At 70.5% G+C, this 115,343-nt stretch carries 77 protein-coding genes (2 of these 77 cut by a window edge); 28 read left to right on the top strand and 49 right to left on the bottom strand.

What is annotated here, in order from left to right:
• From pbpC to AC1Q7O_RS11225, 7 genes are all read right to left on the bottom strand, one after another.
• On the bottom strand, positions 1-1,282 hold the 5' portion of the coding sequence (gene pbpC / locus AC1Q7O_RS11255) for a penicillin-binding protein 1C (protein WP_492659501.1). Its footprint begins 1,094 nt before the window's first position; 1,282 of the gene's 2,376 nt are visible here — the first part of the coding sequence; its start codon is at positions 1,280-1,282; the stop codon falls past the left edge of the window.
• A complete protein-coding gene (locus AC1Q7O_RS11250) occupies positions 1,279-1,938 on the bottom strand; it encodes a DUF6928 family protein (protein WP_492659500.1) in 660 nt (219 codons plus the stop codon). Before AC1Q7O_RS11250 ends, pbpC begins: the two co-directional genes overlap by 4 nt.
• Before the next feature lie 19 nt (positions 1,939-1,957).
• On the bottom strand, positions 1,958-2,341 hold the full coding sequence (locus AC1Q7O_RS11245; RefSeq protein WP_492659499.1) for a DUF5329 family protein: 384 nt from the start codon (positions 2,339-2,341) through the stop codon (positions 1,958-1,960).
• A 489-nt stretch (positions 2,342-2,830) separates the two neighbouring features.
• Positions 2,831-3,190 carry a hypothetical protein gene (locus tag AC1Q7O_RS11240; RefSeq protein WP_492659498.1) on the bottom strand — a complete coding sequence of 120 codons (360 nt, stop codon included), beginning with the start codon at positions 3,188-3,190 and terminating at the stop codon, positions 2,831-2,833.
• A 173-nt stretch (positions 3,191-3,363) separates the two neighbouring features.
• Positions 3,364-8,436, bottom strand: coding sequence for an alpha-2-macroglobulin family protein (locus AC1Q7O_RS11235; RefSeq protein ID WP_492659497.1), 5,073 nt, complete (start codon positions 8,434-8,436; stop codon positions 3,364-3,366).
• A gap of 86 nt (positions 8,437-8,522) precedes the next feature.
• A complete protein-coding gene (locus tag AC1Q7O_RS11230) occupies positions 8,523-8,675 on the bottom strand; it encodes a hypothetical protein (RefSeq protein WP_492662701.1) in 153 nt (50 codons plus the stop codon).
• A 79-nt stretch (positions 8,676-8,754) separates the two neighbouring features.
• Positions 8,755-9,645, bottom strand: coding sequence for a helix-turn-helix domain-containing protein (locus tag AC1Q7O_RS11225; RefSeq protein WP_492659495.1), 891 nt, complete (start codon positions 9,643-9,645; stop codon positions 8,755-8,757).
• Positions 9,646-9,746: 101 nt separating this feature from the next.
• On the opposite strand from AC1Q7O_RS11225, the gene AC1Q7O_RS11220 reads away from it, so the two are divergent.
• Positions 9,747-10,658 carry a DMT family transporter gene (locus tag AC1Q7O_RS11220; RefSeq protein ID WP_492659494.1) on the top strand — a complete coding sequence of 304 codons (912 nt, stop codon included), beginning with the start codon at positions 9,747-9,749 and terminating at the stop codon, positions 10,656-10,658.
• On the opposite strand, the gene AC1Q7O_RS11215 is transcribed toward AC1Q7O_RS11220, so the two are convergent.
• From AC1Q7O_RS11215 to AC1Q7O_RS11155, 13 genes are all read right to left on the bottom strand, one after another.
• Complete coding sequence (locus AC1Q7O_RS11215) at positions 10,591-11,574, bottom strand: branched-chain amino acid ABC transporter permease (protein WP_492659493.1); 984 nt, start codon at positions 11,572-11,574, stop codon at positions 10,591-10,593. The genes AC1Q7O_RS11220 and AC1Q7O_RS11215 overlap by 68 nt on opposite strands.
• Positions 11,571-12,458, bottom strand: coding sequence for a branched-chain amino acid ABC transporter permease (locus AC1Q7O_RS11210; protein ID WP_492659492.1), 888 nt, complete (start codon positions 12,456-12,458; stop codon positions 11,571-11,573). The genes AC1Q7O_RS11215 and AC1Q7O_RS11210 overlap by 4 nt, the downstream gene beginning before the upstream one ends.
• 17 nt (positions 12,459-12,475) lie before the next feature.
• Complete coding sequence (locus AC1Q7O_RS11205) at positions 12,476-13,672, bottom strand: ABC transporter substrate-binding protein (RefSeq protein ID WP_492659491.1); 1,197 nt, start codon at positions 13,670-13,672, stop codon at positions 12,476-12,478.
• A gap of 286 nt (positions 13,673-13,958) precedes the next feature.
• Positions 13,959-14,672, bottom strand: coding sequence for an ABC transporter ATP-binding protein (locus tag AC1Q7O_RS11200; protein WP_492659490.1), 714 nt, complete (start codon positions 14,670-14,672; stop codon positions 13,959-13,961).
• Position 14,673: 1 nt separating this feature from the next.
• Positions 14,674-15,444 carry an ABC transporter ATP-binding protein gene (locus AC1Q7O_RS11195; protein ID WP_492659489.1) on the bottom strand — a complete coding sequence of 257 codons (771 nt, stop codon included), beginning with the start codon at positions 15,442-15,444 and terminating at the stop codon, positions 14,674-14,676.
• Between the two features lie 59 nt (positions 15,445-15,503).
• The gene (locus tag AC1Q7O_RS11190; RefSeq protein WP_492659488.1) at positions 15,504-16,346 is read right to left on the bottom strand and encodes an alpha/beta fold hydrolase; all 843 of its coding nucleotides are present in this window, start codon (positions 16,344-16,346) and stop codon (positions 15,504-15,506) included.
• On the bottom strand, positions 16,343-17,425 hold the full coding sequence (locus AC1Q7O_RS11185; RefSeq protein WP_492659487.1) for a branched-chain amino acid ABC transporter permease: 1,083 nt from the start codon (positions 17,423-17,425) through the stop codon (positions 16,343-16,345). The genes AC1Q7O_RS11190 and AC1Q7O_RS11185 overlap by 4 nt, the downstream gene beginning before the upstream one ends.
• The gene (locus AC1Q7O_RS11180; RefSeq protein WP_492659486.1) at positions 17,425-18,399 is read right to left on the bottom strand and encodes a branched-chain amino acid ABC transporter permease; all 975 of its coding nucleotides are present in this window, start codon (positions 18,397-18,399) and stop codon (positions 17,425-17,427) included. The genes AC1Q7O_RS11185 and AC1Q7O_RS11180 overlap by 1 nt, the downstream gene beginning before the upstream one ends.
• Before the next feature lie 100 nt (positions 18,400-18,499).
• Positions 18,500-19,321: an ABC transporter ATP-binding protein gene (locus AC1Q7O_RS11175; protein WP_492659485.1), complete on the bottom strand. Its 822-nt coding sequence runs from the start codon at positions 19,319-19,321 to the stop codon at positions 18,500-18,502.
• Positions 19,318-20,061: an ABC transporter ATP-binding protein gene (locus AC1Q7O_RS11170; protein WP_492659484.1), complete on the bottom strand. Its 744-nt coding sequence runs from the start codon at positions 20,059-20,061 to the stop codon at positions 19,318-19,320. Before AC1Q7O_RS11170 ends, AC1Q7O_RS11175 begins: the two co-directional genes overlap by 4 nt.
• A gap of 13 nt (positions 20,062-20,074) precedes the next feature.
• On the bottom strand, positions 20,075-21,274 hold the full coding sequence (locus AC1Q7O_RS11165) for a substrate-binding domain-containing protein (RefSeq protein ID WP_492659483.1): 1,200 nt from the start codon (positions 21,272-21,274) through the stop codon (positions 20,075-20,077).
• 157 nt (positions 21,275-21,431) lie between these two features.
• Positions 21,432-22,937 (bottom strand): sigma-54 interaction domain-containing protein, encoded by a 1,506-nt coding sequence (locus tag AC1Q7O_RS11160; RefSeq protein WP_492659482.1) that lies wholly within the window; start codon positions 22,935-22,937, stop codon positions 21,432-21,434.
• A 100-nt stretch (positions 22,938-23,037) separates the two neighbouring features.
• The gene (locus tag AC1Q7O_RS11155) at positions 23,038-25,227 is read right to left on the bottom strand and encodes a TonB-dependent receptor (protein ID WP_492659481.1); all 2,190 of its coding nucleotides are present in this window, start codon (positions 25,225-25,227) and stop codon (positions 23,038-23,040) included.
• Positions 25,228-25,490: 263 nt separating this feature from the next.
• Between AC1Q7O_RS11155 and AC1Q7O_RS11150 the strand changes: the two genes are divergently transcribed.
• Positions 25,491-26,420, top strand: coding sequence for an MBL fold metallo-hydrolase (locus tag AC1Q7O_RS11150; protein WP_492659480.1), 930 nt, complete (start codon positions 25,491-25,493; stop codon positions 26,418-26,420).
• A gap of 13 nt (positions 26,421-26,433) precedes the next feature.
• On the opposite strand, the gene AC1Q7O_RS11145 is transcribed toward AC1Q7O_RS11150, so the two are convergent.
• Together AC1Q7O_RS11145 and AC1Q7O_RS11140 are read right to left on the bottom strand one after the other, a co-directional pair.
• Positions 26,434-27,222: a hypothetical protein gene (locus AC1Q7O_RS11145; RefSeq protein ID WP_492659479.1), complete on the bottom strand. Its 789-nt coding sequence runs from the start codon at positions 27,220-27,222 to the stop codon at positions 26,434-26,436.
• 59 nt (positions 27,223-27,281) lie between these two features.
• A complete protein-coding gene (locus AC1Q7O_RS11140) occupies positions 27,282-27,791 on the bottom strand; it encodes a YgjV family protein (protein WP_492659478.1) in 510 nt (169 codons plus the stop codon).
• Positions 27,792-27,877: 86 nt separating this feature from the next.
• On the opposite strand from AC1Q7O_RS11140, the gene AC1Q7O_RS11135 reads away from it, so the two are divergent.
• Positions 27,878-28,402, top strand: coding sequence for a nuclear transport factor 2 family protein (locus AC1Q7O_RS11135; RefSeq protein ID WP_492659477.1), 525 nt, complete (start codon positions 27,878-27,880; stop codon positions 28,400-28,402).
• A gap of 49 nt (positions 28,403-28,451) precedes the next feature.
• Positions 28,452-28,760: a hypothetical protein gene (locus AC1Q7O_RS11130; protein ID WP_492659476.1), complete on the top strand. Its 309-nt coding sequence runs from the start codon at positions 28,452-28,454 to the stop codon at positions 28,758-28,760.
• 378 nt (positions 28,761-29,138) lie between these two features.
• On the opposite strand, the gene AC1Q7O_RS11125 is transcribed toward AC1Q7O_RS11130, so the two are convergent.
• Together AC1Q7O_RS11125 and AC1Q7O_RS11120 are read right to left on the bottom strand one after the other, a co-directional pair.
• Positions 29,139-29,594 (bottom strand): hypothetical protein, encoded by a 456-nt coding sequence (locus AC1Q7O_RS11125; protein WP_492662700.1) that lies wholly within the window; start codon positions 29,592-29,594, stop codon positions 29,139-29,141.
• A 179-nt stretch (positions 29,595-29,773) separates the two neighbouring features.
• Positions 29,774-33,853 carry a hypothetical protein gene (locus AC1Q7O_RS11120; RefSeq protein ID WP_492659474.1) on the bottom strand — a complete coding sequence of 1,360 codons (4,080 nt, stop codon included), beginning with the start codon at positions 33,851-33,853 and terminating at the stop codon, positions 29,774-29,776.
• A gap of 185 nt (positions 33,854-34,038) precedes the next feature.
• Between AC1Q7O_RS11120 and AC1Q7O_RS11115 the strand changes: the two genes are divergently transcribed.
• Together AC1Q7O_RS11115 and AC1Q7O_RS11110 are read left to right on the top strand one after the other, a co-directional pair.
• Complete coding sequence (locus AC1Q7O_RS11115) at positions 34,039-34,596, top strand: hypothetical protein (RefSeq protein ID WP_492659473.1); 558 nt, start codon at positions 34,039-34,041, stop codon at positions 34,594-34,596.
• A gap of 113 nt (positions 34,597-34,709) precedes the next feature.
• The gene (locus AC1Q7O_RS11110) at positions 34,710-35,933 is read left to right on the top strand and encodes a hypothetical protein (RefSeq protein WP_492659472.1); all 1,224 of its coding nucleotides are present in this window, start codon (positions 34,710-34,712) and stop codon (positions 35,931-35,933) included.
• A 15-nt stretch (positions 35,934-35,948) separates the two neighbouring features.
• On the opposite strand, the gene AC1Q7O_RS11105 is transcribed toward AC1Q7O_RS11110, so the two are convergent.
• From AC1Q7O_RS11105 to AC1Q7O_RS11095, 3 genes are all read right to left on the bottom strand, one after another.
• Positions 35,949-37,952 carry a TonB-dependent receptor family protein gene (locus AC1Q7O_RS11105; protein WP_492659471.1) on the bottom strand — a complete coding sequence of 668 codons (2,004 nt, stop codon included), beginning with the start codon at positions 37,950-37,952 and terminating at the stop codon, positions 35,949-35,951.
• Positions 37,949-39,040: a PQQ-dependent sugar dehydrogenase gene (locus tag AC1Q7O_RS11100; protein ID WP_492659470.1), complete on the bottom strand. Its 1,092-nt coding sequence runs from the start codon at positions 39,038-39,040 to the stop codon at positions 37,949-37,951. Before AC1Q7O_RS11100 ends, AC1Q7O_RS11105 begins: the two co-directional genes overlap by 4 nt.
• A 77-nt stretch (positions 39,041-39,117) precedes the next feature.
• Entirely contained in the window at positions 39,118-39,852 is a 735-nt protein-coding gene (locus tag AC1Q7O_RS11095; RefSeq protein WP_492659469.1) for a zf-TFIIB domain-containing protein, read from the bottom strand.
• Positions 39,853-39,964: 112 nt separating this feature from the next.
• Between AC1Q7O_RS11095 and AC1Q7O_RS11090 the strand changes: the two genes are divergently transcribed.
• On the top strand, positions 39,965-40,531 hold the full coding sequence (locus AC1Q7O_RS11090) for a DUF3617 domain-containing protein (RefSeq protein WP_492659468.1): 567 nt from the start codon (positions 39,965-39,967) through the stop codon (positions 40,529-40,531).
• 62 nt (positions 40,532-40,593) lie between these two features.
• A complete protein-coding gene (locus AC1Q7O_RS11085) occupies positions 40,594-41,799 on the top strand; it encodes a hypothetical protein (protein ID WP_492659467.1) in 1,206 nt (401 codons plus the stop codon).
• Positions 41,800-41,802: 3 nt separating this feature from the next.
• On the opposite strand, the gene AC1Q7O_RS11080 is transcribed toward AC1Q7O_RS11085, so the two are convergent.
• The 8 genes from AC1Q7O_RS11080 to AC1Q7O_RS11045 form a co-directional block, all read right to left on the bottom strand.
• Entirely contained in the window at positions 41,803-43,455 is a 1,653-nt protein-coding gene (locus AC1Q7O_RS11080) for a peptide chain release factor 3 (RefSeq protein ID WP_492659466.1), read from the bottom strand.
• 53 nt (positions 43,456-43,508) lie between these two features.
• Positions 43,509-44,204: a LytR/AlgR family response regulator transcription factor gene (locus AC1Q7O_RS11075; RefSeq protein ID WP_492659465.1), complete on the bottom strand. Its 696-nt coding sequence runs from the start codon at positions 44,202-44,204 to the stop codon at positions 43,509-43,511.
• Positions 44,201-45,262 (bottom strand): sensor histidine kinase, encoded by a 1,062-nt coding sequence (locus AC1Q7O_RS11070; protein ID WP_492659464.1) that lies wholly within the window; start codon positions 45,260-45,262, stop codon positions 44,201-44,203. The genes AC1Q7O_RS11075 and AC1Q7O_RS11070 overlap by 4 nt, the downstream gene beginning before the upstream one ends.
• On the bottom strand, positions 45,259-45,828 hold the full coding sequence (locus AC1Q7O_RS11065; RefSeq protein WP_394512543.1) for a hypothetical protein: 570 nt from the start codon (positions 45,826-45,828) through the stop codon (positions 45,259-45,261). The genes AC1Q7O_RS11070 and AC1Q7O_RS11065 overlap by 4 nt, the downstream gene beginning before the upstream one ends.
• 134 nt (positions 45,829-45,962) lie before the next feature.
• Positions 45,963-47,249, bottom strand: coding sequence for a hypothetical protein (locus AC1Q7O_RS11060; RefSeq protein ID WP_492659463.1), 1,287 nt, complete (start codon positions 47,247-47,249; stop codon positions 45,963-45,965).
• Positions 47,246-47,740: a Dps family protein gene (locus tag AC1Q7O_RS11055; protein WP_492659462.1), complete on the bottom strand. Its 495-nt coding sequence runs from the start codon at positions 47,738-47,740 to the stop codon at positions 47,246-47,248. Before AC1Q7O_RS11055 ends, AC1Q7O_RS11060 begins: the two co-directional genes overlap by 4 nt.
• Positions 47,741-47,794: 54 nt before the next feature.
• Positions 47,795-48,517 carry a P-loop NTPase family protein gene (locus AC1Q7O_RS11050; protein WP_492659461.1) on the bottom strand — a complete coding sequence of 241 codons (723 nt, stop codon included), beginning with the start codon at positions 48,515-48,517 and terminating at the stop codon, positions 47,795-47,797.
• Positions 48,518-48,599: 82 nt separating this feature from the next.
• Positions 48,600-49,520, bottom strand: coding sequence for a hydrogen peroxide-inducible genes activator (locus AC1Q7O_RS11045; RefSeq protein ID WP_492659460.1), 921 nt, complete (start codon positions 49,518-49,520; stop codon positions 48,600-48,602).
• Positions 49,521-49,582: 62 nt separating this feature from the next.
• Between AC1Q7O_RS11045 and panB the strand changes: the two genes are divergently transcribed.
• From panB to AC1Q7O_RS11005, 8 genes are all read left to right on the top strand, one after another.
• Positions 49,583-50,392 carry a 3-methyl-2-oxobutanoate hydroxymethyltransferase gene (gene panB / locus AC1Q7O_RS11040; RefSeq protein WP_492659459.1) on the top strand — a complete coding sequence of 270 codons (810 nt, stop codon included), beginning with the start codon at positions 49,583-49,585 and terminating at the stop codon, positions 50,390-50,392.
• An 82-nt stretch (positions 50,393-50,474) separates the two neighbouring features.
• Entirely contained in the window at positions 50,475-51,308 is an 834-nt protein-coding gene (gene panC, locus AC1Q7O_RS11035) for a pantoate--beta-alanine ligase (RefSeq protein ID WP_492659458.1), read from the top strand.
• 1 nt (position 51,309) lies between these two features.
• Complete coding sequence (locus tag AC1Q7O_RS11030; protein WP_492659457.1) at positions 51,310-51,981, top strand: peptidylprolyl isomerase; 672 nt, start codon at positions 51,310-51,312, stop codon at positions 51,979-51,981.
• Between the two features lie 73 nt (positions 51,982-52,054).
• Positions 52,055-52,747, top strand: coding sequence for a peptidylprolyl isomerase (locus tag AC1Q7O_RS11025; protein ID WP_492659456.1), 693 nt, complete (start codon positions 52,055-52,057; stop codon positions 52,745-52,747).
• 120 nt (positions 52,748-52,867) lie between these two features.
• The gene (locus tag AC1Q7O_RS11020; protein WP_492659455.1) at positions 52,868-53,761 is read left to right on the top strand and encodes an alpha/beta fold hydrolase; all 894 of its coding nucleotides are present in this window, start codon (positions 52,868-52,870) and stop codon (positions 53,759-53,761) included.
• 21 nt (positions 53,762-53,782) lie between these two features.
• Entirely contained in the window at positions 53,783-54,838 is a 1,056-nt protein-coding gene (locus AC1Q7O_RS11015; protein ID WP_492659454.1) for a sensor histidine kinase, read from the top strand.
• A complete protein-coding gene (locus AC1Q7O_RS11010) occupies positions 54,835-55,554 on the top strand; it encodes a LytR/AlgR family response regulator transcription factor (protein WP_492659453.1) in 720 nt (239 codons plus the stop codon). Before AC1Q7O_RS11015 ends, AC1Q7O_RS11010 begins: the two co-directional genes overlap by 4 nt.
• A gap of 121 nt (positions 55,555-55,675) precedes the next feature.
• Positions 55,676-55,870 (top strand): hypothetical protein, encoded by a 195-nt coding sequence (locus AC1Q7O_RS11005; RefSeq protein WP_492659452.1) that lies wholly within the window; start codon positions 55,676-55,678, stop codon positions 55,868-55,870.
• A gap of 3 nt (positions 55,871-55,873) precedes the next feature.
• Here AC1Q7O_RS11005 and recG read toward each other — a convergent pair whose 3' ends face one another.
• The 4 genes from recG to AC1Q7O_RS10985 form a co-directional block, all read right to left on the bottom strand.
• On the bottom strand, positions 55,874-57,931 hold the full coding sequence (recG, locus tag AC1Q7O_RS11000; RefSeq protein WP_492659451.1) for an ATP-dependent DNA helicase RecG: 2,058 nt from the start codon (positions 57,929-57,931) through the stop codon (positions 55,874-55,876).
• Between the two features lie 32 nt (positions 57,932-57,963).
• Entirely contained in the window at positions 57,964-58,713 is a 750-nt protein-coding gene (locus tag AC1Q7O_RS10995; RefSeq protein ID WP_492659450.1) for a substrate-binding periplasmic protein, read from the bottom strand.
• A 90-nt stretch (positions 58,714-58,803) separates the two neighbouring features.
• On the bottom strand, positions 58,804-59,172 hold the full coding sequence (locus tag AC1Q7O_RS10990) for a hypothetical protein (RefSeq protein ID WP_492659449.1): 369 nt from the start codon (positions 59,170-59,172) through the stop codon (positions 58,804-58,806).
• Between the two features lie 20 nt (positions 59,173-59,192).
• A complete protein-coding gene (locus AC1Q7O_RS10985) occupies positions 59,193-59,564 on the bottom strand; it encodes a TraR/DksA family transcriptional regulator (RefSeq protein ID WP_492659448.1) in 372 nt (123 codons plus the stop codon).
• Between the two features lie 127 nt (positions 59,565-59,691).
• Here AC1Q7O_RS10985 and queA point away from each other — a divergent pair, with 127 nt between their 5' ends.
• Positions 59,692-60,738, top strand: a complete 1,047-nt coding sequence (queA, locus tag AC1Q7O_RS10980) for a tRNA preQ1(34) S-adenosylmethionine ribosyltransferase-isomerase QueA (protein ID WP_492659447.1) — start codon at positions 59,692-59,694, stop codon at positions 60,736-60,738.
• Here queA and AC1Q7O_RS10975 read toward each other — a convergent pair.
• Both AC1Q7O_RS10975 and AC1Q7O_RS10970 read right to left on the bottom strand, forming a co-directional pair.
• The gene (locus tag AC1Q7O_RS10975) at positions 60,690-61,295 is read right to left on the bottom strand and encodes an IMPACT family protein (RefSeq protein WP_492659446.1); all 606 of its coding nucleotides are present in this window, start codon (positions 61,293-61,295) and stop codon (positions 60,690-60,692) included. The two genes, queA and AC1Q7O_RS10975, sit on opposite strands and share 49 nt — an antisense overlap.
• 9 nt (positions 61,296-61,304) lie before the next feature.
• The gene (locus tag AC1Q7O_RS10970; protein WP_492659445.1) at positions 61,305-62,126 is read right to left on the bottom strand and encodes a substrate-binding periplasmic protein; all 822 of its coding nucleotides are present in this window, start codon (positions 62,124-62,126) and stop codon (positions 61,305-61,307) included.
• A gap of 42 nt (positions 62,127-62,168) precedes the next feature.
• Between AC1Q7O_RS10970 and tgt the strand changes: the two genes are divergently transcribed.
• The 11 genes from tgt (at position 62,169) to AC1Q7O_RS10915 (ending at position 108,264) form a co-directional block, all read left to right on the top strand.
• Positions 62,169-63,296: a tRNA guanosine(34) transglycosylase Tgt gene (gene tgt, locus AC1Q7O_RS10965; protein WP_492659444.1), complete on the top strand. Its 1,128-nt coding sequence runs from the start codon at positions 62,169-62,171 to the stop codon at positions 63,294-63,296.
• 194 nt (positions 63,297-63,490) lie between these two features.
• Positions 63,491-96,985 carry a calcium-binding protein gene (locus AC1Q7O_RS10960; RefSeq protein WP_492659443.1) on the top strand — a complete coding sequence of 11,165 codons (33,495 nt, stop codon included), beginning with the start codon at positions 63,491-63,493 and terminating at the stop codon, positions 96,983-96,985.
• Positions 96,986-97,019: 34 nt separating this feature from the next.
• Positions 97,020-98,117, top strand: a complete 1,098-nt coding sequence (locus AC1Q7O_RS10955) for a hypothetical protein (RefSeq protein WP_492659442.1) — start codon at positions 97,020-97,022, stop codon at positions 98,115-98,117.
• Positions 98,117-98,689: a DUF1444 domain-containing protein gene (locus tag AC1Q7O_RS10950; RefSeq protein WP_492659441.1), complete on the top strand. Its 573-nt coding sequence runs from the start codon at positions 98,117-98,119 to the stop codon at positions 98,687-98,689. The genes AC1Q7O_RS10955 and AC1Q7O_RS10950 overlap by 1 nt, the downstream gene beginning before the upstream one ends.
• 171 nt (positions 98,690-98,860) lie before the next feature.
• The gene (locus AC1Q7O_RS10945) at positions 98,861-99,493 is read left to right on the top strand and encodes a PEP-CTERM sorting domain-containing protein (RefSeq protein WP_492659440.1); all 633 of its coding nucleotides are present in this window, start codon (positions 98,861-98,863) and stop codon (positions 99,491-99,493) included.
• A gap of 60 nt (positions 99,494-99,553) precedes the next feature.
• A complete protein-coding gene (locus AC1Q7O_RS10940; protein ID WP_492659439.1) occupies positions 99,554-100,918 on the top strand; it encodes a TolC family protein in 1,365 nt (454 codons plus the stop codon).
• A complete protein-coding gene (locus AC1Q7O_RS10935) occupies positions 100,915-102,633 on the top strand; it encodes a hypothetical protein (RefSeq protein WP_492659438.1) in 1,719 nt (572 codons plus the stop codon). Before AC1Q7O_RS10940 ends, AC1Q7O_RS10935 begins: the two co-directional genes overlap by 4 nt.
• 160 nt (positions 102,634-102,793) lie before the next feature.
• Positions 102,794-104,944, top strand: coding sequence for a site-2 protease family protein (locus tag AC1Q7O_RS10930; protein ID WP_492659437.1), 2,151 nt, complete (start codon positions 102,794-102,796; stop codon positions 104,942-104,944).
• A complete protein-coding gene (locus AC1Q7O_RS10925; protein WP_492659436.1) occupies positions 104,937-106,937 on the top strand; it encodes a preprotein translocase subunit SecA in 2,001 nt (666 codons plus the stop codon). Before AC1Q7O_RS10930 ends, AC1Q7O_RS10925 begins: the two co-directional genes overlap by 8 nt.
• A gap of 89 nt (positions 106,938-107,026) precedes the next feature.
• Positions 107,027-107,755: an efflux RND transporter periplasmic adaptor subunit gene (locus AC1Q7O_RS10920; RefSeq protein WP_492659435.1), complete on the top strand. Its 729-nt coding sequence runs from the start codon at positions 107,027-107,029 to the stop codon at positions 107,753-107,755.
• Positions 107,756-107,757: 2 nt separating this feature from the next.
• Positions 107,758-108,264, top strand: a complete 507-nt coding sequence (locus AC1Q7O_RS10915; RefSeq protein ID WP_492659434.1) for a hypothetical protein — start codon at positions 107,758-107,760, stop codon at positions 108,262-108,264.
• Here AC1Q7O_RS10915 and AC1Q7O_RS10910 read toward each other — a convergent pair.
• The 8 genes from AC1Q7O_RS10910 to AC1Q7O_RS10875 all read right to left on the bottom strand — a co-directional run.
• On the bottom strand, positions 108,209-110,461 hold the full coding sequence (locus AC1Q7O_RS10910; RefSeq protein ID WP_492659433.1) for a sensor histidine kinase: 2,253 nt from the start codon (positions 110,459-110,461) through the stop codon (positions 108,209-108,211). The two genes, AC1Q7O_RS10915 and AC1Q7O_RS10910, sit on opposite strands and share 56 nt — an antisense overlap.
• Positions 110,462-110,465: 4 nt before the next feature.
• On the bottom strand, positions 110,466-111,296 hold the full coding sequence (locus tag AC1Q7O_RS10905; protein WP_492659432.1) for a phosphate/phosphite/phosphonate ABC transporter substrate-binding protein: 831 nt from the start codon (positions 111,294-111,296) through the stop codon (positions 110,466-110,468).
• A gap of 116 nt (positions 111,297-111,412) precedes the next feature.
• The gene (locus AC1Q7O_RS10900) at positions 111,413-112,882 is read right to left on the bottom strand and encodes a radical SAM protein (protein ID WP_492659431.1); all 1,470 of its coding nucleotides are present in this window, start codon (positions 112,880-112,882) and stop codon (positions 111,413-111,415) included.
• Complete coding sequence (locus tag AC1Q7O_RS10895) at positions 112,879-113,607, bottom strand: prolipoprotein diacylglyceryl transferase (RefSeq protein WP_492659430.1); 729 nt, start codon at positions 113,605-113,607, stop codon at positions 112,879-112,881. The genes AC1Q7O_RS10900 and AC1Q7O_RS10895 overlap by 4 nt, the downstream gene beginning before the upstream one ends.
• Entirely contained in the window at positions 113,604-113,831 is a 228-nt protein-coding gene (locus AC1Q7O_RS10890; RefSeq protein WP_492659429.1) for a hypothetical protein, read from the bottom strand. The genes AC1Q7O_RS10895 and AC1Q7O_RS10890 overlap by 4 nt, the downstream gene beginning before the upstream one ends.
• Positions 113,828-114,091 carry a hypothetical protein gene (locus AC1Q7O_RS10885; protein ID WP_492659428.1) on the bottom strand — a complete coding sequence of 88 codons (264 nt, stop codon included), beginning with the start codon at positions 114,089-114,091 and terminating at the stop codon, positions 113,828-113,830. Before AC1Q7O_RS10885 ends, AC1Q7O_RS10890 begins: the two co-directional genes overlap by 4 nt.
• The gene (locus tag AC1Q7O_RS10880; RefSeq protein WP_492659427.1) at positions 114,088-114,324 is read right to left on the bottom strand and encodes a hypothetical protein; all 237 of its coding nucleotides are present in this window, start codon (positions 114,322-114,324) and stop codon (positions 114,088-114,090) included. The genes AC1Q7O_RS10885 and AC1Q7O_RS10880 overlap by 4 nt, the downstream gene beginning before the upstream one ends.
• Positions 114,321-115,343 carry the 3' portion of an MFS transporter gene (locus tag AC1Q7O_RS10875; protein ID WP_492659426.1) on the bottom strand. It continues 864 nt past the right edge of the window, so 1,023 of the gene's 1,887 nt are visible here — the last part of the coding sequence; the start codon falls outside the window, past its right edge; its stop codon occupies positions 114,321-114,323. Before AC1Q7O_RS10875 ends, AC1Q7O_RS10880 begins: the two co-directional genes overlap by 4 nt.

The following is a 115,343-nucleotide window of genomic DNA, read 5'->3' as shown; positions in this document are numbered from 1 at the left end:
GCCGGCCGGCAAAGCGCTCGGCACCCAGGCGCTCCAGCAGGTCCACGGCGGGCACGTTCAGCGAGCGCTGCAGCGCCTCGGCCACGCTGACGGGGCCGGAGAAGTCGGCCTGGAAGTTGCCCGGCGCGTAGCCGCCGAAGTTCTGTGGCGCGTCGATGAGCAGGCTCTCGGAGTGGATCAGTCCTTCGTCCAGCGCCATCGCGTACAGGAAGGGCTTGAGCGTGGAGCCGGGCGAGCGGTGGGCGCGCACCATGTCCACGTGCGCGCCGCGGCGCGTGTCGGTGAAGTCGGCCGAGCCGGCGTAGCCGCGCACTTCCAGCGTGCGGTTGTCCACCACCAGCGCGGCCATGGAGTTGGCGTCGGGCAGCGTGTTGAGGCGGTCGGCCAGCAGCTGCTCCAGCCGCGCCTGCAGGCCGGCGTCCAGCGTCGTCTGGATGACGGCCTCGGCACGGCCGGCGCGGCGGGCCTGCTGGCGCAGCCGCTCGGCGGCCAGCGGCGCCAGCCAGCGCGCGCGCAGCGGCGGCGCGAAGACGCGCTCCAGCTTGGCGTCGGCCACGTCGGCGGCGCTCCACACGCCCAGCGTCTGCATGCGCGTGAGCACCTTGTCGCGCGCGGCCTGGGCGGCCGCGACGGCGCGGTCGGGCCGCAGCCGCGTGGGCGACTGCGGCAGCGCGACGAGCAGCGCGGCCTCGGCCTGCGACAGCTCGGCCGCGCCCTTGCCGAGGTAGGCGCGCGCGGCCGTCTCCACGCCCTCCAGCGGGCCGCCCATGGGCGCGAGGTTGAGGTACAGCGACAGGATCTCGTGCTTGCTGAGGTGCAGCTCCAGTTGCAGCGCGCGGGCGATCTGCCTCAGCTTGGCCGGCACGCTGCGGCCGGCGGCGCGCTCGTCCACGAGCCGGGCCACCTGCATCGTCAGCGTGGACCCGCCCGACACGATGCGCCCGTGCCGCGCCCACTGCCACGCGGCGCGGGCCAGTGCGACGGGGTTGACGCCCGGGTGCCAGCGGAACCAGCGGTCCTCGTAGTGCAGCAGCGCGGCCAGGTAGCGCGGCGACACGGCCTCGGGCGTCGTCGGGTGGCGCTGCGCGCCGTCGTCGCTGGCCCAGCTGCGCAGCGGCGTGCCGTCGGCGGCCAGCACGGTCAGCGTGGGCGAGGTGGCGGTGGGCTGGGGCAGTGGGCAGGCGAAGTCCAGCGCGAGGACGAGCAGCCCCAGCGCGGCCACGGCCAGCTCGAAGCGGCGCAGGCGGCCGGTTCGCAGGGCGGCTGCGCGGGCGGCCGTCACCGCCAGAACTTGAACCGTGACTTGCTGCGCTTGAAGCGCATCAGCGGCACCGCATGCGGGTCGAGTTCATCGGCCGACACGACGCCCTCGATGGTGAAGCCGAAGAACTCCCGCAGCGTGGCTTCGCCCAGCTCCAGGGGGTGAAACGGCAGCGGGTAGGGGGTCTCGCCGGCTTCCAGCTCCGCGGGGTCGTCTGCGGGGTGGTCTCCCCGCCAGAAGGGCAGCTCGAAAGGCAGGCGCTCGCCGATGTCTTCCATGACGCCGCTGTCGGGCGCCACGCTCAGCGACCGCACCAGCCGGCCGTTTTGCCAAAGCGCAAACGCGAACCAGTCCACGACGCTGTGCATCGCATGCAGGCAGACGGTGGGCAGCGGACCGGCCGCCTTGAGGAAAGCCGCGGGCAGCTTGGAGGGGTGATCGATCGCGAAGTCCGTGGACACCGCAACACCCGCGCTGCCAAAGCGGGACACCAGGACCTCGCCGTCCCGCGCAAACGTCTCGCCCAGGTCGCTGTCCGGCAGCGGGGTCAGCTTGTCCTTGGCGAACAGCGCTGCGGCCAGCGCCGTGCTGGCGCCGCGATCAGGCGACGGCAGTGTGCGCAGCTGACGGGCGAGGTCGCCGTCGCTGAATCCCATCATGCAGGTCTTGGCGCCCATGGCGTTCCTTTGTTGTCGGTCAACGCGGGCTGGACGCCGCATGCGCGGCACGCAGCTGCTTCAGTTCGGCGGTGAGCCACTGCGCGCTCTCCACCGGTGCCCTGCCCGCGCAGCGCACGAGATAGGGCTTGCCGCTCATGCTGCTGCTGGACGCGCTCTGCTCGATGAACTGCTCAGCGGTCTTCACGAGGTCTTTGCCTTCGAGGTAGTCCAGCTTCTTCAGCAAATGCGCCTTGGCGTCGGAGCCGGCATACCAGCTGCCGTTGCGGTTGAACTCGCAGCCGGAGGCCTGCAGGCGGGTCAGCAGCGCGTCGACCTCGGCGCGGGCGGCGGGGGGCAGCGGGGCGGCGCCCGCCACGGGGGCGAGCAGGAACAGCACGAGGGACGTGAGGACGGTGCGCATGACCGGATGCTACGAGGCCTTGCCTGTAGCTCGCCGCGCGGCAGCGGGGCCGGGGCTGTGTCGAAGGTGATGGAGCGCCTGCGCCTCAGTCGCGCGGCGCTGGCGCTGCACCGTGCTTGTGCTTGGTTAGCTGGCCGTCATGGTGAGGGCTCAGGCGAGCAGAGGCGGGGAGATTGGGGACGACGGGGTTTAGATTTGAGACCTGACTCCGATCCTTCACCACCGCCACAGCCAGCCAGGGTGGCGCACGGCGTCATAGTCGCGAGATGACTCGTGCCGCAATGTGATGAAAGAGATATGCAGGCCAGGTGGATCATCGGCGGAGTGCCGTTCCCGCTCGGCGGGCCGGGATCGCGTCAGGGGGCGACGCGAGACGCGCGCCAGTCTGCCGTGCTCTCTCTTAATTCCGAGTTAACGGCGGGGTGACCAGGGCACAAGACCGGCAAAAGAAGGACGTTGCGACTTGTGTGCTTGCGTTCGCCTGGAGACTCAAGCCACTGCCGATCCGCAATGCTTGCACTTCTTGGCCTTGGTCAGGATGCGCTCGGCACAAAGGGGGCATTCCTTGGTTTCTGGTTGCCCTGAATCCGAGGTGGGCTGTGACTGAGGTTGCAGCGCCCCCGAGGCCGCCGCGAACATCTTCTCTCGGCTACCACCGAAAATAAGCCGAAACCAGAAAGTCCATATCTTCACGAACGCCCAGACGAGGATCGGCAAAAAGATCACGCCAAGGATGACGCCGCCACCGCCTTTGGCAAAGGCAAGGTTGGGTGTCAAAAGCAGCAGCAGCATTGGGGTGCGCGCTTTTGCTGCAGCAAACCTCGGCGTGGCGCGGGCGTTGTTCAACAAGGGTTCCTCCTGGCAGGCGCCAAGCATGGCGCCGTTGTACTTGCCGAAACCAAGACGAGTCACGCAAGCCGTTGCTAACGGATTGGCAACAGGCACACCGGTGCGGCAGCTCCCTGACAAGGGAATGCTAGTTCGTCACAAGCGACGCCAGTTGCAGCTGGACCGGTGTCGCTTCACTTCTTGTCGACTACCGTGATTTCTCCCTCAGCTTTCCCCACCCCCCGAATCTCCGCCCGATACATATCCTCCGCAAACGTCGCCGGCACCACGTACCGGCCCGGCGTCACCACGCGCACCAGGTAGAACAGGTCCAGCGGCTGCCCCAGCTGGGCCACTGCCACGAAGCGGTCGTCGCGGTATTCGGTGTGGACGATGCGCTCGTTGGCATTGGCCTGCGCCACGTTGACGCCGTCCACCGTGAACTCGCCGGCCTGCGGGCCCTGGCTCAGGTTCAGGTTCTCGATCTCGAAGCCGGCCGGGATGCGGTCCACCACCAGGCCGTCCTTGATCTGCTGCGCGGCCTTCACGCGCAGGCGCACGATGAACATCTCGCCGGTCGTGAACTGCCGTGCCGTGACCGGCTTGCCGGTGGTCGTGAACATCGCTCGTTCCACGCTGATGCGCTCGGCGCTGGGCGCCGGTGGCTTGACCGGGTAGCCCTGGGCCGTGACGTCCAGGTACAGCGGCTTGTCGCCGTCGTTTCTCAGCGCCAGGCCCGACTTGAGTTGCGCGACGTCGAAGCTCTGCTGGCCGGTGCCGCTGCCGGTCCACGCGTCGCTCTTGGCGCCGACGGCCAGCGTCGTCTTCCAGCCGTCGTCCTTGCCGGCGCCGTTGGTGGCGGCCTGCACGGCGAGGAACAGTGCCAGGCGCTCCTGCGTGGAGTAGTAGTTGCGGCGGCCGAAATCGTCGGCCAGGTCGAACAGCAGGTTCTCGCGCTTGTCGTGCTGGACCTTGTGGCGCAGCAGCAGCGCGTAGGCCAGCGCGCGGTCGCGGATGCGCGAGCCGTAGTCGCCCAGCCACTGGCCCCAGTAGCCGTCGTCCGGCTGGTAGCCGTAGCCGCGCGTCATCGCGTCGTCCAGCGCCGCCTTGGCGCGGGCCTCGTCGCCCATGGCCTTCAGCGCCAGCGACAGCTGCACCAGCGGCAGCGGCGACAGCGCGTTGCCGCGGTGCTGGTCGTGCAGCGTGCGCAGCGTGGCCAGCGGCGCCTTCTGCTCGCGGGCCAGGATGTAGCCGGCATGCGCCGCTTCCGCGAACCGCTGGTGCGCGATGCGCAGCAGCTCGGCGTCGCGGTAGTCGGCAATGGCGCCCTTGTCGGTGCGGCGCGGCTCCTTGGGTGGCGTGGTCTGCTGGCCGGGGCTGCGCTGGAACTGCTCGGTCAGGTTCTCCAGCGACTTCTTCAGCTGCGCCTCGGGCACGGCGAAGCCGGCGTCGCGCGCGTCCTGCAGGAAGCCGGTGACGTAGGCGCTCAGCCAGCCCTCGTAGGGGCTGCTGGCGGCCCACAGGCCGTAGCCGCCGCGGGCCTGCTGCATGCCTGCGAGGCGGGCGAAGGCGCCCTCCAGCCGCTTGGCGCGTTCCTCGCGTGGCACCGGGGTCAGGCCCCAGCGCCTGGCGGCCTCATCGTCGATGAAGACCAGCGGGTAGGCGCTGGACGTCGTCTGCTCCAGGCAGCCGTAGGGGTACATCAGCAAGCCCTTGACCTGCTCCTTGATGTCGATGGGCGGCGTGTTGGAGATGCTCATCGCCACGTTGGCGGAGCCGCTCCAGTAGGCGTCCAGCAGCGCCTTGTCGACGGCCTGCGTGGCGCCGGGCTCGATGCGGATGCGGCGGCTCTCGCGCGTCAGCGGCGTGACGGGCTGCACCTGCAGCGCGGCCTCGCGCACCAGGCTCAGCGTGCCGGCGCTGACAGTCAGCTTGATCGGCGCCAGGCCGTAGGCGTCCAGTGCCTCGGCCTGGAAGCGCAGGATCTGGCGCTGCTTGTCGGCGAGCTTCACGCTCTCGGCCGCGCCGGTGATGCGCACGGGACCGGTCGCCGTCAGCGCCACGCGCACGTCCTGCGGCGCGCCACTGAGGTTGGTCACGTCCAGCGCGATGGTCGCCTTGTCGCCCGGCGCGATGAAGCGCGGCAGGTTCAGCTCGGCCACCAAGGGCGCGGCGACGACGGTCTCGGCCTGCGTGCTGCCGTAGCTGTCCGCGCTCGACACGACAGCCATCAGCCGCAGCGTGCCGTTGAAGTCCGGCAGCTTGACGCTGATGACAGCCTCGCCCTTGGCGTCCAGCGTGACGGGCCCGCTGAACAGGTCCACCAGCAGCACCTTGCGCGGCATGCTCTGCGTGTCGCGCTTGCCGGCGTCGCCGCCGAAGCGCTGCTGCGCGGTGTTGCCGTCCATCTTCTCGATGAGGCGGCCGTAGAGGTCGAGGATGTCGGCGCCGTAGCGGTGCTTGCCGAAGAAGAAGTCGGCCGGGTCGGGCGTCTTGAAGTTGGTGATGTTCAGGATGCCGACGTCGACCGCCGACACGGTGACGATGGCCGGCTTGCCCGCCAACTGCGGCACCTTGACCTTGATCGGCAGCGCCGTGGACGGCTGCGTCTTGGCGGGCGCTTCCAGCGCCACCTTCAGCTTGCGGTCCTCCCGGTTCAGCGGCAGGTGCACCAGGCCCAGCGCCCGGGCCGGCGTCACGCGGTCGCCCTGGCTGCCGGGGCGGAAGGCGGCGACGGTGACGTACAGGTCGTTGCGCGCCCAGGCGGCATCGACCGGAATGTCTAGCTCCGTGCCCGCGGCCTTCACGCCGACGCGCTTGCTCCACAGCACCTTGTCGCCTTCCACGGTCACCACGGCCTCGCCGTCGTGCGGCGGCTTGATGGTCAGCTTGGCCGTGTCGCCGGGCTTGAACGGCGCGCCCTTCAACTGCAGCTGCACGCGGTCGGGGCGGTTGCCGAGGTCGTCGGCGTCCTGCGCGCCGTAGCCGGCATAGAAGGCGTAGCGCAGCGTCTGCTTGGTGTCGGGGTCCTCGATCTCCAGGCGGTAGCGGCCCCACTTCACCGGCAGGTTGACGGTGGTCTTGGCGGCCAGCTTCAGCGCGCGGGCCTCGACGAGCTCGTCCGTCGTGTTGAAGCCCGAGTGCCAGCCGCGGCCGTCGTCATAGCGCCAGTACCAGTTGCGCTCCTCGTAGGTGAGCGTGAGCTTCAGGTCCTTGGCCGGCTTGAAGGCGCCGGTGGGGTCGACCCGCACGATCTCGAAGCCGGCCAGGCCCTGTTCGGGCGCGACGTTGCGGTCGAACAGCGGGCGCACGGCCACGAGCGCCGGCGCCGGCCACCAGGTGCGCTCCAGGCTACGCACCACCGGCCGGCCGCCACTCTCCAGCAGGCTGAAGGCGCCGCGCACGCGCATCGGCGAGTGACGCTCGGCCAGGTTGGCCGTCAGCGCCACCTCGGCCTTGCCGTCGGCGTCCAGCTCCTGCTCGGGCACGTCCTGGCGCGAGCGGGCCTTGTCGTCGGCGAAGTCGCCGAACAGGAAGCCGGGCAGCTTCTGGCCCAGCGGGTTGGCGAGGCGCTCAGTGGAGACGGTGGCCTGCAGGCGGTTGCCGGCGGCGGGCGCGCCGTACAGGTAGTCGCCCTGCACCTGCACGGGCAGGGTGACGTCGCCCTGCAGCGCCGCTTCGGGCGCGGTCAGCGTGAGCTTCATGCGCTCGGGCAGGAACTCCTCGACCTTGAAGGCCCATTGCGCGTCGGGAGCCTTCGCGGCCGGGTCCACGCGGGCCTGCAGCGTCCAGCCGCCGGTGGGCGCGTCGGCCGGCAGCGCGACGGCGTGCTGGAAGTAGCCCTGGCCCAGCTTGCCCGGCTGCACCAACTGCTCGATGAGCTTGCTGCCGTCCGGCTTCTTGATGGTCAGCGTCAGCGGGATCAGCTTGGCCGGCACGCGGCCGTCGGCGTCGCGCGACAGCACGGACACGTTGAACGTCTCGCCGGGCCGGTACAGGTCGCGGCCGGCGTAGACGAACAACTTGTTGCTGCGCGACGGGTGGCCGGTGGCGTCGAACTCACTCAGGTCCAGCGCTGCGTCGCGCAGCGACAGCACGGACATCTCGCTGCCCTTCTTCGCCAGCACGGCGCGGGCCTTGTCGCTGCTGCCCAGGAAGATCGCGTGGCCGTCGCCATCGGTCTGTGCCTGGGCCAGCGCCTTGCCGGCCTCGTCGACGAGGCTGAGCTCGATGCCGCTCTGCGCCTTGCCGCTCTTCAGCGACGTCGTGAACACGTCCAGCTGCGCGGCATGGCGGCGCAGGTGCAGGCCGATGTCGGTCACGTAGTAGTGCGTGACCTGGTAGTCCCAGCCGAAACGGCCGGGCTGGCTCATCACGGCGATGTAGATGCCGGGCTCCTGCAGCGCCTTGATCTTCTCGACGGGCAGGAAACTGACGTTGCGGCGGTTGGGCCGCTCGTCGGTCTTGAAGCGGGTGATGTAGACGCTGTCGGTCATCGCGCGCAGCTCGTCCAGCGCCCAGCCGCCCACGGTGCCGCGCAGGCGGCGCTGGTTGTCGCTGTAGCCGTCGTAGTAGTACTCGCCCTCTTCGTCGGTCGTGCCGCGCTCGACGCGCTCGCGCCGGCCGCCCACCTGCTCCAGGAAGGCCGGCAGCGACGCCGGCTTCACGCGCAGGAACTGCACGTCCACCTCGGGCGTGTTGATGCTGACGACCGGCAGGCCGCCGTTCTGCCCGGCCGGCAGCACGAGGCCGCGGCTGGCGAAGTAGAAGCTGGCCGGCATGGCCTCGCTGGCGGCGTCGCAGGTCTGCGCCGTGGCCAGCTTGTTGCCCGAGTGCGAGGCCAGCTCCGCCTTCATCGTGATGCGGTAGGCGCGGTCCGGCGTCACGTAGGGCAGGTACAGCACGCGCGGGTTGTCGCCCAGCACCCAGCGGGCGGCCAGCGGCTTGAAGCTCGCCGGGTCGGCGGGCGCGGCCTTGGAGGACGGGTCGTCCGGGTCGGCTCGTCTGCCGGGCGTGCCCTCGGCCGCGGTCAGCAGTGCGCCGAAGTCCTGCCGGCGGTCCAGCGCCTGCGTGAACATGACGGCGATGGCCGGCGAGCCGTCCAGCAGCCGCGCCTTGCACTCGGTGAAGGAGAAGGCCGCTTCCTCGGCGCCGATCTCGGCGCTGCTGGGCAGCGCCGGTGAGCGGTGGGTGGCCCACCAACCGCCGGCTGCCGCCGCCGCCACGACCACGGCCGCAATCGCGCCCTGTACAAGCCTGGATGCCATCCCGTTTCTCCGCTGAGTGCGCGGCGAGTGTAGGGAGGCTCAACGACGGATCTGGGCGGAGAAATTCCCCAAGTTGGGGAGGCGGCTCAGCGCTGCGGCGCCTGCATGGCCAGCGGCTCGTCCAGCAGGTCGCTGGCGGGCAGCACCACCAGCGTCAGCGCAAAGCCCAGCAGCGACACGAGCAGCGTGGCGGTGAACTTGAAGCGGGCTGACGTGGCCATGGCTTGATAGTGGGCCATGCTTGCCGTGCGCGCTCCCCCTAACTCATCAGTGAATGCTGACGGCGTGTTGGCAGCAGTCGACAGCGCGGGCGCCGCCTCAGCCGGCCCGCCACTGGCCGGGCGTGGCGCCCGTGGCCGTCTTCACGTGGCGGCTCAGGTGGCTGGCCCCGGCGTAGCCGCAGGCGGCGGCGATGTCGGCCAGCGGCAGGCGGGTCTCGCGCAGCAGTGCGCGGGCGCGGTCCAGCCGGCGGGCGGCCACCCAGTCGTGCACCGTGCAGCCCATGGAGGCGCGGAACATGCGGGCGAAGTGGAACTCCGACAGGTTCGCCTGGGCCGCCAGCCGGGGCAGGCTGAGGTCGGCGCTGTCCAGGTGCGCGTCGACGAAGGCCAGCACGCGCCGGCGCGCCGCGCTGGAGAGCCCGCCGGCCGAACGCTCGGCCCGCTGGCGTTGGCGCGGTTGCGCCGCCTGCAGCACGAGGTGGTCCAGCGCGGCCTGGCTCAGCGAGTCGATGCGCAGGCGCTCGGTCGGGTCGCGCCAGTCCCGCGCGGCGACGCCCTGGGCCCAGGTGGCCAGCACGGCGTCTTCGCCAAAGATGCGCTGTTCCAGCGTGAGGGCGCGCGGCTCGGCGTCCAGCAGGCGCACGGCGCGGTCGGCCCAGGCGCTGGCCGACAGGTACAGGTGCACGAAGCGCAGCGGCCCTGCCACGTTCCAGCGCGATTCGTGCTCGGCCGGCAGGATGCAGTGGCAGCCGGGGCGGCCGGTGTCGCGCGGCGTTTCCACGAGGTGGGTGCTGTGCCCGCCCTGCAGGTAGACCGACAGCGTGTGGTGCCCCGGCCGCTGGTAGTCCATGCGGCCGCCGTGGTTGTGCCACTGCACCAGGCGCAGCCCGTCGGCCAGGGCCAGCTCGCGCTCGCGGCGCGCGTGCGAGCGGCCCAGCACGTCGAAGACGGGCTGGTCAGCGGTCGCGCCGGCGGTCAGTGGGGCCATGCGGCGATGCTAGGCGGGAAGCCCTTCACCGTGCCGCCCTGGGGGCGACGATGCGCAGGAATGTGCAATCGCCCGGCCGGCCGCCGCGCCACGATGGCGGCATGAATGCAGTTCTCTACGGGTTGGTCGTGCTGATCTGGGGCACGACGTGGATCGCGCTGAAGTGGCAGCTGGGGCCGGTGCCCATCGCGCTGTCCATCGCCTACCGCTTCGGGCTGGCAGCGCTGGTGTTGTTCGCCTGGCTCGTCTGGCGGCGCCAGCTGCTGCTGCCGCGCGGCAAGGCGCTGGGCTGGGTGCTGGCGCAGGGGCTGTGCCTGTTCTGCCTGAACTTCGTCTGCTTCCTGAACGCCAGCCAGACGGTGGCCAGCGGCCTGGTGGCCGTGGTGTTCTCCAGCGCGGCGCTGTGGAACGCGTTGCTGGCGCGCGTGGTGCACGGCCGCGTCATCGCACCGCAGGTGCTGGCCGGTGGGGCGTTGGGGCTGTCGGGGCTGGTGCTGCTGTTCTGGCCCGAGATCAGCGGCGGGCATGCCACCGCGGCCGGCCTGGCCTGGGCGCTGGGCGGCACGCTGTGCTTCTCCACCGGCAACCTGCTGTCTGCCGCGCTGCAGAAGGAAGGGCTGAAGCCGGTGCAGACCAACGCCTGGGGCATGGCGGTGGGCACGGCCATCCTGACCGGCTACGCGCTGGTGGCCGGCGTGCCGTTCGCGTTCGACGTGAGCGCGCGCTACGTCGGCGCGCTGCTGTACCTCGCCATCCCCGGCTCCGTCATCGGCTTCACGGCCTACCTGACGCTGGTGGGGCGGCTGGGCCCGGAGCGTGCGGCCTACAGCACGGTGCTGTTCCCGGTCGTTGCGCTGAACGTGTCGGCCTGGGCGGAGGGCTACCGGTGGACAGCGCCGGCGCTGATCGGGCTGGTGCTCGTCATGGCCGGCAACGTGCTCGTGTTCAGGAAGAAGACGCCTTCGGCTTCCGTTCCAGCAGCGCCATCACCTCACCCACCAGCCCGCGCCTGAAGGCCAGCACGCAGACGATGAAGATCAGCCCGGTGACGAGGCTGACCGATTCGCCCAGGCTGTTGAACCAGGCGATGCCGGTCAGCTCGCCCAGCCAGTTGCCGAAGTCGCCGATCTTGTTCTCCAGCGCGATGATGACCAGCGCGCCGACGATGGGGCCCACCAGCGTGCCCATGCCGCCGACGAGCGTCATCAGGATGACGAGGCCGGAGGTCGTCCAGATCGCGTCGGTCAGCGTCGCGAAGCCCAGCACCAGCGTCTTCGTCGCACCGGCCAGGCCGGCCAGCGCGGCGGACAGCACGAAGGCCAGCAGCTTGAAGTGCGCGGTGTCGTAGCCCAGCGACGTGGCGCGGGCCTCGTTCTCGCGGATGCTGGTGAGCACCTGGCCGAACGGCGAGTGCACGATGCGGTAGATGAGCCAGAACGCGGCGATGAAGATGCCCAGCACGACATAGAACAGCGTCAGGTCGCTGTGCAGATCGATGCCGAGGAAGCTGCCGCGCGGCACGCTCTGCAGGCCGTCTTCCCCGCCGGTGAACGGCGCCTGCAGGAAGAAGAAGTACAGCATCTGCGCCAGCGCCAGCGTGATCATCGAGAAATAGATGCCCGAGCGGCGGATGGCCAGCAGGCCGAACAGCAGGCCCACGCCCGCAGCGCCGGCCATGCCGACGAGGATGCCCACCGGCGTGGGCAGGCCCCAGACCTTCAGCGCATGGCCGGTCACGTAGGCCGCCGTGCCCAGGAAGGCCGCGTGGCCGAACGACAGCAGGCCCGTGAAGCCCACCAGCAGGTTGAAGGCGCACGCGAACAGCGCGTAGCACAGCACCTTCATGACGAAGACGGGGTAGGCGCCGAAGGTCGGCAACAGTGCGATGCCGACGAAGAGGGCGGCGTAGCCGAGCAGCTTCTTGTTCATTTCTCTTTGCCGAAGAGGCCCGCGGGGCGAACCAGAAGCACGAGGGCCATGACGACGAACACGACTGTGTTGGACGCTTCGGGGTAGAACACCTTGGTCAGCCCCTCGACGATGCCCAGCCCGAGGCCGGTCAGGATGGAGCCGAGGATGGAGCCCATGCCGCCGATGACGACGACGGCGAACACCACGATGATGAGGTTGCTGCCCATCAGTGCCGACACCTGCAGGATGGGTGCGGCCAGCACGCCCGCGAACGCCGCCAGCGCCACGCCACCGGCGTAGGTCAGCGTCACCATGCGGGGCACGTTGATGCCGAAGGCCTGCACGAGCTTGGGGTTCTCGGTACCGGCGCGCAGCTTGGCGCCCAGCGACGTCTTCTCGATCAGCGCCCACACGGCGAAGCAGACGATCAGGGACGCGACGACGACCCAGGCCCGGTAGTTGGGCAGGATCATGAAGCCGAGGTTGGTGGCGCCCTGCAGCGCGTCGGGCACCTGGTAGGGCTGACCCGACACGCCGTAGACCGAGCGGAACACGCCCTCGATGACCAGCGTGATGCCGAAGGTCAGCAGCAGGCCGTAGAGGTGGTCCAGCTTGTAGAGCCACTGCAGCATCGTGCGCTCGATGACGATGCCGACGAGACCGACGGCGACTGGCGCGAGACCGAGCATGACCCAGTAGTTCAGCCCCAGGTACTCCAGCCCCATCCAGGCGAAGAAGGCCCCCATCATGTACAGCGCCCCGTGGGCGAAGTTGATGATGTTGAGCATGCCGAAGATGACCGCCAGGCCCAGCGACAGCATCGCGTAGAACGAGCCGTTCACGAGGCCCAGCAGCAGCTGGCCGAGCAGCGCGGGCAGGGGAATACCGAAGATCTCAGTCATCGCGCCGACTCAGGAGGTCACTTCTTCACCAGCGGGCACTTGCTGTCGGCCAGCTTCGTGAACGCTTCTTCGCCCGGGATCTTGGCGACGACCTTGTAGTAGTCCCACGGCTCGGTGGATTCCTTCACCGACTTCACCTGCATCAGGAACATGTCGTGGATGCCGCGGCCGTCTTCCTTGCGGATGGTGCCCTTCGTGTAGAAGTCGTTGATCGGCGTGTCCTTCATCTTGGCGACCACCTTGTCGGCGTCGTCGCTCTTCAAGGCATCGACGGCCTTCAGGTAGTGCGTGACGGCGGAGTAGTCCGCCGCCTGCAGCGAAGAGGGCATGCGCTTCATCTTCTCAAAGAACCGGCGGCTCCATGCGCGCGCTTCCGGGCTCTGGTTCCAGTACCAGGAGTCGGTGAGGTACATGCCCTCGGTGGTCTTCAGGCCCAGCGAGTGCACGTCGTTGATGAACATCAGCAGGCCCGCGAGCTTCATGCCCTTGGTGATGCCGAACTCGTTGGCCGCCTTGATGGCGTTGATGGTGTCGCCGCCGGCATTGGCCAGGCCCAGGATCTGCGCGCCGGAGCCTTGGGCCTGCAGCAGGAAGCTGGAGAAGTCGCTGGCGTTCAGCGGGTGCTTGACGCTGCCCTTCACCGTGCCGCCGTTCTTCTGCACGACGGCCGTGGTGTCGGCCTGCAGCGCCTGGCCGAAGGCGTAGTCGGCGGTCAGGAAGTACCAGTTCTTGCCGCCCGCCTTGGTGACCGCGCCGCCGGTGCCGTTGGCCAGTGCCACGGTGTCGTAGGCGTAGTGGATGGTGTAGGGCGTGCAGCTGGCGTTCGTCAGCGCGGAGCTGCCGGCGCCGATGGAGATGAAGGGGCGCTTCTTCTCGGCGGCCACGGTGGCCATGGCCAGGTTGGCGCCGGAGTTGGTGCCGCCGATCAGCAGGTCCAGCCCCTGCGTGTCGATCCACTCGCGGGCCTTGGCCGAGGCGACGTCGGCCTTGTTCTGGTGGTCGGCAAAGATCAGTTCGATCTTCTTGCCGGCGGCCATGCCCTTCATGTCGGCGATGGCCATCTTGAGGGCCTCCACGCCGCCGGCGCCGTCGATGTCGGCGTACACGCTGGACATGTCGGTCAGGAAGCCGATCTTGATGACGTCGCCGGAAATCTGGGCCTGGGCGGCGAAGCCGGCGGTGACGAGCGCGGTGGCGATGAGGGTCTTCTTCATGGTTTGTCTCCTGGGATGAAGGGGGCCTGTTAACGCTATGGCAATGTGTCGCGAAGGCCCACCGCGAGGGGCCAATCAAGGCGCAGCGCGACGCTCGCACTCGTGTGCGGGCAAGCGGTGCAACGCCGAGTGGCCCCTCGCGGTGGGCCTTCCCGAAGGGTTGTTACCAAAAGGGCCGCGCGCGGCGTTGCAAATCCTCGCCGGGTGCCCAACCCGGCTCCGGTTTGCGCCTTGCTCGCGGCCCTTTTGGTAACAACGCGACCCATTGCCATAGCGTTAACAGGCCCTAAACGCTGAGCAGCTCGTCCATCTGCGCCTGGTGGGCGGGCAGGTCGGCTGCGGGGAAAGACAGCACGACCTCGCCGTGCTCGATGACGATGAAGTGGTCGGCCAGTGGCGCGGCGAAGCGGAAGTTCTGCTCCACCATGACGATGGTGAAGCCCTGGCTCTTCAGCGCGCGGATCATGCGGGCCAGGGCCTGGACGATGACGGGGGCCAGGCCTTCGGAGATCTCGTCCAGCAGCAGGATGTCGGCTCCCGTGCGCAGGATGCGCGCGACGGCCAGCATCTGCTGCTCACCGCCGGACAGCCGCGTGCCGGGGCTGTTGCGACGCTCCGCGAGGTTGGGAAACATGGCGTAGATCTCGGTCTCGCTCATGACCTTGCCGCGCCGGGCTTTGAGCAGCGGCGGCAGGCGCAGGTTCTCCTCGGTCGTCAGGCTGGCGAAGATGCCGCGCTCTTCGGGGCAGTAGCCGAGGCCGAGGTTGGCGATGCGGTGGGTGGACAGGCCGATGGTTTCTTCCCCGTGGACCTTGATGGAGCCCTTGCGCGCGCCGGTCAGGCCCATGATGGCGCGCAGCGTCGTCGTGCGGCCGGCGCCGTTGCGGCCCAGCAGCGTGACGACCTGGCCGGGCTGCACGGACAGGTTGATGCCGTGCAGGATGTGGCTTTCGCCGTACCAGGCATGCAGGTTGGCGATTTCGAGGGCGGGCGTGGCCATGTCAGTGCGCTCCCTGCAGCTCGGTGGCTTCGGTGCCCATGTAGGCCTCCAGCACGGCGGGGTGCTTGGACACGGTCGCGTAGTCGCCCTCTGCCAGCACGGCGCCGCGGGCCAGCACGGTGATGCGGTCGGCAATGCTGGCCACCACCTTCATGTTGTGTTCCACCATCAGCACGGTCCGCCCTTCGGCCACGCGCTTGATGAGCGCCGTCACGCGGTCCACGTCCTCGTGGCCCATGCCCTGCGTCGGCTCGTCCAGCAGCATCAGCTGCGGCTCCATGGCCATCGTGGTGGCAATCTCCAAAGCACGCTTGCGGCCATAAGGCAGGTCGGCGGCTTTCAGCGACGCCATGTCGCGCAGGTCCACCAGCTCCAGCAGCGACAGCACCTTGGCGTCCAGCGTCTTCAGGCCCGTGAGCCCCTTCCAGAAATGGAAGCTCGTGCCGGTGAAGCGCTGCAGGCCGATGCGCACGTTCTCCAGCACCGTCAGGTGCGGGAACACGGCCGAGATCTGGAACGAGCGGATGACGCCGCGGCGCGCGATCTGCGCCGAGGTCTCACCGGTGATGTCGGTGCCCGCGAAGACGATGCGGCCGCGCGTCGGCGTGAGGAACTTGGTGAGCAGGTTGAAGCAGGTCGTCTTGCCGGCGCCGTTGGGGCCCAGCAGCGCGTGGATGTGACCGCGCCGCACCTGCAGGTTGACGGCGTCCACGGCGGTGAAGCCCTTGAACTCCTTCGTCAGGTCCTGCGTTTCGAGAATGAATTCGCTCATGGACGTACCGGTTGCGCTGCGACTCTAGGGCCTCAGCCATGACGCTGGCTTACGGGCATTCACGGGGTTTGATCCGCAGAGAGGAAACGTTCGATCAAGCCGATCTGCTCGGGGGTGTTCAGCGCCGGCGCATGGCCGCAGCCAGGGATCAGCGCCACCGCCGCGCGCGGGCCGCGCTCGCGCATGGCCTGTGCCGTTTCCGCGGTCAGCAGCGTCGAGTCCTCGCCGCGCAGGCACAGCACGGGCAGGTCCAGCTGGTCCCACGCCGCCCACAGGCCGTAGTCGTCGGGGTGGTGCTCGAACTGCTGTGCCAGCGCGGGGTCGTAGTGCGGCGTCACGCGGCCGTCGGGCAGGCGGCGCAGCGAGTGTTCGGTGAGCGCGCGCCACTGGCTGTCACTGAGGTGACCGAAGCTCGCGTAGATCTCGCGGAAGTAGCCCTCCAGCGCGCTGACCGTCGCGAAGCTCGGCGGCTGGCCGGCATAGGCCTGGATGCGGGCCAGCGCAGGCGCGGCCAGCTCGGGCCCGTTGTCGTTCAGCACCAGCCGCTTGATGCGGCCGCGCAGCCTCGTTGCCGCGCCCAGCGTGCCGATTGCGCCGCCCATGGATGTGCCCACCCAGTGAACCTTCTGCAGGCCCAGCTGGTCCAGCAGCGCCTCGGCCTGCTCCACGTAGAACGCCAGGCAGTACTCGCGCGCCGGGTCCACCGCCCACTGCGAAAGGCCGCGGCCCAGCGTGTCGGGGCAGACGACATGCCAGCGCGAGCAGAGTGCGGTCGCGAAGTCGTCGAAGTCGCGACCGGTGCGGGCCAGACCGTGCCAGGCGATGACGGTTGGCGCGGCGGCATCACCCCATTCGGTGATGTGGATCTCGCGACCCAGGCAGTTCAGGTAGCGCGATCTCATGTTTTGCTTCTCCCTCGCGTCCACGCCGCCAGCCGCAGGCGCCCGACGATGCCGCCGGGGAAGTGGTACACGGCCAGCACGAACAGCAGGCCCAGCCACAGCAGCCAGCGGTCGGGCGACACCAGCGTGCTCAGCACGGGCACGCCGTCCACCAGCGAGCCGGCGCCCTTGAGCAGCGCCTGCAGGTAGTTCTGCGCGACGATGAACAGCACGCTGCCGATGACTGCGCCGTAGACCGTGCCCATGCCGCCGATGACGACGATGAGCAGCAGGTCCAGCATGATCTCCATGCTCATGGCCGTCTCGGGGCCGGTGTAGCGCAGCCACAGCGCCAGCAGCGCGCCGCCGCAGCAGGCCAGCAGCGCGGCGACGATGTTGGCGCCGGTGCGGTAGACCACCACGCGGTAGCCGATGGCCTCGGCGCGGAACTCGTTCTCGCGGATGGCCTGCAGCACGCGGCCGAACGGTGAGTTGACGATGCGCAGCAGCAGCGCGATGAGCAGCGTGACGGCGACGAACAGCCCGTAGTAGGTCAGCAGCTTGCCGTCCAGCATGACGCCCAGCACTGGTTCGTCCATGAACTCGGTCGACGGTCGCAGCACGTCGGGCAGCTGGAAGTTCAGCCCGTCCTCGCCGCCGGTCAGGTCGCTGAGCTGCGAGCACAGCGTCATGAAGGCCGACGCGACCGCCAGCGTGATCATCGCGAAGAAGATGGCCTTCACGCGCAGGCTGGCCAGGCCCATGCCCAGCGCCAGCACGGCGCTCAGCGCGAGCGCGGCGATGAAGCCGATGCCCAGCGACGCCCAGTCCGGGCCGAGCCGTGTCGACGCGATGGCGATGCCGTAGGCGCCGATGCCGACAAACATCGTGTGCGCGAAGCTGACGATGCCGGTGTAGCCCAGCAGCAGGTCGTAGCTGGCCACCAGCAGGATGAACACGAGGATCTTGGCTGCGACGTTCAGCGCCTGCGTGCCGGGGAAGATGAACGGCGCACCGAGCAGGCCAACGAAGCAGGCGATGAGCAGGGCAGCCAGGATGCGGCTGCGCGGCAGGTCATGGGACAGCAGTGCGCGGAACATCACTTGGCCCCCACCGGGTAGAGGCCTTGCGGGCGCCACAGCAGGATGGCGACCATCAGCCCGATGTTGGAGAACAGCGCCGCCTTGGGCGCGATGAAGCCCACGTAGTTGGCCACCAGGCCAACGAGCAGCGCGCCGACCAGGCAGCCCACCGTGGAGCCCAGCCCGCCGATGATGATGACGATGAACAGCAGCAGGTTCACCTGCGCGCCGATCTGCGGCGTGACGCCCTGTTGCACTAGGCCCCACAGCACGCCGCCCAGGCCCGCCAGCGCCGAGCCGGCGACGAACACGCCGACGAACAGGCGGCGGATGCGGTAGCCCAGCGCCTCGACCATCTCGCGGTCCTGCACGCCGGCGCGGATGAGCAGGCCGATCTTGGTGCGGTTCAGCACGAGCAGCAGCGTGACGAGCACGGCCAGGCCGATCAGCATGGACAGCACGCGGAACTTCTCTACCGCGACGTCGCCGAACAGGAAGATGCCGCGCAGCGCGTCGGGCAGCGGCAGCGGGATCATCTGCGCGCCCCAGCTGGCCTTGATCAGCTCCTCGCCGATGATCATGCCGCCCATGGTGATGAGGATCTGCTTGAGGTGCTGGCCGTAGACGGGTCGCACCAGCACGCGCTCGAACACGAGGCCCACGGCGGCGGCGATGGCCATGCCGGCCAGGCAAGCTGTCGCGAGGGCTGCCAGGTTGGCGAGGACGTCTAGGCTGGATGCCCACGGCGCCATCGCCGCCAGCACGGTGGTGGCCATGAAGGCGCCCAGCGCGATGAACACGCCGTGGCCGAAGTTGAGGACGTCCATCAGGCCGAACACCAGCGTCAGGCCGGAGGCGATGACGAAGATGATCAGGCCCATGGCGATGCCGGCCAGCGTCAGGTTGAGCCAGCTGGAGGCGCTGCCGGTCAGTGGGAGCGCGAGCAGTGCCAGCGCAGCAAGCAGTGCAATGGGTTTGGGGTCGAGTTTCATTTGCTCGCTACTTCTGGGTGGTGGCGAGTGCCGTGCCGGGCGGGACTCCCGGCGCCATATTGGCCAGCAACCAGGGGTAGCGAGGGGCGGAAGATCAACGTCATTGATGCGCCCCCAACGACAACCCAAGCAGCCGCTGCTGCAACTCCGCATCCGCAATCAACTCGGCCATTGCCCCGCGATGCACGATCCGCCCGTCGTCCATGACGGCCACCGAATCACCCAACTCAGCCGCGACGCGAAAGTTCTGCTCCACCAGCAGCACCGTCGTCCGCGACGTCTTCTTCAGCTCGCGCAGCGCCGCGATCAGGTTCTCGACGATGGCCGGCGCCAGACCCTTGCTCGGCTCGTCGATGACCAGAAGCTCGCGCGGCTCGATCAGCGCACGGGCGATGGCCACCATCTGCTTCTGGCCACCGCTGAGCTTGCCCGCCGGGTGCTGCCAGAAGGTCTTCAACGCCGGGAACAGGCCGAACAGCCAGTCCAGCCGCTGCGCATCCAGGTCGGCCAGCCGCTTCGCCGAGCGGGCTGCCAGCAGCAGGTTCTCCGCCACCGTCAGCTCGCCGAAGATGCCCATGGTCTCGGGCACGTAGGCGATGCCGCGCGACGCGATGTCGGGTGTGGCGAGCTTCGTGATGTCCTCTCCCTTGAACGTCACCGTGCCGGCGCTGGCCGTCCACAGCCCCATCAGCGTGCGCAGCGTGCTCGTCTTGCCGGCGCCGTTGCGGCCCAGCAGCATCGTCACCTGGCCGGCCGGCACGTCGAGGTCCACGCCGTGCAGCAGGTGGTAGGCGCCGACGTGGGTGTGGACGCCCTTCAGCGACAGCAATGCTTGTGTCGGCCCCTCGCCCGGCGCATACGCCGGGCGGTCCCCCAGGGGGACGCGCGCCGGCTCGGGAGCGGCCCAGCGCTCGGCGCTCATGCCGCCACCCCCAGGTAAGCCTCTTGCACGACGGGCGAGGCGATGACCGTCGCCGGGTCGCCATCCGCCACCAGCTTGCCCTGGTGCAGCACGATGATGCGGTCTGCCAGCTCGCGCACGACGTCCATCTTGTGCTCCACCAGCAGCAGCGTGTGCTTCTTCTCCGCCTTCAGCGCGCGGATCAGGTCCAGCACCACGGGCACCTCGTCCACGCTCATGCCGGCCGTCGGCTCGTCGAACAGATAGACCTTCGGGTCCAGCGCGATCAGCATCGCCACCTCCAGCTTGCGCTGGTCGCCGTGCGGCAGGCTCGCGGCCAGGTCATCGGCGCGTGAGGCCAGCCGCACGCGCTCAAGAATCGAACGGGCCTCGTCGATCAGCTCGCGGTGCGACAGCCACACCGACAGCATGCGCAGCCCCAGGCCGCGCCGCGCCTGCACCGCCAGCCGCACGTTCTCCAGCACCGTCAGGTGCGCGAACAGCTGCGTCAGCTGGAAGGCCCGCCCCAGCCCGCGGCGCGTGCGCACCGGCGCGGGCTGCTTGGTGAGGTTTTCGCCGTCCAGCCACACCTCGCCACTGGTCGCGGGCAACTGGCCGGAGATCAGGTTGAAGTACGTCGTCTTGCCCGCGCCGTTGGGGCCGACGATGGCCGTCAGCGTGCCTGGCTGGAAGGCGCACGACACGCCGTCGACGGCCACGTGGCCGCCGAAGCGGATCGTCAGGTTCTTGGTTTCGAGCACGGGCCGCCCGCGTTCAGCGCTTGTTGCGGATCGGGACCTGCATCTCTTCCGGCTTGATCTCGCGGACCAGCTCCGGCACGCCCCACGGGAAGGCCGGGTCCGCCTTGATGCGGAAGTGGTACATCGACTGCATCGCCTGGTGGTCCTCGGCGCGGAAGGTCATCTTGCCCTTGGGCGTCTCGAAGCTCATGCCCTCCATGGCCTTGATGAGCTTGTTGGTGGTGGTGTCGCCCGCCGTCTTCTTGAGGGCCTCCACCAGCGCGATGCCGGCGCTCATGCCGCCCGCCGTGAAGAAGTCGGGCGGTGCCTTGAACTGCTTGTAGTGGTTGGCCACCAGCCACTCGTTGACCGGGTTCTTCGGGATGCCGAAGTAGTAGTACGTTGCGCCTTCCATGCCGGGGAACTGCTTGTAGGCCGTCATGGCCGGCAGGATGTTGCCGCCCGAGCCCACGGCGATGCCGTAGCGCTTCTGCAGGTCCAGCGCGGCGAGCGCGCCGAAGGGCGTGGTGGCCCCCGCCCACACGACGGCGATGACCTTGGGGCCCGGTTTGTCCTTCAGCGAATCGACCAGGCGCTGGATGCCGGCGGTGAAGTCGGTCGTCGCGGTGGGCAGGTATTCCTCGTGGACGATCTTCGCCTTCTTCAGCGCTTCCTTGTAGGCCTTCACGGCGTCACGGCCGAAGGCGTAGTCCTGGGCCAGGATGCCGATGTTCAGGCCGGCGATGTCCGACGCGACGGCGTTGCCGATGGCGTCCTGCGACGAGTTGCGGCCGGTGCGGAAGATGTACTTGTTCCACTTGTCGCCGGTGATGGAGTCCGCGACGGCGGGCTCCACCAGCAGGATCTTCTTGTACTCCTCGGCCACCGGCAGCATGGCCAGCGCGACGCCGCTGGACGAAGGGCCGACGGCGATGTCGGCCTTGTCGTCGCCGTAGGCCGCGGCCAGCAGGCTCTTGCCCACGTCGGGCTTGCCCTGGTCGTCCTTCTCGATGACGACCAGCTTCTTGCCCGCGATGGTCATCGTGCCGCCGGTGGCGTAGTCCAGGCCCATCATCAGCCCGATCTGCGTCTGCTTGCCGTAGGCCTCCAGCGGGCCGGTCTTGCTGTAGACGTGGGCGATGCGGATCTCGTTGCCGGCGGCCAGCGTCAGGCCGGGCAGGGCCGCGGCCAGGGTGGCGGCCGCGAGGGCGAAGCGGCGCGTGGTGAGGCGCATGGGCTTTGTCTCCTAGTTCGTCGGTCTGCTCTGTCGGCAGACGGTGTCTTCCCTTTTTGCAAGGGCCGTGCCCGGCGGGGAAGGGGCGCCTGGGCCAGTTTTCGTCCGGGTTGTCCCGAGGTTTTTGGCCGTTAGGGACGGCGGGAGTGTCTGAAATTCAGGCGTTGTCCGGAAGCTGGACTTCCAGGTCCGGCCAGCGTGCCAGCCGTTCGTACAACGACGCCCGCGAGATCTGCAGCAAGCGGGCGGCGGCCATGCGGTTGCCGGCCGTGGCCTGCAGGGCGCGGCGGATGGCGTCGCGCTCCAGTGCCTCGATCAGCTCGGGCAGCGGGGCCACGGCCTGGGCCGTTGTCACCGCGGCAGGCGACGGAGTCGGCGCAGGTGCCGGCGCAGCGGCAGCCGCTGCCTGCGGCAACGCCGCGCCACCCTGGAAGTGCCCCGCCGTCAGCTGCATGTCGTCGCTCATCAGGCTGACCTGCTCCAGCGTGTTGCGCAGCTCGCGGATATTGCCGGGCCAGGGCTGCTGCATCAGCCAGTCGATGGCATCGGGGCTCAACAGCTTCTGCGGCATGCCGCTGCGGCGGGCGATGTCTTCGCCCAGCGCCTCGGCCAGCGCCTCGATGTCGTCCAGCCGCTCGCGCAGCGCCGGCACGCGGATGGGCAGCACGTTGAGGCGGTAGTACAGGTCGGCGCGGAAGGTGCCTGCGGCCACCATGGCAGCCAGGTCGCGGCTGGTGGCGGCAATGACGCGCACGTCCACGCGCATCACCGTGTTGCTGCCCAGCGGCTCCACCTCCTGCTCCTGCAGCACGCGCAGCAGCTTCGCTTGAAGCGCCAGCGGCATGTCGCCGATCTCGTCGAGGAACAGCGTGCCGCCGTCGGCCAGCTTGAACTTGCCGTCGCGGCCCTTGCGCTCCGCGCCGGTGTAGGCGCCCGGGGCGACGCCGAAGAACTCGGCCTCCAGCAGCGTCTCGGGCACGGCGGCAATGTTGACGCCCACCAGCGGCCGGTGCGCGCGGCGCGACGCCGAGTGGATGGCGTGGGCCATCAGCTCCTTGCCGGTGCCGGTCTCGCCCAGCAGCAGCACGGTGGAATCGGTCTGCGCGACGCGGCGCGCCTGGCGCTTCACTTCGAGTGCCGCGGGGCTGGCGCCGATGAAGCTGGCAATCGTGTACTTGGGCCGGCGCTGCGCGGCGAGCTGGCGGCGCGTGTCCTCCAGCTCCTGCTGCAGCCGCGCGAATTTCTGGATCAGCGGCTGCATCGTCGTCTCGGGGTGGTCCAGCAGCACCAGCCCCAGCGCGCCGATGACCTCACCGGCGTCGTTTCTCAAAGGAAGCCGGCTGACGAGGAAGGTGCCGGCTTTGTTGGTCAGCAGGTCGACGAGCACCGGCTTGCCGTTCTCCAGCACCTGCAGCATCTGCGTGTTGGGGACGACGTCCTCCACGCGCTTGCCGACGAACTCGTGCTCGTCGCTGAAGCCCAGCGCCGGCAGGAAGCGCTTGTAGCCGTCGCTGATCCAGACGACGCGGTGATGGCGGTCGATGACCATCATCCCTTCCGTCGACCGCGCCAGCACGTCGAACATCGACTGCGCGGCCAGGCGCAGCAGGCCGTCGACGTCCTGCGGGATGTCTGCGGGTGTCTGGGATTTGGACAGCGGCATGGCCGGCGCAATGTACCGCGCCGGCAACCGCTCCCGAAGCGACTCCTGAAGAGCAAAAGGGCGACCCGCCGGGCCGCCCTCGAAGGCACTGGGTTTCACCTCAGAACTTGTATGTCCCGCCGACGGTGAACGTGCGCGGCGCGCCGTAGTACGCGTTCAGCACCCCCAGCGCTGCGATGTTGTAGCCGTCGGTCTTGTAGGCCTTGTCGGTCAGGTTGGCGCCCTGCACGAAGAAGCTCAGCTTCGCGTCCTTCTCCCAGATCAGCCCGGCGTTGACCAGCGTGTAGGCCGATTGCGCCAGCGACTCGGACAGGTCCGTCGTCGGGTAGACCTTGGTGCGGTGCGTGACGCCCAGCCGCGTGCGCAGCAGGCCCACCGGCAGCGCCACAGTGCTCTCGATGTTGATGCCGCCCTGCATGCGCGGCGTGTTGGTGAACTTCTTCTGGTCCGCCACGTTGACGCCGCGGTCGATGTACTCGTCGTACTTCGCGTCCAGGTAGGCCAGGTGGCCGCTGATGCGCCAGTCGCTGGCCGGCACCCACAGGAACTCGACCTCGCCGCCCTGCAGCGTGGCCTTGCCTGCGTTCGTGAAGTCGCCGAAGAAGCCCGGCTGGCCGGCGGGTGTCGTGTAGCTGGTGAACACCGACAGCTGCACGTTCTTGTACTTGTTGTGGAACAGAGCGGTGTTCAGCTCCAGCCGGCCGCCGTCCAGCACCATCTTGGCCCCCACCTCCAGCGAGTCCAGCTTCTCGTCCTCGAATGGCCGGCCCGAGGAGGGGAAGGCCAGCGTGTTGGCGCGGATGTTGTAGCCGCCGCTCTTGAAGCCGCGCGAGGCCGTCGTGTAGAGCTTGATCTCCTTGCTGGCCTTGTATTCCAGCGACAGGCGTGGCGACGTGTTGGTCACTTCGCGCGAGTTGTCGAAGTTGGCCGGCGTCGTCAGCGGCGTGCCGCCGAAGCTGTCGTTCGCGAAGGTCTGGTTCAGTACGACGGCGCGCTTGGTCTCCTTCGTGTAGCGCAGGCCGGTGCTGACGGAGAAGTCCTTCGTCAGTCGCCAGCTCCAGTCGCCGAAGATGGCCTGGCCCTTCGTGAACACCGTGCCGTTGGTGGTGCCGAAGCTCAGGTTGAAGAAGTTGTTGCGCACCGTGCCGCCGGCCTTGCCGTCGAAGTAGTACAGGCCCACGACGCCCGAGCTGCGGTCGCCTTCGTAGATGGCCTGCAGCTCGTGGCTCTGTGAGCTGTCGTGGTATTCGGCGCGCACGTCAGCGATCTTGTTGGGCAGGCCGTCGAAGTCGATGGACGTGTTGGTGTCCGACGCGCGGTGCGCCAGGATGTACTTCAGGCTCCAGTCGTTGCTGACGCCCCAGTTCAGCGCCAGCGATTCGCCCTCGCTGGTGGTGCGGTTGGCGTTGGGCATGCCGGAGGCGATGTCGAAGCGGCCCGTCGTCGGCGGCGTCTTCGCGGGGTCGAACGCGTTCACGTTCAGGCGCTGGAAGCCGCGCATGTGCGACGCGTCCACCGTGCGGTCCACCGACACCTGCGCGTTGAAGGTGGAGCCGGTCGGGAACCAGCCGGCCGAGACGCGGCCGCTGGTCGTGTCCTGGTCGCTCACGGGGCTGCCGTCGGTCAGGTTCTTGCCGAAGCCGCCGCGGTTCAGGCTGGCGCCGGCCAGCCGGAAGCGGAACTGGCCGTCGTCGGTCGCCGCGCCCACCGCGCCCTTGGCGTTGACCTGGCCGTAGCTGCCCAGCGCCAGCGTGACGGCGCCTTCGGTCTTCTGCGGCAGCGGCTTGCTGACGTACTTCACCGCGCCGCCCACCGTGTTCTTGCCGTACAGCGTGCCCTGCGGGCCGCGCAGGATCTCCACGCGCTGCACGTCGTACACGTCCAGCAGTGCGCCCTGCGGGCGGGCGATGTAGACGTCGTCGAAGTAGATGCCCACGCCCGGGTCCACGCCCCACAGCGGGTCCGCCTGGCCCACGCCGCGGATGAAGGTCGTGATCGTCGTGTTGCTGCCGCGCGCGGCGTAGATGGTCAGGTTGGGCACCTGGCCCTGCAGGTCGCCCAGATCCTTGATGGCCAGCTTGTCCAGCTGCTCGGCCGTCAGCGCCGTGACGGCCACGGGCACGTCCTGCAGCGTCTCCTCACGCTTGCGCGCGGTGACCTTCACGGCCTCCAGCGTGGCCGTGGGTTCGGCCGGCGCGGTCTGGGCGGCGGCGGGCAGGGCGGTCAGCGCGCCGAGCGCGGCAAGGGCGGCGAGGTGCAGGCGTGAAGGCGCCGGTAGGCGTCGGGGCATGGCTTGTCTCCTGGTGTGGTTTTCGTGGTGCCAACCGTCTTGCGCAAAAGCCATGCCCAGGCCAACTTGGGGCAAACCCCGTGCCAACCCTTGCGGGTTGACCCCAGTTTTTGCGCCCGCGGCTGCGCCGCCTGTCCGGATTCCAGTCACCGCGCCGCGCCGGCGCTGTCCAGATGCCAGACAGCAACCCCCGGGGGCTGCAAGGCCGCGGGCGCGCCGATATGCTGCGCCGCTCAGCTTCCCCACCCCCCTGGAGACCCCCGATGCTCAAACGCCTGCTTCCCGCCGCCCTCGCCCTGGGCGTCAGCGCCACGACCTTCGCCGCCGGCCCCCAGCTCAAGGGCCAGGCGCCGGGCTGGTACCGGCTGCAGCTGGGCGACTTCGAGATCACCGCGCTGTCCGACGGCAGCATCGACCTGCCCGTCGACAAGCTGCTGCAGCAGCCCGCCGCCAACACGCTGCGCGCGCTGCAGCACGCCTACCTCGGCGTGCCGCTGGAGACCTCGGTCAACGCCTACCTCGTCAACACCGGCGGCAAGGTCGTCCTCGTGGACACCGGCACCGCCGGCCTGTTCGGCCCCACCGCCGGCCGCGTGCTGGCCAACCTCAAGGCCTCGGGCTACAGCCCGGAGCAGGTCGACGAGATCGTCATCACCCACATGCACGGCGACCACATCGGCGGCGCCTCCAGCAGCGTGTTCCCCAACGCGACGCTGCGCATCGACAAGCGCGACAGCGACTTCTGGCTCGCGCCGGAGCAGGTCGCCAAGGGCGGTGACGGTGGCAAGGCCATCGCGGCGCTGGTGAAGGGCTTTGCCGACGCCGGCCGCTTCAAGCCCTTCGAGGGCAGCCCGGGTGGCGTGGAGATCGCGCCCGGCGTGAAGGCCTTCCCCGCCTACGGCCACACGCCCGGCCACAGCAATTTTGTTGCCGAGAGCAAGGGCCAGAAGATGATGTTCTGGGGCGACCTGATGCACGTCGCCGCCGTGCAGTTTCCCGACCCGTCGGTGACCATCCAGTTCGACAGCGACCCCAAGGCCGCCCGCCCCGCCCGCGAGGCCGCCTACGCCGCCGCGGCCAAGGACGGCTACTACGTCGCCGTCACCCACGTCAGCTTCCCCGGCATCGGCCGCCTGCGCGTGGACGGCAAGGGCTACGACTGGCTGCCGGTGAACTACTCCACCAACCGCTGAAGCGGCTGCGCCGTCACGGCGCCAGCGGCTGCAGCCACAGCTGCCGGCCGGCCGGGTCCACGCAGACGCGGTGGCGGCTGAAGAAGTCCTGGCCCAGGAAGCCGTCCAGCCCGGGCACCTGCAGGGGGACGCTGACGAATGCACCGGCCTGCAGCGGCCGGCCGTCCGCGCCCCGCAGGGCGCCCGCCACGGCCCCGCTCAACGCCGGGCGGATGACGTTGCGCGACGCCCCGGTGTCCAGGCCCAGCACCAGCGGCTGGCCGTCGGTGGCCTGCAGCCGCACGACGGCCAGGCTGCCGATCGTCTCGAAAGGCAGGGGCGCGCCGCCGCAGCCGGCCGGCCATGCAGACCCCGGCGCGAGCCGGAGCAGCTGCCCGGCCGCGTAGTCCACCACCCAGCGCCGCTCGCGCAGCCAGCCCCAGCCCAGGTAGCCATCGGTGCCGGCCGGGCGCTTCGCCTTGCCCCAGGTCTGCGCGGCCGGGGCGACCGGCAGCGCCTGGCCCGCCAGCACCAGCTCGCCGATGGCGAGTCGGGCCTGCTGCCGCAACTGCCCTTGCGCATCCTGAGATGTCACGGCGCCGCCGGCCGCATCGGGCGCGGGGGCCCAGTCGGGCCGCAGCGCCAGCGCCGCGGCGCCGCCGGAGTCGATCAGCAGCCGCGCGTCGCGGCCGTCGATGCGGGCCTGCAGCACGGGTAGGCCCGCGTCCAGCGTGAAGGGCAGCGTCAGGTCGGTCTCGGGCTGGGCCTGCGCGGCCGTGGCGGCCAGCAGCGCGGCTCCCAGCCATCGCAGGAGGGGCGTCATGCAGCCAAGTCTAGGCAGCCGCCGCCCGCATGCCGATGGACATGGGCCGCGCGGCGCGCTCAGGCTGGCTCGGCCGGTCGCTGCCGCAGCATCCGCACGATCGTCGTCACGTTGATCGCCGCGATGACCACCTCCAGCGCCGTGCCGCCGATGGAGCCGACGATGACGTTGTTGGCCACCCAGAGCCCCGTGCCGCACAGCATCAGCAGCCGCATCGGCACGCCCTGCAGCGTGAAGAGGGCGATGGTGCCCAGGCACGAGGCCGTCAGCGGCAGCCAGTCGCTGGGCTTGGTGGCGATGGCCAGCCCGAAGCCGAGGTTGGCGGCCACGACGGCAACCGCCACCCACTTCGAGCGCGTGCGCAGCGACAGCAGCGAGCGCGTCATCGAGATCAGCGAGCTGGCCACGGCCGTCGGGTTGCCCAGCAGCGCGAAGTGCACGACATAGGCCAGGCATTCGCCGGCCATGAACCACTTGAAACGCCGGTCGTCGGTTTGCATGAAGCAGCCGACGCCGAGCACGAACGCCACATAGCCGAACAGCTGGGCGGGGGAGAACCAATCGGACATCGGCGGCATTGTCCCGCCATGACTCCCGGCCGGTGGCGCTGCCGCCGCGACACTGGCCGCTCGCCTCGCCACCCAGGACCGCCGCCATGCGACCGATGCCCACTTTCTCGCGCCCCGCGTTCCCGTGGGCCCGCCGCGCCCGCCTCGGCGCTGCCACTGCGCTGCTGGGCCTTGCGGCCGGCGCCAGCCTGGCCCAGGACGGCGCCCGCAGCGGCCCGCTGCACGACGAGCTGGCGGCCATGGACGCCCGACTGTTCCAGGCCGCGTTCGTGACCTGCGACGCCGCCGCGTTCGGCGCCGTCTTCACCGAGGACGCCGAGTTCTATCACGACAAGACCGGCGCCAGCTTTGGCGACGCGGTCCGCACGCTGAAGTCCTGCCCGCGCGACAACGGCGTCACCCGCACGCTGGTACCGGGCAGCCTGGAGGTCTACCCCATGCAGGGTTACGGCGCCGTGCAGATCGGCCGCCACGTCTTCGCGCGAGCGGGCGAGCCCGGCTCGGAAGAAGCCAGGTTCGTGCACCTGTGGAAGCGCGAAGCCACCGGCTGGCGCCTGGCCCGGGTGCTGAGCTTCGACCACCGGCCTGCGGCGCCGCGGCAGCCGCAGTGACGGCGCCGGGCGCCTTGACGGCTTGCACACCCCACCCCGGGCTTCAGCCGTGACCAAGCGCAAGTACGCGCTGGCCTGCCTGCCGTTCCTGCTGCCCTACTGCGGCTGGAAGCTGGCGCCGGTCATCGGCGCGGCGTGGGGGTGTCCGGTGGCGGACAAGTGGCCGCAGCCGTGCCTCGTGGCGGCCGTCAACGTGGAGCCCGCGTTGAGCGCCATTGCCTGGTGGGGCATGCTGTTGTGGGCGCCAGGCCTGCTGATCTCGGGCCTCTGGCTTGGCAGCTACATCGCGCCGTGCCTGCCTCGCCCGTGGGGGCGAGGCGCGAGGCGAGGCAGTGCGGACGACCTGACCAATCCCTGAGGCGCGCGCGCAGGCCCTGCCCGTCGGCCGGTGAGGGCGGTTGGGTGCTGCAGCGGCGACGGCGATGCTCTCCGTTTCGCCAGCCTGTGACTGCAACGCGCGCGGCGGCTGCTGGCCATTGAGCGGGACTTCGACGCCAACCAGGAGCTCGCGGCGCTGGTGGTGGACCTCATCGACGAGATTCATCGGTTGAGGGAGGGGAGGTGGCGGGGGACGGCGGTTTGCAGCGGTTGCGGTCGCTGGCGACAGTGACCGCCAATAGCTCTCAACGACCGAAAGGCGACTACCGCATAGCTGGGTTGGAATGCCGAAAAGCTGACGATCAACGTCGGCGCCTAGCTGCCAGCGAAGCCGTCCGCAGCAGCAATAGGTTGAGCATCATTGCAGGCTGCGTGCGAGCCCCTTCGTTGCCAACATCTCTTTGGAAAAGATGGCCAAGTAGTCGTCCTCGCTCTCAGCTTCCTCTGTCGGCGGTGTGACGCCCAGCTTGTCAGACACGGCACACAAGATGCAGAACCGTTCATGCTCGCCTTGCAACAAGCCTTGCAGCGCTTCAACGACGGCGAACGGAAATGCGCTACGGCGAAACGTTAGTGACCTGACGCCGTCTCCGTAGTAGTCCATCTGATGGAACCACTGATTGGATTGCTCCCACGGGCCAAGGAGGGGCACGAGCAAATCATCGATCCGCTGCACCAGCCGAAGATCGATGTCGCCATGCGAGCTGCCTTGTGCCTCAAAGAAGACGCGAGGCGCCTGCAGCTTCTCCAGGCGCATAAAGAAGTCCGTGTCGTGGGCAGCGATTTCCATAGCAATGCTTCCGTTCTCGCCCATGATTGGATTAGTTAAGAACTTCCCATTGGTAGCCTCAGTCGCTTCGGGACCCGCATATCGCGAGCGAAGGACTCCAAAACAGTCACGAGGGGACTACCGCAAATGGCCGAAAGCCGGCAGCCGGGCCGACTGGGCTGCTGAGCGCTCCCAGCCTTGCGCAGACCCGCTGCCCCCGTTCCCTATTCCCCCGCCCGCTCCTTCCCGGCCTCCGCCGCAACCACGGCCTTCTCCGGCCACGCGCCACCCTCGCTGAAGCATCTCCACGCCCACGTCACCCACTTCAGCAGCGACGTCGCCAGCCACAGCGCCCAGCCCAGCATCAGCGCCCGGTACAGCCACACCGGTGCGCTGACGGCCCAGGCGCCGGCCGTTTGCTCGGTGAAGCGGTCGTTGGTCCACTGCAGCAGGTGGCTGCTGGAGCCTGGCCCCGCCACCAGCAGGTCGGGGTAGCCCAGCAGGCCGGTGCGCAGCACGTCCAGCAGCGCGCCGATGGCGAACAGCGTCCACAGCACCAGTGCCAGCTGCAGGAGGATGCGCAGCCCGCGCGCGCCGCCCTGCCCACCCCAGCGGCGGCGCGCCTCCAGCACGGCGAACCAGCCGGCCAGCACGCCCAGTGCCCACAGCGACACGGGCGCCACGCCCAGCGCAAGGATGAGCCAGGCCGGCCGGCCCATGACGCCCGGCAGCCCGCGCGGTGCGAACCAGGCCAGCACCAGCACCACCACCAGCACGCCCCAGATCAGCACGGCCGGGCCGATCGGCGGGCCGCCCACGGCGAGCACGATGCGGTCCTCGGGCACCTGCAGCTGCAGCGCGTCGTTGACGCCGGGCAGGCCCAGCGCCAGGCCTTCGTGGCGCCACAGCACGCCCATGCCGTCGGGTGCGCGCCAGCGGATGTCCACGCTCTGCGCGCCGGGCGTCAGCGGCAGGCTCAGCGCGCCGTCGCGCGGCTGCAGCGCCAGCACCTGGCCGTCGATCTTCACGCTCAGCAGCTCGGCGCCGGCCGGCAGCTTCAGCGCGTGCGGCCCGCCCAGGCTGGCGCGCAGCTTCATCGCCAGGTTCACCGTGGTGCTGCGTTCGCCGGGTTCCAGCGTCGTCTGCACGTTGTCCAGCGTCAGCGTCTGGCCGCCCACGCCGGCGGGCTTGGTGATGGCCAGCTTCAGCGTCTCGCCGGGCCAGGGGCGCCACTCGGGCCGCCATTCGCCGCTCTGCTGCAGCGCGGTGGCCGGCAGGCCGGAGGCCTCCACATGCCACTGCGGCGACGCGGCCACCGTCCAGCGCTCGACCTGGTTCGCGGCCTTGCCAGCCACCAGCGTCAGCGTGCCGGTGGGCGCCAGGCTGCTGGCCACCTCCACCGCGTCGTCGCCGCCCAGCTGCAGGCTGGCGACGCCGTCGGCCACCGTCACGCCCGCGTCGCCCACGGCCTCGCCGGGCAGCAGCGCCCACTGCACGCGCAGCGGCGCACGGCTGGGGGCGATGCGTTCAAGCCGCGTGACGACCTGCCAGCGCAGGCCCAGTTCCAGCCGGCGGTCCACGCGCACCAGCGGCGCGAGCGCGTCGCGCTGCGTGCCGGCGTCCTCGGCGCGGGCGCTGCCGGCGGTGGCCTCGCGGCTCAGCGTGATGGCGCCGGTGCTCAGGCCGCGCGGGTCCAGGCCGGCCAGCGTCCAGCCCTTCAGGTCGGTCTGCACGACGCGCGGCGGCAGCGGCAGCGCGATGTCCAGCCCGCTGACAGCGCCGACGTCGGCGCTCAGCACCAGCTGGTGCACGCCGGCTGGCACGGCGGCCCACAGCTTGCCGTCGCTGTCGCGGCGCGTGGCGGCGGGCTGGCCGTCCAGCGTCACGCTGGCGGGCTGCCAGCCGGTGCCCTGGCCGGGCAGCGGCACGGCCACCAGCGCCTGCGCGTGGATCTCGGCGCGCAGCTGCACCGACGAGCCCTGCGCGCTGACAAGCAGGCGCGCCAGGTCGGCGCATTGCGGCACGCAGTCGGGCGGCGCGGCCAGCTTGCCGCGCAGCGCCTGCAGCTGTTCATCGCTGGGCCACGGTGCGGTGGGCGTGGCGGCGGGCTTGTCGTCGGCGGCATCGCTGGGCGTGGGCGCCAGGCCGAGGCCCAGCGCCACCCACAGCGCGGCCGCCACGGCGGCGCCGCTGCGGCGCTGCGGCAGCGTGGGCGGCTTCAGTCCGGTCACCACCACCAGGGCCAGCGCCAGCAGCGCCAGGCCCAGCAGCTTCAGCAGCGCGGTGGCCCAGGGCGGCAGCAGCCACAGGTTCAGCGTCTGCTCGGGCGTCACGGGGCCGCTCCAGCTCAGCGTGTGCGCGCGCCAGCTCCACGTCGGCAGGCCGGGGCCGGTCTGCACGCGGGCGCCGGGGTCCACGCGGCCGAGGTCGCTGCCGTAGGAGGAGATGCCCTTGGGCGGCGCCTTCATCATCAGCGAGGGCGGCGGCACCACCCGCTCCGCCACGGCGGCGTCCCGCCGCGCGTCGGGCATGTCTTCGTTGACGGCGGCGGGCATGGCGACTTCCTCCTTGTGAGCGAAGCCCAGACCACCGTGGACTTGTTCCAGGCTCGGGTAGATCGCCTCGCGGATTTCCTTCACCGCGAACGGCAGCAGCACCAGCACCAGCAGGCCGGCCACGGCCAGCCGGCCGCGCGCGAAGACGAGTTGCGCCCGCCCAGCCGGCATCACGCGCGCCAGCGCCGTCAGCGCCAGCAGGCCGAACCACAGCACCGCCGGCGGGCTGCCGGGCGTGTGCCAGGTCAGCGCCAGCGCCACACCGACGAGCGCGCCGGTGCGCCAGCCCAGCAGCCGGTAGGCCGCCAGCGCGGCCAGCAGCACGAAGAAGAAGTCCCACAACGTCCACATCGCCACCCACGCACCGTCGGCACGGCTGGGGCCTTGCGCATGCAGCAGCCGCCAGCCGGGCGGCAGCTGCAGCGTGGCCTGGACGTGGTCCACCGTGCCGGCCCAGCCGCTGGCGGGCAGCGCGCCGTCGCGCGGCCAGCGACTGTCGGCCTCGATGAGGGCGCGGCTGTTGCGCACCTCGAAGCCGGCGGGGCCGTCCTTGGCGAGCTGGGTGATGGGCTGGTCGTCGCCGGCCAGCGCGGCGCGGCCCAGCTGGCCCGGCGCGGCCATCGTCAGCCGCGCGCTGGCCGACAGCGTGCCGTCGAAGCGGTCGCTGGCCGTCAGGCCGCGGCCGTCGAAGTCCAGCCACAGCGTGCGGTTGAGGCGCAGCGCATCGGGTGCCGGCTTGGCGTTGCCGCGCTGCAGTTCAGTCAGCTTCAGCGTCTCGCCGGGCTTGAGGCGGAAGGCCGGCAGCGCGCGCCAGCCCTCGGGCATCTCCACCTGCCGCGGGTCCACGCTGGGCACGCCCTCGGGGCGGATCAGCCGCAGCGCCGGTGCTGCCTTGACGGCCCAGACTTCCTCGTCGGTGGCCGTCTTGGGCAGGGTCAGGGCTTGCACGGGCGAGTTCAGCCGCGCGGTCAGCTGGATGCGCCACGCCCCCGGCCGCGCCTGCACGACGAGCCGGCCGTCCTCCGCCAGCCGCGCGGGCAGCGGGCTGTCCAGCTGCATCGCCACCAGCCCGGGCAGCAGCGCCAGCGGCAGCTCCACAGCGCGGGCGCGGCCGGCCACGCGCAGCTCGTAGGCCGTCGTCACGGTCAGCGGCAGTTCGTCGTCGACGAGGCGCACGGTCTGCACGCTGACGCTGTCGGTCGCCTCGGCGGGGCTGGCCGCCGCGCGCAGCCACAGCCGGCCGTCGCCATCGGGCGTGCGCGCCTGCGCGGCGCCGTCGCTGCTCACGACGATGGCGCCCAGGCCCGGCGGCACGGCCAGGTTCTGCGGCGTCTGCGCCCAGGCGATGCGTCCCTCGACGACATGCGTGCCCGGCATCAGCCACACGGCCGGGTGGCCGTCGCCCTCGGTGACGGGCAGCGGCTTGCCGCCGGCCTTCACGTCCTGCGGCCACGCGCCGGGCTCGCCCGGCAGCGCCACGCGGGCCGGGGCGCCGAACACCTGCACGTCCAGCCGGAACGTCGCCTCGCGCGCGCCGGCATTGAGCTGCAGCCGGCCGGGCCAGACGCAGAAGGGTTGCTCCGACGAGGCCACGGCGTCCACCGGGCAGCCCAGCGGCGGCTGGCCCTGCTGCGCCCACGGCAGCCAGTCGCGCAGCGCAGGCGGCAGCTCGGCCGGCGTCAGCGGCGCGGCGTGGGCGGCAAGGCCGGTGGTCAGCAACAGCAGCAGCGTCGTCGTGAATCGCGTCATCGTGGGTCTCCCTGGGCTCGGTGGGGCCGAGGCGCGGGGGATTCCAACACAGCGCGGCGCGTTGGCGGGCGGGCTGGTGCGGCGGATGCCCCGGCGGCGCGGGTGCATCTTCACGTCGGCGGCGGGTGCCCGCGCCCGCATCATCCGGTCGCCGGATTTCACCGGCTTGCCACCACGCCCACCGCATGACCGTCCTTGAGTCTTCTCCTCCGACGCCCGCCACCGCGGCACGCAGCGGCCGCTGGCCGGCGCGCGTGGCGGCCGTGGTGAGCGCGCGCCGCGCAGGGCCGCTGCCGCTGCACATCCTGCTGGCCTGGCCGATGGCCTTGCTGCCCAGCCTGGCGTTCCTGGGGTTGGCGTATGGGCTGGCGGTGGCCCTCGGCATCGACACGGCCCTGCTCGACAAGCCGCCCTCGCGCCAGGGCTCGCTGGCGGATTTCTTCGGTGCGGTGGTCTTTGCACCCCTGGCGGAGACGCTGCTGCTCTCCGCGTTGCTGGTGCCGTTGACGGGCCTGTCCGCACGGCCGCTGTTCGTCGCCGCGGCCTCGGGCCTGCTGTGGGGCTGCCTGCATGGCACCGTCGCGCTGTACTGGCTGTTCGGCACCTTCTGGAGCTTCTACGTGTTCACCTGCAGCTATCTGGCCTGGCGCCCGCGGGGCTACTGGCATGCCTTCGCCGCTGCAGCGGTGCCGCACGCGTTGCTCAACCTGACGGCGATGACGCTGGTCCTGTTTGGCGCCTGAGGATTGACGCGCAGTCGGTGAGCGGCCTCTAACATCGAGGTCAACCGGTGAATCACACGAGGGGCGGCATGTCGTTGCGGGGTCGAAGTTGGGCGCTGTGCTTGGTGCTGTGTGTGGCGTGGGCACTGCCCGCGCAGGCGCAGGACGTGACCCCGGACGCGGTGCTGGCCCGCGCCGATGCCGACGCAAGCGGCGGGTGGCCGGTGGTGCTGTGGGTCGTGGACGGGGATCGTTCCAGCGTCGTCATCAGCGCGCCGCGGGCGCAACTGGGCGAGATCCCCGGCGCGGCATGGGCACCGGTGGATGCCGACGCGCTGATGAGCCTGGAGCACTTCGGCGCGCCGCGGCTGCTGGCGTTGGCGGAGCCCGGTGCCGATGCAGCCGTGCTGGACTGGGAGCGACCGTCGCGCATGTCGTCGTTCCCACCCCTTGCGCATTGGCCGGGTGAACGCCTGGAGCTGCGCCACGCGGCCTGTGCCGGCGACGGCTGTGCACCGCGACAGGCCTGGCGCATCGAGTTGCCACCGGGCAGCGGCGAGACGCTGCCGTTGGCTCGGCTGTTGCCGCAGCTGGGCGCGGATGCGCCGGCCTGGCTGGCGCTGTACGTGGTGAGCCGGCATGCCGCACCGGGGCTAATGGAGGTGCGCTATCTGGCCGTGCCGGCGCCGTTGCAGCCTGCTGCCGATCCTGCAAAGCGGGCCATCCTGCCTGCCGAGGCCGCGGCGCAGTTCCCGGCCATCCACACGGCGATGCTGATGCAGCTGGCGCGCACGCAGGGGCGGGAGGCGACGTCAACGCTGATGCGCGCGGACAACCTGGGCTCTGTGCAGCGCATCGGGTATGTGCGCTCCTGGCATGGCAGTGCCAGCCAGCGAGCGGCTCTCGGGCTGCAGTCGGTCTCGCCGGGCACCGGCGGCCTCGCCCGGCTGCTGCTGCGGCTGCATCCGGCCGACCGGCCCGCCACGCTGAGCCTGCTGGCCCGTTCGGTGGACGGCAACTTCGCGACGCTGCGGGCGCTGTTGCCCGCACCCGCCGACGTGCAGGCGCGCCGCGACCAGGTGGCCGCCCTGCGCTGCGAGCCGGTCTGCGCCGAGCGCCTTCAGGAGGTGCGGGTGAGGTTGGCCCGGGGGGTGTCGCCCGAGCTGATGGCCCTGGGTCGCCTGACGCCCGCCGAGCGGCTGTCGGCCTGCCTGCAGTCCTGCGAGTTCCAAAAGCGCCGCATCGAGGAAGACCTGCCGGGCCAGCTCAAGTCCGCGGCGCAGCGCCAGGCGCTTGCGTGGCGGTGGGTGGAATCGCTGACCGGCCGCACGGCGGCGGAGTGGCAGCAACAGCCCTGAACAAGGTCAGCGCGGTCAGCGCGGCTGCCAACTCAGCGCCACGCTCCAGCCACGCGGCGCGGCCGGCTCGAAGAAGCGGCGGTTGGCCTCGTTGACGATGACGCTGGCGGCCGTCGCGCGGTTCAGCAGGTTGTCGGCGCGCAGGCGCCAGCGCAGCTCGGGCGTCAGCGCGCCGCCGACGTTGAAACCCCACAGCCCGCCGCCGGCCGCCGCTGCGGTGCCGGCGTCATCGGCCGGCAGGCGCGCGCGGGCTTGAACGCCCAGCGCGGCGTCCAGGCCGTCGCCCTGCCAGCGCAGCTCGGCGCTGCCAAACGTGGCGGGCACACCGGGCAGTGGCAAGCCGGTCGCCAGCACGCGGGTGGCCAGCCGCGTGGCGGCCAGGTCCAGCGCCCAGCCGCGGGTCAGCGGCAGCGTGGCGGCGGCTTCCAGGCCGCGGCGGCGCGTCTGCGCGGCGTTGGTGAACACGGTGCGGCCGCCGCTGCTGCTCAGCACGCTGATCTCGTCGCGCGTCTCGGCGTGGAAGGCGGTCAGCGCGAGGCGGCGCTCGCCGTCGCGCCCCGGCTCGCGAATCTCCCAGCCCAGCTCCACCTGCCGGCTGCGCTGCGCGCGCAGCTCGTTGTTGAAGCCGCTGCCCTGCGCCCGGTAGGCCAGCTCCGTCAGCGTGGGCGACTCGGCCGCGCGGCCCAGCGCCAGGCGCACCACCTGGCCCGCCACCGGCCGCCAGGCCACGCCGGCCACGGGCTGCACGCTGCTGAAGCTGCGCGCGCCGCTGTCGTCGCCGTTGGCGAGAACCCGGTCCGCGCTGTCGAAGCGCAGCCGGCTGGCGCGCAGGCCGGCCAGCAGCTCCCAGTCGGGCGTGGGCGTCCAGCGCCACTGCGCGTAGGGCTCGCTGCTGGTGGCGCGGTTGTTCTCGTCGCGCTTGAGCGCGCCGGTCTCGCCGGCCTGGTTGAGGTAGCCGCGCCGCGCGTCGCGCTGTGTCTCGACGGCCCAGCCCAACGTCAGCTCCTGCTCGGGCGCCAGGGCCCAGTTCGCGCGCGCGTCCACGCCGCCAAAGCGGCGCCGCAGCGCGATGACGCCGCCCGGGTGCGTGGGCGCGTTCTGCACGGCCAGCGGGATGGACTGCCACTGGTCCACCGCGCGGTGGCCCACCCAGCCGGCCACCTGCACGCGCAGCTGCGCGTCGACGTCGCGCAGCCAGCGCAGGCCCAACTGCTGCTGCGCGGCGGTCTTGCGGGTGTTGAAGGTCGCGGCCTGCGGCGCGGTCTGGCGCGGGTCGGCGGCGAACTGCTCGGCGGTCAGGCCCAGCGGGTCGTCGGTGGGCTGGCTTTGCAGCTGCGCGACGACCAGCAGCTGCTGCCCGGGCGTGGCGAGCTGCCAGCGCGCCTGGGCCAGGCGGCGTTCGCTCTCGCTGTGGGCGCGCCAGCCGTCACGGCGCGTGACCTGCGCGGCCAGGCTCAAGGCCTGACCCTGTGCGGGCAGCCGGTCCAGGCTGATGCCGGCCTGGCGCAGGCCGAAGCTGCCCAGCGTCTGCGCGGCCTGCGTGCGTTCCTGCGTGGGCCAGCGGCTCTGCAGTGCGATGACGCCGCCGCTGGCGCTGCCGTACAGCGCCGAGAACGGGCCGCGCAGCACCTCCAGCGACGCCGCATCGGCGATCAGCCAGTGGCCCAGCTGGCCCTGGCCGTCGGGCGTGCTGGCGGGGATGCCGTCGGCCACCAGCCGCAGCCCGCGCACGCCGAAGCTGGCGCGCGCGCCGTAGCCGCGGCTGGACAACTGCAGGTCCTGCGCGTCGTTGCCGCGGTTGGCGGCGTACAGGCCGGGGATGCGCGACAGCGTGCGGGCCAGCGCCTGGGCGGGGTCCTGCGCGTCGGCGTCGCGGGCCAGCGTGGCGGCGTCCACGCGCTCCAGCGCCAGCGTGGGCGCCGCGGCGCGGCCGTGCAGCACGATGGTGTCGAGCTGCTGGACGGTCTCTGCGCCGCCGGCCAGCGCCAGCGCCAGCGCTGCAAGCAGCGTGGCGCTCAAGGCTTGACGCGGACGATCTTGCCGGACGCCTCAAGCACGAGGTACAGCAGCCCGTCCGGGCCCTCACGGACATCGCGCATGCGGCCGGCGCCCTCGAACAGCTTCTCCTGTTCGGCGGGGCGGTTGTCGGCGTCCAGCTTCACGCGCTCCAGGTAACCGAACTTCAGCGAGCCGATGAAGAAGTTGCCCTGCCAGGCTGGACCGTACTTGGCGCTCTTGAGCTTCACCAGCCCGGCCGGCGCGATGGAGGGCACCCACTTGACGATGGGCTGCTCCATGCCGGCCTTGGCGAAGAGGCCGTCGCCGATCTTGCCGCCGCCGTAGTTCTCGCCGTAGGTGATGACGGGCCAGCCGTAGTTCTGCTTGGGGCGGATGAGGTTGAGCTCGTCGCCGCCCTGCGGGCCGTGCTCGTGCTGCCAGAGCTGGCCCTTCTCGTCGAACGCCAGGCCTTGCGAGTTGCGGTGGCCGTAGGTCCAGATCTCGGGCAGCGCGCCGGCGGTGTTCACGTACGGGTTGTCGGCCGGCACGCTGCCGTCCTTGCCCACGCGCACGATCTTGCCGAAGTGGTTGTCCAGCGTCTGCGCGCGGTCCATGCCCTTGTAGCGCTCGCCCAGGCTCAGGAACAGCTTGCCGTCCGGCGCCTCAGCGATGCGGCAGCCGAAGTGCAGCTTGCTGTCCATCTTGGGCCGCTGGCTGAAGATGACCTTCACGTCGGTCAGCCGCTTGTTGTCGGCGCTGAGCTGCGCGCGGGCCAGCGCGGTGCCGTTGGTCTTGTCCGGGCCGGGCTCGGCGAAGCAGAAGTAGATCGTGCGGTTGCGCGCGAAGTCGCTGTCGGTGACGACGTCCAGCAACCCGCCCTGGCCCACGGCGTCCACCGCCGGCACGCCCTGGATGGGCGCACTCGGCTTGCCGCCGGCCTTGGCGGTGCGCAGCGTGCCGTCGCGCTCGGTGACGAGGAACTGGCCGTCCGGCAGGAAGGCCACGGCCCACGGCGTCTTCAGGCCGTCGACGACGGTTTCCAGCGACGGGGCGGCGTGGGCGGTGCCCAGCGTCAGGGCGGCGGCCAGGGCGATCAGGCGCTTGCTCATGGGGATGGCGTGAGGTGGCTGCGAAGAGGGCGCGCATCATCGCAGCCCGGCCAAACCCGGAGGCTGCAGCCGGCCATTCAGTCGCGCCACAGGCGGCCCAGCAGCCCCAGGCTCGCGCTCAGCAGGTCCACGGCGAGCAGGCTGCCGGCCGGGGGCTGCAGTGCGTCGCGGGGCTGCTCGCGCTGCCGGCGCGAGCGTTCCTTCTCCAGCGCCACCAGCGCATCGGCCACGTCCGACGGGCTGCCCCAGGACGCGGGCGATGGGGTCTGGGTGAGGGTCTTCAGCGCCTTCTCCACCGCCTGCGGGTCCAGCAGCGACAGCGCCGAGCGGCAGTGCGAGCAGGCGTCTTCCTTGCGCAGGTCCACCGGCGCGCCGCAGGCGCTGCAGTGGATGACCCCCACCTTGGCCGCGATGCTGGCGATCTCGGGCCGGGTGAGCTGGCGCACGAAGCCCTTCTCGATCATGAACGACGAGAAGCTGCTGAAGCGGCCATGGCGGCTGACGCAGCGGTGCGTGATGTAGCGGCCGCTGCGCACGAGGTCGAAGCCCTGCACCAGCGCGCCGCGGCAGGTGGGGCAGGCCAGCCGCGAGGCCAGCGGGCGGCGCGGGGCGTCCTGGTGGCGGTGCATCTCGCGGAACACCGTGACGACGCCCTCCGGCGCCAGCTTCAGGTTCTCCATCTGGTCGAACCAGAGGCCGTGGCAGGCAAAGCAGAAGTCCAGCTCCACCTCGCCGCCGTACTGGCCGGGCAGCGTGTGGACCTGCAGGGCGTCGCCGCAGGAAGGGCAGGGGCGCGAACGTGTCGTGGGCATCACGGCATCCTAGAGGCGCCGCCGGGTTGCCGCCTGAGAAGCAGGGGATTCCGGCGCGCGGGCGCCGCTGTTGCAATGCGCGCCTTCACCGCTTTCCTTCACCGTGTTGCCGATGACCCAGCCTACTTCCCGCCCCTCACTGCTTGCGGCTGCCCTGCTGGCGCTGTGCGCGCTGCCGGCCACCGCCGCCCCGGTGCTCGAACTGAAGCCCGGCCTGTGGTCGCACGACAGCGAGATCTGGATCAACGGCCAGTCGCTGAAGCCCGGCCTCGCCGCGCTGCGCACCAAGGTGCGCGGCCAGCTCACCGACGAGCAGAAGCGCGAGCTGGACCGCCGGCAGGCGGCTGAGAAGCAGTCGTGCCTGACGCCGCAGCAGGCCCGCATCGACCTGGCGCGCTACCTGGAAACGGCGCTGGCCAGTACCGGCGGCCCGTGGCGCTGCGAGGCCAATGCCAGCAAGCTGGACAGCAGCGCGGCCGAGGGCCGCTACGCCTGCCGCACGAGCGGCGGTGGCAGCACGCAGGGCAAGTTCTCGGCCACCTACGGGCCCACGAACTACCAGCTGGAACTCAACGGCCGCGGCAACGCCGTGGATGGCCGCACCGGCGAGGTGATAGGCGGCGTGGAGGTGGACCAGCGCATGCTGTCCACGGGGCGGTGGCTGGGCGGGGACTGCTGACGCAAGCCGCTGGCTTCGGCGGCCCGCTAGCATCGCGGCCCCTGAACACTGAGAAAAAAGCGATGCGCAACTGGCGTTGGCGGCTGCTGTCGCTGTGGATCGCGCTGATGGCCAGCATGCCGGCGCCGGCGGCGGAGGACGTCATCGTCGGCCGTGCGGATGCCGATGCCAGCGGTGGCTGGCCGGTGGCGTTGTGGGTGACGGATGGCAGGCGAAGCCACTTCATCGTGCGTGCGCCGAGGAGCCAGCTCGGCCAGTTGCCGGGCAAGTCCTGGCGCAAGTCGGCCTCGCAGGCGCTGATGGATCTGGAGCGATTCGGGGCGCCTCGGCTCAAGGAATACCTGGAGGGGCCTTCATGTCCGGACGTGCTGAACTGGGGCGCCGATCTTCCGCCGTCTCCGAGTTCGACGCATTGGCTGGGCGAACGCCTGCGTCTCAATCAGCCGGCCTGTCCAACGGGGCGATGCGATGACCCGGCATGGCATATCGATCTTCCTGAGGGCGACGCGAGCGCACTGCCGCTGAGGCAGCTCCTACCTGGGCTGGCGGCGCAACACGCCGACTGGCTGGTTCTCTATGTCGTCAGTCCTACAGACTACCCGGTGCTGAGCGACATGCCGCGGTTGCGGCCACCGGATTGGATGGACCCCTTCACCGAGATTCCCGCCGCAGCAGCGGAGAGGTTTCCCGCCATCTCCGCGGCGTTCTTGCAACACAACGCCGATCTGCAAGGGCTGGCGGGCGTCTCCGTGCTGATGAGCTCCGAACGGGTAGGTGCCGTGCAGCCGATCAAATACATTCGAAGCTGGGCGGCAACCTCGGAGCAGCGCAGGAGTCTGGGACTGACGGCCGCGTCCCTGCAGCGCCTGAGGATCGACAGGTTGTTGGTGAGGCTGGTTCCTGCAGACCGGCCCAGCCATCTGCGGTTGCGGGCCGCGGAGACCTACGAGTATCTGGAGGATATGGTCGCGTTGACGTCCCAGGCCGTTGATCGCGAATCCTGCGGGCGTCGGCTATCGGCGCTGGATTGCTCGCCCGCCTGCAAGCAGCAGACGGATCGCCTGAGCAGGGACCAACGTGCATTCGACGCGGACATCCTGCAACTGTCGCCACCGGATCGGTCGGCGGCCTGCATGGCGGCTTGCGACGAGCAAAAGCGTGAGGGTCTTGCGCGACGTACCGCAGAGACTGAACGGCGCCAGCAACAGGCCTGGCGCAATCTTGAAAAGTTGACGGGCCGCGCCGCCGCGAGCTGGATGGCCCGCTAGGCCTCAGCCCTCCATCCGCTGCTGGAACACCAGCCCCGCGTGCTCGCGCAGCGCGTGGAACTTGATGCGGGGCCAGTTCTCCTGCATCGCGCGCAGTTCGCCGGCGTACTCCAGCAGCACGGTGGGCGCGTTCACCGCGTCCCAGGCGACGCGGTGCGCGTTGTGGTCGATGAAGCGGCGCAGCTCCTTCTCGCCGCTGCCGGGCTGGCCCTCTGCGTCGTCGCAGGTGACCCAGCGCGCGACGTTGTAGCGCGCCGGCATCACGCGGGCCTTGCAGCCGTACTCGTGCTCCAGCCGGTGCGCGACAACCTCGAACTGCAACTGGCCCACGGCGCCCAGCAGCAGCATGCTGCCGGCCTCGGGGCGGAACACCTGGATGGCGCCCTCTTCGCCGAGCTGGCGCAGGCCCTCGCGCAGCTGCTTGGTGCGCAGCGGGTCGGCCACTTCCACCGAGCGGAACATTTCCGGTGCGAAGAAGGGCAGGCCCGTGTACTGCAGCGCCTCGCCTTCGGTGATGGTGTCGCCCAGCTGCAGCACGCCGTGGTTGGGGATGCCGATGATGTCGCCGGCGAAGGCCTCGTCCAGCAGCTCGCGCTTCTGGCTCATGAAGGTCACCACGCTGTTGGGGCGCAGCGTCTTGCCCGAGCGCACCACCTTGAGGTTCATGCCGCGCTCGAAGCGGCCCGAGGCCACGCGCAGGAAGGCGATGCGGTCCCGGTGCGACGGGTCCATGTTGGCCTGGATCTTGAACACGACGCCGGTGAACTTGGGCTCCTCCGGCTTGACGGTGCGCTGCATGGCCTGGCGCACGTCGGGCGGCGGGGCCAGCTCGACGAGGGCGTCCAGCACTTCCTGCACGCCGAAGTTGTTGACGGCCGAGCCGAAGAACATCGGCGTCTGCTTGCCGGTCAGGAAGTCGCCGTGGACGAACTCGGGGGCGGCCTCGCGCACCAGCTCGATCTCGCCCTCGGCCTGCTCGTACTGCATGCCGAAGCGCTCCGCGTAGGCCGGGTTGTTCAGCCCTTCCAGCACTTCCTCGGTGCCGGCGGCGCGGTCCTCGCCACCGGCGAACACGCGCATGCGCTGCTGGCGCAGGTCCATCACGCCGTGGAACTGCTTGCCCATGCCGACCGGCCACGTGAAGGGCACGACGGTCATGCCCAGCTCCTGCTCGATCTCGTCCATCAGCGCGAGCGGGTCCTTCACCTCGCGGTCCATCTTGTTGACGAACGTGAGGATGGGCGTGTTGCGGGCGCGGCAGACCTGCAGCAGGCGGCGCGTCTGCGGCTCGACGCCGTTGGCCGCGTCGATGACCATCAGCGCCGCGTCCACGGCGGTCAGCACGCGGTAGGTGTCTTCCGAGAAGTCCTGGTGGCCCGGGGTGTCCAGCAGGTTGATGACGCAGTCGCGGTACTCCATCTGCATGACGGACGAGGCCACCGAGATGCCGCGCTGCTTTTCGATCTCCATCCAGTCCGACGTGGCATGCCGGGTGGCCTTGCGCGCCTTCACCGAGCCGGCGATCTGGATGGCGCCGGAGAACAGCAGCAGCTTTTCCGTCAGCGTGGTCTTGCCGGCGTCGGGGTGGCTGATGATGGCGAAGGTGCGGCGGCGGCGGACTTCCGTCTCGATGCGGCTGGCGATGGGTTCGGACATGGAGTTCTTCTGGCGGGGCTAACTGGCGATTATCCGTGGCCCCCACCGGCCGCCTACATCCCCTTGAACCGCCCCCGCTGCGCGCGGCTGACCGGCAGCGGCTGCGCCAGGCCGCGCAGCTGCACCCACAGCTCGCCGTCGTCGCGGCGCTCGATGCGCTCGATGGCCCGCGCGTTGACGACCGAGCCGCGGTGGATCTGCCAGAACAGCTGCGGGTCCAGCTGTTCCATCAGCTCGCCCAGCGGCGTGCGCAGCAGCAGCTGTTCGCCGCCCTGGCTCAGCGCGCGCGTGTGGCGCAGCTCCGAGCGCAGCGCGGCGATGTGCGCCACGTCCATCAGCTTCATCGTGTTGCCGGTCCAGGCTTGCAGGAAGCGCAGCTTCTCGGCCGTCGGCTGCCCCTGCTGCTGCAGGCGCTGCACGGTGGCGGCCAGGCGCGCGGGCGTCAGCGGCTTGCGCAGGTAGTCCACCGCGCCGTGCTCGAAGGCGTCCAGCGCGTGCTCGGGGTGGGCCGTGACGAACACCAGCCGCGTGCCGGCCGGCGCCAGGCCGGCCAGCGACAGGCCGTCGATGCCGGGCATGCGGATGTCCAGGAAGGCGATGTCCGGTCGCAGCTCGTCCAGCAGGCGGCGGGCCTCGGTGCCGCTGCGGGCGCGGGCCACGATGGCGAGGTCGGGCCAGGCGTCGGCCAGCAGCTGCTGGAGCTCGTCGAGCAGCTGGGGTTCGTCGTCGGCGATGAGGGCGGTGGTCATGCCAGCGGCAGTGTCAGGCACGCCTCGGTGAGGCCGTCGGCGGTGGTGGCCAGCGTCAGCGCGGCCGCGTCGCCGTGCAGCGCGCGCAGGCGCTGGCGCAGGTTGGCCAGCGCCAGGCCGTGGCCGGCGGGCTCGGCGTCGGGGCGCAGCGGGCAGCCGCTGTTGACGACGCGCAGCCGCAACCCGGCGCCGTCGCGTTCGGCCGTCAGCCGCACCTCGCCGCCGGCCTCGCTGGGCTCGATGCCGTGCTGGATCGCGTTCTCCACCAGCGGCTGCAGCATCAGTGGCGGCAGCGGCAGGTCCAGCAGCGCGGTGTCCACGTCGATGCGCCAGGCCAGCCGGCCGCCCAGGCGCAGCGCCATGATGGCCAGGTAGTGCTCGACGAGCTGGCATTCCTGGCCCAGCGTGGATCCGGCCTGCCGCGCCCGCGTGAGCGTGACATCGAACAGGTTGCTGACCGCGTCCAGCAGCGGCAGCGATTGGTCCGACCCCTGGCGGATGAAGCTGCGCAGCGTGGCCAGCGTGTTGAACAGGAAGTGCGGCTCGATCTGCGCCTGCAGCATCTGCAGCTCGGCGCGCAGCCGCGCGCGATCCTGCTCCACGCGGCGCAGCGCGCGCAGGCGGCGCAGGCCCTGCGTCAGCGGCAGGCCCAGCAACGCGGCGCCGAAGCTCAGGTGCAGCCAGAAGCGGGTGAGCCGGTCGGCGGGCTGTGGCGACGCGCTCACCAGCGCCTGTTCGATGACCCAGCCCAGCGTGGCACCCGCCAGCAGGGCCACGAGCAGGATGGCGGGCAGCAGTGCGTCGTCCTGCGGGCGGGTGCGGCGGGCCAGCAGGCCGCACAGGCCGTCGGCGGCAGCATGGCCGGCCCACAGGCCCAGCGACAGCGCCCACGCGGGGTGGCCGCGCAGGAAGAAGGCGGACAGCCCGAACAGTGCCAGCCCGGCCAGCAGCGGCGCGGGCCGGCGCCAGCCCACACCCTCCTCGCGGACGGCCTGGGCCAGATCGCTGCCGAACGTGGGTGCGGCCGTGCTCAGCGTGTTGTTCAACGCGGTGTTCAAGGCGGCGTCAGCGCGCGGGGTTGGCGCGGCAGCACGGGCGCACCGCTCTCACCGGTGACGGCCACGCTGTTGCCCACCACCTCGAGCTGGAACTTCGTGGCCTGCAGCTGGCCGGCACCGTTGAGCAGAAACCCGAAGCTCAGCGCGGTGGCGTCGGCCGGGATGTCCAGCACGACTTCGGCGGGCTGCCACGCGAAGCTGCCGCGCAGCGGGCGGTTGTACATGTTGTCGAAGGCGGCGGCGCGCTGGCCGACGTCGGCGCGCATCCACAGCCCGCCCCAGGCGGCCAGTTGGTCGGCGCGCAGCTGGGCGGTCAGGCGCACGCGCTTGCCGGCGTAGTCGGTGCCGGCCACCTGCTGCATCAGCGTCGTGAAGCCGGTCGTGCCGGGTTGGCAGTCCAGGCTGAACACGCGTGTGCTGGGGGCGCCGCTGGCGGGCACGACGTCGCCCTTGCAGGTCTGGGCGTCGCCGGTCTGCAGCCAGCCGGGCGGCAGGCTCTCAGGCTTGGCCAGCGCGGTGGCGAGCACGCCGACGCCGATGGCGGCAACGATGGCGGAGGCTTTCATCGATCAATCTCCCGTGGCGGGCCAGAATCGGCCCGCACGCAGACTAGGGCGGCGACGCCCGCACCGCGGGGCAACGGGGCGAACGGCGCCGGCGCGTGCAGCAAGGGTCGAAAAACCGACATCAGCGCAGGCGCTCAGGGCGAGCGCAGCAGCGGCAGCGCGTCCAGCCGCCGTTCGATCTCCGCCAGCATGCGGCGGTACGGCGGCGCATCCACGCCGCCGTAGGTGGCGAGGAAGTCGCGTGCACTGAGGAATTCCGGCAGATCGGCCACGTCCGGCATGAAGTCGCCCTCTGCCACGCCGCGTGCCAGCCGCGCCTGCAGCGCCCGCGGGTCACGCTGTGCCAGCAGCCCCAGGCGCGTGCCGGCACGGTCGGCGGCAATGTCGTTGAAGCTGAAGCCGCTGCCGTCGCGCAGGTCAGCCGTCTCCTTGTAGACGCCGATGGCGTTCGCCAGCGGCCCGCCGCCCTCCAGCGCCAGCACGGCGGAGATCAGCAGGTGCTGCGGGAAGTCATCGCGGCCGGCCAGGGTCACCGTCACCCGCCGCGGGTAGGGCGCCGCCTGCAGCGCCGGCACCAGGTCGGAGAGGCGCCGGCCGGTGGACTGCAGCGCCAGCGTCAGCAGCGCCGCACGGTTCTCCGCGACCGCGTCGCCTCCGCCGACGCTGCGTTGGCTGGCGAGCGTGAAGAGCGGCGGCAGCAGGCGCGCCAGCGACACGCCGGCGCCACCGCCCGCCGCGGCATGCGCCTGGATCGCGCCGGTCAGCGCCTGGGCATAGGCCGTCAGGCGGGCCTGCTCTGCGGGCGGCAGCACGGTGCCGAGCAGGCGCTGCAGGCCGTCATCGCCCCATTCATAGACCACGTCGAGCCGCGCCGGCTTCAGGCGCACGCGCTGCACCATGTCCAGCGCCAGCGACCCCTCCGGCGTGGCGTTCAGCCGCTCGGCCAGGCGCGGCAGCAGCCGGGCGGCCACCCAGGCCGGCACCGGCAGGCGGCCCACGGTCACGTCTTCGAGGGCGGGCAGCCCCGGCGTCTCGCGCAGCGTGGCAGCGATGTTCAGCCAGGCCGCGATGGGGCTGTGGGGCAGCGGCAGGCTGGCCTGCAGCTGGGCGCTCCCAGCCTCCAGCACCAGCTGTGCCGACGCGCCCGGCACCAGCCGGCGTGCCAGCTGGTGCAGCACGAGGTTGGCCTCCCGCTCAGAGGCGACCAGCGTGCGAAGCGGGCCGGGCACCGGCTGGCGCGGGTCGTTGCGGCGCAGGAATTCGCGCGCCCGGGCGATGTCCATCGCCGACACCTCGGCCGGCCCCGGCCAGCGCGGCGCGCGCTGCACCGCGAGGGCCAGTGCCAGCAGGCCGGCCACCGCCAGGGCCAGCGCTGCCCAGGCGACGGCCTTCAGGCCCCGCCTGAGGGCAGCCTGGCTCACTCCTCCAGCAGGCTGCGCAGCATCCAGGCGGTCTGCTCGTGCACGGTGATGCGCTGCGTCAGCAGGTCGGCCGTGGGCTCGTCGCTGGCCTTGTCGACGGCGGGGAACAGCTCGCGGGCGGTGCGCGCGACGGCCTCGTGGCCTTCCTTCAGGATGCGCACCATCTCCATCGCCTTGGGCGGCGTGGCCGGCGCGTCGGGCAGGCCGCTGAGCTTGGCGAACTGCGCGTAGCTGCCGGGGGCGGCGTGGCCCAGCGAGCGGATGCGCTCGGCGACCGGGTCCACCGCATTCCACAGCTCGGTGTACTGGGCCATGAACATCGCGTGCAGGCTGTTGAACATCGGGCCGGTGACGTTCCAGTGGAAGTTGTGCGTCGTCAGGTACAGCGTGTAGGTCTCGGCCAGCAGCTTGGACAGACCGGCCACGATGGTGGCGCGGTCCTTGTCGCTGATGCCGATGCTGATGGACGGGGCGGAAGATTTCTTGGCCATGCGTGGCTCCAACAATGAGATGGCGGCGAGCCTAACGGATTCAGCCCGCAGGCTCTACACGCCCAGCCGCTCGAACTCGCCCTCCACTTGCGCGAGCCACACGCGCAGGCGCTGGCGCTCCAGCAGGCCGAGCCGGGCGCCTTCGCTGCTGGCGGCGTTGCGGGCCGACCAGAAGCTCGCGTCTGCCGCGTCGATCTTGCGCAGCACGGCGTCCTGCAGATGCCTGAGCGGCATCGTGCGGGCGCCGAGTTCCTGCGCACGGGCAAGCTGGCCGGAGCGCTCCAGCTGCGAGAAGTCGTCGCCGCGCAGCTGGTTGAGCACCAGCACATAGTCCAGCCGGCCGCCGAAGCGGTCCAGCAGGCGGGCCAGCAGGTCGACCGAGTCCCGGCCGGCGTCCATCACGTGCCAGTAGCGCACGGCCACGCCGGACTCGGCGGCCAGTTCCAGCACACCGGATTCGTCCATCCAGCGCGCCAGCGGCTCGTGCGTCTGCGCGGCCAGGTCCACCAGCACGCGCCGGCCGGGCTCGGCCACTGCGCTCTCGACGATGGCATCCAGCGCCTCGAAGTTGTCCACCAGCGCCGGCGAGGCGTAGTCGGCATAAAAGCGCAGCAGCGCGCCGTGCGAGCGGTCGGTGTCGAAGCCGGTGAACGGCAGGCCGTGGTCGATCAGGTACTGCGCCAGCAGTCGCGACAGCAGCGACTTGCCGACGCCGCCCTTTTCTCCGCCGACGAAATGGATGGCACTGGCCGGGGTGTCGACAGGAGGGCTGCTCATGGCGTGAGGCGCGCGGCGCAAGAGTCCAGGGATGCGCCAAGTAGAACACGCGAATGCTGCGGTGCAGCATCCAAGCTGGCGCTCAGGACAGCCGGGTCACCCCGCCCAGCTCGCAGGCGTAGATGGCGTTGCGCAGCGCGGCGATGGCCTCGTAGCGCGTGAAGCTGCGCCGCCAGGCCAGCACCACGCGGCGGGTGGGCACCGGGGCGCTGAACGGCACGAAGCGCAGGTGGGCCGACGGGTCGCGCGCCACCGACAGCTTGGGCACCACCGTCACGCCCATGCCCGAGGCCACCATGTGCTTGATGGTCTCCAGCGACGAGCCCTCGAAGCTGCGGCGGATGCCCTCGGCGTCGCTGGAGAAGCGCGCGAACTCGGGGCAGACCTCCAGCACGTGGTCGCGGAAGCAGTGGCCCGTGCCCAGCAGCAGCATGGTCTCGCGCTTGAGCTCCTCGGCGCTGATGGCGGCGCGGTCGGCCAGCGGGTGCGATGCCGGCAGCGCGACGACGAAGGGCTCGTCGTACAGCGGCGCCGTGGCCAGGCCCGTGTCGGGGAAGGGCTCGGCCATGATGGCGCAGTCCAGCTCGCCGGTGCGCAGCATCTCCAGCAGCTTCACCGTGAAGTTCTCCTGCAGCATCAGCGGCATCTGCGGGTAATGCTCGATGGTGTGCTTGACCAGCTCGGGCAGCAGGTAGGGGCCGATGGTGTAGATGATCCCGAGGCGCAGCGCGCCGTCCAGCGGGTCCTTGCCGCGCTTGGCGATCTCCTTGATGGCACCGGCCTGGTCCAGCACCGACTGCGCCTGGCGCACGATCTCCTCGCCCAGCGGCGTCACGCTGACCTCGCTGCCGCCGCGCTCGAAGATCTTGACGTCCAGCTCCTCCTCCAGCTTCTTGATCGCGACGGACAGCGTCGGCTGCGACACGAAGCAGGCCTCGGCGGCGCGGCCGAAGTGGCGTTCGCGGGCGACGGCGACGATGTAGCGGAGCTCAGTCAGGGTCATAGCCCGAACGCTACACTGCCGCCGCCCCACAAGGGCCACAAGGGTTTACACCGAGGATTCCCATGACCGCTGACCGCAAGCCGATGACCCTTCCGAAGCTGGCGCAGATGCACGCCAGCGGCGAGAAGATCGCGATGCTGACCTGCTACGACGCGGCGTTCGCATCGCTGCTGGACGAGGCCGGCGTGGACGTCCTGCTGATCGGCGATTCGCTGGGCAATGTGCTGCAGGGCCGCGGCTCCACGGCGCCGGTAAGCCTGGAGGACATGGTCTATCACACGCTGTGCGTGTCGCGCGGCCACAAGTGGGCCTGGATCGTGGCCGACCTGCCGTTCGACAGCTACCACGTCAGCAAGGAAGAGGCCTGGAAGAGCTCGGCCGCGCTGGTCAAGGCCGGCGCCCACATGGTGAAGCTCGAAGGCGGCGGCTGGACGACCGAGACGGTGCGCTTCCTCAGCGAACGCGGCATCCCGGTCTGCGTGCACCTGGGCTTCACGCCGCAGACGGTGAACGCGCTGGGCGGCTTCAAGGTGCAGGGCCGCGACGAGGAGAGCGCCGCCCGCATGAAGCGCGAGACGCAGGACGCCATCGACGCCGGTGCGGCGATGCTACTGTACGAGATGGTGCCGGCCGCACTGGCAGCCGAGATCACCGCCGCGTCGCCGGTGCCCGTCATCGGTATCGGCGCGGGCGTGGGCACGTCGGGCCAGGTGCTGGTGCTGCACGACATGCTCAACATCACGCCGGGCCGCAAGCCCCGCTTCGTCAAGGACTTCATGGCCGGCAAGGACTCCGTGCTGGCGGCCGTGAAGGGCTATGTGGACGAGGTCAAGGCGGGGACCTTCCCGGTCAACGAGGTGCACGGGTTCTAGGACAACATGCCCCCAAGCTCGCTGCGCTCACTGCCCCCCGAGGGGGCGCGTCAGTGGTTGCTGGCGGCCGGGCACCACTGACATGCAAGTCATCCACATCATCCCCGAACTGCGCGACGCGCTCGCCATCCACCGCCAGCGCGGCTTCGTGCCGACGATGGGCAACCTGCACGACGGCCATCTGGCGCTCGTCAAGCAGGCGCGCGAGCTGGTGGGGCCGGCCGGCGCCGTGGTGGCCAGCATCTTCGTTAACCGGCTGCAGTTCGCGCCGCACGAGGACTTCGACACCTACCCGCGCACGCTGGAACGCGACTGCGAGCTGCTGGCGAGCGCCGGCTGCGACATCGTCTTCGCGCCGTCCGAGAAGGAGCTGTACCCCGAGCCGCAAGGCTACAAGGTGGTGCCGCCCACGGCGTTGGCCGACATCCTGGAAGGCCACTTCCGCCCCGGCTTCTTCACGGGCGTCTGCACCGTCGTGCACAAGCTGTTCAACATCGTGCAGCCGACGCTGGCCGTGTTCGGCAAGAAGGACTACCAGCAGCTGATGGTGCTGCGCCGCATGACGGCGCAGATGGGCCTGCCCATCGCCATCCATGGCGGCGAGACGCGCCGCAGCGCTGACGGCCTGGCACTGTCGTCGCGCAACGGCTACCTCAGCGACGCCGAGAAGGTGGAGGCGCTGCGGCTGTCGCGCACGCTCAAGAACCTGATCGCTCGCTGGCAGGCCGGCGAGCGAGACTCGGCCGCGCTGGAAGCCGACGCGATGCAGTCGCTGCGCGACGCCGGCTGGGCGCCGGATTACGTCACACTGCGCCGCCAGCATGACCTGGGAGCGGCCGTCGACGGCGAACCGCTCGTGGCCCTCGCCGCTGCCAAGTTGGGCAGCACCCGTTTGATCGACAACCTCGAAGTTTGAAATGGCACTGAATCGACTGCACCGCCGCCCCCTGCTGGCCCTGGCGGCTTCCCTGGCCCTGAGCCTCACCGCCTGCGGCGGTGGTGGCGGCAGCGGCGGTGACAGCGGCGGTGGCACCACGCCCACGCCGCCCGCGCCGGGCTCCGTCACGCTGACCGTCACGCACAAGGTGCGCCTGACGACGACGCAGGGCGTCATCGAGATCGGCCTGGACCGCACACACGCGCCCGTCACGGTGGACAACTTCCTGAAGTACGTCAACGACGGCTTCTACAACGGCACCGTCTTCCACCGCGTCATCAACGGCTTTGTCATCCAGGGCGGCGGCGTGGCCCGCAACGGTGCCGGCGTGCTGCAGGAGAAGACGCCCACCTACGCCCCGATCGCGCTGGAGAGCCGCACCGGCCTGTCCAACCTGCGCGGCACGCTCGCGATGGCCCGCACCAACGTGCCCGACAGCGCCACCAGCCAGTTCTTCGTCAACGTCGTGGACAACAACGGCACCGGCCTGAACAACCTGAACTACCAGAGCAGCTCCAGCCCCGGCTACGCCGTGTTCGGCCAGGTGACGGCGGGCCTGGACGTGGTGGACAAGATCAAGGCCGTGTCCACCAACACGTCGGACGTGCCGCTGGTCGACGTGACGATCACGGAAGCCAAGGTCATTCCGTAACCAACTGAATCAGCGTGTCGGCGGCGGGAGCCGCCGGCCCGTTGGGCAGGCCCAGCCACACACGGGTCCTGCCATGCTGCGCCGCCTCGCCGTCCTGCTTTCCGTCCTGAGCCTGGCCGCCTGCGGCGGCGGAGATGGCGACTACCACCATGGCGGCGGTGGGGGTGGAGGCGGTGGCGGCACGTCCTACCCGCAGCCCAACCCGACGCCCAACCCGCCCACGCTGTCCTGCAGCGCGGCGGGCCTGGCCGCGTCGGCGGCCAGCCAGTGGGGCACGGTCTGCATGCTGACCAGCAGCGGCGAGATCGTCGTCGAGCTGTACGACAGCTATGCGCCGCAGACGGTCGCCAACTTCTACAAGTACGTGGCCGCGGGCTTCTACACGAAGACGCTGATCCACCGCGTCGACCGCGACTTCGTCGTACAGGGCGGCGGCTACACGTCGGGGATGGTGGCCAAGACGCCACTGTATGCGCCCATCAAGCTGGAGAGCAACAACAACCTCTCCAACCTGCGCGGCACCCTCGCGATGGCGCGCCGCAGCGACGCCGACTCGGCCACGAGCCAGTTCTTCTTCAACGTGGTGGACAACACCAGCCTGGACTACCAGAGCGCTGCCAGCCCGGGCTACGCGGTGTTCGGCCGCATCATCTCGGGCTTGAACACGCTGGACGCGATCAACGTGGTGCCCACCTACACCTACAGCCAGAGCGACATTCAGCCGCGCACCGAAGTGCTGGTGTACTGGATGCAGCGGCTCAAGTAGCACCCGCCGGCCCGGCCGGCGCGCCATTCGTCCGCGCGGCTGGCCGTTCGTCATCCGGCGCGCGCGGGGCGCCGCCGGGCTGGGCAACATGGCCTCCGTCAACACCTCGATGGAGTCACCATGTCCCGCAAGCGTTCCTGGGCCGGCCTGTTCGGCGCCGCCGTCGGCATCCTGACCGCGCTGTACGTCAGCCACGCCCACGCGGCGCCGGTCGAGTTCCGCGACCTGAAGGTCGACGTCATCGGCGAGGGCCGGCCGGTCGTCATGATCCCGGGCCTGAACAGCGCCGCGTCCGTCTGGGCCGAGACCTGCGCCGCGCTGCAGCCCGGCGTGCAGTGCCACCTCGTGCAGCTGCCCGGCTTTGCCGGCGCGCCCGCCGTGGTGACCGACAACTTCCTCAGCGGCATGCGCGACCGCCTGCTGGCCTATGTGGATGACCGCCGGCTCGACAAGCCCGTCGTCATGGGCCACAGCCTGGGCGGCGTGCTGGCGCTGCAGATGGCGGCCGAGAAGCCGGGGCGCATCGAGCGCCTCGTCATCGTCGACAGCCTGCCCTTCCTCGCCGGCCTGCGCGGCATGACCCCCGAGCAGGCCAAGGGCATGGGTGCGGGCATGCGCCAGCAGATGGCGGCCGCCACGAAGGAGCAGTGGGAGGCCGGCACGCGCCAGGGCGCTGGCGGCATGAGCCGCAGCCCGGCGAACACCGAGCGCGTCATCGCCTGGGGCCTGGCCAGCGACCGCGCGACGACGGCGCAGGCCATGTCCGAGCTGTGGAGCGACGACCTGCGCCCGCTGCTGCCCAGGATCACCACGCCGACGCTGGTGCTGGGCGCCTGGGCCGCCTACCAGCCGATGGGCGCCACGCTGGAGAGCACCCGCAGCCTGTACGAGGGCCAGTACGCCGGCCTCAAGGGCGTGAAGGTGTCGATGAGCCAGGGCGGCCATCACTTCCTCATGTGGGACGATGCCGACTGGCTGGTGGGTGAGGTCAAGGCCTTCCTGGCGGCCAGGTAAGCAGCCAACGCCGGAGGGGGCATGAACACGCGCAGGCGCAACGCCATCCAGGCGCTGCTGTGGAGTTTCTACGTCGGCCTCTCGCTCGCGATGATCGCGAACTTCGGCGTGGTGACCGGCTCGCTGGCCTTCGTCATGGTGTTCGTTGGCGCCGGGCTGTGGGCAAGCAGCGAAGCGCTGCGCGCACTGGCGCTGCGCCGGGCCTGGCTGGACAAGCCACCCCGCGCGCTGCTGCTGCGCCTGCTGCTGGTGCCGCCGCTGTTCGCCTTCGCGCTGCAGGCCCTCGTCTTCTTCGTCAACCGGGCGGGTCTGCTGCTGGGGCTGCTCCAGTTCCCGCCCGGCACGCCGCAGGGCTGGCTGGTGCTGCTGAGCTACGCCATCAACAGCACCATCCTGCTGTGGCTGTGGCTGGCGGTGTGGGTGGGCGTGACCATGGTGCAGCGCTGGCGCCTGGGCGAGATCGCCAAGTGGCAGGCCGAGACGGCCGCGCGCGAGCTGGAGCTGCAGGTGCTGCGCGCGCAGATCAACCCGCACTTCCTGTTCAACGCGCTGAACAACCTGCGCGCCCTCATCAACGAAGACCCGGCCCGCGCCCGCGAGATGCTGAGCCGCCTGTCCAACACGCTGCGCCACACGCTGCAGCACAGCGCCAAGGAGCGCGTGCCGCTGGCCGACGAGCTGGCCGTGGTGCGCGACTACGTGGCGCTGGAGCAGCTGCACCACGAGGAGCGGCTGCGCGTGGACTGGCAGGTGGACCCCGCCACCGCCGGCGCCAGCGTGCCCCCCATGCTGCTGCAGCTGCTGGTGGAGAACGCCATCAAGCACGGCATCGCACGCACGGCGGGCGGCGGCGTGGTGGACATCCGCATCCGCCGCGACGACGCCGCGCTGCAGATCGCCGTCGACAACCCCGGCCACTGGAAGCCCGCGGCCAATGCTGCCGACGCGCCCACCAGCACCGGCCTGGGCCTCGTGCACCTGCGCGAGCGGCTGGCGCGCGCCGGCGGTGACGGCGCCGACTGCCGCATCGACGCGGCGGGCGGGCGCGTGCAGGTCTGCGTGACACTGGCTGCATGAAGATCTACATCGTCGAGGACTCGCGGCTGGCCCGCCAGGAGCTGCGCACGCTGCTGGCGGCCATCCCCGATGCCGACATCGTCGGCGAGGCCGCCGAGCTGGCGCCCGCTCGCGACGCCATCGACACCTTGCAGCCCGAGCTGCTGCTGCTGGACGTGGAGCTGCCCGGCGCCACCGGCTTCGACCTGCTGGACCAGCTGGAGCACCTGCCGCTGGTCGTCTTCACGACCGCGTACGACCAGCACGCGCTGGCCGCCTTCGAGCGCAATGCGCTGGACTACCTGCTCAAGCCCATCGACCCCGCCCGGCTGGAGGCGGCGCTGGCCAAGGCACGCGAGCGGCTGCGGCCGCGGCCGCCCGCCGCGCCGGCCGCGGCGCAGAAGGGAGCCGACGACATGGTCTTCCTGCGCGACGGCGAGCGCTGCTGGTTCGTGCGGCTGGGCGACATCGCCGGCTTCGAGTCCTGCGGCAACTACGCGCAGGCCTGGTTCGACGGCCAGCGCCCGCTCATCAACCGCACGCTGACCAGCCTGGAAGAGAAGCTGGACCCGCAGCTGTTCTTCCGCGCCAGCCGCAGTCACCTCGTCAACCTGCGCTGGGTGCAGGGCATCGAGCCCTGGCGCAACGACGGCTACCGCGTCACGTTGAAGGACGGCCACCAGGTCGAGGTGTCGCGGCGCCAGGCCAAGCTGCTGCGCGAGAAGCTGGAGCTCTGAGGAACGCTGTCGGCGTGCAGCCTGTCCCAGGCGTTGTGCAGTTCGTCGCACGTCGCGTTCGCCCGCAGCCGGCGTCGGCGACGATCACGTTTCCCTCAACACCTGACCCCGAGAACTCCAAATGAACCGCTTTGCCGCCTTCGCCCTGTCCCTGACCGCCGCGGCGCTGCTCAGTGCCTGCGTCTTCGCGCCGCCTTCCAACTCGTCCAACGCCTTCGACGCCGACGCGCTGGCCAAGAACAGCGACCGCGCGCTGATCGCCTGTGGGGCGGGCAACGTCAAGGAAGTCAGCGCCAAGAGCTTCAGCTGCAAGTAAGGCCTAAGCCTTCAGGAACTCCGCCTTCGTCCCGAGCCAGCGCGCGACCTGACGTCGTGCCGCGTCGGGATGCTCGTCCAGCAGCCACGGTGCCAGCTCCCGGGCGGCGACCAGCAGCGGCGCGTCCTCCTGCAGGTCGGCGAAGCGCAGCAGCTCGGCGCCGCTCTGGCGCGAGCCCATGAACTCGCCGGGGCCGCGGATGTCCAGGTCGCGCCGCGCGATCTCGAAGCCGTCGGTCGTCTCGGCCATCGCCTTCAGGCGCGACTTGCCGGTGTCGGACAACGGCGGCGTGTAGATCAGCACGCAGACGCTGGCCTTGCTGCCGCGCCCCACGCGGCCACGCAGCTGGTGCAGCTGCGCCAGGCCGAAGCGCTCGGCATGCTCGATGACCATCAGGCTCGCGTTGGGCACGTCCACGCCCACCTCGATGACGGTCGTCGCCACCAGCACGCTCATCGCGCCGCTGGAGAACTGCGCCATCACTGCCGCCTTGTCCGCCGGAGACATGCGCCCGTGCAGCAGGCCCACCGACGTGCCGGCTAGCGTCTCGCTCAGCTCGGCGTGCGTCTCGGTGGCGTTGCGCAGGTCCACGGCCTCGCTCTCCTCCACCAGCGGGCAGACCCAGTAGACCTGCGCGCCGTCGGCCACCGCCATGCGGATCTTGTCGACGACGTCGTGCCGCTTGGATTCGGTGAACACCTTGGTGACGATGGGGCTGCGGCCGGGCGGCAGCTCGTCGATGGTGGAGACGTACAGGTCGGCGAAGTAGGTCATCGCCAGCGTGCGCGGGATGGGCGTGGCGCTCATCATCAGCAGGTGCGGCTCCAGGTCCATGGCCTTCAGCTTGTTCCTCAGCGCCAGCCGCTGCGCGACGCCGAAGCGGTGCTGCTCGTCGATGACGGCCAGACCCAGCTTCGCGAACTTGACCTTGTCCTCGATGACGGCATGCGTGCCGACGATGAGCTGCGCCTCGCCCGACGCGGCTGCGTCCAGCATCTTCTGCCGCGCCTTGCCCTTCACGCTGCCGGTGATCCAGGCCACCTTCAGCCCCAGCGGCTCCAGCCAGCCGATGAGCTTGCGGAAATGCTGCTCGGCCAGGATCTCGGTGGGCGCCATCAGCGCGCACTGCCAGCCGGCGTCGATGGCGATGGCCGCGGCCAGCGCGGCAACGACCGTCTTGCCCGAGCCCACGTCGCCCTGCAGCAGCCGGTGTGTGGGCTGCGGCCGGGCTAGGTCGTGTGCGATCTCCTCGCACACGCGCTGCTGCGCTGCCGTCAGCTGGAACGGCAGCACGCCCAGCAACTTCTCGTGCAGGCCACCTGGGCGCGCCTTCAACGCCGGTGCCACCAGCAGGGCCCGCTCGCGCTGCGCCTGCAGCTGCGACAGCTGCTGCGCCAGCAGCTCCTCGAACTTGAGCCGGTGCCAGGCCGGGTGGTGGTGCTCGTGCAGCGCTTCCTGCGACGCGCTGGGCGGCGGGTGGTGCAGGTAGGTCAGCGCGTCCTTCAACGTGGGCAGCCCGTGCGGCACGACGCCGGCGGGCAGCACCTCGCGCAGGTCGGCTCGGGCCAGGCCCGACGCCACCGCTTTGCGCAGATAGGCCTGCGGCAGCTGCGCCGAGGCGGGGTAGACCGGCGTGAGGGACTGGGCCAGCGGCGTGTCGTCGTCCACCACCTTGACGACCGGGTGCACCATCTCGCGGCCGAAGAAGCCGATGCGCGGTTCGCCGCGCAGCCGCAGGCGCGCACCGACGGCCATCTGCTTCTGCTGCGACGGGTAGAAGTGCAGGAAGCGCAGCAGCAGCGAGCCGGTCTCGTCCTTCACGCGCACCAGCAGCTGGCGGCGGCTGCGCAGCTCGATCTGGCTGTCGACGACGACGCCCTCCACCTGCGCCGCCTCGTTGTCCTGCAGCGCGCCGATGGGGGTGATGCGCGTCTCGTCCTCGTAGCGCAGCGGCAGGTGCAGGGCCAGGTCGATGTCGCGCACGAGGCCCAGCTTCTCCATCGCCTTCTGCGGGGCGGACTTGGGCTTGTTGGCGGGGGGCAGGGGGGCGGCCTCGGGCATGGGCCGCATTCTGGCGGCTTGGCAGGCCCTCGCTAGCGGAAGTAGCGCTGCCGCAGCCGGTCGTAGCGGCCGTCGCGCTTGAGGCCGTCGAGCGCCGCCTGCAGCCGGCGCACCATGGACGGGTCGGCGTCGGGCCGCAGGCCGTAGTAGTAGCTGCGCGTCACGTCCTGCTCCATCACCGGCTGCAGCGTGCCGTAGGGCAGCTGCAGCTGGCGCAGGTTCCAGGCGGCGGCCCAGTCCAGCAGCGCCACGTACTCCATGCGGCCGGCCAGCAGCTTGCGCACGTTGGTCGCGTCGTCCAGCCCCTGCTCCAGCTGCAGGCCGGGCCTCAGGCCGGCGGCCTGCAGCTGCCGGTCTGCCGCCGAGTCGCGCACGACGCCGATGCGCGCGGCGCCCAGCTCGGCGAGCTGGGTCATGGCCAGGTCGCTGCGGCTGGCGAGGCGATACAGCAGGATGCGGCGTTGCGCGATGGGTCCGACCCACTGGAACTGCGCCTCGCGCTCGGGCGTGCGGGTCAGCGAGAACAGCAGGCTGCCGGCGCTGGCCTCGGCGGCCTGCAGGGCGCGCTGCCAGGGCAGCACCTGCAGGGCCAGCCGCAGTCCGGCGCCGGCGGCCATCAGGCGCAGCAGCTCGACGCTGAAGCCCTGGGCGCCGCCGTCGTCCTGGTAGTTCAGCGGCGGCAGGTTCTCCGTGAAGCCCTGCAGCACCGCGTCGTCGGCCGCCGCGATGGCGAGCGGCGCGGCGAGCAGGGCGGTCAGCGCGAGGCAGGAGCGGCGTTTCACGGCGGCCGAGTCTAGGTCGCCCGCATGACAAGCCTTTGCAGCGCCGCGGGCCGGGTGTGCGATTTCCCGCGCCGCGCCGCGCGGCCGGGGTCAGCCCGGCGTCGGCACGCCGGCCATGCGGTCGTGGGCGCGGAAGAACTGGCGGGCCAGCGCCAGCAGCTGGCCCTGGCTCAACTCGGCCGCGGGGCGGTAGTCGGCGATGTGCGGCGCCAGCTGCGGCCGGTGTGCCTCCACGTAGTGGCGGAACTGGCCCAGCACGACGTGCGAGCCCGTCATCAGCACCTCGGGCGTGTCCTGCAGTGCTTGGCACAGCGCGGCGAACAGCGCCTGCACGCTGCGCGTGTCATCGCCGTGCGCGTGCCGCTCATGCGCCTCGATGCGCGCGGCGTGCACCTGGTGGGCATCGAAATGCAGCACCTGGGCGTGGTGGTGGTCGAGATGGACGACGGCGTGGAACATGCGGGATCTCCTGGGGAATGTCAGCGGGTGGTTTCGGCGGCGGCCTGGCAGTCGACGCAGCGCAGTGCCTGCGGCTGGCGTTGCAACCGGTCGAAGGGAATGACGGCGGCGCAGTCGATGCAGCGGCCGTAGCCGGGCGTCTTCAGGCGCAGCAGCGCGTCGTCGAGGGCGTCCAGCTCGGCCAGCAGGTGGTCGTCGCGGGCCTGGTCCAGCGTGCGGTCGGCGTCGTGCTCGCGCCGGTCGTGCGGGTCGTCGGCCAGCAGTGCGGCGGCATGGGTGATGCGGTCGACGCCTTCGCGCTGGGCCTGCAGCGAGGCGCGCACGCGCTGGCGTGCCAGGGTCAACTCGGTCTCCAGCAGGGCATGCTGGCCGGGGGTGAGGGCAGTGGTCATGGAACCTCCTGGCACCCATGCTGGCAGCCTGCCCGCGGCGCCGCATTGCGCTGCATCAAGAAGGTGGCGATGGGAGAATCCGCCTCCCGCCACTGGTTTGGCACGGGTCCGTCCGGCCCTCAAGCGCATGTCCCACACGGTCGCCGACTTCGATTTCGATCTCCCTCCCGAGCTGATTGCCCAGCACCCCGCCGCCGAGCGCACCGCGTCGCGCCTGCTCGACGCCACCGGCCCCGAGCCCGTGGACCGCGTGTTCCGCGAGCTGCCCGCGCTGCTGTCGCCGGGCGACCTGCTGGTGTTCAACAACACGCGCGTCATCAAGGCGCGGCTGTATGGCGTGAAGGCCACCGGCGGCAACGTCGAGGCGCTGGTGGAGCGCGTGCTGCCCGGCACGCAGGAGGTGTGGATGCACCTGCGCGCCAGCAAGAGCCCCAAGCCCGGCAGCCGCGTGCGCTTCGCCGACGCCTTCGACGCCGAGGTGCTGGGCCGCTGCGGGCCCGACAACGGTCTGTTCCACCTGCGCTTTGCCGGCGACCCGTTCGCGCTGCTGGAGGCTCACGGCCATGTGCCGCTGCCGCCCTACATCGAGCATGCCGACAGCGCCGATGACGAACGCCGCTACCAGACCGTGTTCGCCAAGGAGCCCGGCGCCGTTGCCGCACCGACCGCGGCGCTGCATTTCGACGAGGCCCTGTTGGCCCGCCTGGCCGAGCGCGGCGTCGAACGCGCGCACGTGACGCTGCACGTCGGCGCCGGCACCTTCCAGCCGGTGCGCGTCGACAAGCTGGCCGACCACAAGATGCACAGCGAATGGTTCGACGTGCCGCCGGCCACGGTGGACGCCGTCGCCGCCTGCCGCGCGCGCGGCGGCCGGGTGGTGGCCGTGGGCACGACGACGCTGCGCGCGCTGGAGTCCGCCGCCCGTGGCGGCACGCTGCAGGCCGGCGCCCGCGAGACCGACATCTTCATCACGCCGGGCTTCGAGTTCCGCGTCGTCGACCGGCTCGTCACCAACTTCCACCTGCCCAGGAGCACGCTGATGATGCTGGTCAGCGCGCTGGCCGGGCATGCGCAGGTCATGGCGCTGTACCGCCATGCCATCGCCGAGCGCTACCGCTTCTTCAGCTACGGCGACGCGATGCTGCTGTCGCGCACCCAGCCGACGCGGCCCTGAGCAGCCTCATCGACGGCCGCGACGAACGCCGGCCGTGCCGTGACCGGTAGCGCGAAGCGCATGTGCACGCGCGCCTCGTGCCGCACGTCCAGCAGCTGTGCGCCGTGCTGCTCGACGAGCCGGCGCAGCCGCCCCTCCAGCTCGTAGGGCAGCTCGCAGCCCAGCTCGGCCTGGGCGACGCGCTCGATCTTGTCGGCCGTCAGCAGCGCCTGGGCGATGCAGTCCGTGTAGGCCCGCACCAGCCCGCCGGCGCCCAGCTTCACGCCGCCCCAGTAGCGTACGGCCGTGGCCAGCACGCCCTCCAGCCCCTGGTGGCGCAGCACGTCCAGCATGGGCCGGCCGGCGGTGCCGCCGGGCTCGCCGTCGTCATTGGCGGCGGAATGGCCGCCGGCCAGCAGCGCCCAGCAGACATGGGCGGCGCCCGGGTGCTCGGCGCGCAGCTGCGCCACGCGGGCCAGCGCCGCGGCGCGGTCGGCGCAGGGCTCCACGCAGCCGAGGAAACGGCTCTTCTTGACGATCAGCTCATGCCGCGCAGGGGCGGCCAGGGTCAGCGGCATGGGGTTCCGTCACTCGCCGCGCGGCAGCATCATGCGCGCGCCGTACTCGCCGAAATGGCGCATCACCAGCGTCTGCAGCGTGCCGTCCTGCCGCATGGCGGCCAGTGCCTGCGTCAGACGCTGGCGGTCGCTTTCCGGCATGGTCAGGCTCATGGCCATGCCCACCAGCAGCCGCTCATGCGGCGTGGGGTCGATCACGCGCGGGAGCGGGATTCCCCGGTAGGCCTGCAGAACCTCGGGAATGGCCGACGGCGCCAGGATCAGGCCCTCGGCACGGCCGGCGCGGAACATGCGCGTGGCGGTCTGGAAGTCGCTGGCTTCCACCAGCCGGCCCTGCAGGCGCAGCCGCTGCACCAGCGGGCCGAAGGAGGGGCCGTAGGCATAGCCGCGCACGCCCAGCAGGTGCAGGCCCGGGGTCGCCTCGAAGTCCGCCAGCGTGGACACGCCGGTCATCGCGCGGCCCTGCAGCAGCAGCTGGAAGCGGGCCTGCAGGTAGGGGTGGATCTCGGCCACCTCGCGCCGCTCGGGCGTGATGACGGAGGACAGCGTCAGCTGCAGCACGCCGCGGCGCATCTGGTCCCAGATGCGCAGCCGGGATTCGACGACGCTGCGCAGCGCGCAGCCCGAACGCCGCTCGAGCTCCTGCAGCATGTCCAGGTCCAGCCCGCGGCGCTCCGGCACCTCCTCGTAGAACGGGCTGTAGACATACAGGCCCGCCACGTGCGGCCCGCAGCGCGGAGCGGGCTCGGCCGCTGCGGCGGTGCCGGCCCACGCGCACGACCAGGCGCAGAACGCGGCGATATGCCGCCAGGACGGGCTTCGGCGAGGCATGGCGCATTGTCGCGCAGCCCCGGCTGCGACAATCCGGGGTCCATGCTCAAGTTCGACCTCCTCACCACCGAAGGCCGCGCCCGCCGCGGCACGCTCACGCTCAACCACGGCGTCGTGCAGACACCCATCTTCATGCCCGTGGGCACCTACGGCACGGTCAAGGGCGTCACGCCGCGGTCGCTGGAGGAGATGGGCGCGCAGATCATCCTCGGCAACACCTTCCACCTGTGGATGCGGCCGGGCCTGGATGTCGTCACGCAGTTCGGCGGCCTGCACCGCTTCGAGAGCTGGAACAAGCCCATCCTGACCGACTCCGGCGGCTTCCAGGTCTGGAGCCTGGGCGCGATGCGCAAGATCAGCGAGGAGGGCGTCAAGTTCGCGTCGCCCGTCAACGGCGACAAACTGCTGCTGACCCCCGAGGTCAGCATGCAGATCCAGACGGTGCTGAACTCCGACATCGTCATGCAGTTCGACGAGTGCACGCCCTACGAGAGCAAGGGCGTGCTGACGACCGAGCGCGAGGCGAGGACCTCCATGGAGCTGAGCCTGCGCTGGGCCAAGCGCTGCATCACCGAATTCGACCGCCTGGAGAACCCCAACGCGCTGTTCGGCATCGTGCAGGGCGGCATGTACACGAACCTGCGCGACGCGTCGCTGGCCGGCCTGGCCGAGCTGGACCTGCCGGGCTACGCCATTGGCGGCCTCAGCGTGGGCGAGCCCAAGGCCGAGATGCAGCGCATCCTGGAACACACGGGCCACCAGCTGCCGGCCAACAAGCCGCGCTACCTGATGGGCGTTGGCACGCCGGAAGACCTCGTCGAGGGCGTCAGCCAGGGCATCGACATGTTCGACTGCGTCATGCCCACCCGCAACGCGCGCAACGGCCACCTGTTCACGCGCTTCGGCGACCTGCGGCTGCGCAACGCCCGCTACAAGGCCGACGAGAAGCCGGTGGACGAGACCTGCAGCTGCGAATGCTGCCGGGGCTTCAGCCGTGCCTACCTGCACCACCTGGACCGCTGCGGCGAGATGCTGGGCCCGATGCTGACCAGCGTGCACAACCTGCACTACTACCTGGCCCTGATGCAGGAGATTCGTGACGCGCTGGACGCCGGCCGCTTCGAGGCCTGGCGGGCCCAGTTCCACGCGGACCGTGCCCGGGGCGTCTGACCGCATCCCAAAAGCTAGGGGGGCAGGTGTTGCAGGCCTGAAATTCCCCCCTCGTTTACAGGTGAGTACGGATTAATCCGTCACATGCCGCAGCCCAGAATTCGCCCGCCCACGCTCGGTGCAGGCGCCGCGTCTGCCATGCTGTAACCGTTTGATACAGCGGTGTGGGTCCTACGAACTCTCGAGGCCTCCCGATGTCGATCAAGTCCCTGCGCGCTCGCGCTGCCGCTGCCCTGCGCCGTGCTTCCAGCTCTGCAACCGCCCGTGCCGCGGCGCCGCGGCCGACGTCGTGGAAGGTCGAGACGCTGGAGCCCAAGCTGCTGCTGTCGGCCGACGCGCTGCCGGCGGTGCACCTGCTGGCGACGCAGGCGGATGCGCAGGCGCCCAAGGTGTACGGCTTCGAGCGCGGCGAGGGCGCGGCCTGGGTGGACGCGCGCGCGGCCGGTGACGGCGCCAGCGGGCTGCTGCAGTTCGGCAACGGCATCTCGGCGGGCGACGTGGCGGTGCGCCGCGTCATCGACGACGCTACCGGCGAGGCCAACGCGCTGGAGCTGGCGCTGCGCGGCAGCGGCGACCGCGTGCAGCTGCGCGGCTTCTTCACCGACGCCAACCCGGTGCAGGCGGTCGCGTTCGCGGACGGCACGCGCTGGACGGCGGACGAGCTGCCCGGCCTGATCGAGACCGGCCCGCAGCGCCAGGCGCTGGCCGCGGAGTCGGGAGCCACCCAGGCCGTCGTCACCAACGGCCCGGGCAACAACCTCTACCTGTTCGGCCGCGGCGACGGCGCCACGACGGTGCAGTCCTACTCGGACCCCAACCTCGGCAAGGTCAACACGCTGCAGTTCAAGGCCGGCGTGGCGCCGGCGGACGTCAGCGTCGCGCGCGCGCTCGACAGCCAGGCCGGCGGCAACGTCGCGCTGGCGTTGACGATCAACGGCACCGCCGACGTCATCTCCTTCAACGGTTTCCTCTACGGCGGCACGCCGGCCAATGCGTTCAACGGGCTGCAGAAGGTCGTGTTCGCGGACGGCACGAGTTGGGACGTGTCGCACCTGCTGTTCCTGCTGGGCATGGGCACGGCGGGCAACGACTCGCTGAACGGCGGCAGCGGCGCAGACCTGCTCAACGGCGCGGCCGGCAACGACTCGCTGGATGGCGGCTACGGCAACGACACGCTGTACGGCGGCGCCGGAGACGACAACCTCTACGGCATCTACGGCGACGACGTGATGGACGGCGGTGCTGGCAACGACACGCTGCAGGACGGCTACGGCAGCGACACCATCCTGTTCGGCCGCGGCGACGGCCAGGACCGCGTCTGGTTTGGCTACAACACCGGCGGCAACGTCAACACGCTGCAGTTCAAGGCCGGCGTGGCACCGGCGGACGTCGTCGTCAAGCAGGCCTACGACAACTACTGGGGCGGCAACAACAACGCGCTGGAGCTGAGCATCGTCGGCACCACCGACAAGATCACCTTCAACGGCTTCCTGCGCGGCGACAACCCGGCCGGCGACCCGTACAACTCGTTGCACAAGGTGCGCTTCGACGACGGCACCGAGTGGGACATCGCGACGCTGCTGGCCAAAAGCCAGGTGTTCACCGATGGCGACGACAGCGTGCGCGGCACGGTTGCCAACGACAACTTCAGCGGCGGCCTGGGCAACGACACCATCGGCGGCGGTGGCGGCAACGACATCCTCGACGGCGGGCCTGGCAACGACACGCTGGCCGGTGACGACGGCGACGACCAACTCACCGGCGGGTTGGGCAACGACAACCTGTCCGGCGGCAACGGCACCGATGCGCTCATCGGTGGCGACGGCAACGACACGCTGAACGGCGGTGACGGCAACGACACGCTGACCGGTGGCGATGGCAATGACACGCTGGATGGTGGCTACGGCAACGACCAGCTGACCGGCGGCGCGGGCGACGACAACCTTTACGGCGGCTACGGCGACGACCAGCTGGACGGTGGCACCGGCAACGACACGCTGCAGGTGGGCTACGGCAATGACACCATCCTGTTCGGCCGCGGCGACGGGCAGGACCGCGTCTGGTTTGGCTACAACACCGGCGGCAACGTCAACACGCTGCAGTTCAAGAGCGGCGTCGTGCCCGAGGACGTCGTCGTCAAGCAGGCCTACGACAACTACTGGGGTGGCAACAACAACGCGCTGGAGCTGAGCATCGTCGGCACCACCGACAAGATCACCTTCAACGGCTTCCTGCGCGGCGACAACCCGGCCGGCGACCCGTACAACTCGCTGCACAAGGTGCGCTTCGACGACGGCACCGAGTGGGACATCGCGACGCTGCTGGCCAAGAGCCAGGTGTTCACCGATGGCGACGACAGCGTGCGCGGCACCCTCGTTAGCGACAACTTCAGCGGCGGCCTGGGCAACGACACCATCGGCGGCGGTGGCGGCAACGACATCCTCGACGGCGGGCCGGGCAACGACACCTTGTCGGGCGATGACGGCGACGATCAGCTCATCGGCGGCCCGGGTAACGACAACCTGTCCGGCGGCAACGGCACCGATGCGCTCATCGGCGGTGACGGCAACGACACGCTGAACGGCGGTGACGGCAACGACACGCTGACCGGTGGCGATGGCAATGACACGCTGGATGGTGGCTACGGCAACGACCAGCTGACCGGCGGCGCGGGCGACGACAACCTTTACGGCGGCTACGGCGACGACGTGATGGACGGCGGTGCCGGCAACGACACGCTGCAGGACGGCTACGGCAGCGACACCATCCTGTTCGGTCGTGGCGATGGCCAGGACCGCGTCTGGTTTGGCTACAACACCGGTGGCAACGTCAACACGCTGCAGTTCAAGGCCGGCGTGGCGCCGGCGGATGTCGTCGTCAAGCAGGCCTACGACAACTACTGGGGCGGCAACAACAACGCGCTGGAGCTGAGCATCGTCGGCACGACCGACAAGATCACCTTCAACGGCTTCCTGCGCGCGGACAACCCGCTGGGCGACCCGTACAACTCGCTGCAGAAGGTGCGCTTCGACGACGGCACCGAATGGGACCTGGCCACGCTGATCGCGAAGAGCCAGACCTTCACGGACGGCGACGACAGCGTGCGTGGCACGATTGCCAACGACAACTTCAGCGGCGGTCTGGGCAACGACAGCATCAGCGGCGGCGCGGGCAACGACATCGTCGATGGCGGGCCCGGCAACGACTCGCTGGGCGGCGACGACGGTGACGACCAGGTCATCGGCGGCACCGGCAACGACACGATCAACGGCGGCAATGGCAACGACACGCTGAGCGGCGGCGACGGCAACGACACCATCGACGGCGGCTACGGCAACGATCTGCTGACCGGGGGCGAAGGCGACGACAGCCTCAACGGCAGCTACGGCGACGATGTGCTGGACGGCGGTGCCGGCAACGACACGCTGCAGGACGGCTACGGCAGCGACACCATCCTGTTCGGCCGCGGCGACGGTCAGGACCGCGTCTACTTTGGCTACAACACCGGCGGCAACGTCAACACGCTGCAGTTCAAGGCCGGCGTGGCGCCGGCGGACGTCGTCGTCAAGCAGGTCTACGACAACTACTGGGGCGGCAACAACAACGCGCTGGAGCTGAGCATCGTCGGCACCACCGACAAGATCACCTTCAACGGCTTCCAGCGCAGCGACAACCCGCTGGGCGACCCCTACAACTCGCTGCAGAAGGTTCGCTTCGACGACGGCACCGAATGGAGCATCGCCGACCTGCTCGCCAAGCTGCACGCCGGCACGTCGGCGGCCGACAGCATCGCCGGCACGGTGGCGGCGGACGAGATCCATGGCGGCGCCGGCAACGACACGCTGGCCGGCCGCGGCGGCAACGACTCGCTGTACGGCGAGGAAGGCAACGACACGCTGTACGGCGAGGACGGCAACGACACGCTGGTGGGCGGCGCCGGCAACGACTGGCTGGACGGCGGCACCGGCAACAACACCTACGTGTTCGGCCGCGGCGACGGGCAGGACACCATCGGCTACCGCTACGACACGACGGCGGGCAAGCTCAACACCCTGCAGTTCCGCGCCGACGTGCTGCCGGGCGACGTCAGCGTGCGCCGCGTCTACGACAGCCAGAACGGTGGCATCACGGCGCTGGAGCTGGCCATCGTCGGCAGCAACGACCGCGTCACGGTCAACTACTTCTTCTACAACGACGACCCGACCAACGGCTACAACCCGGTGCAGCGGGCCACCTTCGCCGATGGCACGGTGTGGAACATCGCCCGCCTCGTCGAGCTGATGAGCGCCGGCACCGAGGCCAACGACAACCTGCGTGGCACCAACGGTGCCGACGTGCTGACCGGCGGCCGCGGCGACGACATCCTCAGCGGCAACGACGGCAATGACCGCCTGCTGGGCGGCGACGGCAACGACGCGCTGTACGGCGGCAACGGCAACGACACGCTGGACGGCGGCAGCGGCAACGACTACCTGGATGGCAGCTACGGCAACAACACCTACCTGTTCGGCCGCGGCGACGGGCAGGACACGCTGGTGTCCACCTACGACTCCACGGCCGGCAAGCTCAACACGGTGCAGTTCAAGGCCGGCGTCGCGGCCGGCGACGTGCTGCTGCGCCGCGTGGGCGGCACGCAGGGCAGCGGCAACGAATCGCTGGAGCTGTCCATCGCCGGCACGACCGACCGGCTGCTGATCAACTACTTCTTCCAGGCCGACAACCCCGGCAGCTACTACAACCCCGTCCAGCAGGTCCGCTTCGACGACGGCACGACCTGGGACATCCCGACGCTGCTGGCGCTGCTGGGCGCCGGCACCGCCAGCGACGACGCGCTGCGTGGCACCACCGGTGCCGACACGCTGAGCGGCGGCCGCGGCAACGACAGCCTGGAGGGCCTGGACGGCAACGACACGCTGCTGGGCGGTGACGGCAACGACGCGCTTTACGGCGGCAACGGCAACGACACGCTGGACGGCGGCGCCGGCAACGACTACCTCGACGGCAGCTACGGCAACAACACCTACCTGTTCGGCCGCGGCGACGGGCAGGACACGCTGGTGTCCACCTACGACTCGACGGCGGGCAAGCTCAACGTCGTGCAGCTCAAGGCCGGCGTGGCCGTGGGCGACGTGCTGCTGCGCCGCGTGGGCGGCACGCAGGGCAGCGCCAACGAGTCGCTGGAGCTGGTGATCGCCGGCACGACCGACCGGCTGCTGATCAACTACTTCTTCCAGGCCGACAACCCCGGCAGCTACTACAACCCCGTCCAGCAGATCCGTTTCAACGACGGCACGACGTGGAGCGTCGGCGACATCCTGACCGCGCTGGGCAACGGCACGGCGGCCGACGACGCGCTGCGCGGCACCACCGGTGCCGACACGCTGAGCGGCGGCCGCGGCAACGACAGCCTGGAGGGCCTGGACGGCAACGACACGCTGCTGGGCGGCAGCGGCAACGACGCGCTGTACGGCGGCAACGGCAACGACACGCTGGACGGCGGCGCCGGCAACGACTACCTCGACGGCAGCTACGGCAACAACACCTACCTGTTCGGCCGCGGCGACGGGCAGGACACGCTGGTGTCCACCTACGACTCGGCGGCCGGCAAGCTCAACGTCGTGCAGCTCAAGGCCGGTGTGGCCGTGGGCGACGTCGTGCTGCGCCGCGTGGGCGGCACGCAGGGCAGCGGCAACGAGTCGCTGGAACTGTCCATCGTCGGCACGACCGACCGGCTGCTCATCAACTACTTCTTCCAGGCCGACAACCCCGGCAGCTACTACAACCCCATCCAGCAGATCCGCTTCAACGACGGCACGACGTGGAGCATCGGCGACATCCTCGCCGCGATGGGCACCGGCACCGCCAGCGACGACGCGCTGCGCGGCACCACCGCCGGCGACACGCTGAGCGGCGGCCGCGGCAACGACAGCCTGGAGGGCCTGGACGGCAACGACACGCTGCTGGGCGGCAGCGGCAACGACGCGCTGTACGGCGGCAACGGCAACGACACGCTGGACGGCGGCACGGGCAACGACTACCTGGACGGCAGCTACGGCAACAACACCTACCTGTTCGGCCGCGGCGACGGGCAGGACCTGATCGTCTCCACCTACGACTCGGCGGCCGGCAAGCTCAACACCGTGCAGTTCCGCGCCGGCATCAGCCCGGCCGACGTCGTGCTGCGCAAGGTGACCGGCACGCAGGGCGGCGCCAACGAGTCGCTGGAGATCACGCTGGTCGACAGCGCCGACCGGCTCATCGTCAACTACTTCTTCCAGGGCGGCAGCTCCGCCAGCTTCTACAACCCCGTCCAGCAGCTGCGCTTCGACGACGGCACCGCCTGGGACCTGGCCGCCATCGGCGCCCGCCTGGAGACGGCACCCGCGACGACGACGATCAACGGCACCAGCGGTGCCGACACGCTGACCGGCACGGCCGCCAACGAGACGCTCAACGGCCTGGGCGGCGCCGACACGCTGGCCGGCGGCGCCGGCACGGACTTCCTGTCCGGCGGCACCGGCAACAACACCTACCTGTTCAACCGCGGCGATGGCGTCGACACCATCCTCTACAGCGGCGACACCAACCCCAGCCGCCTGAACACGGTGCGCCTGGGCGTGGGCATCACGCCAGCCGACCTCGTGCTGCGCCGCGTGCTGGACAGCCAGACCTTCCGCTACAGCGCGCTGCAGATCGGCATCGCCGGCACGGCGGACCGGCTGGTCATCAACTACTTCGTCGAGAACGACAGCCCCACCAACGCCTACAACCCGGTCCAGCAGCTGCAGTTCGACGACGGCACGATCTGGACGGCCACCGAGATCTTCAACCGCCTGAACACCGCCACCGCGGGTGACGACACGCTGACCGGCTCCACGGCCGGCGAGACGCTCAGCGGCGGTGCGGGCAACGACCAGCTCAGCGCGCGCGGCGGCAACGACACGCTGCTGGGCGGCGACGGCGACGACCTGCTGTACGGCGAGGCGGGCAACGACACGCTGGACGGCGGCGCGGGCAACGACTACTTCAGCGTCGGCAACGGCAACAACACCATCCTGCTGGGCTTGGGCGACGGCGTGGACGTGCTGGCCTACACCGACTACGACACCAGCAAGACCAACACGCTGGTCTTCAAGGCCGGCATCACGCCGGATGACGTGCGCCTGAGCCGCGTGGTGGAAGAGGGCGCGCGCAGCTACCGCGCGCTGGAAGTGGCCTATGGCAACGGCGGCGACAAGCTCACCGTCAACGCCTTCTTCGAGAACGAGGACCCCAACCGCGGCTACAACCCGCTGCAGAAGATCCAGTTCGACGACGGCACCGTCTGGACGCTGGCCGACATCGTCGCCCGCGCGCAGGCGGGCACGGCGGGCAACGACACGCTGCGCGGCACGTCCTGGGCCGACACGCTGGACGGTGGTGACGGCAATGACACGCTGCTGGGCGGCGCCGGCAACGACACGCTCAAGGGCGGCGCGGGCGACGACCTGCTGTACGGCGAGGCGGGCAACGACACGCTGGAAGGCGGTGCGGGCAACGACTACTTCAGCGTCGGCAACGGCAACAACACCCTCGTGCTGGGCCTGGGCGACGGCGTGGACGTGCTGGCCTACACCGACTACGACACCAGCAAGACCAACACGCTGCTGTTCAAGGCCGGCATCACGCCGGCCGACGTCAAGCTCAGCCGCGTGCTGGAGGAAGGCGCGCGCAGCTACCGCGCGTTGCAGGTGGCCTACGGCACCGGCGGCGACCGGCTCACCGTCAACGCCTTCTTCGAGAACGACGATCCCAACCGCGGCTACAACCCGCTTCAGAAGATCCAGTTCGACGACGGCACCGTCTGGACGCTGGCCGACATCGTCGCCCGCGTGAACGCGGGCACCGACGGCGCGGACAACCTCATCGGCACGGCCGCCGGCGAGACGCTGGAAGGTGGCGATGGCCACGACACGCTGTCCGGCCGCAGCGGCAACGACACGCTGCGCAGCGGCCGCGGCAACGACGCGTTGTACGGCGAGGGCGGCAACGACACGCTGGAAGGCGGCGAGGGCGACGACCTGCTGTACGGCGGCGGCGAGAACGACACGCTGGACGGCGGCGCGGGCAATGACTACTTCCACGTCGGCAACGGCAGCAACACCATCCTGCTGGGCCTGGGCGACGGCGTGGACGTGCTGGCCTACACCGACTACGACACCAGCAAGACCAACACGCTGGTCTTCAAGGCCGGCATCACGCCGGCCGACGTGCGCCTGAGCCGCGCGCTGGAAGAGGGCGCGCGCAGCTACCGCGCGCTGGAAGTGGCCTACGGCAACGGCGGCGACAAGCTCACCGTCAACGCCTTCTTCGAGAACGAGGACCCCAACCGCGGCTACAACCCGCTGCAGAAGATCCAGTTCGACGACGGCACCGTCTGGACGCTGGCCGACATCGTCGCCCGCACCCAGCAGGGCACGGCGGGCAACGACACGCTGCGCGGCACCTCGTGGGCCGAGACGCTGGACGGCGGCGACGGCAACGACACCCTCATCGCCGGCAACGGCAACGACACGCTCAAGGGCGGCGCGGGTGACGACAGCCTGTCGGGCGAGGAGGGCAACGACGTCCTCGACGGCGGCACCGGCAACGACACGCTCAGCGCCGGCAACGGCAACAACACCTACCTGTTCGGCCGCGGCGACGGCCAGGACACGCTGATCGAGACGCCGTACAACACCAGCAAGGTCAACACGCTGCAGTTCAAGCCGGGCATCACGCCGGCCGACGTCATCGTGCGCCGCGTGTTCGACTACCGCACCGCGCAGTACACGGCCATCAGCATCGGCCTGGCCAACAGCGACGACAAGCTCACCGTCGCCTACTTCTTCTACAACAACGACCCGAAGAACGCCTACAACCCGCTGCAACAGGTCAAGTTCGACGACGGCACGACGTGGGACCTGAACGCCCTCGTCGCCGAGGTCGACAAGGCCGTGGGCATGGACCTCATCGTGCGCGACGTCAGCGTCGCGCCGGCCGGTGGCGCCAGCCAGTTCCTGTCCGGCGGCCAGGTCACCGTCACCTGGACCACCGTCAACCAGGGCGCCACCGCCACCATCGGCGACTTCGCCGACCGCGTCACGCTGCGCACCGCCGGCGGCGACGTGCTGGCCGAACTGCTGGTGCCCTATGTCGAAGCCACGTCCGGCGCGCTCGCGTCCGGCGCAGTCATCACGCGCACCGTCACGCTGAAGCTGCCGGACGGCCCCACCGGTGCCGGCAACCTGCTGGCCGTCATCGAGAGCGACTACGGCAACACGCAGAAGGAAGGCGGCACCACCGAGACCAACAACCGCGGCCAGGTCGGCTTCGCCAGCACGCTGGCCGAGTACGTCAACTACGTCAACCTCGTCGCCAGCAACCTCAGCATCACGCCGGCCGGTGACTGGCAGAACGGCGACACCGTCACCGTCGGCTGGACCACCAGCAACGCCGGCACCATCACGCCGACCCGCGGCTGGACCGAGCGCGTGGAGGTGCTGAACCAGACCACCGGCATCGTCATCGCCAGCCTCACCCGCAACGGCACGCCCGCCGAGGCCGCTCCCGGCGCCAGCGTGGACCGCACCGCCAGCTTCAGCTGGCCCGGCGGCGCCAACGCGGCCGGCGCCATCCGCCTGCGCGTCACCGTGGACGCCGGCAACGAGATCGCCGAGTTCAACGGCAACGGCACGCTGGAGAACGACAACCAGCTGCAGGCCAACGTCAACGTCGGCAGCGACCTCATCGCGCGCAATCTCAGCCTTGACAGCGCCACGCCGATGTCCGGCGACGTGCTGACGCTGCGCTGGGAAGACGTCAACCAGGGCCGCGTCGCGACCAACCTGAATTACCAGGACCGCGTCGTCATCCGCCAGCGCAACGCCGACGGCAGCGCCGGCCCGGTGCTGGTGGACACGCTGGTCAGCTTCACCGGCAGCGCTGCGCTGCCGCTGGCCGCCGGCGAGAGCCGCCAGCGCAGCTATGGCTTCGTGCTGCCGCAAGGCCTGCGCGGCGCCGGCACCTTCGACGTGATCGTCAGCCCCGACCGTGGCAACGGCGGCGCGGGCGTGCTGTTCGAGGCCAATGCCGACGGCACGGCCGAGAGCAACAACGACGCAGCGTGGAGCTTCACGGCCGCGCTGCGCACCTACGCCGACCTGGCCGTCACGTCGGTCGACGTGCCGCCCAGCGCCAGCGCGGGCACCGACATCAGCGTTGCCTGGGTCGTCAAGAACAACGGCGCTGCCGCGGCCACGGCCGCCAGCGGCTGGGTCGACCGCATCGTGCTGAGCCGCGACGCTATCGTCGGCAACGGCGACGACGTCGTGCTGGCCGAGGTGCCGCGCGGCACGTCGCTGGCGAGCCTGGACGAATACCGCCAGACGGCCACCGTGCGCATCCCCACGCGCATCGAAGGCGCCTACCGCATCGCCGTGATCGCCGATGCGACGTCCAAGGTCACCGAGCCCGACACCCGTGCCGACAACGCCGGCCTGTCCGCCAGCCTGAACGTCACGCAGACCTATGCCGACCTCGCGCCCACGCTGACGCTGGTGCCCGCCGAGATGTTCGCCGGCCGCACGGCGCGGGTGGAGTGGTCCGTCCGCAACAGCGGCACGATCGCCACCGACGTGAACCGCTGGGTGGACCAGGTCTACCTCAGCAGCACGCCGACGCTGACGGCCCAGTCCACGCTGCTGGGCTCGGTCACGCGCGTCGGCACGCTGGCCAAGGACGACAGCTACGCCGCCGGCCTGGACTTCACCGTGCCGCGCGACGCCGTGGGCGCGCGCTACGTCATCGTCAAGACCGATGCCTTCGCGGCCGTCTACGAGCTGGGCCGCACCGACAACAACATCGTGGTTGCCAACGCCGCCACGACCGTGAAGGCCGAACCCAAGCCCAACCTGCAGATCGAGGGCGTCACCGCGCCCGCGGAATGGCGTGTGGGCCAGACGGTGCAGGTCAGCTACACCGTGCGCAACGCCGGCAACGACAACATCAGCGGCTTCTTCGGTGAGGAGATCCGCCTCGTCGACACGCTGGGCCTGATGCCCAACCAGGTGCTCACCAGCACCTGGGCCTTCCAGACGCTGGGTGCCGGCGGCGCGCTGACGCAGAACCTCAGCCTCGCCGTGCCGGCCCTGCCGCCGGGCAACTGGCGGCTGGAGATTGCAGCCGACCGTGGCAACTATGTGGCCGAGTCCAACGAGACCGACAACGTCGCGTCGCGGGCGGTCACCCTCGTCGCGCCCGACCTCGTCGTCGGCAGCCTCACCACCACCGGCCTGCTCCAGGGCGGCGAGGCGATCTCGCTGGCCTGGACGACGCGCAACATCGGCAGCGCGCTGGCCGCGGACATCCGCGAGAAGGTCTACCTGTCCAGGGACGGTGTCGTCGGCAGCGGCGACATCCTGCTGGGCGAGCGCAGCATCGCCAGCCTGGCCGCAGGCGCCAGCAGCGCCGGCAGCCTGGGCTTCACGCTGCCGGTGGACCTGTCGGGCGCGTGGCGCCTCATCGTCGTGACCGACACCGGCGCGGCGAACAACGAGTCCACGCAGGAAGGCAACAACCAGGACTCGCTGGCCATCGACGTGGCGCAGGACGCCTACGCGGACCTCGCCGTGCTCAGCGTCAGCGCGCCCACGCGCGTCATCGATGACCCGGCCAGCATCACCGTCGAATGGACGGTGAAGAACGAGGGCCCGGGCGCCGGCCGCGCGACCAGCTGGACCGACCGCATCATCTACAGCACCAATGCCGTGCTGGGCGACCAGGACGACATCGTGCTGGGCGACGTCGTGCGCAACGGCGCGCTGGCCGCGGGCGAGAGCTACACCGGTCACCTGGACTACCAGTTCGGCCCGGCCTTCAGCCGCCACGGCACCATCTTCGTGAAGAGCGATGCGACGGGCGCGGTGTGGGAGAACGCCAGCGAAGCCAACAACGTGAAGGACGCCGGCCACGCGACCGACGTCATGCCCATCCCGTACGCGGACATGCGCGTCGAGTCCGTCACCACGCCCAGCACCGCCTACAGCGGCCGCGAGCTGACGGTGCAGTGGACCGTGGCCAACCGCGGCATCGGCATCACCAACACGACCGGCTGGACCGACAGCGTCTGGCTGAGCCGCAACGCCGACGGCAGCGGCCAGCGCTTCGACCTCGGCAGCGCCGGCCATCTCGGCCAGATGGCCGTGGACGACACCTACAACCGCAGCATCGTCGTGCGCCTGCCCGACGGCATCTCGGGCGACTGGTTCCTGAACGTCGCCACCGGCGGCCCGTACGAGTTCATCTACGGCAACGACAACGTCGGCCACTCGCTGGCCGTGCCGGTCACGCTGAGCGACTCGCCCGACCTGCGCGTGGACATGCTGGACGCGCCGGCCACCGCGCAGGAAGGCGCGCTGGTGGACGTGAGCTGGCGCGTCGTCAACGACGGCCAGGCCCGCGCGGCTGGCCAGTGGCAGGACACCGTGCTGCTGCTGGCGCCCAACGGCTCCACCGTCGTGCTGGGCAATTACGTCTACGACCGCGGCCTGGACGCGGGCAAGAACTACACCCGCACGGAGCAGGTGCGCCTGCCGAGCAAGATCGAGGGCGGCTACCGCCTGCGCGTCGTCACCAACAGCCTGCTGGGCACCGGCGGCCAGCCGCAGGTCTACGAGTACGGCGACGCCCGCAACAACAACACGGCGACGGATACCGACGCCATCATCGTCAGCCTGAACAACCGGCCGGACCTGCGAGTCACCAAGGTCGAGGTGCCCACCGATGTGACCGCCGGCACGACAGCCGGCTTCAAGTTCACCGTCGCCAACACCGGCCCCGAAGCCACGGCAGGCCAATGGCAGGACTACGTCTATCTGTCGCTGGACGGCATCGTCAGCTCCGATGACGTGCTGCTGGCCCGTGTTGACAGCGGCGCCGCACTCAGCCCGGGCGGTGATGCTTACACGACGACCGTCAACGGCGTGGAAATCCCCATCCGCTACCGCGGCGACGTCTACCTGATCGTCGTGGCCGATGGCGGCAACCGCGTGGACGAGTACCCCAGCGAGGGCAACAACGCCCGTGCTGAACGCTTCCACATCAATCCGGTGCCGTTTGCCGACCTCGTCACCAGCGATGTCGTGGCGCCCGACCAGGTCGTGCATGGCGCGACCGTGCAGGTCAACTACAAGGTCACCAACAAGGGCTCGGCCACCACGCGCGGCGATGCCGCGACGACCAACAGCTGGACCGACACCGTCTGGCTCACCGTCGACAAGACCCGCCCCAACCCGTCCAAGGGCGACATCAAGATCGGCCAGATCACGCACACCGGCAAGCTCGCCATCGGCGAGGACTACCTGGGCCAGCTGGACGTGCAGATCCCGGATGGCGTGCGCAGCGGCAACTACTTCCTCACCGTCTGGAGCGACACCTACGACGCCATCCTGGAGGACACGCTCTCCAGCAACATCAATCCTGACGATCCCACGCAGGTCGACAACAACAACTACAAGGCCCGTCCCGTCAGCGTGCTGGGCATCACGCCGCCCGACCTCGTCGTCAGCAGTGTGACGGCGCCGGCCAGTGCGCAAGCGGCCGGCAGCTACAGCTTCGGCTACACGGTCAAGAACCGCGGTGACGCCTTCGATGGCAGCTGGACCGACAAGGTCTGGCTGATGGACAACCCCGATCCTGCGCAGGCCAAGGTCTACTGGCTGATCGCCGAGCTCAAGCAGCAGCGCACACTCGGAAACGGCGAAACGTACAGCGTCACTCAGACCGTCAATCTGAGCCCCGCCGTGAGCGGCGGCTACCTCGTCGTCCAGACGGACGCCGGCTACAGCTTCCTGGGCCGCAACGACGTCGCCGAAGTGGCGGAGGACAACAACGTCAACCGCGCCGTGTCCAGCGTGACCAATGCACCGGCGGACCTGCGCGTCACCAACGTCACGACGCTGCCGACCAACTTCTCCGGCGAGGACACCACCGTTACCTGGACGGTGCAGAACTTCGGCAGCGCCGTCTGGAGCGGCACCAAGGGCTGGCTGGATCACATCTGGGTCAGCCCAGATCCGACCTTCATCCCGTCGCGCGCCACGCAGATCGGCTCCGTGGTGCACAGCAACGCGACAACGCTAGGGGCCGGCGAGAGCTACACCGCCAGCGCCGTCGTCAAGCTGCCGCCGGGTACCGACGGGGTGTACTACGTCTATGTGATGACGGATGGCAAGCACTATCCCGAGTCGCTGGCACCTGAGCTGGGCCGCGGCGAGAGCCCCACGCCAGCCCAGCAGTCGCAGGACGAAGTCAACGCACCGCCGACGCCCCACAGCGACTACAACGCCTACACCCGCGACATCTACTACACGACCTCGGTGTTCGAAGGCGCGCGGCGCGACAACAACCTCGGCCGCGGCACGCTGAACATCGTCTACCGCGAGCCCGACCTGCAGATCGACAAGATCACCGTCGACAACCCCAACCCGAGCTCCGGCGACACCATCACGGCGACGTGGACCGTCACCAACCGCGGCACGCGAGACACCCGCGTGCCGGGCTGGATGGACGGCGTTTACCTGTCGCGCGACGAGACGCTGGACCCCAGCGACTACCCACTGGTGGACCGCGGCAGCGAAATCGAGGTGCTGCTGCGCGCCCGCCAGGTCTATCTGACCGACGCCCAGGGCAAGCCGCGCTTCCTGAAGCCAGGCGAGAGCTACACGCAGACGGCCACGTTCGCGATCCCGACGTCCATCAGCGGCAACTTCAACCTCATCGTCAAGGCCGACACCGGCGTCTTCAAGGACTTCTACAACGAGGTGCCCAGCACCATCCGGACGGGCCTGCCCGTCATCCGCGAGACCGGCACCAACGGCGTGCTGGAGTTCAAGGACGAGGCCAACAACACGGCCAAGCTGGCGCTGCCCATCACGCTGGCCACGCCGCCTGACCTCCAGGTCACCAGCGTCACTGCGCCCGAGGCCGTCATCGCCGGCCAGAACTTCACGGTCGCCTACAAGGTCGAGAACCTCGGCGGCAAGACGCCGGTGGACCAGGGCACGTGGTACGACATGGTCTACCTGTCCAAGGACCGCTTCCTGGACCTGAACAAGGACCGCTACCTCGGCTACGTGCAGCACGGCGGCGGCCTGGCCGCCGGCGGCAGCTACACCGGCAGCCTCACCTACACCGCGCCGCGCGACCTGGAAGGGCCGTACTACGTCTTCGTCGTCACGGACCCGGCCCGCATCTGGGGCAGCGGCGAGACCGGCCAGGTGCTGGAGTTCGGCAAGGACGACAACAACAACGCGGCGGCCGTGCAGCCCATGCGCATCGAGACGCCGCCGCCCGCCGACCTCGTGGTCACCAACGTCGTCGTGCCGTCCAGCGCGAAGGTGGGCGACGACGTCGAGATCACGTTCACGATCCAGAACACGTCCATCAACCCGGCCTACGGCCGCTGGACGGACGCGCTCTACCTGTCCGCCGACAACAACTGGGACCTGAACGACATCGTGCTGGGCAAGGTCGCCCACGTCGGCGATCTGAACAAGGACGGCAGCTATACCGCCAAGCTCACCGCCAAGCTGCCCGCGCTGAAGGACGGTAACTGGCGCGTCATCGTGCGGCCCGACCTCTACAACGAGGTCTTCGAAGGCAAGATCACCTACACCGAGACCGGCGTCAACCTGCCGCCGGGCGAGGCCAACAACCGCACGGCCTCGGGCGCTGCGCTGCGCGTGGAGGTGCCCGTGCTGACCGTGGCGCAGACGCTGGCGACGACGTTGACCGATGGCCAGACCCAGGTCTACAAGGTCAGCGTGGGCGCCGGCGAAACGCTGCGCGTGCTGCTGGATTCCACCGCCTCGACGGGGGCCAACGAGGTCTACATCCGCTGGAACGAGGTGCCCACCGGCAGCTTGTTCGACGTGGCCTACAGCAACCCCGTGTCGCCCGACCAGTCGCTGCTGGTGCCCACCACCAAGGCGGGCGACTACTACATCCTCGTGCGCTCGCGCCAGGGAGGCGTGGCCACGCCCGTCACGTTGCGCGCCGACCTGCTGCCGCTGTCCATCACCAAGGTCACGCCGGACCAGGGCGGCGTCGGCGACGACGACCACCGCTGGGTCACCATGGACATTGAAGGCGCCCGCTTCGCGGCGGGCGCCCTGGTCAAGCTGGCACGCCCGGGAGAGTTCGAGATCGAACCCGAGCGCTGGCAAGTCCTGGACGCCACCCACATCCGCGCCGTCTTCGACCTGCGCCACGTGCCGATGGGGCTGTACGACGTCGTCGTCACCAACCCCGACGGCTCGCGCGTCGTCGAGCCCTACCGCTACCTCGTCGAACGCATGATCGAGGTCGACGCCGCCATCGGCGTCGGCGGCCCGCGCAACATCGAGCCGGGCGATGCGGCCACCTACAGCGTCAGCCTGCAGAGCCTGACCAACGTCGACACGCCCTACATCCGCTTCAACGTCGGCGCCACCGACATGGGCAACAGCGAGTACGTGCTGGAAGGCCTGTCGCTGCCCTACGTCGTCTTCGGCACCAACATCGGTGGCCGGCCCGACGGCGCCATCGCCGCGGGCGATGGCAACAACCAGGCCTATGGCACGACGCCGGTCACCGGCGTGCGCGCCGATGTGCCGTGGGCGTCGCTCGACGGCATGACCAACACCAACGGCTGGAACCTCGCGCCCGGCTACGCCTTCGACCTGGCGGCCAACGGCTTTGCCGGCGCCACCTTCAAGGTGCAGACCTATCCGGGCCTGGCCGAGTGGATCAACTACGACTTCGAGGGCCTGCGCGACAAGCTCTACGCCATCCGGCCCGACTGGAAGGCCAGCGGCATCCTCGATGAGGGCGTCACCGGCCTGGACAAGATTTCCAAGGGCCTGACCAAGAAGTTCCTGTCCAAGGACCCGCAGGAACACATCACCGAGGAAGAGGCGCTCGCCATGCCCTTCCGCTTCGACACGCTGGCCAGCGTGACGACGCTGACGCGTGCCGAGTTCGTCGCCGAGCAGACGGCGCATGCCAAGCGCCTGCGCACCGCCATCCTCGCCGACACCACGGCGCCGAGCACGCTGGCCGTGCTGGCCGCCGATGAGGCGCAGTGGGTCAAGGGTTGGCTGGGCGCGCTGGAGACGACAGGCCTGTTGCGCCCCGAGGGCCAGGCCCCGGCCATCCGCAGCGACGAGCTGGTGCTGAGCCTGAACGCCACGCTGGCCACCGGCATCCTGCTGGCCAAGGGCGGCGACAGCTACCGCACCCAGGCCGACCTGCTGGGCTTCTTCGCCAAGGTGCAGCAGTGGTACGGCGACACGGCCAAGTACGCCGGTGACCGCGACGCGGCACACGCGCCGGTCGACTACGTGGAAGTCCGTGAGCTGTCAGACGGCGGCACCGTCGAGGTCCCCGTGCCCGTCGCGCCCAACGCGGCCGACTACGACCAGCATGCGGGCCAGTCGACCCACTTCATCAGCTTCGACGTCTTCGCCGGCAACCGCGCCGAGCTGGAATACCTGCGCCACATCGGCGTGCTGGACGAAAAGTTCCGCCCCGTCGGTCCTCAGGCGCTGAACCTGACCAACTACCTGCAGCAAGCCGCACAGGCCCAGGCCAACGCCGGTGCCACCATCAGCGTGCGCGGCCCGCAAGCGCTGCCGGCGGCCAACGGCTCGACGTATGTGCCGACCGACTACGCGCTGCCCTACACGCTGTCCTTCACCAACCCGACCAGTGCGCCGGTGGGGGAAATCCGTCTCGTGACGGCCATCGACCCCGATCTGGACGCGCGCAGCCTGCGCCTGGGCGACCTGAAGATCGGCGACATCAACATCCATGTGCCCGACGGCCAGGCCGTCTTCCAGGGCGACTTCAACTTCACGGGCGCCGCCGGCAAGGGCTATGTGCTGCGCGTCAGCGCCGGCATCGATGCCGAGGCCCGCGTGGCCACCTGGCTGCTGCAGGCCATCGACCCCGACACCGGCGAGGTGCTGCATGACCCCGCCCGCGGCCTGCTGCCGCCGGACGCGAATGGCAAGGCCACCGCGGGCTTCGTGTCGTACACCATCCGTGCCAGCGACCTGGCACGGACTGGCGCCAACATCACCGCCGCGGCGCGGGTCTTCTTCGATGCCACGCCGCCCATCGTCAGCGCGGCCGTCAGCCACACGCTGGATGCCGACGCCCCGGTGACGACGCTGACCGTCACCAGCAACGGCAACAACGCCGGCGGGCAGCCGACCTACAAGCTGAACTGGAAGGCCGTCGACGACGCAGCCGGCGTCAAGCATGTGACCGTCTACGTCGCCGAAGACGGTGGCGACTTCAAGATCTGGCAGCGCCAGGTCGCCGGTGCCGAGAGCACCGCCATCTTCACGGGCCAGGCCGGCAAGCACTACGAGTTCCTGGCCGTCGCCACGGACAACGCCGGCAACCGTGAGGCGGCCAGCGTGTCCAACGCCGTGCTGCCGGACGACGGCAGCCGCAGCGAGGCGCAGCAAGGCCTGGGCGTCACCGAGACGCTGGACGCCAGCGCCGAGCTGCCCGCCGCGGCGCCGGACCGCAGCTACACCGCCAGCGACCTGTTCGCGCAGGCGGCCCAGCAACTGCCCGGTTTCGTCATCACGCCGGCCCTCGGCGGTCTCGGCAGCGACCTGCAGTCGGTGCTCGCCCCGCTGCAGCTGCGCGGCTTCGCCAGCGGCTTCACGGCCAGCCAGGGCGACGTCGGTGCGCTCGCGATGGTCGAGCTGGCCGATGGTTCGGTGCTGGCCAGCGCGGGCAACTATCGCAACGAAGTGTTCCGCTTCGGCAAGGACGGCGGCCGCTCCGTGCAGCCGCTGTTCACGACCACCGCGGCCATCCTCGACATGGCGCTGGACGCCGTCGGCAACCTGTGGGTCATGACCGGTGTCGAGCTGTTGATGGTCGACGCCAGCTCCGGTGCCGTCGTGAGCCGCACCCGCGCGCCCGCCGGCGAGCCGCTGACGCATGCGCTGGCCATCCAGCCGGGCACGGGCCTCATCTATGTCGCCAGCGGCAACGGCGTCGAGATCTTCGACCCCACCGCCGAAGCCAACCGCGCCTGGACCCACTTCAGCAACACCCGCGTCGGCGATCTCGCCTTCGGGCAGGACGGCCGCCTGTGGGCGGTGCGCTGGACCGGCAGCGACGTGCGCGGCGCGCTGCCCGAGGCGACGACCGACATCGTCAGCTTCCCGATGAGCGGCGCCACCAAGGGCCGCGCCGAGCTGGAGTACCGCCTCGCCGGCCTCGTCGACAGCATCACCTTCGGCAAGGCCGGCACGGGCCTCGCGGGCCTGCTGCTGGCCAGCAGCAACACGCCGCAGCGCCCCGTCGCGGCAGATGGCAGCAGCACTGCCGCGCACACCGGCGCCGTGTGGGCCGTCGAGCTGCGCAGCCGCCGCGCGCTGAAGCTCGCTGAAGGCGGCACCCGCGGCGAGAGCATCGTCGCGACTGCCGACGGCCGCATCCTCGTCGCCGAGACGAACCGCATCGACGAGCTGGCGCCCATCAAGGCGCCCAAGGTGGTCACGGCCAGCGTGGCCGACGGTGCGCTGGTGCCGCTGCCGCTGACGCAGCTGGCGGTCAGCTTCGACCAGCCGATGTGGACCGGTGCCGACGGCGCCGACACCACCGGCGTGACGTCGGTGCTCAATCCGAACAGCTATCGGTTGGTTGCCACCGGCGCGAACAGCAATCTGACGCTGCTGCCGGAGAGCGTGCGCTGGGATGCCGCCAGCAAGAGCGTCATCCTGACCCTGCCCAACCTGCCCGCGGGCGGCTGGCGCCTGGAGGTGAATGGCAACCTGCGCAGCGCGCAGCAGATCGCGCTGGGTGACGACTGGGATCTGGTCTTCACCGCCGTGACGGACATCTCCAACCTCGTGCGGCTGGAGTTCGTCGATACGCGCGCCGACCGCCTGACCGGCGCGGTGAGCTACGACGTCAGCGTGACCAACATCGGCGTCGACGACCTCAAGGGTCCGCTGATGCTGCTGCTCGACCCGGGCCGCTACTTCGGGGGCAGCATCACCGGCGCGGCACAGGGCGACGGTGCGCAATCGGAGCTGTGGGTGCTGGACCTGACGGCAGCGCTGCAGGGCGGCGCGCTGAAGACCGGCCAGACGCTGGGCCGCCAGACGGTCTCGGTGCGTCCCGCGTCCAGCTTCGGCACGACGCCGGGTTCGGGCACGCTGGTCAAGTTCAACCTGGGCCATGGCGTCTATGCGCTGCCTTACGACAACACACCGCCCGTGCTGGGCCAGCGCGAGCCTGACGGCGCCATCGATCTGACGACGCCGGGTCTGCCCAAGGCCACCGTGGGTCAGGCCTGGAGCGCCGACCTGGGTGCGCAGGACGTGGACGGCCGCCTGTTCTTCTGGGAGATCGTCAGCGCGCCCAAGGGCATGACCATCGAGCAGGATGCGCGCGTCGAAAGCAGCGCCAGCGGCTACGGCAACCGAGCCACGCTGAAGTGGACGCCGACCGCCAACGACCGGGCCGACAGCGTGGTGCTGGTGCGCGTCATCGACAGTCGCGGTGGTGTTGCGCTGCGGCGCTTCACGCTGGAGGTCGCCGGCGCGAACCACGTGCCGGTGCTGGGCCGCATCAGTGATTTCGAGCTGGGCGAGGGCGAAACCCTGCGCCTGCCGCTGGTTGCCGGGGATGCCGATGGCGACACCCTGACGATGCTGGTGCGCAACCTGCCGCCGGGTGCCGTCTTCGACGCCGCCACGGGCGAGCTGAGCTGGACGCCGGGTTACGACCAGGCGGGCGACTACCGCGACATCACCGTCGTCGTCAGCGACGGCAAGCACGAGGTGACGCAGCGCTTCAACGTGCGTGTCACGCAGGGCCTGGCGCAGCCGGTGTTCCCGCGCGTGGCCAGGCAGGTCGTGCGCGAGGGCGAGCGCATCAGCCTGCAACTGCCCGGCAGCCTGCCGGGCGCGGGCCTGCAGTCTGATGGCGCGGAAGTCCGCCTGAGCTGGTCCGCGGAATGGCTGCCGCAAGGCGCCACGCTGGACAGCGAAACCGGCTGGTTCAGCTGGCAGCCGGCATTCACGCAGGCCGGCACCTTGAAGCTGCCCGTCACGCTGCGGGCCTACTACCCGAGCGTGGGCGGCGAGCTGCCGCGATACGCCCAGGTGACGCAGGAGATCGAGTTCCAGGTGCTCAACGCCAACGGTGCACCGGTGTTCGATGCGGCGCAGACCTGGTCGGTGCTGGAAGCTCAGCCGCTGCGCATCAGCGTGTTTGCCTTCGACCCGGACAACCCGACGTTCGAGCCGCGCGTGCGCCTGACGGCGGGCGGCCCCGCTACCGGGCCCGAGACGACGGCTGCGACGGTGAGCTACACCGTGACCGGCCTGCCGCCGGGTGCCAGCTTCGACGAGCAGACCCTGGAGATCCTGTGGACGCCCGGCTATGCGCAGGCGGGCAGCTACAGCGTCACCGTGAAGGCCACCGACAACGGCGACGGGACCGGAACGCCGTTGAGCAGCCAGATCGTGCTGCCCATCGTGGTGAACAACGCCAATCGCGCGCCCGAGATCAAGGACGTGACGAACGCCTTCGTCGACCGCGGTGCGGTGCTGGAGATTCCGCTGGAGGCGACCGATGCCGACGGCAACCCGCTGCAGCTGACCGTCAGCGGACTGCCGAGCTTCGCAACCTACACGCAGACGCTCAACAGCGCCGGCAAGCTGACCGGCGTGGTGCGCTTCGCGCCGGGCATCGGCCACCGCGGTGACTACACGGTGACCGTGGCCGCGCAGGACAACGGCGATGGCGACGTCAACCAGGTCATCGCCGTTGCGAAGAGCTTCGTCGTCACCGTCAAGAGCCCCAGCGAGGCGCCGGTCATCACGATGCCCAGCCGCGTCGTGGCGGTCGCCGGCACCGAACTGCGCGTGCCGATCGTCGTGTCCGACATGGACCAGGACGCGCTGACCTACGCCGCCACCAACCTGCCGGCCGGCGCGCGCATCGAGACCGATGCCCGCTACGGCCACGCCATGCTGGTGTGGACGCCCGCCGCCGGGCTGAGCGGGGACTTCGACATCAGCTTCGCGGTGACCGATGCCGGCCTGCCGCCGGCCGACGCCGGCTACGTGGTCGACCCGCAGAACCCGCCGGTGCCCAACACGTCGGTCAAGGATCTGCGGATCTCCGTGCGTGCCAGCAACGCCGCGCCGACGCTGTTCGCCATCGCGGCCAGCGGCGGCGCCGTGCAGGGCGATGCGCTCGCCGGCACACGCACCGTGGTCAAGGTCGACGAAGGAACGCCCCTGACGGTGGACCTGTCGGGCCTGGACACCGACCTCGACCTGCTGCACTGGACCGTGGAAGGCCTGCCGGTCGGTATGCAGTTCGCGCCCGCCGCGGCCAGCGGCGGCCAGACCCGCCTTCAACTGCGCTGGACGCCGGGGCTGTTCGCGGCCCAGAGCGACAACCAGAACGGGGCGGCGCCGGGGCGCTACCTGTTGAAGCTGACCGCCAGCGATGGCAGCGCCAGCTTCACGCGCGAACTGGAGATCGTTGTTGCCAACGTCAACCAGGCGCCCGTACTGTTGCCGATGCCGCTGCAACTGGTGCCGGAAGGTCAGACGCTGTCGTTCACGATGCGCACGACGGACGGCGACAACGACGCGACGCAGATCGCCCTGGTCTACGACGCAACCACGCCGCAAGGGGTCTACTTCGATGCCGCCAGCGGCTACTTCGAATGGACGCCTGGCGCCGACATCGTCGACAACCAGGACGCCGAGAGTCGCGCTTACACCTTCACCTTCCGGGCGACGGACGGCCAGGCCACCGTCATGCGGACGGTGCAGGTCCGCGTGCTGGACGTGAACCAGCCCCCCGAGATCCGCACCGCCAGCCACGCGCTGCTGGTCGGCCAGAGCTTTGAGCTGCCCGTCGTCAAGGGCGGCAGCGCACCAACCGGCGTCATCGCCGTCAGCGACCCGGATGGTGCCGCGCAGACCTCGGCGCTGACGGTCAGCTTCCGCGGCCTGCCCGAAGGCGCCGTCTACGACGCGACCGATGGGCGCCTGCGCTGGACGCCCGGCCCCGGCCAGGTCGGCGACTTCACCGTCCTGGCCACGGTCAGCGACGGCAGGAACACCAGCACCGAGAGCTTCGTGCTCCGCGTGGTTGCCGACGCTGCGGCGAACGCGCCGCGGTTGCTGGTCAACCTGACGCCCAGCACCCCGGTGCTGCCGGGCCAGGTGGTGCTGGCCACGGTGCGTGCCGATGCTTTCAGCCCCATCGCCAGCACGCTGGTGCAGGTGCGCGGCACCGGCATCGGCCAGGGCGACTGGACGACCGTGGCCCTCGACGGGCTGGGCCGCCTGCGCCTGACGCCCACGGCGCCGGGCCTCATCGAGATCCGCGTGACCGCGCTGGACGTCGATGGCTTCTCTGCCACGAGCACGCAGACGGTTCGCGTGCGCGACCCGCAGGACAGCGCCGCACCGACGCTGGCTTTCACGGGCGCGCTGTCGCCGGAGCAGACCGGTCTGGCGCCGGCCATCATCGGCGCTTCCACGGCGTTGACCGCACGGCTGGCCGACCTGCAGCTGATGGGCTATGTGCTGGAAGCCGCCCCTTCCAATGGCGACCGGGTGGACGAGTCCGCCTGGCGCATCGTGGCCAGCGCTTCGCTGGCGGCGGTCACGGTCAACGGCGAGCAGACGCTGGCGACGCTGGATCCGTCGCAATGGGCCAATGGCGTCTACGTGCTGCGCCTGCGCGGCTGGGACCTGGCCGGCCGCACGACCGAAATCAGCGCGCGCATCCTCGTCGACTCGGCCACCAAGCAGATCGTCAAGTCCGTGGCGACCGACGCGGTCTTCCACCTGGGCAACCACGATCTGGCGCTGGCCCGCTCGCTGGACAACGCGGGCCGCGGTGATTTCGGCAACTGGACGCTGCCGTTGCTGGACACCCGCCTCAGCCACGACCAAGCCGGCGCCGACAGCCTCGGCGCGGCCGCGGCCTGGCGCACGGGAGCGCGCGTGTGGCTGCAGGCGCCTGCCAACCTGGCCGACGCGTCGGCGGGCACGGCCTACCTGAGCTTCACGTTGGGCACCATGGCCCAGGCGCTGGGCACCGATGCGGCATCGCCGCAGGTGTTGCGCCCGGTGTTCACCGGCACGGCCGGCTGGAGCCTGAAGGCGCTGGACGCCGATCCGGACGTCGCCGTCGCGCTGCAGGCTCAGGGCCTGCGCCTGCTCGACCGTGCCACCGGCCTGCCCTGGCAGCCCAGTGGCTACGAACTCACCGGCCCTGACGGGACGGCGTATCGCCTCGATGCACGCGGTGTCGTGCAACGCGTTCGCTTCGCCGACGGCCAGCAGTGGCTGGTCAGCGATGCCGGCGTGGCGCTGGTGGGCAGTGGTGACGTGGGTGAGCGCATCCGCTTCGAGCGCGACAGCACCGGCCGCATCGAGCGCGTCATCGGCCGCGAGGCCGGCGGCGATCAGGCGGCCTACATCTACCGCTACGACACGCAAGGCCGCCTCGTGCTGGCGCGCAGCCTGTTCGGTGCCGGCAGCCTGAACCAGAACATCGGCTACCGCGCCGACGGCAGCCTGCTGAACACCACCGGCGCCGTGGCGCTGGGCGGCGCAGCCACATGGCTGGCAGGCGTCGGCACGGCGACGAACAGCTGGAGTGGCAACCTCGCCGCCGGCACACCGGTCCACTTCACGTTCAACACCCGTGACAGCGAGCTGGCCAGCACCGTCAAGCGTCCCGGCGCGGCGGGAGCCATCCTGTATGCGGTCGAGACGAGTGCCGGGACGACGTTGTCGGCCGAAGGCGCCATAGTCGTCGGCCAGGCCAGCATCGGTGGCAAGACGGTCACGCTGCTGCGGGTGACCGAGGCCGGTCTCAAGTTGCTGAGCCTGAGCGGCACGGGTGCTGCGTCGTTGAAGATCAGCGTGGCCGGTGACATCAACCGCGACGGCAAGATCGACGGCACCGATACCGCGATGTTCGGCAACGCCCAACCGGGCACCGACCTGAACGGCGACGGCACGACCAACGACACCGACCGCCAGATCGCCTACGCGAACTATGGCTGGCAGGCCAACCTCGCACCGCTGGCGGGTGCGCCCGCCACGCTGAAGAGCCATCAGGACCTGGACGCCACGATGGCGCTGGACGCGGTGGCCTTCGACCGCGAGGGGGACCGCCTGTACTGGCAGGTGCTCAGCGCCGAGCATGGCGTGGCCACGCTGGGGGGCGACGGCAAGACACTGCTGTTCAAGCCGGACGCCGGCTTCACCGGCGACGCCATCGTGCGCCTGCAGGCCGATGACGGGTACTCCACGTCGGCGCCCATCGAGCTCAAGGTCAGCGTCAGCGACGCCAGGCTGCTGCGCATCCACATCGAGCGACTGCCGACGCTGGCGCTGGGCAACAGCGCGCAGATGCGCATCACCGGCGACTTCGCCGATGAATCCGGCGTCACGCTGAGCGGCCGCTACCTGACGTACACGAGCAGCAACGACGCCGTGTTGTCGGTCGATGCCAACGGCTGGCTGCGCGGCCAGACCGCCGGCACGGCCACCGTGAAGGTGGCGGCACGCGGCATCGAGGGCGTCAATGCGTTCACGGTGGATGTCGATCCGGACGCCCCGGCCGAGCGAGACGGCCTCGAAGTGGACGTCTATCCGCGCGCCATCACGCTGGTGAATGGCGGGCAGCGTCAGTTGCGCGTACGTGCGCCAGACAACTCGCCGCTGCAGACCGCTGCCAGCGGCACGCGCTACTACATCGCTGACCCGACGCTGGCCACCATCACGGCCGACGGTCTCATCGTTGCCAAGGCCGAAGGCACGACCCGCATCAGCATCATCAACGGTGGCAAGCAGGTCGACCTGACGCTGTTCGTCACCCATGCCATGCTGGGCGAGGCCACCGTCACCGCCGACGGTGTGGTCGCGCAGGACGCCGCCGGCAACCAGCTGCTGGTTGCCCAGGGCGCGCTGCCCACCGGCACGAAGGTGTCCATCCAGTCCAAGGACCTGGGTGCACTCGACATCCCGCTGCCGGCCACCAACGTGCTGGACGCCATCGGCGCCTGGGACATCGACCTGGGCGGCCAGAAGTCCAACCTGCCCGTGCAGCTCGCGCTGAAGGTGCAGGGCAACCTCGCGGCCGGGACCGAGGTCTTCTTCTGGCGCAAGGGCACCATCATCGACGGCGAGGGCGTGTCGCACGACACCTGGTGGCTTGTCGACAACGGCTTCATCGGTGCGGACGGCATCGCCCGCACCTCCAGCCCGCCGTATGGGGGCGTGGGCTCCGGCAGCCAGCTCGTGGCGACCGTCCGCAAGGAGACGAACCACGACACCGGCGAGGTCGAGGTCAAGGGCGTGTTCATCAACTGGGACGCCATCTGGGCCCAGCAGATGATGATCGCCATGGCGCCCAGCGCCATGATGGCGGTCGCGGCCATGGGCATCTTTGCCTCGTCACCGTCGCCGGTCTATTCGATCAAGTACCGCCTGGATGGCAGCTTCCAGCGCCAGGTGCCCACGTCGGCCTTGAAACCCGACACCATCAACCGCGAGTTCCCGCCCGCGCCGGGCGACAGCGAGACGGCACCGGTCATCACGGGTCTCACCTACGACCAGGGCACGCAGCGCCTCACCGTGGAAGGGCTGAACTTCGTGCCGTCCGGCTCGGCGCGAGGCAACTTCTCCTACAAGGTCTGGCTGATGCCGCGCGGCGATGCGCTGCAGGAGCCGAGCTATCCGGGCACCCGCCCGGAGCGCGGCCTGGTCTGGCAGGGCTATGACGCGTTCCAGTGGAGCAGCGGCGGCAAGCAGACGCTGGAGGTGACGCTGCCCGAGGGCATCGCGCTGTCGCAGCACTTCGTGTATGTCGAACGCATCGCGCTGGCGCCGGACAACAACGGCGTGGTCGGCGGCATGCCGGAGACGTCGGAGTCGCGCCTGGCCGAACTCTGGATCCGCTACAACAACTACGACGCCGACCGGCGCAACGACAGCGACACGCTGGTGACGACGGCGAACGCCATCAACGTGTTCCAGGGCCCGCCGCGCACCGACGTGCCGCAGAACACGCCCGACCCGATCGCGCTGATCAAGCGCATCACGGCGGATGAGACGGGTGCGCCGCTGAAGCTGTTCGGCGGCTATGCCAACCAGATCATCTTCAGCCAGGACGGCACGATGGCCTTCATCGCCGCTCAGGGCGGCAAGATCCACGTCTACGACCCGTTGACCTACCAGATCTTCTACACGCTGCGTGTGGACGGCGGGGCCAACCAGATCTCCAGCCTGGCGGTCAACGACGGCTGGCTGTACGTGGCGGAGGGCAGCAACTACGGCGGTGGCGGGCGCATCACGCGCATCAACATCGACCAGACCTCCGAGCACTTCCTGAAGAAACAGGAAACCATCCGCGGTTTCAGCTTCGTCGACGCGCCGCTGGGCTTCATCGACATGGCGGTCAGCGCCGGCCGCTACCTGGCCGTGACGGCACCCAAGGAGCGCATCCCGCTGACCAATGGCGGCATCACGCAGCGCGGCAACGTCTACGTCATCGACCTCTACGACACCAACGAATGGGGTGAGATCGAGGGCTGGCCGGTGAAGATGAAGATCGACACCGCCTACAACGCCAACAAGGGGCCGCAGTTCATCACCGCGGGTGCGCGTGCGGGTGAATTCCTGCTGTCCGACGCGAAGGCCTACAACCGGGGCGTCAGCGGCGTGACGTTCGCGCTCGGCGAGGGCGGCAAGCTGACGGGCGAGTCCACCCAGGTGGCCGCCTGGCTGTCACCGAAGGAGTGGGATTCCGGCTACCTGCAGCGCAAGCACCAGATGAACATCCAGCGTGCGGCCGACACGGTCATCGCGCTGTATGGCGATGAAGAGTACGCGCTGGTTGCCGACTACAACTTCCTGTTCAACGACGTCCACTTCGTGGACTACGAGAACTACGGTTTCGGCAAGCAGATCGGCGGCAAGATCGGCGTCATCCAGGACCCGTTCGGCAAGAAGGGCGCGCCGAAGTACCTGGGTGCGACGACGCCCATCCCGGGCGGCAGCATCAAGGAGCTGTCGCTGTCCGAAACGGGCAGCCTCTTCGCCGAGGTCTGGATCGACGAGAGCCAGTCCATCGGCAGCGGGCGCATGTACAAGTCGCTGTTCGTCTGGAATGCGGGCGCGCTGATCCAGGCAGCCCTGGAGGCCCAGGGGCGCACCATCGCATCGCCGTTCGACCGCAGCGTCGGCGCGCGCGATCAACGTGTCGCACCGGGTCGCTACGACGAGTATTCCTCCGGCGAGATGTTTGGCTGGATCTACGGCCTGGGCAACTTCGCGGAGAAGGAAGACATCGTCACGCTGGAGAAGCAGGTGCTGCCGCCGGCACCGCCGCCGGTCTACAACAACGACTACACGGTCGAGATGGTGACGTTCACCGACCGGCCGATGGACCCGCCCACGACGGTGGCCGGCGTGCTGGCGACCAAGGTGGGGGCGTACTTCCTGGGCGCGGTCAGCGCGCTGGAGGTGGGCCTGCGCCGCAGCTTCGGCTTCGACGATGCCGACGCGCTCAAACGCATGAACCGCGCCCGCGAGCTGGCCGACTCGGTCAGCTACGCCGGCAAGGGCAATGCGCTGACGCGCGGCCTGGCGATGTTCGCCGAGGGCATGATCAAGGGCATCGCCGACGTGCCGCTGCTGGCGGCCGACACCGTGCTGCGCACGGCGCACGTGCTGGCCTATGCCGCGGCGGGCGGCGAGGGCGAGATCGTCGAGCTGCCACCGATCAGCGACCTGGCCCGCGGCTTCGACGAGGGCAACGTCTCGCGCCTGGAACTGCTGATGGCGCCCATCATGCAGGTGGCTCAGCGCAATCCGCTGGTGTCCGCCGCGATGACGCTCAAGGACCAGCTGGAGGCGACCATCGGCTACATCGCCGGCAACGTCGAGCTCGACCAGCTGATCGCCACCAGCTTCGGGGCGGCGGCCAGCCAGCGCGACCTGCGCGTGGCGACCAAGAACTACCAGGCCGCCGTGGCCGCCGAACGGGCCGGCAGCTTCTCGGGCGGGCTCAAGGAGCTCACGCGCATGGAGCGCGAGCTGAACAGCCTGGCCGACGTGGCCAACCGCAAGGCGCGCGATCTGGTGAAGGCGCTGCAGGACTTCTCCGACCAGCCGGGCAAGAAGTCCGCCGACCCGACGATCCGCAAGGGCCGTGATGCCGCGGACCGCAACACGCCGCATTCGGAAGGCAACGCGCTGGCCGACGAGCAGAACAGCGTGCCGGCCTGGGACATCAGCACCGCGGTCGACCGCGTCAAGTTCGTCGAGTCCGTCAACACGCTGCGCGACCGCGGGGCCTTGGGAACCAAGGACAAGGTGGTCAAGGTTGGCGTGACCAAGGACGGCAACGTCTTCACCGACATCGAGCTGGGCCATCTGGTCGATTCCGAAGGCAAGCCTTTGGTGGTGCGACTCGAGGAAACACCGGACGCCCAGGCGATGAACCGTGACGGCAAGCTGCCGCTGGCGATCTACGAGATCCAGCGCAAGTACGCCTCGGACGACAACAACACGGTGCTGACCTGGGATCAGCATTTCGCGCAGAGCCAGAGCGGTGTCTTCCTGATCCGTGTGCCCCAGAACACGTTCAACAAGGGCATGGATGCGTTGAGCGCTGCCACCCTGCACGAGTTCACCGAGCTGCGCCGCCTCTACGCGGCCTTCCAGGAGAACCGCGGCATGACGGCCAAGCAGCTGGAAGCACACATCGAGAAGTACCACGACGAGGCGGCCAATCTGTCTGACGACATGATCTACGAGGAGAAGCTGCGCCAGCAGGAGGAGGCCGACGAGGCGCATGTGCAGGGGCCGGCCCTGCGCGCCCAGGACCCGAAACTCAAGGCCATGGTGCAGGCGCATGAGGACCGCGTGCTGTCCGAAGTCCGGGCCGACAAGGCCCGCTTCAAGGACGCCTGGGACCAGGTGTCCATCAAGGCCCGGGTCAAGGACGCCAGCGGCAATATCGTCGAGGTCGAGATCCGCCCGGACGTGCTGGGCCTCAAGGTGGCGCAGGACGGCAGCCTGACGTTCGAGATCGTGGATGCCAAGCTGAGCCAGATCAAGGACTACACCGATCCGAAGGTGAACCTCACCGGAGCGCTGACCAAGGGCCAGAAGGTGGCCTTCCCGGCCATTGCGCGCGGCGACCTCGTCGACTTCAGGTTCGTCGAATCGCAGAACGCCCCGCTCAGCCCCGAGTTCCGTGCGTTCCTCGCCAAGAACGACATCAAGGTGGGCGAGACCGTGCTCGACGGTGCGCAGATCAGCCGCGACGTCATCATCGCCACCGCGTCTCACCGCTTCGATAACACGGGCATGCCAATCCGGCCGGACGAGAAGTTCGATCTGGCCCCGGGCAGTACCGACCCGCGCCAGAACCCGGGCAGCGTGGCGAATGCGCGCGCCTATCTGGACGCCAATTTCACCTTCGTCTGGGCCAAGTACGACGCGAGCACGGCCAAGCAGCAGATCGACGAACTGCCCGATCTGTTGTCGACCGTGGCGCTGGACACCTCGCATTTGCAGGTCATGGTGGAAGCCGCGCGGCAGTACTGGATCGCGGCCGGGGCGGATGCGTCGCGGCTGGCCCAGGTCCAGGTCGAGCTGCAGCATCTGCCTGCTGGTGAACTGGGTCAGGCGGAAGGCAGCCGCATCAAGCTGTCCGCCGATGCCGCGGGCTGGGGCTGGTACGTCGACCAGACGCCATTGCAGTCGGAGGAGTTCGAGACTCGTGGCGGCACGCTGGTGCTTCGTGCCGGCGAAGGGACGCGCCATCACGTGGACCTGCTGTCGGTGCTCATCCACGAGATGGGCCACACGCTGGGCCTGGTCGATCTCGAGCCCACCGGGTTCGTCATGTCCGGCACGTTGCAGGCCGGCGAGCGTCGCCTGCCGGATGCGAGCCTGTTGTCCGTGAAGGTGGAGCTGGCGCAAGCCGCGCCGCCGCGCACGGCACTGCGCATCGCAGCGCCGGCACCCGCCGCTGCGGCTGTGCCCGCCTGGCAGGCTGTCGCAGCCACCTCGGCGTTGGTCGGCGGCGGGCTGACGGACGGCCCCAACGCGGCATGGACTACCCGCGGCGCGGTGGATTGGGTCGTCGGTGAGGGCGCCGTGCTGCGCGAGCATGGGCGTGCGCAGAGCCATCTCGGCCAGGCCTTCGTGCTGCAGCCCGGCGAGCGTGTGCTGAGCTTCACGCTGGCGGGCACGGGCCTGCGAGACAACGGCAGCGGCCCGTCCGATGCCTTCGAGGTGGCGTTGCTGGATGCACAAACCGGCCTGCCGGCGGCAGGCCAGGTGCAGCTCGACGGCAGCGATGCGCTGATGAACCTGCAGACCAACGGTCGCGAGCGGCTGGCGTCCAGCGTCACCCGGCGGCTCAATGCGGATGGCAGCGCCACCTACTTCGTCGATTTGTCCGAGAGCCTGGTCGGCAAGTCGCTGCTGCTGTCGTTCGACCTGCTGGGCTTTGCCGCGCTGGGCAGCGCGATGACCGTGCGCGACGTGGCGTTGCTGGGCAGCATCCCGACCAGCACCAACCAGGCGCCGACGGCTGCAAGCTCGCTGGTCAGCGGCGTCGAGGACGGCACGCTGTCGCTGGGGTGGGCCAACTTCGCCGTGGCCGACCGTGACACGCTGCCCGACGGGGGCGTGCTGCAGGTCGAGATCACGGCGCTGCCGCTGGACGGCCAGCTGCAACGCCAGCAGGCCGACGGCAGCTGGGCAGCAGTCGTGGTTGGCGAGCGCTTCAGCGAAGCCGACCTGGCCGCACGCGGCCTGCGCTTCGTGCCGGCCGCCGACGCGTCGGGCGGTGCCGGCTACGCCACGCCGGGCGACGGCAACCGCCACGAGCACTACGCCCGCATCGGCTTCCGCGCCTTCGATGGCGAGCTCTACAGCGCGCCGGCCAGCCTGGTCGTCGACATCGCGGCCGTGGCCGACGCGCCCACCCTCACCGTCACCGGCGGCAACGCCGTCGCCGGCGTGGAGGACGTGGCGCTGGCGCTGCACGCCATCGTCGCCGGCCTCGTCGACAACGACGGCTCCGAGACGCTGGTGCTGACGCTGACGGGTCTGCCGGACGGCTTCCTGCTGTCCGACGGCACGCACAGCTTCACGCCGTCGGCCACGCAGCGAGTCGTCAACCTCGCCGGCTGGCAGCTGGACGCCCTCACGCTGACGCCGCCGCGCGACTTCAATGGCAGCGTGGCCCTGCAGCTGCAGGCCACCGCCCTCGAAGGTGCCACCGGCGCGTACGCGACCACCAGCCAGGTGGTGACGGCCCAGTTCGTCGCCGTGGCCGACGCGCCCTCGCTGGCGCTGAGCCCGCGCGATGTCGCCGTCAGCCGCGAGCTGCTGGCCACCAGCTGGGAGACGCCGACCAACGGCACGACGTCGTCCACCGTGCTGACCGGCCGCGTGCTGGAGGGTTGGACGATCCAGACGCCGACGACCGGCAAGACCGCCGCGTTCGAGATCTGGTCCGCCGGCGATCGCATGACCACCGTGGGTGGCAACCTCGCCATCGTGCAGCCCATGGCCGGCAACGGCAGCCAGTGGCTGTCGCTGCGCAACGGCCGCGGCAACGCGACCTACCAGACCCTCGGCGTGGAACGCAGCGTGGACACCATTGCCGGCGCCACCTACACGCTGAGCCTGGACTACGCCGGCGGCCTCGGCTTCCTGGTGGCCAACACGCAGATCGGCATCTACGTCGACGGCGTGCGCATCGCCACCCACGCTGGCACCAGCCCCAACAGCGGGCTGAACTGGCAGGCGCTGAGCTTCAGCTTCGCGGGCAACGGCGCCAGCCGCACCGTCGCCATCGTGCTGGAGGGCGGCGACACCATCGCCGTCGGCACCACCGTGCCGCAGCGCAGCGCCATGATCGACGACATCCACCTCGTCGAGACGCTGCCGGTGGGCGCGGGCGTCGTCTATGGCTTGGCCGGTGGCAGCGTCGCGCTGCCGCGTGTCGAGGCCGCGCTGGCCAACACGGCAGGTGGGGAGAGGTTGATGCTCAGCCTGCTGGGCCTGCCGGACGGTGCCACGCTGACCGACGGCGTGCGCAGCGCCGCCGGCGGCGTGACGGTGGACCTGGCCGGCTGGGACCTGACCCGCCTCAGCCTGACGGCACCGGCGGGCTTCACCGGCGAGTTCGGCCTCACGGTAGTAGCCGCCAGCGTCGAGACCAGCAACGGCGCCAGCGCCAGCGTCAGCCAGGGCTTCACCGTGCGCGTGCTGCCCGGCACCGCGGTGGCCACGCCGGTGGGGGTCAACCCCTTCGTCGTCACGGCGACGCAGGCGCAGGCCACCCAGCGCCAGGCCGGCAGCTCTGCCGTGGCCGACCCGTCGGCCGCCGCCCTGGCACTGCTGGCCGACGACCGCGGCCGGTTGGACGCCGGCGCCACACCGGCCCCGCTGCCCCGCACCGCCGCCGAGATCGCCCAGGACGAGGCCGACCGTGCCCGCGCCCTGAGCGACGCCTGGCTCAAGGAGCTGGAAGAGCGGGCCAAGGCGCAGTGGCAGCAGCTGGTCGGAGGAAAATGAACTCAGTGATGGATCAACAGGAACTGCGCGGCCGATGAGCTACGTCATTCACATCTGGGAGCATGCCAGCCCGACGACCTGGGCCGAGGCCGATGCCTTGCAGGCTCGCCTGGAGGGGCGATCGGCACCGCCCAACCCCAAGTTCGCGCGGTTGGCGCAAGGGCTGCTGCGGGCCTTTCCTCACCGGCGTGATGCCACCTCGTCGTCACCGTGGATCGAAGGCGCGCCGGACGGCCAGGTCGACGAGGCAGTCTGGGCACTGGGTGTCGATGCCAACCAGCTGGACCGGGTGGTGCCGGAGCTGGTGGAGCAGGCGATTGCGCTGGGGTTGACGGTCTATGACGGTCAATCCGGCGAAGTCTTCCTGCCCGGGCGCTGGCGGCTCACGCCCGAGGGGCGCGAGCCGCTGACGTGGCAGCCCGCGGCCGCAGCACCAGCGGCCCCGGGGCTCGAGCTGGACGCGGGGCGCGCACTGCTGGAGGCCCGGGTGCGGGCACTGTTGCTGCCGCGCCTGGCGCCCAAGGGCTTCCGGCTGGCGTGGCGCACGGGTCTGCAGACGCACGACGCGCTGGCATTGCTGCGCGAGACCGCGCTCGGACAGCAGCGCATCGAGCTGACGCCGACCTCCTGGTCTGAGCAGCACTGGGAACTGTGGCTGTCCTGCGTGCTCGCGCCCCGCTTGCCGGCCGACCTGCTGAAGTGGTGCGAACCGCAGGACACGATTCCGCTGACGTTTGAGAGCTTGCCGGCGCTGGCCGACTTCTATTCGCAGCCGGAGACGCGTATCCCCTTCGATGCGTCCTTCAGATGTGTCGGCATCGACAGGCTGGAGCGCTTTGTCGGTATCTACGCCGACTGGGTCGATCAGGCGCTGTTGCCAGTGCTGGAGGCCACCACGGATCTGGCGGGCTATCTGCGCGCCGATGGTCATCCAGCCGGTCCGGGCGTCGTCGTTCAGGCTGCGGTTGCGGGTTTGGCGCTGGCGCACTGCGCCGGCGATCCGGCGTTGGCTGATCGCGCTGCGCGCTATGGACAACAGCGGGTGCCAGATCCCCGTCCGGACCTCTTTCGCCGCCGGCTGGCGGGCTTGGCAGGCTTCCCGCAGTACTTCGGCATCTATGCGGGGGCTTGATGAGCGTCGGTGAGTTTCTCGTTCGCGCAGTGGCCTGCGTCAAGGTGGCCAGCACCGAGGTGGCCGGGCAGGCAGTGCACGTCGACGACGAGCAGAGCCCTGTCATCGACCTGCTGGACAACGGCCTGATGGTGGTCTATCTCGTGGACGAGGGGGACCGCCTCGTCTACGTCCAGCACAGGCATGTGAACCAGATCGGCGCCAATCCGCGTGGCTTGATGGATTTCGGCCTGGTCAATCTCGAACGGCTGGCGTCATCCGGGCTCAAGCTGATCCAGCACGGCGCCATCCACGGCTTTCAGCTCGACGGTCAGTTCGAGGCCAGCCTGATCCTGCTGGACAAGCTGTGGGACCAAGCCCTGAGCCACCTGACCCCGCACGGCGCGGTGGTCGCCATTCCTGCCCGGGATGTGCTGGCGTTCTGCGATGCGGCCAGCGCCAGCGGGATCGCCGAGCTGCAGGCGCTCGCGGAGCGCGTTACCGAGAGTTGCGACCACCTGCTGACGCCGCAGCTCTTCCGGCGTGTCGACGGTGAATGGCATCCTTACGCACCACCGCAGGGCGACGCGTGAGCCTCGACCCCACAGGTTTTGCGCCCTGGTGACCGGCCGGTGTGGCAATGACGACCGTTCGTCGCCTGGGCGCTACGCCCGCGTCCCGTGCTCCGGGGATAGTCGCTGCGCGGCGGCTTCCCTAGGATGCGCCCATCCGCGCTCTGGCGCGCCCGACCTCTGGACTGTTCCATGACCCTCGCCACCTCCTCCCGCCGCTGGCTGTCCGCCGCCCTGCTGTCCCTGGGCGCACTGGCCGGCTCCGCCCAGGCGGCGCCCACCGTCGTCACGCTGTACGGCACCGCCAACGGCTTCGGCACCACGCCGGGCACCGCGGTCGGCGGCCAGTTCCTGTTCTCCGACCTGCCCACGGCCGGCGGCGCGTCCGAGACCGACGCCTGGATCGCCGAAGGCGGCTTCAGCGCGCTGCTGAACACCGGCTACAGCGGCGACCTGGTGGACAGTGCCGTGCTCAAGGTCGTCAGCGGCGGCTGGGGCTTCGGCGGCCGGGCCAGCCTCTACCTGAACGGCGAGTTCGTCGGCAAGATCTCCGATGGCGACCCGGGCACCGAGCAGTTCAACAAGGTCGTCGAAGACAGCTTCGACCTCATCGACCTGCTGAACCTGCTGACCGGCACCAACGACCTGTTCGAGATCCGCCCGGCCGACGACTTCGACGGCGGCGCCGTGGACTTCCTGGAGCTGACCTTCGTGCTGCCGGACACCGGCACGCCCGGCAACACGGTGCCCGAGCCCGCCAGCGCCGTGTTGGCCGGCATCGCGGTGGCCGGTGCCGCGCTGGCACGCCGTCGCCGCCGCGACTGACGCTTTCACGGACACTCGCGCGCCGGCCTTTTTGGCCGGCGCGTTTCGTTTGGGCCTGCCGTGATCCGACGCTTCACCCGCTTCCTGCCCCTGCTGCCTCTGATCGTGGCCTTGCCGGTCGCGGCGCAGACGCTGCCCGAGCTGGCCGACCGCGCGCTGGCCGCCGACCCCGCCGTGCGTGCCACCGGCGCGTCGCTGCGTGCCGCCGAGGAGCGGCTGGTGCAGGCGCGCGCTGCCTACGGCCCCACGGCCAACCTGACCGCCACGTCCACCGAGACGCGCTACCAGGAGCTGCCGGCCGGCCAGACACGGCCCTTCCGCGCCGACCAGTACGCGTTCCAGGTCAGCCAGCCCGTCTGGCGCGGCGCGCTGTACCCCGCGCTGCAGGCTGCGCGCAGCCAGCTGGAGCAGGCCGGCAGCGCGCTGCTGCAGTCGCGCATGGAGGCGCAGCAGCGGCTGGCCGAGGCCGTGCTGGAGGTGTTCAAGGCGCGTGACGTGGTCGTCCACGCCACGGCGCTGCGCGAGGCCTACGGCGAGCAGCTGGCCGCGGCACGGCGCGGCTTCCAGGTCGGCCGCGCGGCCGCGCCCGAGGTGCGCGAGGCCGAGGCGCGGGTGGACAACGCCGTCGCCCAGCTGCTGGCTGCCGAGGCCGAGCTGGACCTGCGCCAGCAGGTGCTGGCCGAGGTGGCCAACGGCCCCGTGCCGGCGCTGCTGGCCCGCGCCGTGGCGCCCGAGGCGCTGCCCGTGCTGCCGGCCGACAGCGTGCTGGAGTGGCTGTCCCAGGCCGAGGCCGAGAGCCCGCAGCTGCGCCAGGCCCGGCTGGCCGTGGACGCCGCCCAGGCCGAGACGCGCAAGGTTTCGCTGGCCCATGCGCCCACGGTGGACATCAACTACAACTACACCCACTCGAGCGACACCGGCACGGCCACCAGCATCTTCCCGCGCCGCGGCAACTCGTCGGCCATCGGCGCCACGCTGACGATCCCGCTGTTCGCCAGCGGCGCCACGCAGTCCAAGGTCGTCGAGACGCTGGCGCTGCGCGACAAGGCCGCCAGCGAGCTGGACCTGGCCCGCCGCACGCTGGTCATCGGTGTGCGCCAGGCCTTCGTCGCCACGCTGTCGGCGCTGTCGCAGGCCAAGGCGCTGGCGACGGCCGAGCGCTCGCAGGCGCTGTCGGTGCGCGCCAACCAGCGCGGCTTCGAGGTGGGCATCAAGACCAACGCCGACGTGCTGGAGGCGCAGGGCAAGCTCTTCGAGGCCCGGCGTGACCTGTCGCGTGCCCGGCACGACGCGTGGGCAGGTTATTTCAGGCTGCGCGCGCTGTCGGGCCAGCTCGGCGAGGCCGACTGGCAGGCGCTGGACGCGCAGCTCGTCGCCCACCGGCCGGTCGACCTCAACCGTGCTCGCGATCGCAGCGGCTCATGACGGCCGACGACCACGACCTCGTGCTGCCGCCGCCCGCGCCCGTCGCGCAGGCGGCCGAGCTGGCGCCGGCGCTGGCGATGTGGCTGCAGCGGCTGCACGCGGCCGGCCTGGGCTGCCAGGGCGTGGCACTGCACGCAGCGGACGCCGCCTGGCGTGCGCCGTTCGAGCGCACCGATGTGGCCGACGCCTGGGCCGAGGCCCGTGCCCGCGTCACGCGCGACAGCCCCGTCGCGCTGAGCCGCGTGGCCACCGGCGAGCTGATGGTGGCCACGCACCTGGCCCTGCCCAGCGGCCAGCCCGGCATCGTCGGCGCGCTGCTCAGCCCGCCTCACAACGACCGCAGCCTGCAACTGCTGCTGCTGTCGCTGGGCTGGCTGCAACTGACGCTGAGCGCCGCCAGCCTCGCGCACAACCAGCGCGCGGCCGAACTGCTGGAGCTGATGGGCCACGTGGCGTCGCACCGCCGCGCGCGCGCCGCGGCGCAGGACTGGGTCAACCGCACGGCCGCCTGGGCGCGGCGGGAACTGCCGCCCGAAGGTGAGCTGCGGCTGTCGCTGTTCGAGGTGCGGCACGAGCGCACGCATTGGTGGGTGGCCGCCGACGTGGCCGATGCCGAGACCGGCAGCCCCGCGCTGCGGGCGGCAGGCGAGGTCGCGCAGCGCGCCTTCGTCGAGGGCCGTGAGCTGGTGGAAGACGGCGTCTGGGCGCTGCCGCTGCTGGACCAGGGCGAGGTGGTGGCCGTGCTGGTGGCGCAGGGCGACACATCGCCCGCCGCGCAGCAGGTGCTGCGCACCAGCGCCACGCTGGCCGAGCCGCTGCTGCGCCACTGGCGCACGGCCGAGCTGCCGCTGCCGGTGCAGGCCTGGCGCGCGCTGCGCCGCGTGGTGGACCGCCTGCGCGGCCCCGGCCACCGGGCGTGGAAGGTCGGCGCGGCGGCCGTGGCCGTGGTGCTGGCCGTGCTGCTGCTGGTGCCGGTGGACGACCGCGTCACGGCGCACACCGTCATCGAGGGCCGCACGCGCCAGCTCGTCACGGCGCCGTTCGAGGGCTTCATCGCCGAGGCGCTGGTGCGGCCGGGCGACCGCGTGCGCCAGGGCCAGGTCTTGCTGCGCCTGGACGACCGCGAGCTGAAGCTGGACCAGGCCCGGCTGCGCGGAGAGCGTGACCAGGCCGCCGCCAAGCTGCGCCAGGCCATGGCCGACCGCGAGGCCGCGTCCGTCGCGCTGGCCAGCGCCGAGCTGCAGGGCGCCGAAGGCCAGCTCGCGCTGGTGGAGGCCAAGCTGGCGCGCGCGCAGCTGGTGGCGCCCATCGACGGCCTGGTCGTCAGCGGCGACTGGGTGCAGCAGCTGGGCAGCCCGGCGGAGCTGGGCAAGGAGATGTTCGAGATCGCCGCCGAGGGCTACCGCGTCGTGCTGCACGTGCCCGAGCGCGACATCGCCCGCGTGCGCGTGGGGCAGCCCGGCGTGCTGCGGCTGGCCGGCCAGCCGCATGCCGGCCACGACTTCGAGCTCAGCCGCGTGACCGCGACGGCCAGCGTGCAGGACGGTGCCAACGGCTTCCGCGCCGAGGCCGCGTGGCAGGGCGAGGTGCCGGCGCTGAGTCCGGGCATGCAGGGCGTGGCCAAGGTGGTCGTCGGCCGCTCCAACCTGCTGACGATCTGGACGCGCGAGTCCGTCGACTGGCTGCGTCTCAAGCTCTGGCAGTACTGGATCTGAAATGGACAGCCCCTCGCCCACTCTTGCGCCGCTGAACGCGGGCAAGCCTGGTCGGTCCCCCGAGGGGACGGCGATGCTTGGCGGCTTGACCGCCAAGCACATCGCCCTGGCGGGCCGGCTTGGGAGCGGCCCGGCGCACGGCCCGCGTTGAGCCCACGTCATGCAAGCCCTGCTCTCCGAACACTGGCACGCACTGCGCCACCTGCGCCCCCGGCTGCGTGACGGCGTCGAGCCGCTGCACCGCCGGCTGCGTGGCCGCTCGTGGGTGCTGCTGTCCGACCCCGTGGCCCAGCGCTTTCACCGCATGACGCCCGAGGTGTGGCGCGTGCTGTCGCTGTGCGACGGGCGCCGCACGCTGGACGAGGTCTGGGACGCGGCCTGCGCCGCGGCCAGTGATGACGGCGCGACGATCTCGCAGCATGAGCTGGTGCAGCTGGTGTCGTCGCTGCATGCCAACGACCTGCTGCAGACGCAGGTCTCGCCCGATGCCGGCGAGGTGTTCGAGCGCTTCCAGCGCCAGCGCAAGGCCAAGTTCAAGCAGAACTGGCTGAACCTGATGAGCCTGCGGCTGCCGCTGTTCCACCCCGACGCGTGGTTCGACCGGCAGACCGCGCTGGCACGCGCGCTGTTCAGCCTGCCGGCGCTGCTGCTGTGGCTGGCCCTCGTCGTGCCCGCGGCGGTGCTGGGCGCGCAGCACTGGCAGGCGCTGACGCAGAACCTGTCGGACCGCGTGCTGTCCGCCAGCAACCTGGTGCTGCTGTGGTTCGTCTACCCGCTCGTCAAGGCGGTGCACGAGTGGGCGCATGGCCTGGCCGTGAAGGCGCATGGCGGCACGGTGCGCGAGGTGGGGCTGCTGTTCATCCTGTTCACGCCGGTGCCGTATGTGGACGCGACGTCGTCCTACGGCTTCCCGTCCAAGTGGGCACGCGCGCAGGTGGCGGCGGCGGGCATCCTGGCCGAGTTGGCGCTGGGCGCCGTCGCGTTGTTCGTGTGGCTGGCGGCCGAGCCGGGGCTGCTGACCGCGGTGGCCTACAACGTCATCCTCATCGCCGGTGTGTCGACGCTGCTGGTCAACGGCAACCCGCTGATGCGTTACGACGGCTACTTCATCGCCACCGACCTGCTGGAGCTGCCCAACCTGGCGCAGCGCGCGCAGGCCTACTGGGTCTACCTCAGCGACCGCTGGCTGTTCGGCGCGCGCGACGCCGAGCCGCCCATGGTGTCGGACGGCGAGCGCTGGCTCCTGTTCCTTTACGGCGCCATCGCGCCCGTCTACCGGCTGCTCATCACGGTCGGGCTGATCTGGTTCGTCGCCAGCGAGTACCTGCTGATCGGCGCCATCATGGCCGTCATGGCGGGCTGGCAGGCGCTGGTGATGCCACTGTGGAAGGCCTGGAAGCACCTGGACGAAGGCGGTTCGCTGGCGCGCCGGCGCGACCTGGCCAAGCGCCGCGCGCTGCTGCTGGCGGCGGGCGTGCTGGGCTTTCTGGGCCTGGTGCCGCTGCCGTTCTACTCGGTGCACCAGGGCGTGGTGTGGCTGCCGGACGAGGCGCTGGTGCGTGCCGAGGCGGCCGGCCAGATCAGCGCCGTGCAAGCGGCGCCGGGAAGCACGGTGGCGCACGGCGGCGCCATCCTCAGGATCGACAACCTGCCGCTGCAGGCCGAGCTCGCGCAGGCCGCCGCGGCCCTGGCGCAGACCGAGGCCACGCTGCGCCGCGCCGAGGTGGCCGAGCCGGCGCGCGCCATCCCGCTGCGCACCGAGCTGGCCGCGCGCCAGCAGCGCTACGAGGAAGCGCGCGCCCGCGTCGCCGCGCTGGACGTGGCGGCCAACGTCGCCGGCCGCTGGGTGCCCGACGCGCCCACCGAGCTGACCGGCCGCGCCGTTAAGCGCGGCGAGCTGCTGGGCTACCTAGTCGCCGGCCCGACCGACCGCGCGCGCGTGGCGGTGTCTCAGGAGGATGCCGACCTCGTGAAGCACCGCGTGCAGGGCGTGCAGGTGCGGCTGATGCAGTGGCCGCACGCCACGCAGGACGCGAGCGTGCGCCGCCAGGTGCCGGGCGGCGGCTTCGAGCTGGTGTCGCCGGCGCTGGGCTCGTCGGGCGGCGGCGAGGTGGCGGTGGACCCGTCCAAGGAGGGCGGCAAGCACAGCCTGCGCCGCGTGTTCGACATCGAGCTGCAGCTGGCCGGGCCGTCGCCCAGCGCCGTGTTCGGCGACAAGGTCTGGGTGCGCTTCGACCTCGGCGCCACGCCGCTGGCCGCGCAGTGGCTGCTGCGGCTGCGCCAGGCATTCCTCGCGAGGCTGAATGTCTAGCCTGGCCGCCGACCTGCGCTGGCTCAAGGCCCTGGCCGGCCCCGAGTTCCGCCGCGCCGACACGCTGCGCGACGAGCGCGGTGCCGAGGGTGACCAGAAGCTGGAACGCTGGCTGCGCGACGTGGCCGGCTGGCTGCCGGTGAGGAGCGAGTCGGCCGCCAGCGTGGCCGCGCTGAGTGCCGCCATCGCCGCGCAGCCGCAGCGCGATGCAGAGGACGAGGCCGTCGTGCGGCAGCTGCAGGATGCGATGGCCGCGCTGCGCGCGAACGCCCGCGACGGCGCCGCACTGGCCCGTGCGCTGGGCGCCGTCGGCGAGGCGGCGCGACGCCGGCTGGGCTTGTGGCCGCACCCGGTGCAGTTCGCCGGCGCGCGCCTGCTCATCACTGGCCAACTGGCCGAGATGCGCACCGGCGAGGGCAAGACGCTGGTGGCCGCGCTGGCCGCCACGGTGATGGCCGCCAGCGGCGCGCGCGTGCATGTCGTCAGCACCAACGACTACCTCGCGCAGCGCGACTGCGAGGAGATGGCGCCGCTGTTCGCGTTCTTCGGCCTCGACGGCGGCTTCGTCAAGGGCGGCATGGAGCCCGACGAGCGCCGCACCGCCTACCGGCATGCGGTCTGCTACGTCAGCGGCAAGGAGCTGGTGTTCGACTACCTGAAGGACCGCCTCGCCGGCCACGGGCTGCTGCCGGGCCGCGTGGCCGGCCTGCGCGGCTTCGTGCGCGGCGAGTCGGCAGAGCCGCTGATCCCGGCGCTGCACTTCGCCATCGTCGACGAGGCCGACAGCGTGCTCATCGACGAGGCCCGCACGCCGATGATCATCTCGCAGGAGTCCGAAGGCATCCACGAGCCGGCGCTGCTGGCCTGGGCCATCGCCGCCGCGCGCGAACTGCGCGAGGGCCAGCACTTCACGCTGAAGCTGGCCACCCGCGAGGTGGAGCTCAAGCCCGGCGCGCTGGACACCTGCCCGCCGCTGCCCGACGGCGTGCGGCCCGTGTGGCGCGCGCGGCCCTGGCGCGAGCAGCTGCTGCGCCAGGCGCTGACGGCGCTGCACTTCTACGAGCGCGACCAGCACTACATCCTGGCCCCCGGCGAGAAGCCGGAAGAGGGCCTCAAGGTGCAGATCGTCGACGAGAGCACCGGCCGCGTGATGGCCGACCGCAGCTGGGAGCAGGGCCTGCACCAGCTCATCGAGGCCAAGGAGGGCGTCAAGCTCACGGCCGGCCGCGACACGCTGGCGCGCATGACCTTCCAGCGCTTCTTCCGCCGCTACTACCTGCTGGCGGGGCTGACCGGCACCGCCGCCGAGGCTGCCCGTGAGCTGTGGGCCACGTACCGGCTGCGCGTGCGCCGGCTGCCGACGAACAAGCCCATCCAGCGCCGCGAGCTGCCGCCCGCCGTGCTGCCGGATGCCGCCGCCAAGTGGCAGGCCGTGGCCGACGAAGCCATGGCGGCCGCCGCGCGCGGCCAGGCGGTGCTGGTGGGCACGCGCAGCGTGGAGGCCAGCGAGGCCGTCGCCGCGGTGTTTGCCGAGCGCGGCGTGGAGGCCACCGTGCTGAACGCGCGGCAGGACGCCGAGGAGGCGGCCATCGTGTCGCGGGCCGGCGCGTCGGGCCGCATCACCATCGCCACCAACATGGCCGGCCGCGGCACCGACATCAAGCCCGACGCGCAGGCGCTCGCCGCTGGCGGCCTGCACGTCGTCCTCACCGAGTTCCACGAGTCGCCGCGCGTGGACCGCCAGCTGTTCGGCCGCAGCGGCCGCCAGGGCCAGCCGGGCACCGTGCGCGCGCTGGTGGCGGCCGACGACCCGCTGTTCAAGACGCTGCCGGCCGCGCTGCGCACTGCGCTCGCCCGCGGGCAAGGCCTGGCCCTGGCCGTGCGCCTGGCGCAGCGCGACGCCGAGCGCCGCGCCTGGCAGATGAGAAAACAGACCCTGCGGCAGGACCGCGAACTGCACCGCATCATCGGCATTGCCGGTTCCACGACATGAAGCCCACGCCTCTTTCTCCTTCCCTTCCTGCCCTTCTTGCCCTCCTTGCTCTGCCGAGCCTGCCCGCCTCGGCGCAGGAGTACGACTGCATGATCGAACCCGCGCAGACGGTGGAGATCCGCAGCCCGGTCGTCGGCATCCTGGAGCGCGTGCACGCGCGCCGTGGCGACGCCATCCGCCAGGGGCAGGTGCTCGTCAGCATCGAGAGCAGCGTGGAGGCCAGCGCGGCGGAGTCCGCCCGCGCGCGCGCCGATGCGCAGGGCCAGGCCGAGATGTCGCGCGCCAAGGTGGGCGCGCTGCGCGAGAAGGCGCGCCGGTTGCAGGACCTGCTGGCCGAGGAGTTCGTGTCGACTCAGGCGGTGGACGATGCGCAGGCCGAACTCAAGCTGGCGGAAGCCGAGCTTAAGACGGCCACGGAGAACAACCAGATTGCGCGGCTGGACCACCGCCAGGCCGTCGACCAGCTGCGCCGTCGCCAGATCCTGGCGCCGTTCAGCGGCGTCGTCGTCGACCAGTACCTCTACCCCGGCGCGCTGATGGACAGCAGCGACACCAAGAAGCCCGTGCTGAAGATCGCGCAGACCGACCCGCTGAAGGTGCAGGCGCTGCTGCCGGTGAAGGCGTTCACGGCGGTCAAGCCGGGTCAGATGGTCAGCGTGACGCCCGAGGCGCCGTTCTCGGGCAAGCCCATCCAGGCCAGGGTGCGCACGGTGGACCGTGTCGTCGACGCGGCCGCGGGCACCTTCGGCATCGTGGCCGAGATCGCCAACGCCAAGGGTGAACTTCCGGCAGGGCTGCGCTGCCGCGTCAAACTCTGAGCATGTTGAAGCTGTTGCTGGCGCCGCTGCGCTGGCTCGTCCGCGTCGTCCTGGCCCTGCTCATCCTCTTCGAGGAATGGGGCTGGGAGCCGCTGCGCCGCGCGTTCGCGCTGCTGGCGAAGCTGCCGGTCATCCGGCAGGTCGAGGCGCTGCTCAAGCGTCTGCCGCCGCGCTGGGCGCTGGTGGTGCTGGTGCTGCCCAGCCTGCTGATCCTGCCGGTCAAGCTGCTGGCCGTGTGGCTGGTGGCCGAGGGGCGGGTCACGCTGGGCGTGGCCGTCATCATCGCGGCCAAGCTGTTCGGTACGGCACTGCTGGCGTGGCTGTTCCAGCTCATCCAGCCGGCGCTGATGCAGCTGGCCTGGTTCGCGCGGCTGCATGCGCGCTGGACGGCCTGGAAGGCCGAGCTGCTGGCCTGGGTGCGCGCCAGCGCCGTGTGGCGCGCGGCGCGGGCCGTCAAGCTGCGGCTGGCGCGCCGCTGGCAGGCGTGGCGCCGCTCGGCGCCGCCGTGACGCGCAGGCGCAGCGTGGCCGTGGTGCCCCGGCCCGGTTCGCTGCGCAGCAGCAGGCTGCCGTCCATCAGCTCGATGATGGCCTTGACGATGGACATGCCCAGCCCCGTGCCTGGAATGGCGCCGGACCGGTCGGCGCGGTAGAAGCGCTCGCTGACGCGCTCCAGTTCCTGCGCGGTCATGCCGATGCCGCGGTCCTCGACCTCGATGTCCACCTGCCCGTCCTCCGCCGGCCGCAGCCGCAGCGTGACGGGGCCGCCGCCGGGCGAGTACTTGTAGGCGTTGGACAGCAGGTTGCGCAGCGCCTGCGCGAGCTTGCTGGCGTCGGCGTGCACCCACAGCGGCTGCGCCGCCGGCAGCAGCGCCGGCGCCTCGCGGCCCGCGGGCACGCCGAAGTCGTCGACAGTGCGGCGCAGCAGCTCGTTCAGGCAGACGGGCCCGAACTGGAAGTCGAGCGCGCGGCGGGCCTCGATGCGTGACAGGTCCAGCAACTCGTCCAGGATGTCCATCATGGCGCGGCTCTGCCGGTGCACGCGCTGCAGCAGCTCGCGGTGGCGCTCCGGCGCCATCTCGCGGTGGATGAGCAGCTCGACGAAGCCGAAGATGCTGGTCATGGGCGTGCGCAGCTCGTGCGCGGCGGTGGACAGGAACTCGCTCTTCAGCCGGTCCAGCTCGAACTGCTGGCTGACGTCGCGGATGTGCAGCAGCTGCGGCGTCTCGGCGCCGCCGCCGTCGTGCAGCGCGAACGACAGGATGCGCTGCATCGGCCTGGCCATCTGCACGATGCGCGGCGCGTCGCGCAGCTCCTGCAGCCGCAGCGGCCGCTGGGCATCCGATTCGGCGAGACGCCCCTGCAGCAGTGCCTCCAGGCCGGCCTCGTCCTGGCCCAGCACCTGCCGGTCCGGCAGCATGGTCAGGAAGACGCAGGCGGGGCTCACGAACTGCACGCGGTGCTCGGCGTCGAAGGCGATGAAGCCGTCCGGCGTGAGGTTGAAGATGGCGTGCAGCTGGCTGGTCTGGCGGCGCAGCCGCGCCACCATGTCGCCCACCTGGCTGGACAGCTGCTCGATGGCGCCCGCGCGCAGGCCGTCGGCGGCGGAGCCGGCCGAGCCCAGCATCTCGCTCATCGTTTCCATCGCGTGGGCGCGGGCGTCCAGCTCGGTGCGCAGCTGGTTCTCCAGCAGCTGGCGCTCGGTCACGTCGCGCAGCACGATGACGGCGCCGGCCGCGTCGCCGGGCTCGGAGCGCACCGGCGCGAGGCTGGCCTCCAGCATGCGCTCGCCGCGCTCGAAGCGGCGGCCGTGCCAGCCTTCCTGCACGGTGGGGTCCACGTCCAGCTCGGGCAGCAGCGCCGCGATGGGCTGGCCCAGCAGCGTGGCGCTGGCGCCGCCCAGCAGCTCGCCCAGCACCGGGTTGGCCAGCACGACGACGCCGGCCCGGTTGACGGTGGCCACGCCCTCGGCGATGGAGGCCAGCGTGACGGCCGCCTGCGCGCGCTCGGCCTGCAGCGAGGCCGCCACCTGGTTGACCACCTCGAAGGTGCGCTGGAATTCCAGCGGCGCCTCGTCCACCCGCATCGGCAGCAGCGCCTGGCCGCCGCCCTGCTGCAGCCGCGTGCCGAGGTCGCTGACGCGGTCCAGCTGGCCCAGCCAGCGCTTGAGCGGCCACCAGACCAGCGCAATGCCCGCGAGGATGCCGGCCACGGCCAGCAGCAGCGCCAGCCGCATGACCTGCCAGATGTCGGCCGCCACGCGCTCGCTCCAGACCGTCAGCCGCGTGATGCCGTAGTCGCGCCCGCCGACGGTGATGGTGGCGTTGACCGGCGCCTGCCGTGCCGCGACGTGGTGCACCAGCCAGTCGGGTGGCGTGGGGTCGGGGCGGTCCTGGCGCACCACCTCGATGCGCCCGCCCTTGAGGTCGATGAAGGCGGCCCGCTCGAACAGCGGGTGCGTGATGGCGCGGTCCAGCGTGCGCTTGATGGTGTCGTAGTCGCCGACGATGGCCGAGTCGGCGACGGCCGGCGACAGCAGCGCCGACATGGCCTGCGCGCCGGCCTCGGCGTCGTCCAGCGTAGCCTTGAAGGCATAGGCCAGGAAGACGCCGAACCCGGACGTGACCAGCAGCGTCAACGCCGCCGTGTAGACCAGCATGACGCGGGCGACCAGCGAGCGCGGCAGCAGGGCGTCGATGCGGTGCATGGGCTCAGCGCAGCGCGGCCGGCGCGGACTGGTAGAAGCGCCGGTAGGACGCGTACTCCTGGCCGTCGGAGGCGACGAACACCGCGTCGGCCGGCAGCCCCACCAGCTTGGCCCCGCTGGCCAGGATCTCGCGGCCCTGCGGGTCCTGCGCCATGCCGATGAAGGCCTTGGCGACGGCCTGGGCGTCGCGCGCCGGCACCTTGGGCGACACCATCAGGGCCAGGTCGTGATACGGCTCCGAGTTCCACAGCACGCGGAACTGCTTGCCCTCGCGTTTGGCGTAGCCCTCCACGAGCTGCGAATTGGCGCCCACCGCGGCCACCTTGCCGCTGAACAGCTGCGCGAAGGCGCCGTCCATGTTGCCGCCGAACACGGTGCGCACGTTGACCTTCTGCTGCAGCAGCTGGGCGTAGGTGGTCTTGTACGCGATGAATGCCTCAGGGCCGGGGAAGCCGATCTCCTTGCCTTCCAGCTGGGCGAGGCTCTTCACCGGCGAGTCGGCCGCGACGACGATCTGGCCGTGCAGCGGCGGCGTGTTGCGCCGGCCGAAGACCTTCCAGCCCATCTGCTCGCGCTCCGGGCTGAACAGGTGGTTGGTGAAGGCGAACTCCACCTCCTGCGCCAGCACGTAGGCGGTCGTGTCGGCCGAGGTGCGGCCCAGCTTCAGCGACAGCTTGACGCCGCTCTTCTCGGACACGTAGGCGACGATGGGGTTCCAGTAGGACGCCGCCGTCGTGATGTTGGCCTGGTTGACCGGGGAGAAGCTGTACGCCGTCTGCGCCGCGGCAGGCGCGGCCAGGCCGGCAACGGCCAGCAGCAGGGAGAGGGCTTTCATCGGGGCTCCAGGAGCGGGGGCGGTGCACCCATTGTGGGCACCGCGGCCCGGCTTGCCCACCGCAACGCGCCCGCCCCGGCGCTGCGGCCGTGAACTTGTCCGCTGCGCCGTGGCGCTCAGCCCACGGTCACGCGCACGGGGGCGGGTGCTGGCAGGGCCGTGCCGGCGCGCCAGGCGCGGCCCTGGTCGATCTCGGCGCGGATGGCAGCGAGCTGCTGCTGCCGCTCGTCGCGATAGAACAGGTTGTAGGCCTCGAACGGGATCAGCCGGCCGTCCGGGCGCGCGATGTGGATGCAGCTCTTCTTCAGCGCGCGGATGTCCAGCGACTGCGCGTCCATGAACTGCACGATCAGCACGCGGAACACGTCGCGGTAACTGAGCTGCGGCGCGTCGACGCGTGGCAGGCAGCACAGCAGCTCCGACAGGCAGCTGGCGCCGCTCTCGGGCGAGTGGTTGGTGGAGAACAGCTTGAACACGGCCGCCTTCAGCGCCGGGTCGCCCTCGAAGACGATGGTGCTGCGCTCGCCGGCCAGCAGCGTCTGGGCGTCCAGGTAGCGGGTCAGCGGCACCAGCCCGCTCTCGCCACGGATGGCGTAGGCCATCGCCAGCGTGTCGGGGTTGCACGGCACGGGCAGCACGTCGGCGGTGGTGAACACGCCGGATTGCTCGGCGATGCGGCGGCGCAGCTCGCTGACGGTGAGCCGATGCTTCGCCGCGTCGTAGGCCTCCACGCGGCCGGCGTTCTGGATGGGCTGCAGCGTCACGCCGCGCACGCAGGAGAACGACTGCCCGTGGCGGATCACGTCGCCGATCTCGTCGTCGTTGACGCCGCGCTTGACCGTCATCACCAGCGTGGTGGACAGCCCCAGTGCCTCCAGCCGCGCCAGCGCCTCGTCGTGCGGGCGGCGCAGGTCGGCGCCGCGCAGGTCCATCAGCGCGTCGCGCTTGAGGGAGTCGAACTGCAGGTAGACCTCCAGCCCCGGCGCGTAGCTGGCCAGCCGCTCGGCAAAGGCCGCGTCCTGCGCGATGCGCAGCCCGTTGGTGTTGACCATCAGGTGCTTGATGGGCCGGGCCTTGGCCGCGTCCAGGATGTCAAAGAACTGCGGGTGCAGCGTCGGCTCGCCACCCGAGAGCTGCACGACGTCGGCCTCGCCCTCGCTGGCGACGATGGCGTCCAGCATCGCGATGACCTCGGCGAGGGACCGGTGCGTCAGCCGCTCCGGCCCCGAGGCCGCGTAGCAGGTGGGGCAGCGCAGGTTGCAGTGGTCGCTGATCTCGACGATGGACAGGCAGCTGTGCTGCATGTGGTCAGGGCACAGGCCGCAGTCGTAGGGGCAGCCGTAGTGCATGGGCGTCGCGAAGCGCTGCGGCATCTCCGGCGGCTTCACGTAGACCTCGCGGCACAGACGGTAGTAGTCGGCGTCGTCGCTGACGAGCACGCGCTCGGTGCCGTGCGCGGGGCACCACTTGTCCATGTAGACCTGCTCGTCCTTGATGACGATCTTGGCCTCGCAGGGCCGCAGGCAGGTCGTGCAGACCGACTGTGTCGTGTCGTAGAACAGGTAGGGGCGGACTTTGCGGGTCATGCGGTTCGGCGCGCGGCGCGCAGCGTGAGGGGCAGGTAGACGGCCAGCGCGACCAGGCAGGTCCACTGGATGCCCGACAGGCCCAGCGGGTACGCCACGGGCACGGGCTTCAGGAACTCGATGGCGAAGCGCCACAGCAGGTAGCCGGCGAGGAACAGCTTGAACGCGAGGCCCGGCGTGGCGAAGCGGGCGCCGCGCAACGCCCAGCCCAACGGCAGCACGACGGCGATCTCGTACAGCTGCGTCGGGTGGCGTGGCGTGCCGTCGCCGAAGTCCACGCCCCAGGGCAGGGCGGTGGGCAGGCCGTAGGTGTCGTCATGCAGGCCGGCGAGGAAGCAGCCGACACGGCCCAGGCCCAAGCCCACCGCGATGGGCCACACCATCGCGTCGCCGGTGCTGCGGGTCTGGCCGGTGAGCTGCTTGGCGATCTCCACGCCGATGAGCCCGCCCAGCAGGCCGCCGACGATGCTCTGGCCCGGCCAGGCCAGTGAGCGGCTCTCCCAGAGTGCTCGTGCGATGTCCGGCCGCTCGATGAGGAAGACGAGTTTGTTGCCCAGCGCGGCGCCGATCAGCAGCCCCACCAGCACGCCGAAGTTCCCTGGCGCCAGCGCGCCGCCGCGCTGCTGGCCCTTCAGCGTGCGGCGCCACATCGCCGCGCCCAGCGCCATGCCGGCCCAGGCAAAGGCGGTGTGCGCCCACGCGGCGACGGTGGCGCTGGCGATCAAGCGTCTTCGCGCGGCGAGCGCAGCAGCAGCCACGCGCACAGGCAGGCCAGTCCGCCGCCGATCAGCAGCGACGGCAGGGCGATGCCCAGAAAGGCAGGCTTGACGGTGGCGGAAATCACCGTGAACACGCCGCCGCACAGCCCCACCAGCCCGAACCCCAGCGTGGCCACGACGAGCAGGCAAGCCGTGATGAAGCGCCAGGCGCGTGCGAGCCCGTCGCTCATGGACGTGTGCGCCGCAGCCAGGCGCGACGCAGGAGCCGCCCGCACCACCACGCGAGCGCGCCACCGATCAGCAGGCTGGGAACGGCGATGACCAGCGCCGCGCCGGCGTAGCTGCCGGACCGGCTGGACAGGACGTCGGGCAGTGCCATCAGCGTGAACGCCGCGCCGCACAGCCCGGCCAGGCCGAAGCCCAGCGTGGCCGCGGCCAGCAGCGCGATGGCCAGGAAGCGCCAGAACTTGGAGTCGGTGTTGTCGGTCATGAGAAGTCCTTTGGCGGCCGCGGTCCGTCCGGCAGGCGGCTGATCAGGAACGCGCAGCACCAGGCGAGGGCGAAGCCGCCCACCAGGCAGGGCAGTGCCAGCACCAGGAAGGGCCGGCCCGGCATGTCCAGCACCATCAGCGTGACGTAGCCGGCGCAAGCGCTGATGGCCAGGAAGCTCAGCGCGCCGGCGCCGAGCACGGCGGTCAGCAGGCCGCGTGCCAGCGGGTTCATGCCAGCAGGCCCGCGACGCGTGCGCGCAGCACGTCGGGCGTCACGTCGGCCGGCTTCATCGGCGCGTCCACCGTCAGGCTGATGGGGCTCCAGAGCCCGCGCCGCAGCGGCTTCACCATCGCCTTGCCGCCCTCGACGCGCGAGAAGAAGCTGCCCCACAGGTTGCCCAGCGCCATCGGGATGACGGGCACGTCGGTCAGGCCGTCGATGAGCTTCATGACGCCGCCCTTGAACGGCTGCAGCTCGCCGTCGCGCGTGATGCCGCCCTCGGGAAAGATGCAGACCATCTCGCCGTCGGCCAGCACCGCGCGGGCGGCGGCGAAGGCGGCTTCATACGTGGCCGGGTCGGCCTTGGCCGGCGCGATGGGAATGGCCTTGGCCAGCTTGAACATCCAGCCCAGCACGGGGATCTTGAAGATCTGGTGGTCCATCAGGAAGCGGATGGGCCGCGGGCTGGCGGCCATCAGCAGCACGGCGTCGACGAAGCTGACGTGGTTGCACACCAGCACGGCCGGGCCGGTGGTGGGGATGCGCTCGTCATTGACGATGCGAAAGCGGTAGATCAGCCTGGTGAGCACGAAGGCCGCGAAGCGCAGCAGGTACTCCGGCACGATGAGGAAGATGTAGATGCCGACGACCGCGTTGGCCAGGCCCACGGCCAGGAACACCTGCGGGATGGTCAGGCCCGCGCCCAGCAGCGCGCCGGCGATGACGGAGCTGGCGATCATGAACAGCGCGTTCAGGATGTTGTTGGCCGCGATGATGCGGGCGCGGTGCGTGGGCTGCGCGCGCAGCTGGATCAGCGCGTACATGGGCACGCTGTACAGGCCGGCGAACAGCGCCAGCAGTGTCAGGTCGGCCAGCACGCGCCAGTGCGCATGCACGGCCAGGAAGGCGCTCACCGTGTACGGCGCGCTGGCCGGCAGGCCGGTGGACGCGAAGTACAGGTCGATGGCGAAGATGCTCATGCCGATGGCGCCCAGCGGCACCAGGCCGATCTCGACGTGGCGCTTGGACAG

The sequence above is a fragment of the Roseateles sp. GW823-FHT07B05 genome, assembly GCF_058794515.1.
This window is presented reverse-complemented; position numbering and strand designations above follow the sequence as displayed.

Coding starts and splice junctions, on each gene's coding strand:
- AC1Q7O_RS11250 (WP_492659500.1), bottom strand. CDS start 1,938: ATGGGCGCCAAGACCTGCATGATGGGATTCAGCGACGGCGACCTCGCC.
- AC1Q7O_RS11245 (WP_492659499.1), bottom strand. CDS start 2,341: ATGCGCACCGTCCTCACGTCCCTCGTGCTGTTCCTGCTCGCCCCCGTG.
- AC1Q7O_RS11235 (WP_492659497.1), bottom strand. CDS start 8,436: ATGGCATCCAGGCTTGTACAGGGCGCGATTGCGGCCGTGGTCGTGGCG.
- AC1Q7O_RS11230 (WP_492662701.1), bottom strand. CDS start 8,675: ATGGCCCACTATCAAGCCATGGCCACGTCAGCCCGCTTCAAGTTCACC.
- AC1Q7O_RS11225 (WP_492659495.1), bottom strand. CDS start 9,645: ATGGCCCCACTGACCGCCGGCGCGACCGCTGACCAGCCCGTCTTCGAC.
- AC1Q7O_RS11220 (WP_492659494.1), top strand. CDS start 9,747: ATGAATGCAGTTCTCTACGGGTTGGTCGTGCTGATCTGGGGCACGACG.
- AC1Q7O_RS11215 (WP_492659493.1), bottom strand. CDS start 11,574: ATGAACAAGAAGCTGCTCGGCTACGCCGCCCTCTTCGTCGGCATCGCA.
- AC1Q7O_RS11210 (WP_492659492.1), bottom strand. CDS start 12,458: ATGACTGAGATCTTCGGTATTCCCCTGCCCGCGCTGCTCGGCCAGCTG.
- AC1Q7O_RS11205 (WP_492659491.1), bottom strand. CDS start 13,672: ATGAAGAAGACCCTCATCGCCACCGCGCTCGTCACCGCCGGCTTCGCC.
- AC1Q7O_RS11200 (WP_492659490.1), bottom strand. CDS start 14,672: ATGGCCACGCCCGCCCTCGAAATCGCCAACCTGCATGCCTGGTACGGC.
- AC1Q7O_RS11195 (WP_492659489.1), bottom strand. CDS start 15,444: ATGAGCGAATTCATTCTCGAAACGCAGGACCTGACGAAGGAGTTCAAG.
- AC1Q7O_RS11190 (WP_492659488.1), bottom strand. CDS start 16,346: ATGAGATCGCGCTACCTGAACTGCCTGGGTCGCGAGATCCACATCACC.
- AC1Q7O_RS11185 (WP_492659487.1), bottom strand. CDS start 17,425: ATGTTCCGCGCACTGCTGTCCCATGACCTGCCGCGCAGCCGCATCCTG.
- AC1Q7O_RS11180 (WP_492659486.1), bottom strand. CDS start 18,399: ATGAAACTCGACCCCAAACCCATTGCACTGCTTGCTGCGCTGGCACTG.
- AC1Q7O_RS11175 (WP_492659485.1), bottom strand. CDS start 19,321: ATGAGCGCCGAGCGCTGGGCCGCTCCCGAGCCGGCGCGCGTCCCCCTG.
- AC1Q7O_RS11165 (WP_492659483.1), bottom strand. CDS start 21,274: ATGCGCCTCACCACGCGCCGCTTCGCCCTCGCGGCCGCCACCCTGGCC.
- AC1Q7O_RS11160 (WP_492659482.1), bottom strand. CDS start 22,937: ATGCCGCTGTCCAAATCCCAGACACCCGCAGACATCCCGCAGGACGTC.
- AC1Q7O_RS11155 (WP_492659481.1), bottom strand. CDS start 25,227: ATGCCCCGACGCCTACCGGCGCCTTCACGCCTGCACCTCGCCGCCCTT.
- AC1Q7O_RS11150 (WP_492659480.1), top strand. CDS start 25,491: ATGCTCAAACGCCTGCTTCCCGCCGCCCTCGCCCTGGGCGTCAGCGCC.
- AC1Q7O_RS11145 (WP_492659479.1), bottom strand. CDS start 27,222: ATGACGCCCCTCCTGCGATGGCTGGGAGCCGCGCTGCTGGCCGCCACG.
- AC1Q7O_RS11140 (WP_492659478.1), bottom strand. CDS start 27,791: ATGTCCGATTGGTTCTCCCCCGCCCAGCTGTTCGGCTATGTGGCGTTC.
- AC1Q7O_RS11135 (WP_492659477.1), top strand. CDS start 27,878: ATGCGACCGATGCCCACTTTCTCGCGCCCCGCGTTCCCGTGGGCCCGC.
- AC1Q7O_RS11125 (WP_492662700.1), bottom strand. CDS start 29,594: ATGGGCGAGAACGGAAGCATTGCTATGGAAATCGCTGCCCACGACACG.
- AC1Q7O_RS11120 (WP_492659474.1), bottom strand. CDS start 33,853: ATGACGCGATTCACGACGACGCTGCTGCTGTTGCTGACCACCGGCCTT.
- AC1Q7O_RS11115 (WP_492659473.1), top strand. CDS start 34,039: ATGACCGTCCTTGAGTCTTCTCCTCCGACGCCCGCCACCGCGGCACGC.
- AC1Q7O_RS11100 (WP_492659470.1), bottom strand. CDS start 39,040: ATGAGCAAGCGCCTGATCGCCCTGGCCGCCGCCCTGACGCTGGGCACC.
- AC1Q7O_RS11095 (WP_492659469.1), bottom strand. CDS start 39,852: ATGCCCACGACACGTTCGCGCCCCTGCCCTTCCTGCGGCGACGCCCTG.
- AC1Q7O_RS11090 (WP_492659468.1), top strand. CDS start 39,965: ATGACCCAGCCTACTTCCCGCCCCTCACTGCTTGCGGCTGCCCTGCTG.
- AC1Q7O_RS11085 (WP_492659467.1), top strand. CDS start 40,594: ATGCGCAACTGGCGTTGGCGGCTGCTGTCGCTGTGGATCGCGCTGATG.
- AC1Q7O_RS11080 (WP_492659466.1), bottom strand. CDS start 43,455: ATGTCCGAACCCATCGCCAGCCGCATCGAGACGGAAGTCCGCCGCCGC.
- AC1Q7O_RS11075 (WP_492659465.1), bottom strand. CDS start 44,204: ATGACCACCGCCCTCATCGCCGACGACGAACCCCAGCTGCTCGACGAG.
- AC1Q7O_RS11065 (WP_394512543.1), bottom strand. CDS start 45,828: ATGAAAGCCTCCGCCATCGTTGCCGCCATCGGCGTCGGCGTGCTCGCC.
- AC1Q7O_RS11055 (WP_492659462.1), bottom strand. CDS start 47,740: ATGGCCAAGAAATCTTCCGCCCCGTCCATCAGCATCGGCATCAGCGAC.
- AC1Q7O_RS11050 (WP_492659461.1), bottom strand. CDS start 48,517: ATGAGCAGCCCTCCTGTCGACACCCCGGCCAGTGCCATCCATTTCGTC.
- AC1Q7O_RS11045 (WP_492659460.1), bottom strand. CDS start 49,520: ATGACCCTGACTGAGCTCCGCTACATCGTCGCCGTCGCCCGCGAACGC.
- panB (WP_492659459.1), top strand. CDS start 49,583: ATGACCGCTGACCGCAAGCCGATGACCCTTCCGAAGCTGGCGCAGATG.
- panC (WP_492659458.1), top strand. CDS start 50,475: ATGCAAGTCATCCACATCATCCCCGAACTGCGCGACGCGCTCGCCATC.
- AC1Q7O_RS11030 (WP_492659457.1), top strand. CDS start 51,310: ATGGCACTGAATCGACTGCACCGCCGCCCCCTGCTGGCCCTGGCGGCT.
- AC1Q7O_RS11025 (WP_492659456.1), top strand. CDS start 52,055: ATGCTGCGCCGCCTCGCCGTCCTGCTTTCCGTCCTGAGCCTGGCCGCC.
- AC1Q7O_RS11020 (WP_492659455.1), top strand. CDS start 52,868: ATGTCCCGCAAGCGTTCCTGGGCCGGCCTGTTCGGCGCCGCCGTCGGC.
- AC1Q7O_RS11015 (WP_492659454.1), top strand. CDS start 53,783: ATGAACACGCGCAGGCGCAACGCCATCCAGGCGCTGCTGTGGAGTTTC.
- AC1Q7O_RS11010 (WP_492659453.1), top strand. CDS start 54,835: ATGAAGATCTACATCGTCGAGGACTCGCGGCTGGCCCGCCAGGAGCTG.
- AC1Q7O_RS11005 (WP_492659452.1), top strand. CDS start 55,676: ATGAACCGCTTTGCCGCCTTCGCCCTGTCCCTGACCGCCGCGGCGCTG.
- recG (WP_492659451.1), bottom strand. CDS start 57,931: ATGCCCGAGGCCGCCCCCCTGCCCCCCGCCAACAAGCCCAAGTCCGCC.
- AC1Q7O_RS10990 (WP_492659449.1), bottom strand. CDS start 59,172: ATGTTCCACGCCGTCGTCCATCTCGACCACCACCACGCCCAGGTGCTG.
- AC1Q7O_RS10985 (WP_492659448.1), bottom strand. CDS start 59,564: ATGACCACTGCCCTCACCCCCGGCCAGCATGCCCTGCTGGAGACCGAG.
- queA (WP_492659447.1), top strand. CDS start 59,692: ATGTCCCACACGGTCGCCGACTTCGATTTCGATCTCCCTCCCGAGCTG.
- AC1Q7O_RS10975 (WP_492659446.1), bottom strand. CDS start 61,295: ATGCCGCTGACCCTGGCCGCCCCTGCGCGGCATGAGCTGATCGTCAAG.
- AC1Q7O_RS10970 (WP_492659445.1), bottom strand. CDS start 62,126: ATGCCTCGCCGAAGCCCGTCCTGGCGGCATATCGCCGCGTTCTGCGCC.
- tgt (WP_492659444.1), top strand. CDS start 62,169: ATGCTCAAGTTCGACCTCCTCACCACCGAAGGCCGCGCCCGCCGCGGC.
- AC1Q7O_RS10960 (WP_492659443.1), top strand. CDS start 63,491: ATGTCGATCAAGTCCCTGCGCGCTCGCGCTGCCGCTGCCCTGCGCCGT.
- AC1Q7O_RS10955 (WP_492659442.1), top strand. CDS start 97,020: ATGAGCTACGTCATTCACATCTGGGAGCATGCCAGCCCGACGACCTGG.
- AC1Q7O_RS10950 (WP_492659441.1), top strand. CDS start 98,117: ATGAGCGTCGGTGAGTTTCTCGTTCGCGCAGTGGCCTGCGTCAAGGTG.
- AC1Q7O_RS10945 (WP_492659440.1), top strand. CDS start 98,861: ATGACCCTCGCCACCTCCTCCCGCCGCTGGCTGTCCGCCGCCCTGCTG.
- AC1Q7O_RS10935 (WP_492659438.1), top strand. CDS start 100,915: ATGACGGCCGACGACCACGACCTCGTGCTGCCGCCGCCCGCGCCCGTC.
- AC1Q7O_RS10930 (WP_492659437.1), top strand. CDS start 102,794: ATGCAAGCCCTGCTCTCCGAACACTGGCACGCACTGCGCCACCTGCGC.
- AC1Q7O_RS10925 (WP_492659436.1), top strand. CDS start 104,937: ATGTCTAGCCTGGCCGCCGACCTGCGCTGGCTCAAGGCCCTGGCCGGC.
- AC1Q7O_RS10920 (WP_492659435.1), top strand. CDS start 107,027: ATGATCGAACCCGCGCAGACGGTGGAGATCCGCAGCCCGGTCGTCGGC.
- AC1Q7O_RS10915 (WP_492659434.1), top strand. CDS start 107,758: ATGTTGAAGCTGTTGCTGGCGCCGCTGCGCTGGCTCGTCCGCGTCGTC.
- AC1Q7O_RS10910 (WP_492659433.1), bottom strand. CDS start 110,461: ATGCACCGCATCGACGCCCTGCTGCCGCGCTCGCTGGTCGCCCGCGTC.
- AC1Q7O_RS10905 (WP_492659432.1), bottom strand. CDS start 111,296: ATGAAAGCCCTCTCCCTGCTGCTGGCCGTTGCCGGCCTGGCCGCGCCT.
- AC1Q7O_RS10900 (WP_492659431.1), bottom strand. CDS start 112,882: ATGACCCGCAAAGTCCGCCCCTACCTGTTCTACGACACGACACAGTCG.
- AC1Q7O_RS10890 (WP_492659429.1), bottom strand. CDS start 113,831: ATGAGCGACGGGCTCGCACGCGCCTGGCGCTTCATCACGGCTTGCCTG.
- AC1Q7O_RS10885 (WP_492659428.1), bottom strand. CDS start 114,091: ATGACCGACAACACCGACTCCAAGTTCTGGCGCTTCCTGGCCATCGCG.
- AC1Q7O_RS10880 (WP_492659427.1), bottom strand. CDS start 114,324: ATGAACCCGCTGGCACGCGGCCTGCTGACCGCCGTGCTCGGCGCCGGC.